Here is a 115,343-nt window from a genome sequence, read left to right on the forward strand (position 1 = left end):
TTTTTTTTCGCTCGACATCCGTGACGCCTTCTGAATCCGTGCGTGGTATACTTATATAAGAAAGGAGGGGTACAGATGAACCCTCACGAAGAACTCAACAGTTTATATCTCCGCTTAAAAGAGGCAGATCCGTCACTCGAACGTGGTGAATCACTTTGGACCATCTTTGAAGATACGACCGATGCGACACTCCGTCCCCTTGCCTTGTGGACATTTTCTCAAAACCAATTTGATTTGGGTCACTTCCGCTCTTTTTTAGTTTCCTTTTCCCTTTTGATGGATTGGGTCCGAAAAGATGAATTGACTTTAACGCCTAAACAGGAACTTGATCTGTACTGGAATTATAAATCCTATTTAATTTATGCAGCCGAACAGGAAGATATGCCCGTCGCCTTGTTAGAAGAAGATTTTGACCGGTTCGTTGATTTTTGTGACGCCCACGGTTTTGCCCGGACAAGGGACTACATCGGCTTTATGATTTACAGCAAACTCGGTGACGAAGAACAGGCTGATCACTATCTCTCGGAATGGGTCGACGCCCCGCCGGATGAATTAAGTGACTGCCCGTCTTGCGAAGGCTTCAGCCGGATGATTTATGCCATCGAACGCGGTTACGAAGACCGGGCCCTGTTGCTGTACGCCGCAATCCGCCATGAACGCGGTTGTTCGCGTATGCCCGATCAAGCCCACCCGTTCATCCTTCCGTTATTCATCAGCCGGAAAAAAGACCGGTTTGATTGGACGGAACAATTGATTCAAGAGGTTAAACGGGTCAAACCTCTCTTCACGGGCGGCGATGAACCATATCATCTGTATGCCGCGATGTATTACGACGACAAGTACGTCTGGTCGATGGAAGAGAAAAAACAGTTGATTCCGTTATTGACGGACCGTGGTTACCTGCAATTCTTACTGGCCCACTATGCAGCGTCTTACCGGGCTGCCCGTCATGCCGAAGTGGCCTATCTCGGAGTCCTGCGCTCAAACATTTACGAAGTCGCCCAAGAACTGGATCGACGGATTGACGGACACTTTTATTTGAATTTCGTCGAACGGGAACTCAAACGGGTGACGGAATTCATCGTTTAATTTTCTTGAGAGGACGTGTCAGAATGTTAGATCACGTACAGTTAGCTGCCCCAAGAAACTCCGAAGAACAAGCTCGGGCTTTTTATGCCGGGCTTTTACATATGAAGGAAGTGGAAAAACCGGCTGGTGTCAAAGCGAGTGGCGGTGTCTGGTTTGAATCGAATGCTGCCGCCCTCCACCTCGGTATCGAAGAGTCGTTTTACCCTGCAACAAAAGCGCATCCGGGTCTGACCTTTTCCCAACTGGACGACTTGGCGAACCGGTTACAAGATGCCGGATATCCCGTTCAGTTTGATGACCGGCTGGCACCACGACGACGCTTCTTCACAGCGGATCCTTTCGGCAATCGGATTGAATGTATTGAACAGCAAATACCTGTCATCGTCCCGAAACGTCTTGCGAACGGTTCGCACATTCGTTTGCTTGCACCGGCCTCGAGTCTTGCGACGGTTGATTCAAAAATCCTGGATCAGGCGATTACGGTTTTGGAATCGTTCGGCTTACGCGTCTCGATCAGTCAGCATGCCCGGGCAGTAAACCCGTTTGGTTCGAGCGATCCCGCATGCCGCCTGGACGATCTCCATACCGCTTTCGCAGATCCATCGATTGATGCGATTTTATGTGTCCGCGGTGGATTTAGTTCCAACGAGTTGCTTGACGGACTGGACTACGATTTAATCCGGAATAATCCAAAGATTCTTTGCGGTTTTTCTGACATCACGGCACTCAGTCAGGCACTCCTGACAAAAAGTGGGCTCGTCACCTATTCCGGACCGATGTTGCGCGCACTCGCCTCTCGTGATGCCTATACGTTACAGTCGTTCGAGAAGGTTTTATTCGAAAGCGGGACGACTCAGATTCTGCCGAGTGTCAATTGGCATGATCAGCATGAAGGAAAAGACGTGACGCTTCCAAATCCGGGACCCGTCATCCTGTCTTCCGGCGTTGCGACAGGACGCCTGCTCGGGGGAAATCTCTGTACGTTGAACCTTCTGCAGGGCACATCGTACTTTCCGGACTTACGTGACAGTGTCCTGTTTCTGGAAGATGATTACGAAGTCCATCCGGCGACATTCGCGCGTGACTTTGCCTCGTTAATGGCACAGCCTGGAGCGGAACAAATTCGCGGGATCGTCTTTGGTCGTTTTCAGCTCGCAACACAGATGACGGATGAACATCTTCGTTATCTGGTCGGCTTGTACCCTGCTCTTTCCTCGATTCCGGTCATCTCCGGAGTAGACTTCGGTCATACGATGCCGCTGTTCACCTTCCCGATTGGCGGGACGGTCTCGATTGAGGACGGCACGATTTCTATCGAACATTAAAAAGGGAGGAGTCGCGGCGATCCGCGTCTCCTCCTTCTTTAATAGTCGAGCAATCTCGAAGCATCAATTTGACGCTCCGACCCATCCGCAAACATCTCGAGTGTCGCAAGGATTTTGTGATCCGTCAAGTCGTATCGTAACAACGTAAAGTCCTCCAGCGTCGAAATCGTCTTAAACGTTTTTCCGACCGTGAACGCACGCTTCCGGCTCGTATGCTGAACAGGAATCGTCACAAATACGACAGTGATGTCCGTTCCGTTCGTATCGTAATAAAACTCGACGACACGACCGTCCGCCGTCTCCGGCAAGAGACCTTTTTGAGGTCGTCCGGACTCATCCAATTGTACATAAGGTTGTAACATCGTTCCGCCTCACTTTCTCCGTCATTTATCATAGCATGACAAAAAAAATTATGCTAATGTATAAGTGATGTTGAAAGGGGGATGAGTCACGGATGGCATGGTTCATGAATGGAATTTTGCTCTGGGGCTTTATCATGATCACATTGATGGCGATTGGCGGTTTCTTCATGTTCCGGAAGTTCCTAAAGAAACTTCCGAAAGAAGACGGCAAATCGATGATGGACTGGGAAGATGAATACATCGATCAGACCCGCCATTTATGGACGGATGAGACACTTGATTTATTAAATGCACTAGTTATGCCTGTTCCGGCTGCTTTTCGGGATGTGGCACGTCGGAAGATCGCGGGACGGATCGGACAGTTCGCACTGGAAGAACGGGCATCTGTGATGACGTCCGAGCTTGTCGTCAAAGGCTATATTTCCGCGACACCGAAACGGGATCATAAATTTTTGAAAAAAGCCTTACGTGAACACGCCATCGACTGGCGCGATTACGAACTTTATTTCCAAAACTAAAAGGAAGGACTCTCATATGAGAATCCTTCCTTTTAGTTTTGCGGTAAATGTTCGACCGGAACGATTCCCGACTTGACCTGCTTGTACTTCAGATACATCGCAATCCGCCAAGGCACAATCATTCCAAACGCCACGAGATAAAAAATCCCACCCGTCTCAAAGATATCGATTTGACCGCCAATGACAAACTTCGCGACTGTCCGGACAATCAGAATCCCGAACAGGACGATGAAAAAGGCTTTTGAACGTTGCAAATAAATTTGCCCTTCTGCCTCGTAAAAATTGGACGTCTTGATCAAAAAAATACTGAAGATTGCACCGACCAATAATGCTTCTGCCACTTCCGTCCATGTCAGACGGGATGCCGGATATAAAAACTGCAGCATCCCGGTCGACATGGCGAATGGCGGGATTAAGATTTTTTTAGCGTTCGTCGGTTTAGCCGAAGCTTTGACACGAATGAAGCTGATCAGCAACCCCATGACGAGCGCAACCCCTGTTGATACCCAAATCATCCCATCACTTCCTTGTTAAAATCCGGTGAATCCTACGATATCACTCATCCATGCAGCAAATGCACTGAGTCCGTCAAAATACAGAACGATTCCGAACAACATCATCAATGCTCCACCGAATTTCGTCATCTTTAAACTGTACTGAACGAATAATCTCGAACGACCGACGAAAAAGGCCATTAATAAAAACGGAATTGAGAACCCAAGCACATAAAACAGCATATACAACATACCTTGACTTGGATTCGTCGCTGCAAGTCCGATGACGCCTGCCAAAATCGGGCCCGTACAGGGTGTCCATCCGGCAGCAAAACCAATTCCGACAAGGATGGTACCGATGTACCCGCCCTTTCGTTCACCTAAATTGAGTTTTTTCTCACGCATCAAGAATGTCGGTTGCCATAATCCAAGCAACACTACACCAAATACGAAAATAACAAGCGCACCGACCATCCGTAATGTGTCACGGTAGGTAATGAAGACGTCTGCTAGTAAGGAAGTTGATAAGCCAAGAACAGCAAAAACCATCGCAAATCCAACTAAAAACGCTACTGTATGCAACAGCGACCGTTTTTCCCTGACCCCTTTTTCTTTCAAGTCCGTTACAGAAACACCGGTAATATAGGAGAGGAACACCGGATATAACGGAAGCGTACAAGGTGAGACAAAAGACAATAACCCTGCACCAAACGCTAACCAAAGCGAGAGCTCCATTTCAGCAGCTCCTTTCTAATAAGAAGAAGTTCCTTCTCTATTTTGCCAAACTAATTGATATTTAGCACCTATTATCTTCCGAAAAATTAAAAAGATTCGTGACAACTGAAATTACAAAAAAATTACATTTCCTCAAAACAGATGAAATGTCGTTGCGCTGGCAGAAACCACTTGCTAGAATATGGATATGACATCAATGTAAGGGAGGATTCTATGACAAGCCAACATCTATTGACTTTAGCGATCGAAGCAAAACGAAGTGAATTGTATCATCAGGCAGATCGGTCTAGTTTCACCTCCCCGCATGTTTTGAAGCTGAGTCATGAACTGGATTTATTACTCCTTGAATACACTCGCTTCGTCCAAAAATATACCTATCCGTCTTCAAATGAATCTGTTTTAGGATAATTGGATGAAATCGACAGACCATATATACGAATGAGAAAAAGCCGTCGACGGATCAATCCGTTGACGGCTTTTTCGTGTTTCTTCTATATAATGCGTTCAATTCATCTTTTTTAATCGAGCTTTACATTCGATTCATTGAAAAAATACTTTACTTCCGTCCAGTTACTCTCTTTTCAGTCTTTCTTTGAGCCTTAAGTTCGGGGAATAGTTAGAATATTTCTTCTATACCATGCCTAAAGTCCTACTTTTTCTTTATTTTACCAAGCATTATGACCTAGACGTGACAAAACATGCATTTTTGCAATCTGTTTGTCATACTAGCCCGCTTTGTAACTTGAATGACTCTGACCTGTAAACGCACAACCCTGAATTGCCGTGTAAAGTAGGAACAGTAAACACAGCATATGTCAGGAGGACATCAATAATGAAAAAAGCAGTTTTCGCTGCAGGTCTTGCAGCAACGGCTCTATCAGTAGGATTCGCCCAAGAGACAGAGGCTGCCTCAGAGACGGTAACAGTAAATACAGCGGTATTAAATGTACGCACAGCACCTACAACGGCATCAGCGGATGTGGGTAACGTATATAAAGGTCAAAAATTAAATGTCGAAGGACGTTCTGGTGCATGGATTCAAACAAACATCAATGGCCAAAAACGTTATGTACACGGTGCTTACACTTCAGCCGGTTCTTCGTTCGACTTTAAAAAAGCTACAGTCACTACGGCAGTATTAAACGTTCGTTCGCAACCTACTACAAACTCTAAAGACGTTGGCAACTTGTATAAAGGCCAGTCCGTTAACGTAGAAAGCAAAGTCGGTGCTTGGATCAAAACAACAATCGACGGAAAAACTCGTTACGTACACAGCGCTTATACAACTTTAGCAGGTTCAACAGCAAAAGCTCCAGCTGTTAAAGCTCCAGCAGCTCAACCAGCAGCACCTGTTGCTAAAGCAGCTCCAAAAGCAGCAGCTCAACCAGCTGCAGCAACAAAACAAACAACAGCAGCAAAATCAGGTACGAAAGTAACAATGAACGTTACAGCGTACACAACTGACCCATCAAACAATGGTAGCCGCCTTTACAACGGTCGTGCATTGACTGCCAGCGGTTATGATGTGACAAATACGATCACGTACAATGGTATGCGTATCGTTGCAGCATCAGCTCAATACCCAATTGGTACACGCATGCACATCTCAGGTATCGGTGAAGCCATCGTACTTGACCGTGGCGGCGCTATCCAAGGTAACAAGCTTGATCTTCTCGTTGGTTCACAACAAGAAGCACTCAACTGGGGACGTCAAAACGTCACTGTTACTGTCTACTAATTTCAAACACAAACAACCTGCCGGGCGAGATCGCCTGGCAGGCTTTTTTGTGTCTTACGAGACCGATGTAACGTGACCGGATTGCAGTTCATACATCTTTTTATACAATCCGTTCTTTTCAATCAATGTCTGATGATTCCCTTGTTCGACGACTTCCCCTTGATGGAGGACTAAAATCAAATCCGCATCCTGGATCGTCGACAACCGGTGGGCAATCGCAATCGTCGTTCGTCCCTGCCGCATCCGTTTTAAGGCGACCTGCACTTTTTCTTCCGTTTCCGTATCGATCGAACTTGTCGCTTCGTCAAGGATCAAGACTTTCGGATCCCGCGCCATTGTCCGGGCAAACGAGACCAACTGACGTTCTCCGGCAGAGAACGTCGCTCCCCGCTCAGCGACCGGACTGTCATATTGTTCATCCAACTGATTGATGAAAGCATCTGCTTGGACAAAACGGGCTGCTTCCTCGACTTTTTTGAATGGAATCGAGGGATCAAATAACCGGATGTTATCCGCGACACTGCCTGTAAACAGAAACGAATCCTGTAACACGAGACCGACATGACGCCGCAGTTCCTCTTCCGGCAATTGTTCGAGCGGTTGCCCGTCAATCAAGATCCGGCCCGATTGATACGAATAAAACCGCATCAAAATATTGATGATCGAACTCTTTCCGCTACCGGTCTGACCGACTAAGGCAACTGTCTGTCCTTTTTTCACTTCGAACGAAATCCCTTTTAAGATTTCCTTCTCACCGTCGTAACTGAACCGGACATTATCAAAGACGATGTGTCCTTCTGTAATATCAGCGTCACCCGCAATTGTCTTCGCAGGTTCCGGCTCATCCGTATCGAGTACTTTAAAGACGCGGTCTGCCGAGACGACGGCTTGTTGGAATTCAGATAAGCGTTGCATGATTTGCTGGACCGGTTGGAAAATCCGCTCCATATAACTGATAAAGGCATAGACAACCCCGACTTGCACCGTTTGCGAAAATGACAGGACACCAAAGTACGTGATCAAGGACGCAATCGTCAGCGCCAACATCAACTCGATGATTGGCCGAAGCAACCAGCTGTCGAGTTTCAGGTTCTTGTAACGACCGTTCTGATGGGCGATGTTTGTCTCTTCGAATTCCGCCATCAACCGTTTTTCCTGCCGAAACTGTTGAATGATCGCCATTCCATTGATCGATTCATTCAGCTGTCCGTTAATCTTCGACAACAAATCCCGAACTTCGGCATAATATTTCGTTGAATAACGGCGATAAATCCAGATGATGAAATAAAACAGCGGTAACAGGACTAACGCAATCGTCGCGAGGCGTGGTTCCAGCAAGTAAAGGAAAAGATACGTTCCAATCAGTTGCACCCCACTTTGGACGAACGTCGACAAGACACCGATGTATAGTTCTTTAATGGCTTCCGTATCGTTTGTGATCCGCGAAACAAGTACGCCAGCCGGTGTCCGGTCAAAGTAACCGAGCCGTAAGTGCATGACGTGACGAAATACATCGATGCGAAGCCGTTGAATGACTTTTAAGGCAATCTTTTGAAATTCAAACGCCTGTAGATAATCAACGACGATACCGGTCGTATGCAAAAGTAAGTACACACCGAACAATAACGCAACTTCCTGCGCCGGATAGTTGCCGACCGCGACATAATCATCGATAAAGATTTTGACGAGATAAGGACCTCCGAGCTTTGCTCCGGTCGTCACGAGCAGCAGTAAAAAGGCGACTAAAACTTGTTTTTTAAACGGTTTGACGAATCCAAGCAATCGTCGCAAGACCGCTTTTTCATTAATATCATGATTCAAGCATTCCACCTCCCTGTTCGACGAGTGATTCGAGTTGCTGACGGTCGTAGGTTTCTTTATACCAACCGTCACGCGCCAGTAATTCCTCGTGTGTTCCCCGTTCAATGATCCGTCCCGCATCGAGGACGATGATCTCATCGGTATGCGAAACCGCCGACAGACGGTGGGCGACAATAATTTGTGACTGTTCGTTATCCGCCGTCCGGAAGTGTTCGATGATCGCTTCCTCCGTCTTGGCGTCAACAGCCGACAAGGCATCATCAAGTACAAGAATCGGACAATCCGCGAGTAACGCCCGGGCAATCGAAATCCTTTGTTTCTGACCGCCGGATAACGTGACGCCCCGTTCCCCGACCATTGTTGCATAACCTTCTGTAAAACCGAGAATATCCTCATGAACTGCAGCGACCCGTGCGGCTTCCATGATTTCCTCCATCGACGCATCTGGTTTTGCAAATGCGATATTGTCGGCAATCGAAGCAGAGAACAGGAAGTGATCCTGTGGAACGATCGCGACTTGCTTCCGGACCGTTTCCCGTGTCAATTGTTTGACGTCTTGCCCACCAATCGCAATCGAGCCGTATTTGACATCGTATTCGCGTGATAACAGACGAACGAACGTCGATTTTCCGGAACCGGTCCGACCTACGATTCCAAGCGTCCGACCGGGTGTCAATGTTACGCGGATGTTCTCAAGCACTGGTTGTGTATCATATACAAACCGATCGACCGCGACTTGTAAATCCGAGGACGAAACCGTCGTCGCCGCTTCTTTCGCATCCTTGATTTCCGGTTCAATCGCAAGCATCCGTTCAATCCGGTCGTACGATGCCCGTCCCCGTTCGACGATATTAAACAACCAGCCGAACGCAAGCATCGGCCACGTCAATAATCCTAAATATGTAGTGAAGGATACGATATCCCCGATTCGAATTTCCCCTTGTTGTAATAAATATGCCCCATATCCGACCGCGATAATGTAAGACAAGCCGACCAAACCGAAAATCGTCGGATCAAATAAGGCATCGATTTTCGCAACGCGGCGGTTTTTTTGAACGACGTCGTCTGATAACGAAGTAAACGTTCCGACATCCGACTCGACTTCTCCTGTTGCTTTCAAGACACGAACTCCGCTGACGCTTTCGGCGACTTTGTCGTTCAAATCTGAAAAGGCTTCCTGTGCATCGTGGAATCTGGAGTGCAGCATCTTCCCATACCGTGACGTCAAATAAACCATCAGTGGCATCGGCAATAAGGAAACGAGCGTCAGTTTCCAACTGATGGTCGTAATCATCGTGATGATAACGAAACTGCCCATCGTCACGGAATCGACGAGTGTCAAAATACCGGCTCCTGCCGTCATCGAAACGGCTTGGACATCATTCGTCGCATGCGCCATCAAATCCCCGCTACGGTACTTCTTGTAAAAGGATTGATCCAAGTCTGAAAAATGACCATACAATTGACTTCGCAGCAACCGTCCGAGCCGGATCGACGCTCCAAAGATATAAAACCGCCAAAAATAACGAATCACATAGGTCGATACCCCAATCAAGACCAGTGTGCCGACCAATTTCCATAAATCATTTTTCGTCAAGCTGCCTTCGCTCAGTCCGTTGACCGTCGAACCGATTACTTTCGGCGGAATCAGTTCCAGTCCGGCAACAAAAATCAACGCTATGATCCCTAAACTGTACGCTTTCCATTCGAGTCGAAAAAACCAACTCAGTTTCCTGAAGACTCCCATACAAGTCCCCCCTTTTTAAATCGATTGAGTATTTCTAATAGTCTCACATTTTAGATTAGCCATCTTCCTAAAAAATAGCAAACAAAAGGAGACCAATCTGGTCTCCTTTTACAAGTCGTTATTTTTTCGGTGATTTCATTGAACCACTCATTGAACGCATCACTTGGTTGACTTTCTTTTGTGATGGCTTTTGACCCATTTGCATCATCAATGTCTTAATCATATCTTCGTTGATTGGCGGGTTTTGCTCCAAATAGTTCATCATGTATCGGCGAGCGATATAGAAACCAAGGGCGACACCAGCTACCAAGCAAAGAAGGGCAATTAAAATCCAAATCCATGTAGCCAAGTTGCTTCCTCCTCTAACTTCAAACGTCGCTTTTTACTATACTATAATTTAAAGCCTTTGCATAGATAATGCAAAAAAAAGGTGCGCGCGTTTGCGCACCTTTCTTCATTAACCGAGTTGCTTGACTGTGTTCAAGACATTTTCAACAGACATGCCGTACTCTTTTAAGAGAAGATCTCCCGGAGCAGAAGCACCGAAGCGATCGATTCCGATGACTTGACCTTCTGTTCCTACATATTTATACCAACCAAGTGAAGCACCGGCTTCAATCGCAAGACGCTTCGTGATGCGTTTTGGCAAGACTGATTCTTTGTATTCTGCTGATTGCGCTTCGAATAATTCCCATGACGGAAGTGAGACGACTGCTGCCGTTTCGCCAAGTTCTTTCTGTGCTTCGACGAGCAAGTGCACTTCAGAACCTGTTCCCATTAAAATAGTATCCGCTGTTTCGATGTTACCCGCGATGACGTATCCGCCTTTTTCAGCGCCTTCGACCGTCGTACCTTCGAGTTCAGGTAATCCTTGACGTGTCATGACGAGAAGTGTCGGTTTGTTTTTCGATTGAACCGCTGTTTTCCATGCGGCAATCGTTTCTTTTCCATCTGCCGGACGGTAAACTGTCAAGTTCGGCATCGCACGGAAACTCATCAAGTGTTCAACCGGCTCGTGCGTTGGACCATCTTCACCAACAGCAATCGAGTCATGTGTCAAGACGAAGATCGACTGGATCCCCATCAATGCTGCTAAACGAACCGCCGGACGGAGGTAATCCGAGAAGACGAAGAATGTCGCGCCGTAAGGAATGACACCACCGTGTAATGCCATACCGTTGACAGCAGCTGCCATCGCGAACTCACGAACACCAAACCAGATGTTACGGCCGCTTGGATCGATGTCGAAGTCAGCTTCGCCTTTGAGCATCGTGTTGTTTGATCCTGCTAAGTCAGCTGATCCACCGAAGATCGACGGGATGTTTTTCGCAAGAGCGTTTAAGACTTCACCACTTGTCTGACGTGTTGCTTTTTTCGATGTCAGATCGTAAGTCGGAAGGTCTGCTTCCCAGTTGCTTGGCAATTCGTTATTGATTGCTTGAACAAGTTCAGCATGCAATTCTGGATGTGCTGCTTTGTATTGTTCCATTTTCTCAGTCCATGCTGCTTCCGTGTCAGCGCCACGTTTTTCGATGCGCTCTTCGAACAAGTCTTTAACTTCTTCCGGCACATAGAATTCTTCATGATCCCAAACGTAGCTTGCTTTCGTCAACTTGATTTCCGCATCTCCGAGTGGTGCACCGTGTGAAGCCGATTTCCCTGATTTGTTTGGTGAACCAAATCCGATGACTGTTTTCACTTCAATCAATGTCGGTTTTGTCGTTTCAGCTTTTGCTGCTTCGATTGCTTTTGAAATCGAATCAAGATCCGTTCCGTCTTCGACACGGATAACTTGCCAGTTGTACGCTTCAAAACGCTGTTGAACGTTTTCCGAGAACGATTTATCGAGATCGCCATCAAGCGAGATGTCGTTTGAATCATACAGAACCACGAGTTTACCAAGACCTAAATGTCCTGCTAGTGAAGCCGCTTCTGCTGAAACACCTTCCATTAAGTCGCCGTCTCCGCAAATGCCGTATGTGAAGTGATCGACGACGTTTAAGTCGTCACGGTTGTATTTCGCTTCGAGGTGACGTTCTGCCATCGCCATCCCGACAGCCATCGCGATGCCTTGTCCGAGTGGACCAGTCGTCGCATCGACACCTGCTGTGTGACGGTATTCCGGGTGACCCGGTGTTTTTGAGTTCCATTGACGGAATGACTTCAAGTCATCCATCGCGAGATCATAACCTGATAAATGGAGGAGTGAGTAGAGAAGCATTGAACCGTGTCCTGCTGAAAGTACAAAACGGTCACGGTTGAACCATTCTGGATTTTTAGGGTTGTGGTTCATATGATCCGCCCATAATGTAAATGCCATCGGTGCTGCACCCATCGGCATTCCCGGGTGACCCGAGTTCGCTTTTTGTACTGCATCAATTGATAAGGTACGAATCGTATTTACTGCTAATAATTCTACTGTTGTCATGTTCGTCAAAACAATCATCCTCTCTCTTTTTCACAAATTCCTTCTCATTTTAGCATACCCAGAAATGTGATACAACTTTTCTAAATAGTATGTCACATTAAAATGAATGCGCTCTCTATTGCCGTTTTCTTGGCACTTTCGTGATACACATTACGAACTTTTTCTCAAAAAAAGCTACCCCACTCATCCCATTGAGTGACATAGCTTTTCCGATTATTGTTTGTTCCGTTCTTCTTCTTGTGCCTGCTTTAGTTTTTCAGGTGTTACGTCCGTTCCTTCTTCATCGACGATCTTGATACCCATCATCTGATTTTTGAATGAACCGCGGAATGCTTCGAGATAGGCCGTCCGTAATTCTTTTTGTTCCGTCGTTTCCGCATCGGTCAGCGGCTCGACTTTTGATTTATTGGCTAATTCATTAATCCGGTCTAATTGTTCTTGTGATAACATAGTATCCCTCTTTCTGTTGACTCAAAGTTGAGCATTCAATAGTAACCTTACTGTAAAAGACACCAAAAAAAAAAGCAAGTTTGATGCGCAGCTAAGGCATCAAACCTGCTTCCCTATTCGTACGTACTGACAACTTCTTTATATTCCAGATAACGCCGGTTGACGGTCGCTTTCGAAATGTCATGTCCCATCCCTCTTAATGTCACCGCAATGTCCGCAAATGTCAGTCCTAACTCACGTAACCGCACGATTTCTTCAATCGGGACTTCCTTCCGGCTCCGACCAGCATTTTCACCTTGGCGGTTCAGGTTTTGTTCGGGACGAAAACCATTTTCGACAGCCCGTCGCATACCGCGGGCAATCTTTGCATTATGCAGTTTCCGTTGATACTCTTCGACGAGCGATACGATTTCAAGCACCATCGCTTCGGCATCTGCCAATTTATACTCGCCATCCGATTCCATCGTCATCAGTTGAACCTGATGTTTTTGGAATGTATGTAAAATGGCGATTTTGGCATTCCCGCGCCCGATCCGTGTATCATCCGTCACAAGAACGGCGTCCACGGCTTGACGTGTGACGTAATCGAGAACGGACAACATCCCTTCCCGGTCAACGTCGTAACCACTTTCTTTTTCCGTGATGATCTCCACGACTTCAAATCCTTTTGTTGCAGCGAGTCCCGACAGTTCTGACCTTTGCCGCTCAAGCGAGCTGTCCTGTGCTTCTTTTTCCGTCGAGACGCGACAGTAGATTACTACTTTCATCGTACTTCACACCCCTGTTCGTTCATTGACAACTTTTACAGTTTGTCATTGTTGCGCGATTGGTACAACGATTTTGTTTTTCGAAATGACATGTGTCGTCTTTAATTCATTATTCTCAATCAACCATTCGACATATTCTTGGTCCGTCATTGAACCGTCGTTGTAGACTTCGGCGACTTGTTCGACTGTCGCATTTTGATCGACCGTAACAGAAGCCGTCAAGAGTTGATCGACCTTTTCGTCCGGTCGAGGCGTTAAGAGAAAAAGAATGAAAGCAAGGCTGAGCGTATAAAAAACAATGGAAAAGGCATGGGTACGAATCGTATGCATCATGATAAATCCCTCCAATTAAAAATGATTTAGAATAGATGTTCTCGGAACAATTGTTCGCATAACTCATCTTAAACCAAGAACCAGTGTTCGGTCAACACAAAATGTCGAACAATTGTTTGTACGCTCATTTGTTCTATGTTATAGTGATTTTAGAAACATGTATTCCTATAACCTTCAAAAACCAATCCGGAAAGAGGTGGCAATTCATATGCGGAAAATGTCGAAACGACAACAAGAAATCCTTGACTACATCGTTGCTCAAGTGAAACTGAAAGGGTATCCGCCTTCAGTTCGTGAAATCGGTGAAGCTGTTGGTCTTGCTTCAAGCTCAACGGTACACGGTCATTTGGATCGTCTAGAAAAACGCGGACTGATTCGCCGTGACCCAACTAAGCCACGTGCGATTGAGATATTGCTTGATAAACCTGATGAAGATCACGAAGCCATCGTGCATATTCCCGTCATCGGGAAAGTAACGGCTGGTCTTCCAATCACGGCCATCGAAAACATTGAGGAACACTTCCCACTTCCTGCACATTACGTCGGGAACGAAAATGTCTTCATGTTGACGATTGATGGTGAGTCCATGATCAACGCAGGTATTCTAGACGGTGACCGGGTCATCGTTCGTCAGCAAAACACAGCAGAGAATGGTGAAATCGTCGTTGCTATGACCGAAGATAGCGAAGCGACAGTCAAACGGTTCTTCTTAGAAGATCAACAAGTACGTCTCCAACCAGAAAATGACTCGATGGACCCGATGTATTTCGATAACGTCTCGATTCTTGGCAAGGTCATCGGCGTATATCGGACGATCCACTAAGCGAGGGACCAGCTCAGCTGGTCTTTTTTTATGCCTTCTGGAAATGTACATGATACAGTCAATACCGTTGCTTTAACCGGCTACGTTGCGTATTCGGTCGCAACGCAGCAGACGGATTGGCTTCCAACTGCTGTCGGCATCGCTGTCGGCACCCTTTGGCTTTCACCCGACCTCGATTTGAAGTCTGAACCTTACTATCGCCACGGACCGCTACGTGTCCTTTGGATGCCGTATGTCAAAATCATGCCCCACCGTTCCATCTGGTCGCATGGCTTGATCATCGGTGACCTCATTCGCCTGCTGTACAGCGCGGCTTTCGTGATTCCACTTTTATTTTTAGCGCTGTACCTGAAAATCATCGAGTCGAGTACGGTCGATTCCTGGTTTGCAGCCATGCCTGCTTTTATCACCGGCATCATGGTTGCCAGTACGATCCATATCGTTCTTGATCATTCCAGCAGTTTCTTTCGAACTAAAAAAAAGCGAAAAAAACGCCGCTGAAAACCCTTCGTTCATCACAAAAATGAACAAAGGGTTTTTGTTATCCATTTTTCATTTTTTTAAACATAAATTAAGGAAAATTTAATTTGAAGATTTGAATTATTTGTATTGAAAACGTTATCAATTAGATGTAGGTTTAAATGGAAAGGCCAATATTTGCTTTAATCCAAAGGGAGGGTTTTTGCATGAGTAACTTTATTAGTGAGCTGATTGGAACAATGATTCTGATTTTGCTCGGGGATGGGGTCGTTGCAGGGGTTGTCTTGAAAAAGACGAAATCTGAGAACAGCGGCTGGATCGTCATCACATTTGCTTGGGGTCTCGCCGTCATGACTGCAGTTTATATTGCAGCCGCCAGTGGTGCCCACCTTAATCCAGCGGTCACATTGTCGCTAGCGTTAAACTCTGATTTACCATGGGCAGATGTACCTGTCTACATCGCCGCTCAATTAATCGGAGCCTTTATCGGTGCGGTACTCGTTTGGCTTCATTACATGAAACATTTTGAAGCGACAGATGACCAAGCTGCAAAATTAGGTGTCTTTGCAACAGGACCAGCTATCCGCCATACCGGTTCAAACCTTGTTTCTGAAATCATCGGGACATTCGTCTTGGTCTTCGGAATCCTAGCATTTGGTGCCAACTCATTCGCTGACGGTCTAAACCCGTTAATCGTTGGTCTTCTTGTTGTCGTCATCGGTCTCTCGCTTGGTGGTACAACAGGGTATGCCATCAATCCGGCCCGTGACCTTGGACCGCGGATTGCCCATGCCATTTTACCAATCCCGGGAAAAGGTTCGTCAGATTGGGGTTATTCTTGGATCCCAGTCGTCGGTCCATTCATCGGTGGTGCGATTGCCGTTTTCCTTCATCAAATGCTGTTTTAATTGACGAAAAGACTTCAACTCACACTTCAAGGGGGACTTTACAATGGAAAACAAGTATATCTTAGCACTCGATCAAGGAACGACAAGTTCACGTGCCATTATCTTTGATCATGACGGTCAAATCGTGAACTCGGCACAACGGGAATTCAAACAATACTTCCCGCAACCAGGCTGGGTCGAGCATGATGCCAATGAAATTTGGGGATCGATCCTCGCTGTCATGGCAGATGCTCTCGGAACGGCTGATATCAAACCGAGCCAAATCGCAAGTATCGGAATTACGAACCAGCGTGAGACGACGGTCGTCTGGAACAAAGAAACAGGTAAACCGGTCTATCACGCGCTTGTCTGGCAATCGCGTCAAACATCTGGTATCTGTGATGAGCTGAATGCACAAGGTCTAAATCAAACATTCCGCGATAAAACAGGTCTCCTGATTGACGCCTACTTCTCAGGTACAAAAGTGAAGTGGATTTTAGATAACGTGGAAGGTGCACGTGAACAAGCCGAAAACGGTGAACTTCTCTTCGGAACCATCGACACATGGCTCGTCTGGAAGTTGTCTGGCGGCAAAACGCATATCACAGATTATACAAACGCTTCCCGGACATTGATGTACAACATTTACGAACAAAAATGGGATGATGAGTTGCTTGAAATCCTGACAGTTCCAAAATCCATGTTACCGGAAGTCCGTCAATCGAGTGAAGTCTATGACAACACTGTTCCGTATCACTTCTTCGGTTTTGAAGTTCCGATTGCCGGAATCGCCGGTGACCAGCAAGCAGCCCTCTTCGGTCAAACATGCTTCGAACCTGGTGAAGGAAAGAACACATACGGTACCGGTTGCTTCATGCTGATGAATACTGGTGAAAAAGCTGTTTCATCTAACCACGGTCTGTTGACGACAATCGCCTGGGGTGTCGACGGAAAAGTCGAATATGCGCTTGAAGGATCAATCTTTGTGGCCGGTTCTGCGATTCAGTGGTTACGCGACGGTTTACGGATGTTGAAAAATGCGAAAGACTCAGAAGGCTATGCCTTAAAAGTCGATTCGACAGAAGGCGTTTACGTCGTTCCTGCATTCGTCGGACTCGGTGCTCCTTACTGGGATAGCGACGTTCGTGGAGCCATCTTCGGTTTAACACGCGGAACGGACAAAGAACATTTCGTTCGCGCGACTCTCGAATCACTTGCTTATCAAACACGTGATGTCTTGACTGCAATGGAAAAAGATTCAGGAATCGAACTGAAAACGTTGCGCGTTGATGGTGGTGCGGTTTCAAACGATTTCTTGATGCAGTTCCAGTCAGACATCCTGGGCGTACCAGTCGATCGTCCAGAAATCAATGAAACAACTGCCCTCGGTGCTGCTTACCTTGCCGGTCTCGCAGTCGGTTACTGGAAAGATAAAGCAGAAATCAAAAAGCAATGGAAACTCAACCGTCAGTTCAAACCAGAGATGAAAGAAGACGATCGCGAACAGCGTTATGCTGGATGGCAAAAAGCGGTTGAAGCGACAATGGCATTTAAACCGAACAAAAAAGAAGTCAACGCCTGATTTCTTGACTGGTGTTCCCTCGCGGAATACCAGTTTTTTTGTTTTCACTAAAAAAACAGGCCCGCTTCCTGTACGGAAACGAACCTGTTAGTCAGACTATGTGCCTTAAGAAAATTCTGCCTTGACGCCGGATACAATATCATCCAGCGATTTTGATTGACCACTTAAGACTGCCGCTAAAAAAGCGCCCTCTACCAGTGGTGCTTCGACGAACTGAACATTCCGGTCCCCACTGTATAGTTCTAAGGCCAGTTCCGCATTCATCGTCGCCGATCCGATGTCGGTCAAAATCAAACCGTCATCCGTCAATTCATTCATCGTCTCTTCAATTCGAGATGCGTCGGTACCGATACTACCATCTGCAAGACCAGCTGCGAGTAACACCGGTGTATCTGGAGCCATCTCAGCCAATAGTTCTTTCAGTCCGGCTGCCAACTTCTCACTGTGGGATACTAAAATCAAATTAATCATGACATTTCCTCCGTAATGGCTCGAAGTAAAAGTGAACTCGATAAGGCACCTGGATCCTGAACATCTTTCGTCGCATCCCCGAAGTAAGAGGCCCGTCCTTTTGTCGCCACCCGTTCTTTTGTATCCGCCAATGCCTGATCCAGTGCTTGATTCAAATCACTCTCTTGTTCGAGCGCTTCGTAAAACGGTGTCCATACATCGACCATCGTTTTTTGTCCAAACTCTGACTTCCCGCGCATTTTGATGCCATCTGTCGCTTCTTTAAAAGCAGCTGCCAGTTCTGCACCCTCGACTTCTGTTTTTCCTTTAAACGCTCCGGCAAATTTAACGAACGCCGTACCGTAAAGCGGACCGGACGCCCCCCCAACGGTTTTAATCAACGTCATTCCGACTTGTTTTGATAAGACACCAAGATCTTCATATTCCTCTTGTGCTTCGAGTTCTTTTTGAACGGCTTGGAAGCCACGTGACATATTGATGCCGTGGTCCCCGTCACCAATTTCCCGGTCAAGATCTGTCAATTCATCTTTATGTTGTTCCAGCTCGGCAGCTGCTTTAAGCAATGCTTCACGGAATGCTGCAGTTGATAACTTCATCTGTGTGCACCTCTTTTAGTTAGAATCCGATCGCGTTCGTTTTTGCATCCAGGTAGCCGACCAGCTCATCGTCCACCGGAAGCAAGGTGATCGAGAAACCATGCATTTCAAGCGATGTCATATAATTGCCGACGAATGGTCGGACGATGTCATACCCTTTTGCCTGCAGTTGCTCCGCAACATACTTGTACGTGATGTACAATTCCGATTCAGGCGTTCCACCCATTCCGTTGACCATGACAGCTACTTTTTTATCAGTCACTTCCGCCGTCAGTCGATCGAGTAATTCCGTCACGATTGCTTCGACGGAGGCAATCGGTTTACGTTCCAGTCCTTTTTCACCATGAATCCCGATCCCGATTTCCATCTCATCCTCGTGGAGATCAAAGCCAGGTTTGCCGCTTTCCGGCATATAACATGGGGATAATGCCATTCCGATTGACCGGACACCAGCAATGACTTTTTCAGCGACTGCTTTGACTTCCGCTAATGATTTTCCTTCCGCTGCCGCAGCTCCGGCAATCTTGTGGACAAAAATCGTCCCGGCGACGCCTCGGCGGTCCTCTTCTTTTTTGATGGCAATATCATCCCGGACGATGACCGTCTCGACTTCAATGTCTTCCAGTTCCGCCAGTTCTTTCGCCATATCGAAGTTCATGACGTCACCGGAATAATTTTTGACGACGAGCAGAACTCCTTTCCCTCCGTCAGCTGCTTTGATTCCTTCAAGAACCATATCCGGTGTCGGTGAAGTGAAGACTTCGCCGCAAACGGCTGCTGCCAGCATCCCGTCCCCGATAAATCCGGCATGGGCCGGTTCGTGACCACTTCCGCCACCGGATACAAGTGCTACTTTTCCGTTAAGCGGTTCTTTTCGTTTGATGACATTGACTCCGTCGACTTTTGCATAAAGATCGGGATGTGCTAAAACGAGACCATCGACCATATCCGAGACAAACCGATTCGCATCTTGCATTAATTTATCCATCTTGAACGCTCCTTCGTCTAACGAATTTTTGCCGTACCACTTACTCTTTACCACCAATCGGGGCGACTTATGTCAAGGAAACATATGAAAATATTGACCACTTCGTTTCCAATCGGTTTTCGGAATGCTATGCTGATAACACACTAGATTGAGAGGAGTCCTGCCATATGACCAGCTCGTTTCAAGCAGGTGTCAAAGCCTGTCTTCCGACTGTCCTCGGTTATCTCGGTATCGGATTTTCCGCCGGTATCGTCGGACGCGCCGCCGGACTCAGTCCGCTTGAAATCGGATTGATGTCTATCCTGATTTATGCCGGAGCAGCCCAGTTCATCATTACCAGCCTCCTGCTGTTAAACAGTCCATTCTCTGCCATCATCATAACGACGTTCATCGTCAACTCCCGTCATTTATTGATGAGCATGACGCTCGCACCGCGTGTTACAAGCCGGCATCTCCTCGACCGGTTCGGGATCGGTGCTCTCTTGACGGATGAATCGTTTGCTGTCGCCATGAATACTTCCTTAAAACAACAGATCGATGCTAAATTCATGCACGGGTTGAATCTGACCGCCTACTTCAGTTGGATTGCTTCGACCGTCCTCGGTGCACTCGTCGGCAGTTGGTTTCCGGATCCGGAACGGTTCGGACTGGACTTTGCTTTGACGGCGATGTTTATCGGCTTGTTGTACTTGCAGCTTGAAAGTGAACGGTCACGTGTTGCCTTGAACGGAATTTTACTGGTACTCGTTTTCTTGTTGTTGTACATATCGATGCGCTACCTCTCACCGGAACTCGCTGTTTTGTTTGCGACGATGGTAGCCGCCAGCATAGGAGTAGTGATCTCACGATGGAAATCCGCTTAGAGCTTTTAATCCTGTTCGCCGCCTGTGGTCTTGTCACATTGATTCCACGGATTTTGCCGTTTTTGCTGATGCATGGATTGACGTTGCCCCGTCTGTTGACCGAGTGGTTGTCGTTCATCCCGATTTGCCTGCTCAGTGCTTTGTTTTTTCAGAACCTGCTGCTTGCTCAAAGCGATGATTATCCCACGCTGTCTTCTCTCCACCTCGCAGCATCGGTACCGACAGTCCTTGTCGCACTGATCAGCAAAAGTCTTTCCTTCACGGTCATCACCGGCGTCCTGTCGATGGCGCTGATCCGCTTTTTCCTGTAGGAGTAGACGCGAACGATACTTTTTAAACAAGACGAGGGCAGTGGATGAAACCCCACTGCCCTCATCTTTCTATAATTGAACATTCGTATCGATTTCCTTATTAAGCCGATACATCTGCATAATCTGGTGTCTGCTCAAACTCCTTTTTCGCAAATGGACAAAGCGGCAACAGCTTGATGTTTTCTTCACGTGCCCACTCGACAATCGCTTTGACCAGTTGTTCACCGATCTGTTGGTTCCGATGATTCGGATCGACATACGTATGATCAATGATCCACTTACCGCCTTTCGTATCACTGTACGTGATTTCCCCAACCACTTGATTGTCTTGATACGCTTCAATCTTTTGATCCGCTCGTTTAAATTCCATCAGGCTTCCCTCCGTTCATAAGATAAGGCACCGCTCGGACAACCATCGACGACCCGCATGACGTCTTCGACCGGCGCCCCGCCTGCTTCAATCCATGGACGTTTTTTGACATCAAAGACGGTCGGTAAACTCTTCACACAATGACCGGAATGCACGCAGACATCGGCATCAAAATAAACCGTGATGTCTTTTCCTTCATATGCCTTTTTCATTTGAAACGCCTCCTTACAAAGTAGATTAAGAGTGTCGTCTTGCTGTTTTATATCATATATACATACCCCTTTTTTAAGATGATTTGTACTTTCCTATACTTAAAATCTAAAGCTTTATTCAGTCATACGAGTTGCTCTTGTTTTAAAGAAGATAAATCAACTTCTAACCGCTGTTTGTAAATCCGCCCCTTAGGTAGTTGATCTTTTGGTGCATAAAATAATAAGCGAAATTCATTATTTAGAAACTGGACTATGAAGATATCATCAAATTGATCTAAAGTTCTTATATTCAATGAAATGAAACCAGATTTTTGAGCCGTTGTTTTTACACTAATCCTTCTTCCATTACTAATTACATCAAAACCGTGTTGGTTGGTCACATGAGCTAATTTCCCTTTCGTATGTATAGCACAAAAAAACTCTCCCAATCGACCTATTAAATGACGCAACTCTGTGGCTTTACAACCAAGAACGTTCATTTCAAATTTCAAAATATCCATATACTCTTCAAATAGTTGGGTTATGTAATTACCTTTAAGAAATTCCTGATTTTCTAATAATTCATTTATAGACAGTTGCTTTTTTCCGTCTGTCCATATCCCTACTACTTGATCATCGGGAGAATTTCGTGTTCGCGCATAAATTAATCCGTTATAATCAGCATTTTCGCCAATATATTTATACATTCCATAATTTAGATAAACAAATAAATGCTTATTAAAAGAAATTCCACGGTTTGAACGATTGTAACAATAGTCTGAAAGTATCACACTATCTTTATTTGTTCCATATTTGCGAAACAAGGCTTCTTTCATTTCACTCGGAGTTACAACTTCTTCTTTTTTATGTTTTAACATCTCTTTAAGCTGTTCATAAATAGAAATACGCTTAGTCATTGCAATCCCTCCCTAAAAAAATAAGGCTAAGAAAAGCAATACAAAAGCGTATTGACTATTCTTAGCCTGTTTTTCATTCATTTTTCATCATTTAGATTAGAACAAGACCATATACTGATCGCGTTCCCATTCCGTGACTTGCGTACGGAACATATCCCATTCGATTTCTTTCAACTCAACGAAGTGCTCTGCGATATGTTCGCCAAGTGCGTGCATGACGACATCATCCGCTTTTAAGACTTCGAGGGCATGGCTGAGTGTTGACGGAAGATCGTCAATGCCGTTTGCCACACGTTCCGGTTTGTCCATCACGTAGATGTTACGGTCGATTGGAGCCGGTGCTGTCAAGTTGTTCTTGATTCCGTCAAGACCTGAAGCGAGCAATGTCGCAAGTGCCAAGTACGGGTTGGCTGCCGGGTCGACTGAACGGACTTCAATCCGTGTCGAGAGACCACGTGCTGCCGGTACACGGACGAGTGGTGAACGGTTACGGGCTGACCATGCCACGTAGCAAGGTGCTTCATAACCTGGAACAAGTCGTTTGTACGAGTTGACTGTCGGGTTACAGACTGCTGTGAAGGCACGTGCGTGCTTCAAGATACCAGCCGTGAACGCACGAGCATCGTCAGACAGTTGCATGTTGCTGTTTCCTTCATCGAAGAAGACATTTTCGTTGCCTTTAAAGAGGGACATGTTGGCATGCATTCCTGAACCGTTAACACCGTAAAGTGGTTTTGGCATGAATGTCGCGTGTAAGTTATGTTTCGCTGCAATTGTCTTAACAACGAGTTTGAACGTCTGGATGTTATCCGCTGTCGTGATCGCATCCGCATATTTGAAGTCGATTTCGTGTTGTCCTGGTGCGACTTCATGGTGAGATGCTTCGATTTCAAAGCCCATGTTTTCAAGCTCGATGACGATTTCCTTACGGCAGTTTTCACCGAGATCGACTGGTGCTAAGTCGAAGTAACCACCTTGGTCATTGAGTTCAAGTGTCGGACGACCGTTTGCATCCTTCTTGAACAAGAAGAATTCAGGCTCAGGACCGACGTTGAATGAAGTGAACCCAAGCTCTTCCATTTCTTTAAGTACCCGTTTGAGTTGACCACGCGGATCTCCGGCAAACGGTGTGCCATCTGGATTGTAGATGTCACAGATGAGACGTGCGACTTTACCCGTTCCGTCTTCTGTCCATGGGAAGACCACCCATGTGTTGAGGTCTGGGAAGAGATACATATCTGATTCTTCAATTCGGACGAATCCTTCGATTGATGAACCATCGAACATCATTTTGTTATCAAGTGCTTTTTCCAATTGGCTGACTGGAATTTCAACGTTCTTGATTGTACCGAGGATATCTGTGAACTGTAAACGAATAAAACGTACATCCTCAGCTTTAGCGATTTTCATAATGTCTTCTCGTGTAATGTTGCGACGTGTCATGTGACAAATCCCCTCTCCGGCTCTTTTTTATATGGTAACAGGTGCTTACTTGAAAAATCGTCCGAGCTCACCTTGAATGAGTGACGTTTTTCCATGCCGCCCTGCTTCCTGCAATTCATTTTTCAGGAGTTTATACAATTCGCCATCAGATAATTCCGGACGGGTCGTAACGACCTTCTCCGCAACTCGTTCCCGTTTGACAAGATCATTGTCAAAAATCATTTTGATCCCTGCGATATTCAGTCCCTGGTCCAGATATTCCTTGATCGTCAACAAGCGATCGACATCGTTGAACGAATAGAGGCGACGTTTCGTCTCTGTCCGCTCCGGCTTGATCAATCCTTGTTCTTCGTAATATCGGATTTGTCGGGCAGATAACGCGGTCAACTCTTGAACGACTCCGATGGGGAATAGTGGCTTGGACTGTCGTGATAAGTCTGCCATTTCGTTCCTCCTTTTTCCTTACCTCATGAGAATAAACCTCTGTGAGGCAAGTTGTCAAGAGATGTAAGGAAAGTTAACACGACTTTCTTACAAGTCAGACGTCCTGCGTAACAGAGGTCTTTTCACATCAAGCTATTTTTTTAAACCTGTTGCGGCTGAATCAATTGTTGATCCATCAGTTGATTGACGGCCGAGACAATCGCAATTTTGACGTGACTGTAAGTTAGTCCGCCTTGGACATATGCCGTATATGGCGCCCGAATCGGACCATCTGCCGATAATTCGATCGATGACCCTTGAATAAACGTTCCGGCAGCCATGATGACATCGTCCGCATAACCCGGCATATAGTCCGGAATCGGCAATGCTTGCGCATTGACTGGAGACGCCGCTTGGATTGCCTGACAAAAGGCAATCATCGGTTCCGGGGCATGGAAAGACACCGACTGGATTAAATCCGTCCGTTCCGCTGCATAATGCGGTGCCGTATCGAATCCGAACTGTTCCATCATGCTCGATGTGAACATCGCCCCCATCAGCGCCTGGCTGACCGTATGCGGAGCCATGAAGAACCCTTGATACATGTCCTGCAGCGAATACAGTGACGGACCGGCCTCGGCCCCGATTCCCGGTGTCGTCATCCGGAACGACGCGCGTTCAATCAAATCACGGCGTCCGACGAGATAGCCGCCCGTCTTCGCGAGACCGCCACCCGGATTTTTGATCAGTGAACCCGCCATCAAATCGGCACCAACATGGGTCGGTTCGATCGGTTCGACAAATTCACCGTAACAGTTGTCGACGAAAACAATCACGTGCGGATATTGCGCTTTGATTGCTTCAATTGCTTGACCGATTTCCGCGACCGGTAAACTCCGGCGCGTCGCATACCCTTTGGAACGCTGAATCCCGATGACTTTCGTTTTGTCCGTGATCCGGTCGAGAACCGCCTCAAGATCAATCGTCTCTGCCTGTTTCATCTCGACGACGTCATACGTGACACCGAGTTCTTTTAACGAGCCGCGGCCGTCACCGCGGATGCCGACGATTTCTTCTAACGTATCGTACGGTTTACCGGTGATATACAGCAGTTCATCCCCCGGCAGCAACAAACCGAACAAGGCGATGCCGATTGCGTGAGTCCCGCTGATGATTTGTGCCCGGCACAGTCCGGCTTCCGCTCCGAATACCGATGCATAAATCCGTTCAAGGTTATCGCGTCCTTCGTCGTTGTAGCCGTAACCGGTCGACGGCATGAAGTGAAAATCACTCACTTTATGTTCCCGGAAGGCATTCAGGACACGGAACTGGTTCTGTTCCGCGACTTGTTGTGCCTTGCGAATGCCTGGTGCGATTTTTTCTTCCGCCCGCTCGACGAACGGACGAATTGTTTCATAATGCGTTAACTCTGTAAACATGCTTACACCTCGTATTGTTTCAATGTCGAGTACAGACGTGTATCTTTGCGCAAATAGCCTTTTAAGGTCACGGATCCGTCCTCTTCATATTGTTCTGTTAAATTCATCATGACTTCTTTTGCCGGATTGTAATGGGCAAACGCGTTGACCGGAATCCGGATTTCGAGATATTCGAGAATCTCACTGATCGCTTTTTCGATTTCAACGGTCAGGCGTTCGATATCCGCCGGATCGAGTGCCGAAATCAACAATTTCCCACCTGTGAACAAGTCCGTCAGTTGATCTTTTTTATTGAAGACTTCGAGTTGCGGGATATCCCCGGCTCCAAGTTCATCGAGTACATCATTTGTTGTCTGCATCTGATTGAGATAATGTTCGCTTGACGCATCGATGACATGAATGATCAAGTCCGCCTCAAGCACTTCTTCGAGTGTCGAGCGGAACGCGGCAATCAGTTTCGTCGGCAAATCCTGAATGAATCCGACGGTATCGGTCAAGAGAATCTGCCCGCCTTCCGGCAAGTCGAACTGACGTGTCAACGGATCGAGTGTCGCGAACAATTCATTTTTCTCGTATGTGTCGGCATTGGTCAACCGGTTGAAGATCGTTGACTTCCCGGCATTCGTATAACCGACGAGCGCGATTTGGAACGTCTGGTTTTCTTTCCGGCGTTCGCGGTAGCGGGCACGGTGGGCAACCGATGTTTCGAGCTGTTTCTTGATTTCGTCGACACGACGACGGATGTGCCGGCGGTCGGTCTCAAGTTTTGATTCTCCGGGACCACGTGTCCCGATTCCACCGCCGAGCCGAGACAACTGCGTCCCTTGTCCGCTCAAGCGCGGCAGCAGGTAACTCATCTGGGCGAGTTCGACTTGGAGCTTCCCTTCCCGCGACTGGGCACGGCCGGCGAAGATATCGAGAATCAACTGGGTCCGGTCAATCAATTTGATTGATTCCGGATCTTCGAGGGCAATCCGGATGTTTTTCATCTGTCCCGGTGTGACTTCGGCATTAAAAATAATCAAATCCGGTTCAAGTTCCTGTGCCAACGCAACAAGTTCCTCGACCTTCCCTTTTCCAATAAACGTGCGGCGGTCGATCGATTGACGCTTTTGATCGAGTCGTCCTACCACGACGGCGTGCGCAGTCGTAACGAGTGCTTCGAGCTCCGCGACCGATTCTTCATAAATATGATCCGGCACACCGGGGAGCTGACAACCGACGACGATGACGCGTTCTGACATATAATCATTCCTTTCAAAATAACAAACCTTCTGCGTTCCTAATCATACCACATGGACCTGTCGTCTGAACATTTTTGGACAGGAAACATCCGTTCGGTTTATGATAGAGAAAAGCATCTTATACAGGAGGTCTGTTATGGCACGCGAACGGCTTGACTATACCTTGCCGGAATTCATCGAACGGTATCTGTTTTTCCTCAGCGCGAGCGGCAGGCAGGACTCGACGATCCGGCGTTACCGCTATGATTTGATTGAAATCCACCGTTATATGACGGAAGTCGATCAGCCCCTCGAAACGATCGACGACTTCAAGGCGATTCCGCTCGAGACGTGGAAAACGTTCATCAATGACTATCTGATTGAAGAAAAGTTGTATCAACAGGCAACGGTCGCCAGGATTGTCACCGTCCTCAATCAGCTGAACTACCAGATTCGTCAGACAAAATCGAAGCTGATCGAATATGCCCAGCCAACACATGAGCTGACACCGCACCATGTCGCGTCACTAGCCGAATACGAGCAACTGATCCGGACGAACCGTTCCGACCGGGGCTTGACGGACCATCAACTCGTCGCACGGCCGTATTTGATTGACCGGAACGAACTGATTTTACGGCTCTTTTACCGTTACGGTCTTCGCGTCCATCACATCATCGGTCTGAAGATGCAGGACTTGAATTTTGCACAGCGGGAGATGACCGTTCATGACCGGCTTGGTAATGCCTACCTGTTGAATCTCGAACGTGACGATCAGGATTTAATGCTCACCTATTTAAAGACGATTCCGGAACCGGTCCGTCCCCGGTATCACTCAACCGATCCGTTTTTCGTCGCCTTTGACTTCTCGCGGATGACGTTCCGCTGGGTCTACAGTAAAAATGCCCCGAAACAATTGTCGATCGTCATGATTACGAAGATGATGCGCCAGTTAAACGAACGGTCCGATAACAAACGGATTATCACGCCGTCGATGTTGCGGAACAGTTTCATTCTCGGAACGTATCTCGAAGAGTTAACGAAAGAGGAACGGTTGACGAAGACTTGTCTCTATAAAGAAGTTTCGCTCCGGCGTTATGCGGAAGCGGTCGACGGGCTGAAGGATTTGTTGTAACAAAAAAAGGAACAACGCCGTAGCATTGTCCCATCGAGTAGGCGGCCCCCCGGCCGTCTTTTTTTAACGTGTGACTTCTTCCGTTTCCGCCTCTTGTTCATACAACGTCACATTCCGTGCCGGTGCGAATGTCGAGATGGCATGCTTGTAAATCAATTGTTGTTTGCCTTCTGATTCCAAAATGACGGTGAAATTATCAAACGACTTGATCAATCCCCGTAACTGATACCCGCTGATTAAAAATACTGTTGTCGGAACTGAATCTTTACGCAATTGATTTAAGAAATAGTCTTGAATGTTGTACGTTGCCTTCATAAGCCCCCGTGCCCCCTCTATTTTTATCTGTTTTTTTACGTCAGGCTACTCCGATTTAACCGCTTTCAGAAACCCTACTGTTCTATCATAGATAATTTTGAAGTTTTCTTCAAATGAAAGCCTTCCCATTTCAATCCAATTTCCGTCAAATTGATGGCGAAACCAGGTCAATTGCCGTTTTGCGAAGCGGCGGGTGTTGCGCTTTAACGCGTCGACAGCCGGCTCAATCGGCGCGCCATCCAACACCGGCATGATTTCCTTGTAGCCGATCGCCTGCATCGCTTTCGTTTCCTTATAACCGGCTGCGACCAGTTGCTCGACTTCCGTCAGCAGTCCTTGCTCGAGCATCAGGTCGACACGCTGGTCGATCCGGGCATACAATTGGTCCCGGTCCTCCATATGTAAGACGAACAACAGACTGTCGTACAAACTTGGTTCACTGCCCGAGACTTGCGTTTGTCCGCTCATCGCGACTTCAATCGCCCGGACGACCCGTTGGACATTGTTTGGATGAATCGCATCCGCCCGGGTTGCATCAAGCTGCCGCAAACGATCATGGAGGGCTTGTGCGCCCTCATCTTTGGCAAACTGTTCTAACTCCTGCCGTAATGCCTTATCTTCCGCCTGGACGGTAAATTGATAATCATACAAAATCGCCCGGATATAAAGCCCTGTCCCGCCGACGATAATCGGTAACTTACCTTTCGCCGCAATTTCATCGATTGCCGTACGGGCTAACGTCTGGAAACGGGCAACACTCATCTCGTCATCCGGATTAACCAGATCAAGCAGATGATGCGGAATCCCTTCCATTTCTTCATGCGTCACCTTCGCTGATCCGATGTCCATCTGTTTGTAGACTTGAACGGAGTCACCCGAAATGATTTCGCCGTTTAATTTTTTTGCTAATTCAATCCCTGTCTTCGTTTTTCCGACGGCGGTCGGCCCAACGATGACAATGACGGGCTGTTTACTCATGACATCACCATTCCTAGCTTATACGTGTTTGTAGTCAGTGTATCATATCTGCCTCCAGCTCAGACACGACAAAAAAACCGCCACCTTTATGAAAGGAGACGGTTCAATGAGTTCTGTTAGACACGGCGGATAAAGTCGTCATAGACCGCGCTAAATACACACCACCCACAAATGACTAAGCCTGTCAGCATAATTCCCCAATCAGCCATGTTTGGCACCTCCTCTGTCGTCTTTACATACCTTTTGACAAATCCAGGCGTTCGTAAACCCTTTCAAGCAGGTTTGACACCAATTACTGGAATCGCTATGATAAAAGTACGATTGTTGCGTAGCGCAGAAGCTGACCTGCATCGGCTTCTTTTAAGAGGGATTCCCCTCTTGATTCCACGCAGATGCCCGACATCTGCAAAAAGTCCCTTTTCCATTACGGAGAAGGGACTTTTTTTTCGTTTAGACTGAAATCAGTACATATCTTTTTGCGTGAAGTTCCAGAACGCCACAATCAATGCGCCAATTGTCCAACAGAGTAAGACAGCGAGCGAAAACGGTAACGTCATCCCTTCAATCGGCGGTGCTTGTCCATCCAGGTAGTTGATTAAGCCAAAGTTCACGTTGACGAGATATTTCGAACTCGTCCAACTTGAACCAAGTGTCGTCAACAATGTGCCGGAAATCAAGACGGCCATCATGATTCCGATACCGGTTGCCGTGTTTTTGACGAGCACGGATACCATCAAGGCAATCGTCGCGACGACCGCAGTGACGATCCAGGCGAGACCAATCGCCATCAACAGATATTCCCACATCGGAATCGTATGCACGAATTCGGTCGAGAACGTTCCGCTCGGTGAGGCTTGGAATCCGGTCAGTATCGGTGCGGTCCACCCGTCATATCCAAGGACGATTCCGGAAATCGCATAACAAACAGCGGCGGTCAGGGCCATCAGCATCGACGTATACAACAACGTTGTCAGCCATTTCGCCATCAAAATTTTCCAGCGGCGGACGGGACGGGACAGTAAGGTCTTGATCGTTCCGTCATTTTGTTCCCCGCTGACGATATCCGCCATGATGACGATGATGAAGAGCGGGAGAATCAGCGTCAATCCTTGAGAGAAGAATATCCGGATGAAGGTTGGTGCCCCCGGATAATTCGGATTGATGTCATTATCGAGATAGTATTGATTTTGTTTTAAGTCAAACTCTAGAAACTGACGAAACTCGTCTTGAATGCTGCTTGAGGCCAAACGGTTTTGCGTATCGACGATATCTTGTTGCAATTCGACACGCCAGTCGAGTGTACCTTGCTTCTTGATTTGCTCTTGAATGTCCCGATACTGGGCATACGTAAACATCGAGACGAGGACAACTAAGATGATGGCGACGACGGCAAACCGTTTTTTCGAGGCAATCTTCATGACTTCGTTTCGGATCAGTCCGAGCATGTTCGGATTACGCAATATGATCTCCTCCTGTCAATGTGATGAAGAGATCTTCGAGCGTCTGGACTTTCCGTTCGATCGTCCACACTTCGACGCCCGCTTCAAACAATTGTTTGTTGAGCGTTGGTGTCTTGCTGGCGTCCATTAACGTATGGACGGTATTCGCGTCGACGATTTCCGAGACTTGGACGTCAGGAGACGCCGACAGGATTTCGTTCGCCTTGAAGGCATCATCGACACGCCAGTCAACACCCGGTGCAAGTGACTCGACCAGTTCCTTGACCGTTCCGACCTGGACGATTTTCCCGTAACTCATGATGGCGACACGATCCGCCAGCATCTCGATTTCCGCCAGGATATGACTTGAGACAAGGACTGATAAGCCCGTTTCATCAACCAGCTTCCGGATGAATTGGCGTAAATCACGAATCCCCATTGGATCGAGTCCGTTCGTCGGTTCATCAAGAATCAAGACATCCGGACGGCCAAGCAAGGCTTGGGCAATCCCGAGACGCTGACGCATACCGAGCGAATACGTCCGGACTTGATCGTCGACCCGTGCTGTCAAATCGACCAAATCGATGACTTCCTGAATCCGGGCTTCATCGACGTTTGGTAACATCCGTGAAAAGACTTGCAGATTTTCGCGCCCCGTTAAATATTTATAGAGCTCCGGGTTTTCAACAATCGAACCGATTCGTTGCATCGCTTGCACAAATTGTTTGCGCACATCAAAGTCGCAGACGGTGATTTTACCGGATGTCGGTTTGATTAAACCAACAAGCATCCGGATCGTCGTCGTCTTTCCGGCACCGTTGGGTCCGAGGAATCCGAATACTTCACCGGGGAAGATTTCAAATGAAATATTATCGATGATTGTTTTCTTTCCAATGACTTTTGTGACTGATTCTAATTTTACAGTTGGTTTCACGTCTCTCACCTCTTACTATCCATTCTAGCGGAATAATGAATGATTTACCTTATTGGAACACTTCAAAACCGCACATTTCGAAAAGTTTTGCTACAATCATAGTAATAGCAAAAGGAGGAACGGTTCATGAAACGATATCTTTGGCCACTTTTTTTAATAGTTTCTCTTATTTTAACGGCAGTCTTCGGGTACGGTTTTGCCAGTGCCTATAGCGATGTCGTCAATCCCCCGAAACGGGCTGTCTTGACGCCGACAAAGGAAGACCCGGTTAAAAAGGGCGGTACCTATGTCGCACTTGGTGACTCCCTGACACGTGGTGTCGGTGCCTCAAACGGAAACAGTTATGCCGCCATCGTCGGTCGCGATCTTGTCAAAAATGACCGCGTCGAACGTTTCCAAAATCTTGCCGTCAGCGGTGCCCGGACGGAAGATCTCTTAAAACAATTGAAACAAAAAGAAGTCCGTCGTACGTTGTCCCAAGCAAAAGTCATCTCGGTGACGATTGGCGGTAACGATTTGTTTAATCGTGGTGAAGGGGTCGCAAACTTTGATGCCAAAAAGACAGGTGCTACAATTACAACGGCTCAAACCAACCTTGCCAAAACGTTCCGCATCTTGCGGGAAGAAAACCCGGATGCCGTCATCTTCTATGTCGGACTCTATAATCCGTTCCGCGCCAGTGAAAACGGCAAAGCGTTTGACGCAATCGTCCAGGACTGGAACGCTAAATCCCGGACACTTGGTCTGAAATACGATATCGAAATCATCGATACGTTCAACCTCGTCCGTGATGTCAAACGTGATCTTTCAAGCGATCAGTTCCACCCGAACGACTCGACATACGAAGATATTGCTAATGCAGCCATTCTCGCAGTCGAAAAACGTTTTTAATTGAATAACAAAAAGGGTTATCCGAAAGCAGTTGTTCCGCTTCCGGATAACCCTTTTATTCTGTCCGTGCTCCATCCCGTGCGTCTCTATTTCAAGCGTTTAGCAAAGGCAATCAAGACCCACTGTAACGGCAAACGACCCCATAATCCCCAAGCCGGTAATGTTTTCCCGTTAACCGGTTTCGGATTGACCGCCATGTTGATATTCGCCGGTAAGACGGCATATAAAAACGCCGGTAACGTCTTGCGAACACAATCAACGCCCCGTCCGGACAGCAACATCAAACCGTACAGGATTTCGATGACACCTGTCACTTGGACGAAAAAACGTTTGAACGGGATGAAAGCGGGCATAATCTTAACAAATCCCTTTTCATTCCGGAAATGACCGATTCCGGCAAACAATAAACCGGCACCGTACAGAACACGTAGTACATACTTCATCTGAATCTCTCCCTTTGTGACTAAGTCGGTTACTTAAGTACGAAACACATTCAGTGTACCGAACTGACCGGCTCTACTCAACTGTTTGAGATTGTTGTCGAATTATGGGGAATGATGAGGCATTTTGGAAAAACCACCGTAATTTCATTCCGTTCGATTAAATCTGATACATTAATATTAGAAAAAACACCACATGAAGGGATGGATTTCGATGGCAGGAAAAACAAGACAACTCTTACCGGGACTTACCGGAGGCATCATCGGTGCTGTACTTACCGCGACGGTCGCCTTTCCGATTTTGATGGATCAAGAACAGCAAGTCGCCGATACGCCACTCTCAAACGGTATGCCAAAACAAATTTCGACGACGACAAGCGATCCGGTGACGAATGCCGTCGCAACGGCACAAAAATCTGTCGTCACGGTCACGAACTATCAATCAGGTAATTCGATGAGTCAGGAAGAAGCAGCAGCGGGTTCCGGCTCAGGTGTCATCTATAAAAAAGCAGACGGCAAAGCCTACATCATCACGAATCACCACGTCGTCGACGGTGCCTCTAAACTCGAAGTCACGTTAAACAATGGAAAAACACTCAGTGCCAAATTATTAGGCAGTGACGAAACGTATGATTTAGCAGTGTTGGAAGTCAATGCCAGTGATGTCCCGTCCGTCATCACACTTGGAAAATCGGCTGATTTGAAAGCCGGTCAAACCGTCCTTGCGATCGGGAATCCGCTCGGTGAGTTCCAAAACTCCGTGACCCGCGGAATCGTCAGCTCAAACGACCGGACCGTTCCAGTCGATACGAACAAGGATGGACAGGATGACTTCAATACAACGGTCATCCAGACCGATGCCGCCATCAATCCGGGGAACTCCGGTGGTGCCTTGATTAATGAACAAGGACAACTGGTCGGAATCAACTCGATGAAGATTGCTGAGACCGGGGTCGAAGGGGTCGGCTTCAGCATCCCGATTGATGATGCCTTACCGATTTTAAAACAGCTCGAGACAAACGGTGAAGTGAAACACCCAACGCTTGGTGTCTCATTGCAGGATGTCTCAGCCTTCCCTGCCGGTTACCTGCTCGATCAAGTTAAACTGCCGGAATCACAAAAAACAGGTGTCGTCGTCATGTCCGTCGAGCCGAACAGCCCTGCTGCCTCCGCTAAATTAAAAACTGGTGATGTCATCACGAAAATCAACAATGAAGAAATCAAGAGTTTTGTCGATATCAAGACGGCGCTTATTAAATCCGATGGAAATGTCACTTTGACCATCATCCGTGACGGTAAAGAACTGAACGTCTCGACAAAAACAACGACAACGGACCAACTGTAAACAACTGACAAGATACGTTTCAACCCCCTCCCATATCGGGTATTGTTTTATAACAATATCGATTGGGAGGCTTTTTTTATGTATGATTTGATTGGCGTAGGTATCGGACCGATGAATCTAGGGTTAAGTGCTCTGGCTCATCCGACACCTTTACGAACATTATTTTTTGATGAAAGCGAACAATTTTCCTGGCACCCCGGGATGATGATTAAAGATTCGATGATGCAGACAAGCTTCATTTCCGATCTCGTCACATTGGCCGATCCGACCAGTCCTTTTACGTATCTGAACTATTTACGATCCATCAACCGTTTGCATACGTTTTATTTTTATGAAAAATTACTTATTTCTCGACAAGAATATAATTCCTACTTGAAATGGGTCTCGACTCAACTTGAAGATTTACATTTTTCTACCCGTGTCATCGATATTCAGGATACAGGTGACAGTTATGAAGTATTGGTCGAAGAAGTCGCGACCGGTAAACGGACGACTTACGAAACACGAAACGTCGTGCTTGGGACCGGTTCAAAACCTTCGATTCCGGCGAGCTTTGACAAAGGAGTCATCCACAACACCCAATACGTCATGGAAAAAGAAGCCATCCTGCAACAGGATAAAGTCAGTATCGTTGGTTCTGGTCAAAGTGCGGCCGAAATCTTCCTCGATCTGCTGACGAGTGACCGGAAAGAGACATTTGAACTCGAATGGATCTCCCGTTCGACGATTTTTGAAACACTTGAAACCGGCAAACTGGGCGAAGAAATCTTTTCTCCGAGTTACGTCCGTTATTTTAACAGTCTGCCGTTAGCCGTCAGACAAGAAGCAGTCACAAAATTCGCCCGGTCACAAAACGGGATTAGTCCGGAAACATTGCAAGCCATCTATGAACATTTATATGATTTATCCAACGAAGAACAACAGCGTGTAAAAATCCGTGCCAATCTGGAAGTCAATCAGATTTCATATGACTCGGACTTTACCATCACCATGCGGCATACCGAACTGAATGATCAGCGGACGTCAACAACCGGTGCTGTCGTCGCTGCGACCGGGTTCGTCCCGTCTCTTCCCCGCTTCATCAATCGACTTGAGATCGAGTTTGAAGGCGAACAGCAGGCATGGAAGGTCGATGCCAACTACCGGATTAGCCGAACTGTTTCAACAAATCATCATTTGTATGCGACAACGAACCTCGAACTGTCGCACGGTCCGGCAGCTGATAACCTTGGCATGTCTGTTTCGCGCAATCAACTCATCTTAAACGATGTCGCCGGCAAAGAATTGTATCCGGTGGAACAACATGCAACCTTCACGACGTTTGACTAATCATCAGACATATCAAAACAGATCCCCGGCGAATTCGCCGGGGATCTGTTTTGATTGTTTCTCACGGTTTTTTCGTCAGCTCGAGCGTCGCTAAAATAAGTAAGGCCGACTGCAGACGACTTTGACCGTTTTTCGCGAGCAAAAGATGAAACGCAATCAACCAATTAACCTCATCCGAAAAGCGGTTCCGGGACCGCTCCCGGTCGACGACTCGCGTCACATAAATCATATCGACCCGCTCGGTTGTCTCAAGTAATGCCAGTAATGGGAAGATCCGATCCCAAATTCGGAGCTCCCGTTCTTCCATCATTTCGCACCAGGATTGAATCCGCTTTTTTTGGCTGTCGATTTCGCCAGATGCGGCTAAAATTTGTGCCGTCATCAAACGTTCGCTTGAAGGTTTCATCCATCGTTCCAGCCATCGTTCGGCCTGTTCGACAGTTTCGACGAAAGCGTCAGGCAATTGGCTGGTCTCCATCAGCGTCGAGGTCACCACATACTGTTTAGCAAGATTGAGGACAGGACGTGTTTGTCGAAGTTGTTCCACGATCGGAAAGGCGTCGATTCCCAGTTCGCGATTCAAGACTTCACCGAGCGCAAAGAACGGACGGACTGCTTTTTCTTTAATGAAGCGTCGTTTGATATGACGTTCCGCTTCGATGACCCGTTCGAGCAATCGCTCCGGTTCGGTACTGTTTAACTGAATGTGGGAGATCAAAAGCGGCGTATACCGGCTGCGTAGGGCTGAAAAGCGGGTCGTCTTTTGTTTGACGATCTGCATCATCCGGTCATAAGCGAATTTGTCAAAGACCGTATCATGAATCGTATATGACAAGGCAAAAAAGCGGTGGAAATCATGTGAAGATTCCCCGTGTAACGTTGAATACGTCTCATCGTAGTTTTCACAAAACAAACCATACATCTTCCCGTCCTCCCTTCTCTTATATGTTCCCGGTTCCTGTAAAATCATTCCGCCTTTCTTCCACATGCTAAAGAAAACAACAAAACCGGAAGTCGCAATCATCCTGACGATGATGTGTCTTCCGGTTTTGTTCAGACGCGTTGCCGATCAAGGAGTCGTGAGAAATATCCTCCATTTTCGACCAACTCTTCGTGTGTCCCGTCTTCGACGATTCCATCTTTCGTAACGACCAGAATACGGTCTGCTTGACGAATCGTTGCCAGGCGGTGCGCGATGATCAGTGTCGTCCGATTTTTCGATAATTCAGCAAGCGATTCCTGAATGATGGCTTCCGTCTCGGTATCGAGGGCCGACGTTGCTTCATCAAGAATCAGAATCGGCGGATTTTTCAAGAACATCCGGGCGATGGCCAACCGTTGTTTTTGTCCACCGGACAGCTTTAATCCCCGCTCACCGATTTCGGTATCGTATCCGTCCGGTAAATCAGCAATCATCTGTCCAAGATGCGCCCGTTCTGCCGCCTCGACGATGTCAGTCCGACTTGCCGTCAAATTCCCGTAGGCGATATTATCAGCAATCGTACCAGAAAACAGGAAGACATCCTGTTGAACGATGCCGATCTGTTGCCGCAGCGACGACTTTGTCATCTGACGGATGTCGATGCCGTCAATCGTAATCGCACCGTCCGTGACATCATAAAACCTCGGAATCAATGAACAAATCGTCGTTTTCCCGGCACCCGATGTACCAACGAAAGCAATTGTCTGTCCTGGTTCGACCGACAGACTGATGTCTTTTAAGATCAAACGATCCGCTTCATAACCGAAGCTGACGTCATCAAACCGAATCGCGCCGCGTAACGTCGAGACGTGAATGGCGTCCGGAGCATCCTTCAGTTCTTCATCATGATCAATCATTTCTAGAAAACGTTTGAAGCCCGCCATTCCTTTCGGATACAGTTCCAAGAGTGCTGTAATCTTATCAATCGGTTTCAATAAGATGTTCATATAGAGAATAAAACCGACGAGTTCGCCATAACTGAGTTTTTTTGTATAGCTGAGATAAGCTCCGACGACGAGGACAGCGAGCGTCATCAGACGTGTCGTCAGATAAATCCCGGACAAACTCGTACTCATGACTTTGTAGGCATTGATCTTCGACTGCCGGAACGTCGCATTGTCTTTTTCGAACCGCGCCACCTCATGGGCTTCATTCGTAAAGGATTGGACGACACGGATTCCGGACACACTGTCCTCGACCCGGGAGTTGACTTCGGCAATGTTACCGTACATCCGGTCCCATGACCGGTTCATCCGGACATTGGCATAGCTGATCAACCAGATCAGGAAGGGAACGGCAATAATCGTAACCAGTGCAAGCGGCACATTGATCGTCATCATGATCGAGAAGGCACCGAGTAATGTCATGACGGCAATAAAGGCATCTTCCGGACCATGGTGAGCCAGTTCACCGATGTCAAACAAATCATTCGTGATCCGGCTCATGATATGTCCCGTTTTAGTGTTGTCAAAAAAACGGAATGATTGCTTTTGGACGTGACCAAACAATTGACGCCGCATATCCGTCTCGATGTTGATCCCGAGCTTATGCCCAAAGTAGTTGACGACGAACTGCATCAGCGTGCTGATGACATACAAGCCGAGTAATCCGACACTAACTAAAATAATCCAGTTCAACTCCCCTTCTGGTAGCAACGAATCGATGAACCATTTGACGGCAAGCGGAAAGGCCAGCTCAAGCAGTCCAACGAACAAGGCGGATGAAAAATCAAGCCAAAACAACCGTTTATGCGGTATGTAATAGTGATAAAACCGTTTTAACATGCGAGTCCTCCTCTCAAATTATCTTTAGTGTACAGGATTACTGAAAATAATTCTCGTTTACAAATCCTGCTTCTTTTTTTGAAAATAGTTCGAATTTCTTTCTCAAAAAATATATTTTAAAAACAGGTAAATCCCCGAACTCTTATGACAAAATGGTAACAACGATTCGATTCATGATCGAACTAGATTCATCATTCGGAAGGGAGCCACACTACGTGAAAAAGACTTTTCTCACTTTGACGACACTTGCGCTGATCAGCTCAGCTACCGGCGTCGAAGCCGCATCAACGACACTCATCTTGACAGACAACGTCAACATCCGGACTGCTGCCACTACTTCCGCTCCAGTCATTACCACCCTAAAAAAAGGAACAACCGTCACCGCAGTCAAGAAGACCGGATCCTGGTACGAGATTCGTCATCAATCCAAAAAAGCTTTCATCACTGCCGCTTACGTCAAGACCGTTCCAGTAAAAGCACCGACAACAACGACCTACATAACGAATACCTCGTCCGTCAATGTGCGTGAGAAAGCAACGACCACTTCGAAATCGCTTGGTAAACTGGCGAAAAACGTCAGTCTTTCCGTTAAAAAGAAAACCGATGAATGGTACGAAATCAATTATAAAAACAAATCCGCTTATGTCCATACGACGCTGGTCACCGCTAAAACATCGACGGTGACGACAGGATCAAAACCTCCGGTCACGACACCGGTGACACCACCTGTCTCCACTGCCGTCAAAGCTGTCGATTCGTCAAAACAATATGAAGTCAACGCAAAAGAAGGGTTGAATGCCCGTCTGTCGGCTTCAACGACAGGTAAGATTTACAAGACGTTACCGCATAAAACTGTCTTAAAAGTAACGGGATCGCTTGATAAATGGTATCAAATCCAGCTCGATGGAAAAGACCTCTATGTCGCTTCGAGTTATGTCTCAGCGACGGCTAAGGATACACCACCGCCGCCCCCTTCGACACCGGGTGTTTCGGTCACACCGGTCGACCAGTCGAAAACGTATAAAGTCGATGCGCCGACCGGCTTAAATGTCCGGACCGCTCCATCGACGGCATCGACCGTCTTTACACAACTCGCACACGGATCCACTGTTCAGGTTTCTGGTGAAACAACAGGAACGTCTGCTGGTTGGTACCAGATTAAAATCGGGACCGCTTATTACTACGTTGCGAAGAGCTACATTACGACCGGCTCCGTCACAGCTCCGGTAACACCACCGGTCACGCCGCCAACGACGACGATTCCGGCATCAGGTATCATGGAAAAAGCCATCGCCATCGGTCAACAATATCTCGGCACGCCGTACGTTTGGGGTTCAAGCAGCCCTGTCAACGGTGGATTCGATTGCTCCGGTTTCATCAACTATGCGCTGAATACGGCCGGCTACAAAGTGGGCCGGACGAATGTTAACGGCTATTGGAACAATGACGGCTACCTCGGTCAAAAGTTATCGAAATTACGTCAACCGGTCCGCGGCGACATTATTTTCTTCGAAAATACGTATGCAGCCGGTCCGACGCACATTGGCATCATGTTGAACAACGATCAGTTCATTCATGCCAACACACCGTCACTCGGGATCAGTCGCCTGTCTGAGCGTTACTGGACACAAAAATTACTTGGTTTTAAAGCACTTTAATCCAACAGGACCAACTGGGTGATATCCCGATTGGTCCTGTTTTTTTACGTTAATTCCGCTAAGGTATGCTCAATTTTTTGTTTGAAATGACCAGGTGATAATTGTTTTGTCAATTCTTCCACTTCTGCTTGACGGTCTAATCCAACTCCGGCCCGCATCGCAAACGCGAGCGCATATAACATCATCGCGTGATCATACTCACCACCGGCCCGCCATAAGTGCGCATTCCTCCAAATTTTCGAAACGGCGCTCTGCAGATCAAATGTGAGTGTCTCTTTTGAATCATTCCACAAACAAAGATAGACTTCGAAATATCCGATGTAATGAAGACAGGCTTCAATCTCGACTTCGATCAGCCGTTCACGTGCCTCACGAATTCCGACGTAATCCTCACGGTGGACGGCGATTGATCCTTTCGTCAAGTCGACAAGGATTTGATCAAGTGCCGTTGCTTCCGTGAACAAAAAGAAATGCCGTAATTTTTCGAGTTCAAATTCTGCTGCTTCATAGTCCTCTTCCAAACTTAAAAATAGGGCAAGCAGCCGGTGGTAGTTACTGACATCACTGTAGACACCCTTCTCCCGCATATAGCGGATCCCTTCCCGTAAGAAAACGATCGACTGACTCCAATTATCGTTAATCACACTGACACGAATCGCCTGTAACATTTGATAGTCAAGAAACGTTTCATGCGCAAGCGGGACATCTTGAAAAATCATCATCCCGTCAATCTTTCGGTACGCTTCTTCGTAGCGGCGTAGGAAAAATAAAAAATACACTTTTGAAATCTGTACTTTAATCTGTTCATCCCGCAATCCGAGCTGTTTAAATACGTCTTCTGCCAGATCGAAGTAATATAAGCCTTTTTCCGTATCGGAAAAACGTAATGCACTTCCGTACTCGTAATAAATTTGTCCTTGCCAGTAAGAATGGATGGCGGGTTCTAAATACGGCTCAAGCATCGTCACAATCTGTCCTTCCGCATAATAACCGCTTGCAGCCGAATTGATTTTTTCAATCATTTGCTTCATTTCGACGGCACGCGGATCAATCAATAACTCGTCGATGGAGACATTCAGACGTTTGGCAATCGATTGTAACGCCGGTAAGGACGGTGTCGCCTTTTCGTTCTCGATCATACTGAGCATCGACTTCGTCATGATGCCGTCTGCGACATCAGACTGCGTCATTTTTTTTGCTTTCCGTACACTTTTAATGCGTTGTCCAAGCATCGGTGGCACCTCACATATCAAATAAGTTCAATTAAATTTAACTTTCGTATTTACATTCATTCCCTGTTCCTCTAGTATAAAGGAAAGTTCAATTTAATTGAACAAAAAGGAGGAATTATGATGTCGAAAAATTTACAACGGTTGCTGTTCGGTAAGTTTTGTTCGTTATTTGCCGCCAGTCTGTTTACATTTATCGCCGGTCTGACCGTGTTACGGGAAACGTCGTCCGGGCTTCAGTTCGCACTTGTTTTACTCGCCGGGACACTGCCGCGGATTCTGTTATCCCCCGTTGCCGGTGTTCTGTCTGATCGCTGGAACCGGAAAAAAATCATCGTCACGACTGAGGCATCGAGTGCCTTCATACTCACCGTATTTGCAAGTTACGCGACCTTTTTTCCTGTCCATACGATTCATTACATGATTGTCAGCGCCCTTTTGACTGCTCTGTCGACATTTCTTTCCGTCACCTTGATGAGTTCATTGACGCGCCTGATCGATGATGCGGAATTACAGCGTGGTAATTCCCTCATTTCAAGTATCAGTTCCCTTTCCTCAATTGTTGCTCCGATGCTTGCCGGTTTCCTGTTGGCTTTTGCGCCAATCCATCTTTTTGCTCTCTTGCCACTCACGTTATTCGCCTTAGCCGCGATTTGGAACGCCAGCCTGACATTTCGAATCATCCCTTCTGCCCGTGAAGAAAGCTCACCTTCATTTTGGACAGACTTTCAGTCAGGCTACAGCTATTTATTCAAGCAACGTGTCCTGACGACACTCATCTTGATGGCACTTGTCTTGAATTTCTTTTTCATTGCCTTGGAAGTCATCTATCCGATTATCCTGCTCGACCGCCTTAGCTTCACCGCTTTCCAATTCGGAACGATTGAAGCGGCTTTAGGTGCCGGCCTGTTGCTCAGCTCCCTGATGCTTGCTCTTCCCAGCTTCACAATCAAGCGTCCGTTGATGACATTGTTTCAGTCAATTGCTTTAGTCGGCATGTTGTTTCTTTCACCTGTCTTACCGTTACTCGACGTCATCCCATCAAACTGGATATTCGGTTACTTTTTCGTTTTTTCTTTCATCGTCGGATTCATTCTCCTCCGGGCAAATATTCCAATTCAACTGCTCGTCCAACGTCAAACAGACCCTGCATACTTAGGGCGGGTCATCGGCGTCATGGAATCCCTTGCGATGGGCATCATTCCACTCGGTATGCTGTTATTCGGCTTCTTAAGTGATTACGTTTCACTCACTCTGATTCTCGCTATCAGTTCGTTTGGTTTACTCGTAACGGTTGGTGTCGGATTCTTCCACTTGCGCCACGACGTCCGGACGGAAGGCTTTACGAAGGCATCTCTTCCCGGGCATGAAAAAACGTCCACCCCAGCGAGCTGAGATGAACGTTCTTCATTCATTAAACCGTTGCTTTGACTGCGTCCATAATCAGACGGAGCGATTGTTGTTTCGCGTCCTTGTCGGCAATCATCGAAGCAATCATCACTTCATCCGTTCCGTAAGAGTCGGCGAGATTTTGTAGCTGACGCGCCACATCTTCCGGGTTTCCGACAATCATCCGTTTCCGGTTTTCGGCAATCCGGAACTGGTCCTGGAACGAGTACTGGTAAGCGGCTGCTTCCTCCGGAGTCGGTGTGCCTGTTGACGAGACACCTTTCTCAAGCAGGAGCAAAGACAAATCAAGACTTGAAGCCAATCTTTCCGCTTCTTCCGTCGTTTCGGCACACGTTACGAAAATTGAGACAAGTGTTTGCGGTGTCGCGTTGAACGACGTCGCCATGAAGTTATGACGGTAGTAATCCATCACTTCCTGCCCGCCTTGTCCGTTGATGAAGTGGGCAAAGGCGAATCCGAATCCGCGTTGCGCGGCATTCAAGGCACTGCCGCCGCTTGATCCGAGCAACCAGGCTTCTGGTGTCGTATCGACTTCCGGTGTTGCGACGAGTCCTGCAAACCGGTGATCAGCCGGTGCCCCGTCTTTTAAATAATCGACGAGATCATCGAGTTGTGCGCCGTAGTCGGCTCCACCGAACCGCGGTGACGACCCTTCCTGGAGTGCGCGGGTTGCGAGCGGCATGCCGCCCGGTGCCCGACCGAGTCCCAAATCAATCCGGTTCGGTGCAAGACCTTCGAGGACACGGAAGTTCTCGGCGACTTTATACGGGCTGTAATGCGGTAGCATGACGCCACCTGAACCGAGACGGATCTGTTTCGTAACGGCAGCCATGTAGGCGATCAGAACTTCCGGGCTTGATCCGGCAAGTGTTTTCGCAAAGTGATGTTCCGATACCCATAACCGCGTATAACCGAGTTCATCGGCAATCTTCGCAAGTTCAACCGTTTCATGTAAAGCTTCTGATGGCGTCTGTCCTTTTGAGACCGGCGACTGGTCTAAAATACTTAATTTCATCTATAATCTCTCCCTATGATGTTGACTTCATGCTTAAACTGTACGCCTGTCGGATAATCGAATGCAATAAAACTGCCTGTTTACCGGATGGCGACGTTTTCAATTTGAAATTCAGGGAACATTCTTAAAGTAGCCGCAACAAAAACTTAAAGGATGAGGTGTTTTTCATGTCAACGAATCATACATCAAACCAAGAAGCTGTCGAAACGGTCAAAAAATTAATCGATAAAATCGAAACGGCGATGCTGACGACCGTCTCTGATGAAGGTCTTGTCTCACGTCCAATGCAAACTCAGGATATCGAGTTCGATGGCGATCTCTGGTTCCTTACATCAAAAGAAACAGGCAAATATAACGAAATTCTTAAAAATCCGAACGTCAACGTCGCGTATGTCGACAAATCATATGTCTCGATTCGCGGGAAAGCGGAATTCGTCGAAGACGTGGCCCGTAAAAAAGAACTGTGGAGCCCACGTTATGAAGCGTACCTCGGTACGACATACGAAGATCCAAAAGTCGTCTTGATCAAGGTCAACACGGAAGGCGCTGAATATTGGGAAACTGGAAATACAACAAAATCCGTCAAACAACTGTTGAAAAAAGCAGTCGGCAACGATGACTCAAACGAAATCAACAAAAAAGTAGATTTAACGTAAGTCTCTTTTAGACCAAATCGTCTTTCGACGATTTGGTCTTTTTTTGTTCGAATTGGTTTTAACGGGACCATCTGGTGTAACATACTACTATTAGTAATCAAGTTTGTTAGCTAAAGGAGACGCATTATGGGAGAATTCATTACATTATTAAAACGCGGTAACCGTTCCGCCTTGACCGCTGGCATCGTTAACTCGATCATTGCCGTCATCAAAGCAGTTGCTTATGTCTTAACGGGAAACGTCGCGATGTTCGCCGAGATGATGCACACGTTCGGCGATGCCGCCAACCAATTTTTCGTCTTCATCGGATCCGCCCTCAGTAAAAAGGCACCAACAAAACGATTCCCGAACGGATTTGGTCGTCTTGTCAACCTCGTGTTGCTCGGTGCGATTTTATTCGTCGGCATCATGGCCTATGAAACGATTCATGAAGGGATTGCCCACATCATTCAACCAACCGAATCAACCGGTTTTTGGATTACTTTGTCCGTCTTATTGGTCGGTGTTGTCCTAGAAAGTGGTGTCTTTTATAAAGCGATGCAGGAAATCGCACATGATGCCCGCATCACGACAAAAGGTCCGAAACTGATTCTTGACAGCTTCCGTGCCTTAAAGCAGGCAAAACCGGCGACACGCCTTGTCTTCCTAGAGGACTTAGTCGCAACGGCCGGTGGTCTCGTCGCGATGATTGCCGTCATCATTTCGCACCTGACACCGTTCCATCAGGCGGAAGGGATTGCGTCGATTATCATCGGACTGATGATGTTTTATGTCGTCGGCAATGTCTTTTTACAAAATGCAGCCGGAGCCCTCGGTGAAGCCGATGAGACGATGGCAGCACGGCTCGGCGGTCTCATCATGAAAGATGCCGACGTTCGCGACATCAGCAAGCTCGAAGTCATCAAGGAAGGCGATCATTTCCATGTCGAAGTCGAGATTGAAGTCGATCCGGCGTTGACGATTGCGCAAGCGGATGACATTAAAGACCGCCTCGAACTGAAAATCCGTCTGCAACAAGGAATTATTGATGTCACGATTGGATTCGACGAAGACGACAACATCCAACAGTATGTCGTCTCGACCAACGAAACGCCTTGATTCCGTTCACACAAGAAGTCGTTGATGTCATTCGTTCGATTCCGGCAGGACGCGTCATGACGTACAGTCAAGTCGCACGGCTTGCCGGAAACCCGCGGGCCGCACGACAAGTGGCTCGGATTCTTCACAGCCTCAGCCGGACGGAACACTTACCGTGGCACCGCGTGTTAAATGCCAAAGGTGAGATTTCACTCGACGGTGACGAACAGCAATTGGCACTCGAGGCGGAAGGCGTCGTCTTTGAGCGTCCCGGGAAACTGTCGTTATCCCGTTATCAGGTCTAACAAAAAGGAAGTAAACCGCAGATGCGGCTTACTTCCTTTTTTTTTCAGGCTTTTTCTTTCATTTGACGCAGTACTTCCGCTTCTAATTGCGGTTCCGGCGGCAACCAGCCTTCCGGTTTCATGACCTTTTGATCCGATTCCCGGAAGATCGGTTGACCGTCCGGACCGAGTTTCGCCATGTTTGCCTGTTGGACGATTTCAAACAATGGACCGGGTTCAAGTCCCGCTTCAACGAAACTGCCCATGATGAAGTACAGAGCATCCGTTAAGGCATCGCCTTGACCAACCAACCGTTCAACTTCCGTCGTCGGATAGGTTTCTTTCAATGATTTTTGAACCGCCTGATCAAGTCCTGTCTTAAACGTCTCGATCGCTGCCAAAAACTCGGTTTCGTCCTGCGACGACTGATGCAGAAACTCAACGACTGCTTCTTCCGCTGTCCAGGTTGCCCGTTTGACACCACGCTCGAGTGGAATTGCTGTTGGTTGGTCCGCCCCCGGGTGACGGAACGTCTGATGGAATTGTTTGACGTCCTGATAATAGTCCGGTTGTTTCATATCGATCACTCCCCTGTTCCGTTTCACTTTCACACGGTTTCCATTTTAACAGGTTTCAGGAGATTTCTCGATGCTTGGCTTACCGCACATGGTCAAGCAGCCGCACGCCGCGACTGATCAACTCTTCCCGTTCGACCGACGTCTGCTTCAGACGGTCAAGATCGGCAATCAACCGAGGCTGATCGACTTCATCTGCCAATTCAAGTAATTCAAGACGCAACAACCAGGCATCCGGTAATTGAGTCAACGTCCGGTCAATCAGTTGTGGCAACAGTTGACGGTCGGCCCGTCCTTCACGCATTTCCCGAACCGCTTCAAAAATCGGATCAGCCGCTGTCAACGGACGTTCGATTCGTTCGAACTCAACCGTCTCCGGAATCGGTTTTAACGCTTCGACTTCTGTTCCCGGGAAGGCGGATGTGATGTCTCCGACTACCAGTTCCATCCGGTCCATTGCCGTCGTTTGACCGTCGTTCGTTAATTGAGCGTCTTCCAAGACGACGAGTGCCCGATGTCCGTTGACGTTTTGAATCGCTGAAATCTGTCCTGTGACGTGAACTGCACCTTCTGTCCAGTCCAGCTCTTCCCCGACTTTGACCTGGAGCAAGACTTCGTTCAACTCCGGTCCGTGAAGAAGTGTAAAGCCTTCCGGATGATCGGCCAGCCCTTGACCTGTCATGACTTCACCTTTCGCAGCAAGCGCCGTCGGACCGGTCAGCTTGACGAGGTGCAGAGATTCATGGATTTCCTGTGTTGCCGGTACACCGACGAGCGAGATGCCACTGTCAAAGACAAGCGTCGAAAGGTTGCCTGACTCGACGGCTTTCGTTAATCCGTGGATGCCGCCGCGGACGTATGACATCGTCTGCGCGAACTCTTCCAGGGCTTCCCGAAGCTGTTCGAATGATTCGCAGACAAACAGTTCTTTTTGCATGCTCGTGACGTCATGTTTCGTCGCCAGTGCTTTCGCAAGTGAAAACGGATGTTTTGTGACAGCGTCCGTCAAACAGTGCCGGCTTTCGCCGACCGATGACAGAAGACCGGCTCCGTAGATTTGTGGATTGTTGATATCGCCAATCAGACCAAACTCAACCGTCCACCAAAACAGACGTGAAATTTCATTTGCTTCGGAAATACCAGTCACATGGGTCCGGGTTTCAGCAAGTGCGACTTCCGCCTGCTCTATGTCTGCCGGTGTCGAGAACGGACTTTCTTTGACGATCGTTAGTTTCTTCAGTGCCTTGAAGACATCATGCTCGGCTTTATGGTTAAAGGCATGTGCCCCGATTTCACCAAACCGGCGAACGAATTCCGCGTACGTCGGATTCATCAAGATCGGCGCGTGACCTGCCGCCTCGTGCAAGATATCCGGTGCCGGTGTGTAGAGGATGTTATCGACTTTTCGGATATCGGTTGCGATCGGCAACAGACCGTGACCTTGGAAGTCAAAGAACGCAACGCCGGGAATCAAGCCGTCAACGGCAACCGTTCCCCATCCGCCGCGGCTTAAGTTCGCCGTCATATCGCGGACATCCGGAATCCGTTCCGGACTGATGCCGGATGCAGCCAACCCTTCAAGGTATGCCGGATGTGCCGTATCTTGTAAGGTATTTAAATTCAGTCGCATGACGTAACGCCAGACCGCATGATCCGTCGGCGTGTAATCGTCGTAGTGCTGCGGTGCGACGTGTGGTTGTAAGTGACTTGGAATGATTGGTGTAGACATATGAATTTCCCCCTTGAAAGTAGATGAACAACAAAAAGTCCCTGCCGAACAAAGATGTTCGACAGGGACGACAAAAGGCCGCGGTACCACCCTGATAATCTACGTAGACATAGATCGCTTCATTACGGGATAACGGTTTTCTCCGCTTGCATAGCAAGAGACTCGGAAACTGTAATTCGATTCAATCTGTGTACACGTTCGCAGCGCCACGTGCTCTCTGAAACAGGGAGATTGTTTCTACTTCGGTTTCGTCTTCGTCCAACTTCTTTTGTTCTGTTATGCTGTTATGCTTTTAGCAACTAAAGTGCTGTTAAGAAGGACTATACGCTTACTTCTGACTTTCGTCAATCGCTTTTTTTCGTTTAAAGCGATTAAATGTTTTATCACGGACTGATTTTTGTTCGATCGACAGCGACGTCACATGGCGGCGAAGCGCCCCGTTCAGCCGTTTTTCAAACAATTCCAGTTCCTGAATCCACTCGTTCATCGCGACGACGATCGGCAGGATTTCCATGATGATTTCTTCTTCCAGTTCATCCCGGTCAAGGAACGAGTGTTTGACGAAGGCAATGTTTTCTTTGACGAGATCTTCCATCGCGAGCGGTTCTTCCGTCAGTAACAGATCATACGTCAACAAGACCTTTTCCTGACGCTGGGCAATGTGCATCAGATGATAGAACAGCTCACTCCGCAAATCATCAGCAATCGAATTCAGTGCCTTTTCCCGCTCCCGGAAACGTTCTGCCGTCGCGACACCCCGTTCTAAACACGACTGCATATGTTGCAGAATAATCAGGTTACGCAGTAACGAGACATGCCGTTGCCGGGATCCGCGAATTTCTTCCCGGTGCAGATTAAACAACGTCTTCGTTTCGAGCATCGAACGGCTCATTTTGTCGATGGCTGACCGGTAAGGTGTGACTTTCCCTTCAAAGGCAATTGCCCGGGTCACGACGAGCAGCTTCTCGAACAGCTTCGATGCTTTCTGATAATAGACATTCCCGTAACGCGGTGGGAAAATCAGCGCATTGACACCGAGGGCACAACCGATCCCGAGCATGACGAGTAAATAACGGATCAGGACGATTTGCCACAATGGATCCGTCGCCCCTTCGACACTTTCCAGGATGACGATGATCATTAACACGACATGGGGAATCGTCCGGCCGAAACCAAATGCCAGCAAAATCGAGATGGCGGCCATGATGACGATTCCGATCGCCAGTGGATTAGCCGGGTTGTCACCTAGAATCCATAACGAGACAAGCGTCAGGAAGGCTCCGATCAGGTTGGCTTCTGCTTCCTCGAGGAATTGTTTCCATGTCTGATACACGGACGGTAATAACGTTGTAGCTGCTGAAATCGCAGGTAGGATTGGGCTTAGATTAAACAGGTTACTGATAATCAGCGCCAAAATGACCGCAAGTCCGGTCTTGATGGTACGTGGTCCGATTTGTAAAGACTGACCGCCCATATACAAACCTCCTTTTATAGTGGGGATACGCCCCCTATTCTTGCTCTAATACCCGAAAAACGCAATTAAAAAATCACTCCAAGACTTCTTGGAGTGATTTTATCGAATCTTTTATGCTTACGAAGCTTTTGTTCCTGTACCAGAAGTCATTTCTTTTTTCGCGACTTCTTGATCGACGAGCGGTTTTTTCAAGATCGAGAGGATCGCGGCTCCGACGAGTGATCCGATTAAGATCGCACCTGCGTAGCTGAGTACTGCCATTAATGTGCCTGATGGTCCGTCAAGTAATGGGAAGACGAACACACCGCCGTGTGGTGCCGGAAGCAACACACCGAAGACGATTGTCAACGCACCGGCGATTGCTGAACCGATGACGCTTGACGGGATGACACGAAGTGGATCTGCTGCTGCAAATGGAATCGCACCTTCTGTGACGAATGACGCGCCCATTGCGTAAGCGGCGATACCGGCTTCGCGTTCTTGTGGTGTAAATTTCTTATGTGCGAACAACGTAGACGAGAATGCTACGAGAAGCGGTGGAACCATACCACCAGCCATGACGGCTGCCATGACTTCCGTGTTTCCTGCTGTTAAAGCAGCTGTTCCGAAGACGTAAGCTGTTTTGTTGATTGGACCACCCATATCGATTGCCATCATCGCTGCGACGAGCATACCGAGCAGGATGGCGTTACCGCCACTGAGACCGTTAAGTGAATCTGTTAACCATGTCATGAAAGCAGCGATTGGTTCGTTGATGACAAGCAACATGATCATACCTGTGATGAATGAACCGAACAGCGGGTAAAGCAAGACCGGCTTGATACCTTCAAGAGCTTTCGGAAGACCTTGCAAGACTTTGACGAGTAAGAGAACAACGTAACCGGCAAGGAAACCGGCGATCAGTCCACCGAGGAATCCGGCATTTCCTTGACTTGCGAGGAATCCGGCAATCAAACCTGGTGCGAGACCTGGTTTATCGGCGATCGACATCGCGATGAATCCGGCAAGAATCGGAATCAAGAGACCAAAGGCTGCTTTACCAATCGACATCAATTGAGCGGCAAATTCGTTGTATGAAGGATCTTCAGGATTCGCTGAGTTAATGCCCCAGAAAAAGCTGATTGCGATTAAGAGTCCACCGGCAACGACGAGTGGTAACATCGCGGAAACCCCGCTCATCAAGTGTTTATAGAAACCACCACGTGCTGGTTTTGAGCTGTCGCTTGATCCACTACCTTTATAAACCGGTGCATCCTGTTTGACGGCACGGTCAATCAATTCTTTTGGTTTACGGATTCCTTGAGCGACCGGAACTTCAACAACGTGTTTCCCGTTGAAGCGGTCCATTTCGACAGCTTTATCCGCAGCGACGATGATCGCTGTCGCTTCTTGAATATCTTGACTTGTCAGACCGTTTTTGACGCCGGTCGAACCGTTTGTCTCAACTTTGATCCGTACACCCATTTCTTCCGCTTTTTGACGGAGCGCATCTGCCGCCATATACGTGTGGGCAATGCCGGTCGGACAAGCTGTGACAGCAAGAATGTATGGTGCGTCCTGTGCGACGTTTGAAGACGAGACATCGACTGGACCTTCTTCTTCCCGTTCTTTCGCTTCGATCGCAGCAATCACTTCATCTTCCGAACGAGCCGAGAGAATCGTATCGCGGAACTTCATGTCCATCAGATACACCGACAGTTTGGATAACGTTTCAAGGTGGGCGTTATCGGCATTTTCGCCGGCTGCAATCATGAAGAACAAACGGCTTGGTTGTCCGTCGAGTGCTTCGTAATCGATGCCTGTCGAACGTCCGAAGGCGATAGCCGGTGATTTGACGGCTGCCGTTTTCGCATGCGGAATCGCAATTCCTTCGCCGAGTCCAGTCGTACTTTGCGCTTCCCGCGCCAAGATGGCTTCGCGGTAAGCCGAGCGGTCATTTAATTTTCCGGCACGATCGAGTACATCCACCAATTCATCGATGACGGCTGCTTTGTTCGACGAACGTAAATCGAGTTGGATCGTATCACGTGTTAACAGGTCTGTAATTTTCATGAGTTTGTCACTCCTTTTAGGATTGAATGAGTTCAACGACTTGGACATCGGTCAATAAACGGTCAATATCTTCTTTTGTACATAAACCAAACGAGTAAGCGGAAGCACTGCCTGTCGTGACCGCGTAACGGAATGCTTCTTCCGGCGGTCGCCCGAGGGCGTAACTGGCGACGAATCCTGCGACAAGTGAATCTCCGGCACCGACTGAGTTGATCAGCTTACCGGCTGGTGTGTTCGCCGTGAAGGCACCCTGCTTATTGACGAGTAAGGCTCCGTCCCCTGCGAAGGAGATGATGACATTTTCCGCGCCGCGCTCAACGAGTTGTTGGGCGTACGGGACAGCTATTTCTTTTGACGTGATGTCGACATCAAAGATTTCGCCCAGTTCGTGGTGGTTCGGCTTAATCATGAACGGACCGAGCGGCAACACTTCAAGCATTGCTTCTTTCGTCGTATCGACGGCGAACTTAACGCCCCGTTCCGTCAGGACTTGCGCAATCTTCCGGTACAAATCTTGTGGCAGACTGCTTGGAATACTGCCGGCGAAGACGACGATGTCACCTGTCTGCATCGTTTCGAACGCTGCCAGTAGTGCCTGTAACTCTTCATCCTTGATTTTAGGGCCTGCTGCGTTGAGTTCTGATTCCTGATCGGCACGGATCTTAACGTTGATCCGCGTTTCGTCGGCAATCGGTGTGAAGGCTGTCAAGACGCCTTGCTTTTCCAGTTCGTCACGAATGAATTGCCCCGTACTGCCACCTAAAAATCCAAGAGCTTCCGTCTCGACGTCGTAATTTCTTAAGACTAACGAGACATTGATTCCTTTCCCGCCTGCTACTTTTTCCGCTTGTTCCACACGATTGACTTGTCCGGCCTCAAATACGGGCAACGTGACGTAATAGTCGATCGATGGGTTGAGTGTTAGTGTATAAATCATTTCGCGTTCACCACCTCTGTATATTGACTGTATTTCGCTTCTTGTTCGCTTGATGTCATCGTAATGATCGTTGCCGCGCGTAGTGACGCGACCCGGCTAAAACTGATTTCATCTAATTTCGTCTCATCAACTAACACATAAGACTTTTTCGCTAACTCAATCGCGGTCTTCTTAACGAGTGCCTCTTCCGGATCTGGTGTCGTAAAACCTTGATTCGGATGAACACCGTTCATCCCAAGGAAAGCGACATCAAAATGGTAAATCAACATTCCTTCACGTGCATTATACCCAACGAGTGCCTGGGTCGAATGCTTGAGTTGCCCTCCGACGACGAACGTCGGGATACGGTGATAGAGTAACGTATTCGCTAGAGGAAGACTGTTCGTCACGACTGTAATCGCCTTTTGTTCGAGGTAAGGAACGATGGCTAGTGTCGTCGTTCCTGCATCGAGATACACATACATCCCGTCTTCGATCAAATCGGCCGCAGCTTTCGCGATCCGGTCCTTCTCTTCGACGAAACGGTCACTTTTCTCGAAATAACTCGGTTCATCAATCTGCATATGGTTGGCTGTCGCCCCGCCGTGAACCCGCCGTAAATGACCGGCTGATTCGAGTTGTGATAAGTCCCGGCGAATCGTTGATTCACTGGCTCCCGTCTGATCCACAATGGTTTGCATTTTGACGACTTCTTCCCGAGCGAGCAGCTCGAGAATCAGTTGATGGCGTTTTTTCGTTAACATGAGTTTCCCTCCACATCCTTAATATAAAGCGTTTACATTAAAAAATCAATCAAAATCATTCATTTTTTTATGTTTTTCGTTAAAAAACCTTCAAAATACGACTTTATTCGACAATAACATCCTGTTATACATCTATTATACATCAAAATCAGTCATATCATGACCGTTTCCACAAAAAAACCGCTCATTCTCTGAGCGGTTTTAAACAATACGGTCATCTGATATTGAATTTTATGCTTTAACGTGATTTTGCAGATGGCCGATTCCTTCAATCGAAACATCCACGACATCTCCGTCCTGAAGATATGTCGGCGGTTTCATACCGTGCCCGACGCCGGCCGGTGTGCCTGTTGCGATGATATCCCCTGCTTCAAGTGTCATTCCGTGGGAGACTTCCGTTAAAATCGTCACGACATCCCGTAACATCAGCTTCGTCGAACCCGATTGCCGCAGTTGACCATTGACGCGGGTCTCAACCAGTACATCTGCCGGATCAAAGCTGTCTTCCGTTACGATGACTGGACCGAACGGACAAAAACCATCAAGTGATTTACCGCGGAAGAACTGGACATGCTCTTTTTGCAAGTCACGTGCCGTCACATCATTGACGATACTGTAACCGAAGACGTGATCCAGCGCATTTTCCGGCGTCAAGTCACGACCGGATGTCCCGATGATGATTGCAAGCTCGCCTTCATAATCAAGTTGCTCGGTTAAATCCGTATGCCGCTCGATTGCTTCAAACGGACCGACGATTGAACTCGGCGCTTTCGTGAACAAAACGAACTTTCCAGCCCCTGCCGTATCCATCTCCTTGATGTGATCGGCATAGTTCTTCCCGACACAGATCACATTACGCGGCGGTATGTAGGGTGCCAGTAACCGGATGCCGTCGTTCAGCCGTGGTGCGACATCCAAATCTAGATCCATCTCGAATCCCCGTGCGATGACTTCAAGCAACGAATCCGTATAAACCTGCGCCGTCACGTCATACCGGTAACCTGCTTCCTCAACCCCAATCCGTGACTCTCCTTCTTGCTCAAACCGAAACCATTTCATGACTATTCCCCCTTTTTTTCCAGTATACCGAAAAGTCTCTCCGGCCGTCTGCTTTCGCAAAAAAGAACCGTCCGAAATATATCTCGGACGGTTCTTCTTCAAGCGATGCGACGGGCTAACCGGTCGACAAGCGCCTGTGATTCTTCATTTAAGGCAACAAGATCGGCTTGCAGGCCTGCTGCCTGATATTTCAAGACGACGGTTTCAATCGCTTCCGTAGCCGAATCATCAAACAGATGCGCTTGTGTGAAATCAAGCGTAATCCGTTCGAAGTCGCTATCTGCCGGCAAATCGAATTGTTCGACGAACGCTGTCGTCGACGCAAAGAAGATCGGACCGTTGATCCAGTAGACGACGTTTGTCCCTTCGACCTGACGTTTGACAGCAATTCGCGAAATTTTCGACGCGAACAGAATCGCGGCGAGTAAAATCCCGACCAGTACGCCCATCGACAAATCATGCGTCAAGACCGTCACAAGAACCGTGGCCAACATGACAGCGGAATCACTTTTCGGAGAATCTTTCAGCATTTTGAATGATCCCCAGTCAAATGTCGCATACGAAACAAAGAACATGACACCGACGAGTGCCCCCATCGGAATCGTCATCAGTAAATCGTTCATCGTCACCATCAACAGCATCAGAAAAGCTCCTGCCGTAAATGTCGACAGTCGACCGCGTCCACCTGATGTAACATTGATGACCGATTGACCGATCATCGCACAGCCCGGCATTCCGCCAAAGAATCCAGCCACGATATTGGCGATTCCTTGTCCGCGGGATTCGGTTGCTTTATCCGACGTCGTACCGGTCATCTCATCGACAATCCGTGCCGTCAACAACGATTCAATCAATCCGACAAATGCGAGTGATAAAGCATACGGGAAAATGATTTGCAACGTCTCAAGCGAAAACGGAACGTTTGGCAAGAAGAAACTTGGAAGTGAAGCTGAAATTTGTCCCATGTCGCCGATGACCCGTGTATCCAGCGAAAAGGCAACCGTTAAGACCGTCATGATCGTAATCGCGACGAGTGGTGCCGGAATCACTTTCGTAAACCGCGGGAAAATCAGGATAATGGCAAGAGATGCCGCGACCATCGCATACATGATCCAGTTTTGCCCTTCAAACTGCGGCAATTGTGCCGAAAAAATCAAAATTGCCAAGGCATTGACGAATCCCACCATGACGGCTCGTGGAATAAAACGCAATAATTTTGCGACACCGGCGACGCCTAAAATAATCTGGAAAATCCCGGCGAGAATACCCGCTGCCAGTAAGTAATCCACACCATGATCTTTGACGAGCTGTACGACAACGAGCGCCATCGCCCCGGTTGCGGCTGAAATCATCCCCGGTCGGCCGCCAGCAATCGAGATGACGATGGCAATGATGACGGACGCATATAAGCCGACCATCGGGTTGACTCCGGCAATCAAGGAAAACGCGATTGCTTCCGGAACCAGTGCCAAGGCAACAACGATTCCGGATAACAGGTCCGCTTTCGGTTGCAGGACCCATTCTTTTCTCCATTGTGAAAACATCTAATTCCTCATTTCTTTATGTTCGAACATTTTTTTAAAATAGGACGTTTCACCTGAAACGACAAGCCTTTATTGTAACAGTGTCCGGATTCGGACGATTTCATCGACCATGTCCTGATAACGGACCATGATTTCCTGACCGGTGAAGATCGGATCCTCCTGCAACGTCTCGAGTGCCCGCTTCAGCAGATGGATTTTCGGTTTTTTCCGTTCCAGTAATTCTTCATAGATGAAATCGAGCACTTCATCGTGAGCTTCCTTTGATTCCTCCGAAATGGCGGACAGTGTGATCAGCCGTTTCATATGAGCATTCGTCTTCTCGAATAAATCTTTCCGGATGACGACCTCATCTTGCGGACGGTCGAGCCAGACCGACAAGAAGCGCGGCGGAATCAATTGTTCTTCCGTCCGGCTGACATCTTCGACGAGATGCGTCAACCGGTTGAAGACATAACGGACGACCCGCTCCGGTTGCGTGTTCCGTTCCGATTGCCGGAAGAAGTACATCGCATATTGCAACATTCCCGTATAAATGACGGCTAAATCGAGCAGATACGGTGTTTTCGCTTCTCCGAATAAATCGCGCAATCGATTATATGTCCATTCGATCTCGAGCAGCCGGTTATTTTCCATGAACGCTTTTAATTCTTTTTCATTAGAAGCAATCGCTTCTTCAAACAACGTATACAGTTTGTACTTCTGCATCAGTTCGAGGTAGCAGTTCCCCTGCTGAATGAATGTCTCGTAATCCGAGACGTCGCGTCCGACCAGGATTTCTTTTCGGGCGTTACGCATCTTTTCGAAGACCGTGTTAAACACATCAATGAACAGTTCGTTTTTCGACGAAAAATAATTATAGAACGTTCCTTTGGAGACGACACTTTGGTCTAAAATGTCCTGGATCGAGGTTGACTGATATCCTTTTTCAACGAATAGTTGGTAGGCAGCATCAAGGAGCTGTTTCTTTTTCGGGTTCATAACATTATCCTTTTCTTTAAATGATCTGTTTTTCAAAAACCACTCATTTACTTTAGTGTATAAAGCAAATAATTTGTAATGTTTTGCTTCAGACGGTAAGATAGCTAAGTCGTAGAATCAGTGTATAACAAAATAGACTTACTGTACAAAAGGAGCATAACGAAATGCAATCAACGAAGCAATCATCTCGTCTTTATTTAATCTTAGCGGTCTTGATGGCCGGCGCCTTCGTCGCCGTCCTGAACTCGACGCTGTTAAATATCGCTTTACCATCCATCATGAAATCATTCAACATTGAAGCCAGTACGGCGCAATGGCTGACAACCGGCTATATGCTGGTCAACGGAATCATGATTCCGACGTCGGCTTTTCTCGTTCAAAAATTTTCGACCCGCCAGTTGTTCTTGACGGCGATGGGCTTATTCTCAATCGGTACCATCGTCGCCGGTCAAGCCGATCTGTTTCCGGTCCTGCTCGGCTCGCGGATGTTACAGGCGTCCGGTTCTGCCATCATGATGCCGCTGTTAATGAACGTATTGTTAAACGGCTTCCCAATCGAAAAACGCGGACAAGCCATGGGGATTTTCGGTCTTGTCATCACGTTCGCACCCGCAATCGGTCCGACATTATCCGGTTGGGTGCTGGAACATTACGAATGGCGGATGCTGTTCCATATCGTCACACCGATTTCCCTGCTTGTCCTCGTCATCGGATTCTTCTTATTAAAGAAAGAAGTCGTCACGAGTACACTGCGTCTCGAAAAACTTTCACTTGTCTTATCGAGCTTTGGGTTCGGTGGATTACTGTACGGTTTCAGTTCAGCCGGTTCGGCCGGTTGGGGGTCGTGGACAGTGATCGGCGCCCTTGCCATCGGTGTCATCAGTCTCGCCTCGTTCATTATACGCCAATTCCGGCTCGATGAACCGATGCTTGAGTTCCGAATCTTTAAATATCCGATGTTCGCTTTATCGCAAGCCATTTCAATGGTTTTAAACATGTCGATGTTCTCGGCGATGATCCTGATGCCGATTTACGTCCAAACGATTCGCGGTATCTCACCGTTCCACTCCGGACTGTTGATGTTGCCGGGTGCACTCGTCATGGCCTTCATGTCACCAATCACCGGTCGTCTGTTTGACCGGTTCGGAGCCCGGGTTCTTGCGATAATTGGTCTGTCCTTGACGGTTCTGACGACCTTCTTCTTCAGCCGTCTGACAGCGGATACGGCGTATTCGTTCCTCGTCATCATGTACACGTTACGATTCCTCGGGATCTCAATGGTCATGATGCCGGTCATGACAAACGGGTTGAACCATATCCCGCAACACTTGACACCGCACGGGACAGCGCTCAATAACACGTTGTCGCAAGTCTCCGGTGCAATTGGTTCAGGACTGCTCGTCACCGTCATGACAACACGGACCGCCGGGTATGCAAAAGAATTGGCTGCAAGTGCTACGCCAACGACCAATCCGCAAACGATCATCACGCAATCGATGGTCGAAGGCATCAACGATACGTTCTTCATCGCTACTTTGCTCGCATTACTCGCTCTAGGTTTATCCTTTTTCATTAAAAAACGGAAAGTCGATCAAGACGTCGTTCACATCGAAGAAGCACGTGAAAAAAAATACGCATAATCCTCAAACAGGTCGTTTCCTCTCTCATTGTCATGAGAAGAAACGACCTGTTTTTTCATCCGAAAAAGCTTTGAAGCTGTTTCTTATTTAAGATCCGTTGATTGGTACTGCCACGAATCGATAAGGAGTAATCGTGAAGTGTCTTGATATACCGTCCGTCGATCAAACCATCAACCCTCGAGAGAATCCGTCGGGCCAAAGCGTCATCAAGCAACTGTTCGAGCCGGTAACCGGTAAACAGATAGATATCATACACGGTCAATGCGTTGACCAGCTCGTATAACGCCTCTTGTTGCAAAAACGGTTCTCCGCCGGAAATCGTCACCCGGTGCGAACCAATCTGTCGAATCTGTTCAACGACTTGCTGCACGCTGTAGTCCTCTCCGCCTTCAACCGCCCAGGAATCCGGATTATGACATCCGGCACATTGGTGAGGACAACCGGCAAAAAAAATGACCGTTCGCAGACCCGGACCGTCGACGACGGAATCAGCGAGAATGTGAAGTAGTCGCATGCTGCACCCGATCCCGTTCTTCTGCCCGCTTCGCAGGATTCCACCGGTCCATCGTTCCGACCAGGTATCCGGTAATCCGGCGAATCCGCTCGATCTCTTCTCCGCCACACACCGGACAGGAGTATTCAATCGTCTGTTCCGTCCGGCACGTCAGACACCGGTCAATCGGATGATTGATTGAACCGTACCCGATACCGGCTTCCGCCATCAAGCGGACGATATCTTCGATCGCTTCCGGGTTTTCCGCGAGTGCTCCGTCCGTCTCGACATAGGTGATGTGTCCGCCGTTGCATAACGCATGAAACGGTGCTTCCAAACGGATTTTTTCGCGGATGGTCACACTCGTATCGACCGGCAGATGAAACGAGTTCGTATAATACGATTTATCGGTCACACATTCGATTACACCGAATTGCTCTACATCCGCGGCCGTGAATTTTCCGGATAATCCTTCTGCCGGTGTCGCGAGCAAAGAAAAATTCAACCCGGTTTTTTCCCCGTACTGATCGACGACCGTCCGCATCAATCGAATCAAGGCTTGTCCAATCCGGTGGGCGAGTTCCGATTCCCCGTGATGTTGTCCCGTCAGGATGATCAACGCTTCCGCCAAACCAATGAACCCGACGGATAACGTTCCTTGCCGCAAGACGGGTTCGACCCGGTCTGATCCAGACAGCGTATGTCCGTCCCGCCAAATATGCCGATATAAAAAGGTAAACTCGTCCGCTGTCCGATTCGCCTGGTAATGGTACCGTTCAAGCAATTGTTCGCAAATCACTGCCGTATAGGTGGAGACGGCTTCAAACATCCGGTCCAGACTCTGTGTCATCATGGCCAGGCGAACGAGATTCAGACTCGTAAACGACAGATTCCCCCGCCCGACGACGGACGCTCGACCTTTCCGGTTCTCAAGGACACGTGTCCGGCAGCCCATGTACGCCACTTCTTCGTCCGGTTCACCATCCGGTGATTGGTTGAACGGGGCATCGAGAAAGGCAAAGTTCGGAAACAGACGTTTCCCGGTCACTTCGGTCGCCAGTTGAAACAAATCATAGTTCGGATCCTCCGAATGAAAATTGACCCCTGTCTTAACCTTAAAAATCTGGATCGGAAAAATCGGTGTCTCCCCTTTTCCGAGTCCTGCCCGTGTTGCTTCGAGAAGTGCGCGAATCAACAATCTGCCGAACGTTGAGGTATCCGTCCCGTAATTGATGGAGATGAACGGGACTTGTCCGCCACCCCGTGAATGCATCGAATTCGTGTTATGAATAAACGCTTCACAGGCTTGATAGGTCATTTCATACGTTTCTGACATCGCATAGGCCCGCTTGCGTCGGTTGGACCATTTCGGGACCAATTCCCGGATTTTCTTCAGTTGCCGCTGAAAGGTTTTTTCGACAAACGGAGCGAGATCGTAATCAAACATCGGATAGGACTGCCCGCCGTGCTGCATGTTTTGATTCGCCTGCATGATGATGGCAGCAAGTGCCAACGCCGAGCGGATATCCTGTGCCGGACGAATCGATCCGTGAGTCATCGTAAATCCTTCCGTTAACAGCCGGCTGAGCGGCAGTTGGACACAGGTCGTCGTTCCGGTCACATAATAGTCGGCATCGTGGATATAGATGATATTTTCAGCAAGCGCCTGTTTCGCTTCGGTCGACAACAACATGTCCTGCATCATCTGTTTTGCTGCGGCACCCGCAAGACGGTTTAGCTTCCCGAGTGGCGATTTCCCATCGACATTGGCATTTTCCTGCATCTCATCCGTTGACGGATGTTGAACGATTTGTTCGTATAACGTCTGTACGTCCATCTTCATCTCTCCCTAAAGTCGTGTGGTTTCTATCTGTATCCCCACTATAGCGAGAGCTTTCCGAGACCGGCAATCCCTGCATATCTGAAACGATTTGCAAGCAAAACCGTCACTTCGTCACGAAATGTTTTCAGAAAATCGGACGAAATTCGGTCTATCCACCGTTTCCTCTCTCCTCTCTCGATATGAGAAACCTCACTTCCAACGAAAAAAGACAGGGCAGGAAAAGCGGATGATTCTTTCCGCACTCCCTGTCCTGTCCGATTTGAATTAATCCATTTCAATCAATGTATCGGAGACACTTGGTAACAATACCTTAAATACGGTGCCTTCTCCTAAAATTGATTCAACATCAATATTTCCATCATGTGCCCGAACGATTTCTTTACAAATTGAGAGGCCTAAACCCGTTCCACCGATTTTCCGGCTGTCGGAATTATCGACCCGGTAAAATTTACTGAACAGGTGTGGCATCGCACTGCTTGGAATGCCCAAGCCGAAATCCCGGACACTCAATTCAATCTGATTGTGGTGATGGGTCAAGGAAATGACGACGTCGCCACCATCCGGTGAATATTTGATCGCATTGTTCAGTAAGTTTCCAATCAACTGTTTCATGCTGTTTTTATCCGCATTAATCAAGAATTCATGTTGCTCATCCACATCGAGTTGCAAGCGATGTTGTTCCGTAGCCGCCTGATAAAAACGTGTCTGTTCCCTCAAAACATCAATCAGATCAAACACTTCTTTATCATACGACTGTTTGCCGGACTCCATTCGTTGAACGTTCAAGAAATCGCTGACCAAATCCGTCAGCCGTTTTGATTCATCATGAATTGTCTGCAGATAGCGTTTATTCCGTTCGGGATCAAGCTTTCGTTTAAGCATCAGTTCGGTAAACCCATAAATCGACGAGAGCGGTGTCCGCAGTTCATGTGAGACGGTGGAAACGAGCTCCGACTTCATCCGGTCGATTTCGGTCTCCGCCGTGACATCGCGGAAAACGAGAATCGTTCCTTTCGCCTGTTCGCCCTGGGTGATCTCTTCCGCATAAACCTGAATGAAATATTCTCCTTGATCAATCGATAACGAGAACATCCCTTCCGGAATATGACCGGACAAGACTTCTTCAAAATACGCTTCGAACGCCTCTTTTTGGTCAATCTGTTCAAACATCGTCTCAGGCCGTACTTCGAGGAAGGTCATCGAATCATTGTCTTCTTCAATCTGCAAAGATTCGAAGATATCAAACAAGGCTTGGTTTCCGAGAATTGCTTTTTCATCATGTTTGATATATAAAATCGCTTCCCGGACTGAATTGAGGAGTTGGGCGGTTTCCTTTCGTTCATATTCCATCTGCTCATATAGCGACATCCGCATCAGGGAAATCGCAATCTGTTTCGAGAACGATTCCAGTTCATTTAATTCCTTTTTATTAAACGCTTGATCGAATCGTGCCAAGTAGAGACATGCAATCAACTCTTCTTTTGCCGGATCCATGATGGGAATGACCCCTTCATAAATGTAGTATGGAAAACCGATCAACGTATCGTTGGCCACTTTTTTCGATGAGTTCGCCATCTCTTTTGAAATCATCACCCGTTTGAGTAACAAGGATTCTGTTTTCAGGCTTTCCTGTTGTTCTTCCGTCATCTCTTTTGGGACAACGGAAGAAATTTCATTATTTTTAATAAGCAACAAAGCACCAAACTCTGTTTTCGTCAAACGCACGATTGTACTGATGACTGAGGAATAGTCAAACAAGCTTTCCTTTGAGGCCAGTGTCTCAATCAATTCGTTTCGGTCTTGCAAGTGCAGTTCGTTCGAACGTGTCACTTCCAGTGCCCGTTCAAGCTCATTTTGTTTTTCTTTCAGCGTTTCCTGATTTTGTTCCATCAGTTGATTTTTACGGGATAATTCCGTATGTTGTGAAGAAATTGAACGCGCCATTTGATAGAAGGATCGTGTTAACTGACCCACTTCGTTTTCAATCGGAATGTCGTGTTCGAGCGAAATCGATTTTCCTTCCGCCAAACGCTGACTTTTGATGTTCAATTCGTGTAACTGCATTGTCGACCGATGAACAAGCGGCCGGACAATGAACAATAAACATAAAAGAAAAATCAATAAGTTCAAAAACCAAAACCATTGTGTTTGCTGAAGCTGATCGAGAACCTGTTCTTTTGTCTGACCTGCTGCACTGTCGACATACAGATAACTGACAACAGACGTCACCACACCCAGTGCGAAGACACTGTAAAAAATCGCCATCAACTGTCTCCCTAATTTTTCGGTCATCCATTGTTTCATATTCATAAAAGCCTCCTACTAAAACTAAAAAAAATAAAGATCTGATGCGAGACTTGCATGCCGCATCACACCTTTATTTCCCTCAATCGTTTGGTTTCAATCCTTCTATTCCCAGCACTTAACCAGGCGGCATCAGCTGAATGTCACACAATAGACCAATCACATCAACGATTTGCTGTTTTGACAAATCATCCGTATCGACATGGTTGGAGAAAACAGGATGTGCCAAGGCACGTAAACGTTCATCCGCCTGTCGTCCTCCCCATGATTGTGCGCGTTCGAAACGGCTTCTCAGACGACGCCGGATGGTTGCTGGACTTGCCATCAGCGCCACGTGTTGCACCTGATGCCCATTGCTTCTTAAGGCGCCGATGATTTCGTCAAAATAATCCGGATTTGTCAGCGTCATTGGTACGATGATGACCGCAGACCGCTGGTCCAATTGTTCGAGTAATAACAGATTCAGCTGACGCCACAGCGGCTCATCTTGAAAATCATCTGCCAGCGTCTCGCGTGGAAGTTGCTGACGTAACAGCTGACCGGTCAATTCAGGATCAAACAGATGTGATCCCCTGATTCGTTGCTGTAATCCTTGGGCAGCCGTCGTTTTACCGACACCAAATGTCCCATTAATCCAAATAATCATTGTCCGGATGTACCACCTTTATTTTCCCTTGGAAGTATTTTCCTTCAATATACCATTTGAATAATCCACGGTGCAAGGACACTGGCCAGGACAGCCGTCAACACCATCGTCAGCAGACCAACTGCCCCTTCACGCTGATCGAGACTCATCGATTTCGTCGCCCCCATGACATGGGCGATCGAGGCCAAACCGACGCCGCGACTGACGAAATGCCGAATCTTCAGACCGGTCATCAGTCGTGGACCGACTATTGAACCAACAAGCCCTGTCACAAGAACAAATGTCGCCGTCAAGGCGAGTGTTCCGCCGGACCGTTCCGAAATCGCCAAGGCGACAGGTAGCGTGACCGACTTTGGCAACAAGGCCAGATTCGTCGTCCGTTCAAGATGTAAGAGCAGTCCGAGCATTAAATCCGATGTTAATGCAATCAGCGTTCCGATACCGACACCAAGCAAAATCTCCGGAATAAAACGACGGACGTGATGACGGACATGGTAAAGCGGAATCGCGAATGCCGTAATCGCCGGTCCCAACATCTTCGACAAATACTGTCCGCCTGACATGTAAACAGCGTGTGATGTCCCGCTCAGCGCTAAGATGACAATGACGGCAGCCGTCACTGTCAGAATCGGCAACATCCAGATAAACGGATATTTCTGATACAACCAGAAGGCTCCGGCAAACAGCAGAATCGTCAGCATGAACCAAAGCAGTGCTTCACTCATGAACGGTCCCCTCCTCTTTCCGGCGTGCCAGACGATCGACGATGTACGCCGATCCGGTCAAGGTCAGCAAACTGCTGATGACAAGAATCACAAGCACCTGCAGACCCGATTGACGCATAAAGTCCGTGTAATCCATGATGCCGGATAACGCCGGGACAAAAAACAGCGGCATGACCAGCAATAGGAGCTTCCCCCCACGCTCCACATGGTCGATTTGAAGCAGACGGCTTTTTAATGCCAGATACAATAAAATCAATCCAATGATGTTTCCCGGTAACGGCAAATGCAAAGTCAGACTGATCCAGTCGCCAATCATGGCAAAACAAGAGATTAGAACGATTTGCAGGATAACGGTCACACCCAGTAAAGTTTTTGAACGCATAATGATTTCCCCTTATTTAACGTATTCGGGATTCATTATCCGCCTCACTTTGTGAACAATCAATGAAATGAGCTAGATTTGTCGAAGTAACCGTTCTCACAGGCCGAGAACCATTTTTCTGTCACAATACAGACTGAAAACAGACCAATCTGTGTGAAAACAGATTGGTCCTTCTTTACATGACGCGCTTAAAGAGTTTTTCCAGCTCATAGGTCGTCCATTCGATGATGACCGGTCGACCGTGTGGGCATGTGAACGGCATGTCGGTTTTCGCAAGATCGGCAATCAATTGACGCATCATCTCGTGATTAAGAGGATGATTCGCTTTAATCGATTTTTTACATGCCATCATGATGGCGGCGTCCTCGCGGTAACTTTCGAGATCCACCTTCCGTTTCATCAAGGCTTCATCCATCAATTCCTGAATCGTCTCCTCTTGGCGATGGGACGGGAACCACGTCGGAACTTCACGGACGATGAAACTTTGTGGACCAAACGATTCCAATTCGATCCCGACATCACGCAATAACGGCAGGACTTCATCCATCCGTCGCATATCATCGCTTGCGATCTCAAACGTGTACGGCAACAACAGCTGCTGCCGTTGTTCGAGCGGGCGGCCGAACATGACTTTATACGTTTCATATTTAATCCGTTCCTGGGCGGCGTGTTGATCAATCAGATACATGCCGTCCGCTCCGGCACAAACGATATACGAAGAATGAAGCTGTCCGATGACATCGAGATGTGGAAACTTCGGACCGGTTGCGACCGGCTCGTCTACTTGTTCCGGTTGCAGCTGTGCTTGCGGCTCAATTGATGGCTCCAACGCCTCAAACCGGTTTGGTGTCACGGTCCGGTCATCACCCGTCTCCGTTCGTTTCGGAATCGGGTAGTTCCAGACCGACCGTGATGACAACTCTTCAACCGGTTCCGCCACGTAAGAAAACTCTAACTTCTCCTGTGCACTCGGATCTCTTTTTGGTTTCGGCGGGGTGACTTTCGGGATCAACGTCTGGCGGCTGAGCGTCAACCGGATCGTTTCTTGAATCAGTTGACCCAGTTCTGCTTCTTTTGACAGGCGGACTTCCCGTTTCGCCGGATGGACGTTGACATCTATCAACAAGGGATCCATCGTCACTTCAATCACAGCAATCGGAAAACGACCAATCGGCAACAGTGTATGGTATCCATTTAAAACCGCTTGCGTCAGCGCGAAGTTTTTGACCGAACGTCCGTTTAGAATCAGCGTGATGTAATTTTTCGAAGCGCGTGTCACTTCCGGTTTGACGAGATGACATGTCAGCTGATAATCGGCCGTCGCTCCGGTCGCGACGAGTGTTCCTTGAATCGTCTGATGTCCGTAAACGCTGGCCAGTGCCTGCCGGACGTCTCCGGATCCGTTCGTCTGAATCAAAACTTTTCCTTCATGGACAGCGTACAGTTTGACGTCCGGATGGGCAAAAGCGACCCGGTTCAGGATATCCGTGATGGCTGCCAGTTCCGTATGCGTCGTCTTGAGGTACTTCAGTCGAGCCGGTGTATTAAAGAATAATTGCTCGACCGTCAGTTCCGTTCCGCGGTTCATCGCAATCGCCGAACGCTCCGTCAATGTCCCGTAATCAAGTGTCAGCTGAACCCCTTCCTGGTCTTCCCGCTTCGTCTTCAGCGTCACTTTACTGACGGACGCAATCGAGGCCAATGCCTCTCCCCGGAAACCAAGTGTCTTGATCCGGAACAAATCGTGTTCATCCTTGATTTTGCTTGTCGCATGGCGGACGAAGGCAAGTTCTGCATCTTCCGGATAAAAACCGTGACCGTTGTCACGGATCGTCATTCGTTTCATGCCGGCTTCTTCCAGTTCAACATCGATTTGCGTCGCACCCGCATCGAGTGCATTTTCGACCAGTTCTTTAACGACAGAGGCGGGGCGTTCAACGACCTCACCTGCCGCAATCCGGTTCGCTAATGAATCCGATAGTTCCCGAATGATTCCCATGTGTTACGCCTCCTTACTTTCTTGCTTCTGCCTGCAGACGGTACAACGTGTTTAATGCTTCAAGCGGTGTCATGTTAATCAGATCAAGCGTCTGAATCGTTTCCCGCACCGGATCTGGCTCGGCAAAGAGACTCAGCTGATCGACGGGTTCCGCCTGAACGACTGCAGGCGACGGAGACACAATCGCCCGCTCCTCAGTTTGTTCGAACTCCGATAACAAGACTTCCGCCCGGTCAATCAAGGAATCCGGCAGATCCGCTAACCGTGCTACATGAATCCCGTAAGATTGATCGGCTTTTCCGTCACGGACTTCATGCAGGAAGACGACTCGTCCATCCTGCTCGACCGCCCGGACATGGACGTTCGCGAGCCGCGGCATCGATTCATCAAGAATGGTCAGTTCATGATAGTGCGTCGAGAACAATGTTTTGGCTCCGACATGCTCGGCGATGTGTTCGACGATAGCTTGCGCGAGGGCCATTCCGTCGTATGTCGATGTCCCGCGACCGATTTCATCGAGGAGAATCAACGATTGGTCCGTTGCCCGGGTCAAGGCTTCTTGTGTCTCGACCATCTCGACCATGAAGGTGGATTGTCCGCTGACCAAGTCGTCGGCGGCTCCGATCCGCGTAAAGATTTGATCAAAGACCGGTAACTCAGCCCGGCTTGCCGGGACAAACGATCCAATCTGATGCAGCAAGGCAATCAAGGCAAATTGACGCATGTACGTCGATTTACCGGACATGTTCGGTCCCGTGATCAACAGCATTTCCCGCTCCTCATGTAAGGCGATGCCGTTCGCGACATATTCTCCGCGCGGCAGGACCGTCTCGATGACCGGGTGACGTCCGTTCTCGATGGTCACGTTCCGTCCTGTAATCGTTAACGGTCGGACATAGTCATGACGTTCTGCGATTTCCGCCAAGGCGACGAGGACATCGAGTTCGGCAATCCGGCGACTGACCCGTTGCAGGCTTTCAATCTGTGTTTTGACTTGATCCCGGACTTGGCAGAATAGTTCGTATTCGAGGGTAATGCTTTTTTCCTCCGCCCCGAGAATCAACGCTTCCTTCTCTTTCAGTTCCGGCGTGACATACCGCTCGGCGTTCGCAAGCGTCTGTTTGCGTTCATATCGTCCTTCCGGCAACAGTTTGGCGTTGGCCCGCGAGACTTCGATATAGTACCCGAATACCCGGTTATAACCAATCTTCAGCGTCTTGATACCGGTCGCCTGACGTTCACTCGCTTCAAGTGTTGCCAGCCATGTCTTTCCGTCTTTTGATGCCATTAGTAGTTCATCCAGTGCCGGGTCGAAGCCCGGTTGGATCATCCCACCTTCTTTCGTCGAGATTGGCGGGGCCTCGACAAACGCACGGTCCAGCAAGTCGGTCAGTTCCTCATGGGGATCCAGTCCGAGTGCCAGTTGTCCCAAGCGGTCGCTCAACAGTTCCTCAAGCGCGGCTTGAATACGCGGAATCAAGCGGAGCGTCGATTTCAATTGGACGAGATCACGGGCAGAAGCCGTACCGTATCCGACTTTCGCGACCAATCGTTCCAAATCGTATACTTCCCGCAGCGTATCTTTCAACTGTTGCCGCTCAAAATAATGCGCCAACAATTCTTCGACGGCGTCGAGCCGTTCTGTAATCGTCCGTTCCGACAGCAATGGTTTTTCGAGCCAGCGTTTCAGCATCCGTCCGCCCATCGCTGTTCCGGTCACATCTAACAGACCGAGCAATGACCCTTTTTTATCGCCGGTCCGAGCAGAACGGACCAGTTCCAGATTCTTGACGGTATTCGGCTCCAGTTGCATGAAATCAGCCGCTTCATAGACCAGCGCCGGTTGTAAATGCGCAAGCGACCGTTTTTGCGTATCGTGCATATACGCGTACAAGACAGCAAAGGCATCTGCTTGTGCCGTATCAATCGCCCGGTCACCGTGCGGATGACTTTCCCGGCGTGTACTTTCCGTCATCGGAATCTGCAGATGGCTGAGTGCCGCTTCGTGTTCACGCGTCGTGATGATGATTTCGCGCGGTAAGATAATACTCAATTCCTTGGCGACGGCATCGATTGTCGCAACACTCGTCAAGGCACTTTCTCCGGTCGAGACATCGCCGCGGGCGATACCGAATCGTCCATCCTGTTCGACGACTGCAACGAGATACCGGTTTTCTTTTTCCGTCAACGACGACATCAAGGTCCCCGGCGTGATGACTTGGACGACTTCACGTTTGACGAGTCCTTTCGTCAACTTCGGATCTTCGACCTGATCGCACAAAGCGACTTTATAACCCCGTTCGATCAATTGTTCGATGTAGCCGTTTGCCGCATGGTGCGGCACACCGCACATCGGAATCGGGTGTTCGGCATTCTTGCCGTTTTTGGCCGTCAATGTCAATTCCAGTTCATGTGCCACTTGTTTGGCATCCTCAAAAAATAACTCATAAAAATCACCGAGACGATAAAATAAAAAGGCATCGGGATAATCCGCCTTAATGGAAAAATATTGTTTCATCATCGGCGTATTGTGGACTGCTTCCATGATTTTCACCTCATTCGCGTAAAAAGCCGACGGGAATCCGTCGGCTTTTCCAATTCAGTTCATTGATTAATAGCCGCAACCGCCGCTTTTATTTTCTGCTTCCATACCGCTGCCTGTTTTCCCCGCCAAGACATCGCCATCTGTCGCTTCGATGATTTGATCCGTGATTCCGTTTGAGATCGTCACCGTCACATATTGAAGAAGTCCGTTTACTTCTTCCTGGGATTCTTGGAATTGTTGCACGACCGGCATCTCGTCGAGTTCTGCGAATAATTTATCCAGTTTTGCTTCGACACGTGCCAATGCTTCCGTTTTACCGTAATGCTGGCAGTTGACTGCTTCTTTTTGCAGGAACTTGATTTGTTTCATCATCTTTTGAACTTTTTCGTTCCCGTTGATGTTCGCTTCAGCAGCTTTGAATCGTTCTACTTCTGATGTCTCAGAAATCATTTTCGCGATTTCATTGGCCTTTTCGATGATTTGTTCATCTGTGTACATAAACATTCGTCCCCTCTATCGGAAGCGGTGATCCCGCTACGCTTATCGTATCTACGAACGATGACTCGTTCTTAACGCATTCATTATACCGTTCTCTTCAAGGGGTGACAAGAATAGTTCCTTATTCAATCGATCGCCACAACAAATAGGCGGCATGACTTCGGTACGGCGCAAATTCTTCCGCTAACAGGACTGCTTCTTCGACACTTGGACGACTGCCATGCAACCGTTCGAACGCCCGTAAAATGCCAATGTCGGATGCTGGAAACAAATCTTCCCGTCCATAGCCAAACATCAAAACGTTTTGCACTGTCCAGGGACCGACCCCTTTTAGGGCAATCAATGTCTCGGCGATCGTTGCGTCAGACGCTTCCGTCAACTCGTCAAAATCAATCTCGGTCCGCGCTGCACCAAGGAGATACTCGACTTTTCGTCCGGATAGTTGAAGTGCCCGAAGCTGATCCGGTTCGATTTTCCGTAACTGGTCTGCCGTCGGCGGAAAAATCACCCCGTCCTGTTCCGTTCCGAACGTCCGGCAGAACCGTTCCATCAGGACTTGCGCAAATGCCAGATTAATTTGTTGATGAATGATTGACCGGATCAGTGCAGTAAACGGACTGATATCGAGCACAAGCCGCTCCGCTCCGAACGTCGCCACGACTTCCGAAAGCGACGTCTTTGATAGGTGCTGACTTGGATTCATCGTATCCAGACGAAACCGACGGCACAATTGCTGCACCATCGGTTCCTGTGGACCTTTCCCGGACAAAAGAAGTGTCCGAGGCCCGGATGCTTCAATCTGACCGACGAACTTTCCTTCCGGCAACAAGAGCGGGACAAACAATCGACCGTCCTGTTCGACTTGTAAACGGTCACCGCGAAGTCGCTTCCGGATACCGGCAAAGTCATACTCCTCTTCTAAAATCACTTGTTCCTGCCACATACCATCGCTCCCTCAGCCAATGAATAGTTTGATTCCACCCAAAATCAGACCAATGAAAAAACCGCAAATCGCGCCGTTGACGCGAATCCATTGCAAATCATTCCCGACCTTGTCCTCAATCATATGAATCAACGTTTCCGTATCAAAACGATTTAAGTTTTCCCGGACCAAGCCACCGATTTTTTGATGGTTTTGATCAACGAACCGAACAAGCTGGTCTTTCATCCAACGGTCACTTTCTTCTTTGAACGTCGGATGTTGATCCCACTCGTTCAGCGCTTGGTTCATCAATGGTAAAGCGCGGATTTCCCAGAAGGAGTCGGATCCTAAATACGTTTTCAGCTCCTCGATTCCTGCCGTGTAGGCCCGGTTCAAGACCGGTTGCAGATCAAAGCGATCCACTTCCGCTGCTTTCCATTGGTCAATTTTGGCAAGCCGCTCTTCATCTTGAATCAATTGCGCTAAATTTCGGCGGACGTGATCGAGAATCGCCAGACGGTTCGGATGATGCACTTGTTTCATATCTTCAATCACACTCAGCAGAACCGATTGAATGACAAGACTCAACCGTTCTTCCGAATAAACCTTTTGTACCGTTTTTGCCGTAACGCGTAAAAAGGTATTTTTTTCTTGATCAATCATCGCGTGATACGCCAGGCGTCCAATCTGATCACGGATCACGGGGTCTTCGAGCAACCGTTGCCCGTAACCGAGTAATTGATCGATTGCGAGTTCATCAAGGCGCCGTTCCTCGTTTAATCCCATCAATCGTTCTGCCAATCTTTTTGATGGATAAGCTTTGACCGTATCGGAAATCCGCTCATCGACGACTTTCAGAATCGCCTCTTTCGGCAGTTTGTGCAAAATACCGGTCAACAGTTCCGTAACCGTCGAACGAAACGCTGGTAACAGGACAATCGAACGTAATAATTTGATGAAACGGTCGGCTAGCGTCATATGCCGCAACTTTTCGACGATACTCTCTTTATTGAGCAAATCTTTTTCGAGCATCTGGACGATCGACTCGATGACCCGCTCCCGGTTTTTCGGCAACAGGTTTGTATGGGGAATTTTCAGTCCGAGCGGATGGCGGAATAACGCTGTGATGGCAAACCAGTCCGCAATCCCGCCGACAAGGCCTGCTTCAAAACCGCTTTGCAGCCAAAACACCCAATCGTTTTCTTTAAACGGCAACGAGGCAATAAAGCCGACTGCCATAAAAATCAGGGACACGGTCGCGAGACGACGGGTCGATGATTTTGGTTTTATTTGTTGTTGCAAGATGGTTCCTCCTTCTCGCTGCATTTTTTGTCATACTTCGTATACGTTATGAAACGCATCCAAGTTTCGACATGAAAGAGTCCCAGCCTCATCCGGACTGGGACTCATTATGTAGTTAAAACGTAAATTCACCGAAATTTTCGCCGTCCCATGTTGCTGTGGCCGTCGATACAAAATAGACGAGTCCGTTTCCAAATGTATTTTCCATCACTGAAACAATTTGATGGCCGGCTGTCTGTTCGACGAACGCCAAGCGGACTTCCTCTTTGCCTTGATAAATCCGTTCATATACGCTTAATCCCCGGGCATTGATGAAGGTACGGGCGTTTGTAAAAATCAACGGACCGACTTCCGGACGACGTTCTTGAATGAAATGTTGACACTTGTCCTCAAACTGATTCAATCTCGTTCACTCCTTCTCTCTCTTTTTCGCTCATGATTAACTACTTCCCGTCTCGCCTCAATCATAATCCTGTTCTCCAAAAAAAGCGACCATCCGGCCGCTTCTTTCATGATTTACCAAATTCTTTTCTAAATCTTCACACCAAATTCCCGGGCCACATGAATAGCGGAAGTCGTCGCCCCAATCGTTCCGGCACCCGGAAACACAGTATCCCCGATGATATAGAGTCCCGGGACACCCGTCCGAAACGAGGCAGCGCGAAACAGACTGGTTGACGGCAATTGCGGATATCCACCGACACCGCCATCCGGACGTGATGTATAGCGGACCCAGGCACCCGGTCCACCGGGATGGCGCTCGATGACTTGATTTCTAAAACCGGGAAATTCACACTCTAAAATCGTTTCGAATTTTTCCTGCATGGTTTCGACTTGCCGGTCATAACGCTCCCGGTCGTCACGTGCGAACTGACCAATCGGAATATGACAGGACATCGTCAACGTCCGACACCCGGCCGGTGCCCGCTCGATGTCTCCTGTCCGAGATAAAGAGATGAACGCATGACCCGACGGTAAAATCGGATTGTGAATTTGCCGAAATGCGTGGTCATCTTGAATGATTGTCTCAGGGATCGCCGCATAATACGTAAACGTCGCCCACTGCGTTAAGTCAGCTTGCCGCTTATACGTCCGGCGTAATACCGGCTGCAAGGATGGTCCGACCAGTTGTTGCATCGCTTCAATCGGCACGGCACCGATGACGGCATCTGCAAGTAAGAGTCGTCCCCGCCGGTCTTCCAGTAAAAAACCATCCGCCGTTTGACGCACAGAGGTGATTTTACGACCGAGCAACACCGTCGCGCCGTCCGTTTCAGCAGCAGCCTTTAAACGTTCTGCGATCCGATAGAGTCCACCCGGAACATAATACGCCCCGTCATGATAAATCGATAACGCAACAGCTCCAAGCAACGCCGAAGCTTCTTTTCCCGTCTGCATACTGTCGAGTAAAATCCCGTCGATCAGTTGTGCAAAAATTGTCCCGTCCAACTGATGTTTCCGGAGAATGTCACCAATCGTCCGCGTCAGATAAGGTAGTAATGGCAAACTTGCTTTTGTTTCTTGGACGATCATCCGCGCATCGTGCAACGTCTTAAGCGGTAATGCCGGTAATGCCTGCATCAACGGTCGGACGTGCCGCTGAATTCGATCCAGTTCATCAAAAAAGTGTTGAATCGAGTCTGCCTGATCGCGGAACTGATTCTTCAGATGTGCGATGAAACGGTCACGGTCACGATAATAGAGGATGTCATGCCCTGCCAGCTTGATTGCCATGACGGTTTCGAGCAACTCGACAGGCTGGTCGATTTGCAGATGCTGCAACACCCGGTCATGAATACCGCCGGACTCAAAACCCATTCCGAGTGTCGCTCCGACCGGATAGGTGAAGTCTTTTCGGGTAAACTTACCCGCTGACCCGCCCCATTCACGGCTTCCTTCGCACAAAGTCACGTCATGCCCGTTTCGAGCGAGTAACGCCGCAGCGGTGACTCCCGCTATTCCGCCTCCGATGATGACAATCCGTTTCATGACGGTTCCTCCTCTGTTTCTGTGACTAGATTTTCTTTAAACAAAAAATTGCGGACTTCTTTGAAAACCGGTTCCCGGCGATGGATCGTAAAATGATCATATTTATAAGATTTCGTTTTGATGTTTTCCGTATACGCATCAAGCGCAAACGAGCTTTTGAGCGGAATCAAATTGAAGTCTCCGCCTTTCGCCCCAAAAGAATAGACCAGCACATCCCGTGGCCATGTGTCCAAGCGATCCTTCAGATTTTTCATCGCCGCTGAATTTTCAGCCAAATCCTGAATCGCCGGACTGTTTGTATTCGTCCCGAACGGAGCAAGTGTCAATCCAAGCGTCGCATAATCCGAACCGCTGATTGGTGCATCGAGCGTCACCACTTTCCGGACATGATACGGAATATCTTCTTTCAGCGTATAGGCGACGACATCGACCCCGCCCATACTGTGGCCGACCAGTTGGATGTCCGTAAAAGTCGCCTGTTGCTTTTGGTCATACTGCTCAATTGCTGCACTGAGCCATTTTTGTTGATTAGCAAGACTGGCTTCATCGTCTTCAAAGACGATTCGGACAAGCGGATACCCGGTAGTAGATGGTTTGACGTCACACGCCACTTTCCCGTTACGCGAGACATCACACCGTCCGCCGTCATCTGCCAGCTTCTTTTTCGTGAAATTATCAATCATCGGCAGGAATGTCCGCTCTGTCCCGAACAATCCATGGACCATGAACGTCGGTGTGATTTCCCCGACCTGTTGCGTGACAATCTGCTTTGTCGGCGGCGGGGCACTCGACGTCTCATCAGCAAAGAACCACCAGGCACTGCCGCCGACTAGCAGACAGACGAGTACTGAGATGCCAATTGTCTGAAGTTGTCGGCGCCGTAATTTCCGGACATGATGGACAATCCAGAATACGAGCAGACAAACACCAATCAACAGGACGATCCCGGTTACGATCCAGCCGGTCGGATTCGGAACATAGGCAATCAGCTGTAACTGGTTGTCCTTTGTGCCGTACAGTTTCCATGAAACATTGTTATGGTTCGCCCAGTCGATTTTTTCCCCGTTCTGCAGACCAATCACTTTCGGTCCATGAAGATTGATTTCGATATCCGCCTGCCGAAGATAACGATCAGCTAATTTTTTAACTTGTCCAGTCGGCTGATAGCCTTTGATGTTCAACCGGTCAATACTCAAATCAATGTTCGTATCCAATCGATACGTATTAAACCAAAATCCTTTTTCCTGTTTGACTTCATACGTCGTATCCGGTGGGATGAGAATACCGCCGATTCCTGTTTTCCATTCATCTTTAATCGTTGCCAAGTCTTCAAATTCGGCAAATTTCTTTTTCATCCGGATACCTTCATAATCATCCTGCGTCCTGAACGTCTCTGCCGCATACCCGTTCTTCTCAGCCTGTTTGACATACGTATTCCAGTCCGGATTCAAATTAAGTAGTCGCGCTACAGGATGCTCTTTTGCAGCATATGTCGTTTTTAAGGTGACACTTTTATCGGTATGGACCGTCGCATCATATTGAATACGGATACATCCCCCAAGTACCATTGCCATCAAGGCGAACGACAGGACAATAAGTTTTTTTCGTTTGCTGATCAAATCGTCACACGCCCTTTCTCTCTCCTATCGTCTCATTTTCTTTTCCCTAAGTCGGAAGTCCTCATGCTTCAAAATAAGAATGTCCAAAAAAATGTAACAGACTTTAACCTGTCACACTCTATTTATTTAGACACTTGGAAACCATTCCAATCTCTTTTCGCTACTTTTTCAGAAGAATAGTAGCTGATTCCATTTTTAATCTTTTAAAATCCATTATTTTCGCCATTATAACAATTCTTATAGCGGTTATCAGCAATTGAGTACCTGTCCTTCAGCATATGATTTTTGAAAAATGTGTAATGATTTTTATTTCCGTATAGTTTATAGAAATAAAAAATCGGAAAGTCCGGCATACCAAATTTGTCATTGCATCTCCATTTTTTGTTTGTTATCATTCAACTTGAAGATGACAATGATAATCATTATCAGTTAATTCGTGAGAGATACAAACACCTACATATTCACGAACAGATTGAGTTGATGCATTGTCCACATCAAAAGGAGATGAATCAAAATGGGGACACTCAAAACATCGATGGTGATCAGCTCTCTCGCCGTCCTACTCGCCGCGTGCGGTACTGCAAACGAAACGACTACGACGGACAGCAAGAAATCTGCCGCTGAAACGGTCGAAATCACTGATGCACACGGTACAGTCAAGGTACCTGTAAAACCGAAGAAAGTCGTGGCACTCGATAACCGGACATTCGAGACACTCGCTGCCTGGGACGTTGAACTCGTTGCTGCTCCGGTCGGACTGTTACCGGCGGAATCACCTTACGCCAAGGACAAGGACATCGTCGACGTCGGGATGCACTTCGAGCCGAACCTCGAAGCGATTGCCGGGGTTGATCCGGATGTCGTCATCGTTGGTCAACGCTTTGCAGACTATTACGATGACATTAAAAAGTTGGTCCCGGAAGCAGCTGTCATCGATCTCGACATCGCGTTACCTGAAGATTCCGGAACGCCGGGTGAACTGTTAATTAAAGGTCTCGAAGATACGACACAGACACTGGGTCAAATTTTTGCCAAGGAACAAGAAGCCGACCGACTCGTCACAACCTTCGAACAATCGATTCAGGACGTGAAAAAATCCTATAACGGAAAAGACAGCGTCATGTCGGTCATCGTTTCAGGTGGAGACATCGGTTTCTCTGCTCCGATGAGCGGTCGTGTGTTTGGACCGATGTATGACATCTTCGGCTGGAAACCCGCACTTGAAGTCAAGCAAAAATCAGGCAACGATCAAGGAGACGAGGTTTCGGTCGAAGCGATCGCACAAAGCAATCCGGACCGTTTGCTTGTCTTAGATCGTGACGCCCCGCTCGGAAACGCAAAAGATGCTGTTCCCGCAGAAGACGTCATCGATCGTGCACCGGCGCTCCAAAAGACGACAGCCGTCAAAGAAGACCGGATTGTGTATACACCAAAGGATATGTACTTGAACGAATCGATTCAGACCTATTCGGAATTTTTCCAAAGCGTGTCGAAAGCGTTCGTGAAGTAAATGGAACAGACTAAACCGCAACAAGTGAATGGAAGTGTTGAGCCGAATGCTCGACCTTCCTTTTCTGTCGTTTGGACGCCGCCGTTCATCATCGCTCTCCTGATCATCGGTCTGCTTGCCGTTACTTCCCTGTTGACCGGAGTCTATGAACTCAGCAACACGGCGAATGACTTTTCTATGTTTTGGATTACACGTGTTCCGCGAACAATCGCCCTGATGCTGACAGGTGCAGCGATGGCGATGGCGGGACTCGTCATGCAGCTGATTACACAGAACCGGCTCGTCGAACCGACGACGACCGGTACGATTGAATGGGCGGGACTTGGACTATTGACCGTTTATCTGCTTATCCCGGCACCGACACTGATGATGCGGATGACCGGTGCGATCGTATTCGCTTTTATCGGCACGATGGTGTTCTTTTGGTTCCTGCGTTCGGTCCAGCTCCGTTCTTCGCTGATCGTACCGATCATTGGACTGATGCTCGGCGCTGTCATCTCGGCCATTTCCACCTTCTTAGGTTTATACTTCCGAGCGAGTCAGGCACTAGAAGGATGGTTCGTCGGATCGTTTTCATCCGTCCAGATCGGTCGCTATGAATACTTATGGATTATTGTCGGGGTCACGTTTTGTATCTTTTTTCTCGCCAATCGCTTAACGTTGGTCGGTCTCGGTGAAGATATCGCGACCAGTCTCGGTATTCATTACAACCGTCTCATGATGCTTGCGACAGGCCTGATCGCTCTATCCGTCGGAATCGTCGCGACGGTCATCGGAAATTTACCGTTTCTCGGTCTGATCGTGCCGAACCTTGTCTCGATGATGCGCGGTGATGACTTGCGCAGTAACTTGCCATGGGTCTGCGTCATCGGGATGGGGACGGTTCTCATCAGTGATTTGGTTTCGCGGACGTTGATCCGCCCCTTTGAACTGCCGGTCTCACTGATCCTTGGAACAGTCGGTTCAGCAGTCTTCATTCTCATCCTATTGCGGCAACGAAAAAGAGGAGGTATCCGATGAGTACAGTCATGCACCGAAAACCAAAACCCTACCGAAGTGAACGAACAACCGCTCATACAAGTGACCGGAAGGCTTCTGCCTTCCCGTCCAAACGACATGCACGCCGCTACTGGATCTTGTTGTCCCTGTTTCTGTTCGGTGGACTGCTCTGTTCCCTTGGCCTCCTGCTCTACAACAATCCGGTACCCGTTCAGTCACCGTCCTTTTGGCCGGTCGTCGAACGCCGGATCACAGCCGTCGCGACGATGGCGATTGCCGCACTCTGCCAAAGTCTCGCCACCGTCGCCTTTCATTCGGTCACGAATAACCGGATCATCACGCCGTCCCTGCTTGGATTCGATGCGCTGTACTCAACGATTCAAACGTCGATGATCTTTTTCTTTGGTGCAGGGGCTCTGATCGGTTTTTCCGGAACGGGAGCCTTTTTGACACAAGTCGGTCTCATGCTCGTGATGAGTCTGTTGCTCTACGGATGGCTGTTATCCGGAAAATATGCCGATTTACAACTCCTGTTGCTCGTCGGGATCATCCTTGGCACCGGACTGAATTCTCTTGCAAGCTTCATGAGACGGATGCTTGACCCGTCTGAATTCGATATTCTGCAGGCCCGATTGTTCGGTTCAGTCACGAATGCCGATTCTGCCTATTTTCCAATCGTGATTCCGGTCGTCCTGATCGTCAGTGTCTTGTTGTTCCTGTCGGCGAACCGTCTGAATGTCATCGCCCTCGGAAAGGACGTCGCGACCTCGTTCGGCGTCAATCACCGCCGAAGCGTCATTTATATCCTCATCCTTATTTCCCTGCTCATGTCGATGTCGACGGCACTGATCGGACCACTGACGTTTTTCGGTTTTCTCGTTGCCACACTCAGTTATCAGGTCGCTTCCACGTATGACCATAAATACGTCTTGCCGATGGCCTTTTCGATTGGTTTTCTCGTTCTGACGAGTGCTTATTTCTTTATGTATCATATTTTCAATGCACCGAGCGTCGTCTCCGTCATCATCGAACTGTTTGGCGGTTTGATTTTCTTAACGGTGTTATTACGAAAGAGGTCCTTATGATTAAATTAACGCAAGTCAAAAAAACGTATACGGATCATGTCCAGATCGGTCCGCTTGAGTTAGAGATTCCGAAAGCGGGTCTGACCGCACTGATCGGACCGAACGGCGCCGGTAAATCGACGACACTGATGATGATCGGTCGTCTGTTGCAACTTGATGAAGGACAGATTCAAGTCGCAGGACTCGATGTCTCAAGCACGAAGTCAAAGGATTTAGCAAAAATCATGACGATTCTTCGTCAGGAAAATCATTTCGTGACCCGGCTGACGGTTCGCCAACTGGTCGGATTTGGCCGGTTCCCCTACTCGCAAGGGCGCATGACACTGGAAGATGAGAACATCACGTCAAAATACATCGACTTTCTTGACCTGACATCACTTGAGAACCGTTACCTCGATGAACTGTCAGGCGGACAACGTCAACGGGCTTATGTCGCGATGGTCTTGTGTCAGGAGACGGACTACGTGTTGCTTGATGAACCGCTCAACAATCTCGATATCGCCCGGTCCGTCCAGATGATGGGATATCTGCGTCATGTCGCGGATGAGCTTGGAAGAACGATCATCACCGTCTTACACGACATCAATTTTGCAGCGAAATATGCCGACCATATTTGTGCGATGAAACATGGACAGATTGCTGCATTTGGTACGGTACAGGAAATCATGGTCGCAAACACGCTCTCCGATATTTTTGAGACCGATCTCGAGATTATTGACGGACCATACGGACCGATTGCCGTTTATTGAAACCAAGCATGAGGAACACCAAAAAGGGACGGCGCATCGGAGTGATGGGCCGTCCCTGCTATGTTTTCGTACCTTTTAAATCAATTCCAGCTCTTGACCGACTTGTTTAAACGCTTCGAGCGCTTGCTCCAAGTCTTCCCGTGTATGTTCGGCTGTGACGATTGTCCGGACACGTGCTTTACCTTTTGCGACCGTCGGGAAGGCAATCCCTTGTGCAAAGACACCGTGTTGACGCAGGCGGTCTGACAGCTGATGGCATAATGCTTCGTCGCCGACGATGACCGGTGTGATCGGCGTCGTCGACGTGCCGATATTAAAGCCGAGTTCCCGTAATCCGTGTTTGAAAAACTCCGTGTTTTCCCAGAGACGGTCAAACAGTTCTGTTTCTTCTTCCATGACACGAAGCGCTTCCCGGTTCGCTTCGACGACTGCCGGTGGATGCGACGTCGAGAACAAGAACGGACGGCCTTTATGAATCAAATAATCTTTGACGTGTTGTTCACACGCGACGTACCCGCCGAGAACACCGATTGCTTTTGAGAGTGTCCCGACTTGCAACGCGACCCGTCCGTCGAGACCGAAGTGATTAACGGTTCCGCGGCCACTTTTTCCGAGAACACCGGATGCATGGGCATCATCGACCATGACGAGGGCATCATATTTTTCAGCCAGTTCAACGATTTCTGGGAGTGGCGCGATATTACCGTCCATCGAGAAGACACCATCCGTAACGACGAGACGTGTCCGCGCGTCTTGTGTTTCCTGCAGAGCCGCTTCCAAGTCCGCAAGATCGACGTGGTTATAAATGCGGCGTTTCGCTTTTGTCAGACGAATCCCGTCGATGATTGATGCATGGTTCAAGGCGTCAGAAATGACGACGTCTTCCGGTCCAAGCAAGGCTGACAACACACCGAGGTTTGTCGCGAATCCTGATTGGAAGACAAGTGCCGCTTCCGTATGCTTAAAGGTCGCCAGTTCCCGTTCGAATGCTTGGTGCATTTCGAGTGTTCCGGCAATCGTCCGGACCGATCCTGTTCCGGCACCGAATTCAAGAGCAGCGTCCGCTGCCCGCTTCGCGAGACGCGGGTGCGCCGCGAGTCCGAGATAGTTGTTCGACGACAGTTGAATCAATTCTTTCCCGTCGACCGTCACCCGGTTGTGCTGGGCACTTTCGAGTGCGACGAGTTCGCGGAACGTCCCCGCTTGTTTCATCTCTTCTAATTCTGTCCGTAAATGTTCAAAACCCATTAATTCGTCCCCCTTGGTTGTAGTACGACCTTTCCACATTTCCCTTGTCGCATCAATTCGAATCCTTCTTCAAACCGTTCGAGTGGTAATGTATGCGTGATCAACGGTTTAACATCGACTTTTCCGCTCGATAGGAAGGCCGATACCTGACTCCATGTCTCATACATTTTCCGGCCTGTGATCCCTTGCACGCGGACACCTTTAAAGACGACATGATTCGTCAAGTCGATTTCGACCGGTTTGACCGGCAGACTCAAGATGTTAACGTCTCCTCCTGCTGTCACCATCTCGAATGCTTGACCAATTGCGACCGGATGACCGCTCATTTCGCAGACGACATCAATGCCGTCCCCGTCCGTCATCATCCGGACCCGCTCGAGGACATCTTCATGACGCGAATCGATGACGACATCCGCGCCCATCGTCTTCGCAAGCTCTAAACGGTACGGATTGACATCAATTGCGATGACTTCCGCAGCTCCTGCCGCTTTCGCGACGGATACGGCCATCAGACCGATCGGACCACAGCCGACGACTGCCACCGTTTTCGCACTGACATCACTGGCAAGGACCGTATGGACGGCATTACCCATCGGCTCTTGAATCGATGCGATAGCAGCCGGCATGTCCTCCGGATTGACCCAGAGATTTTCTTCCGGCATGACGACGTACTCGGCAAAACAGCCTTGTGTGTCGACACCGATGATTTTTGTGTTTTTACAAATGTGATACTGCCCCCGCAGACACTGTTTGCATTGATGACAGACGATATGTGTTTCCGCTGAGACACGGTCGCCGAGTTTCAGACGTTTCGTCCCTTCGCCCAGTTCCACGACTTCACCGGAAAACTCATGTCCGAAGACATACGGCGGATTCACGCGTGATGCTGCCCATGCGTCCCATTCGTAAATGTGGACATCCGTCCCGCAGATGGAAGTCGCTTCGACACGGATCAAGACTTCCCCGCGTTTTGGTGACGGAACTGCGACTTCTTTCAAGACAGCGCCAAATCCCCGTTCTTCCTTGACGAGTGCGCGCATCGTTTTTACTTTTGTCGTATCTTCTACAGCTGTCACTAGTTTTGTCATCATTCCCCGACTCCTTCGTGGTCTTTGCCTCTTTCTCTAATCGGTCCTGACCAAGTATTGAGCATCCCCAAATAACCAAACAATCTTTCACTTCTAGTTTACATGAATTCAGCCGCAAGTTTACCAAATGTTTCTTCATTCATCTCAAGATCGGCAAAAGTTAGTCCATTCTCCGAATATCCGTCGATTTGTGACTGGTAATCCGGACGTGAATCTTCCTGATAAATCAGACCCATGACGAGACCGTTGTGTTCATGGACGACGCGTTTCGCCACATCGAGATCCGTCGCGTCATAGTCTTCAAGATCATCGAGTTTCGTCAGATTCTGTTTAAACCAGTCGTACGTGTTGACTTTATTGAACGTCACACACGGACTGAAGACGTTGATGAAGGCAAATCCTTTATGTTGCGTCGCCTGTTCAATCAGACTCGTCAAGCCTTTTAAATCGTTCGAAAAACTTTGGGCGACGAATGTCGCGCCTGCCGTCAAAGCGAGTTCGACTGGTGAGACACTCTTTTCGATCGATCCTTTGGGCGTCGACTTCGTCTTAAAGCCGAGCGCCGACGTCGGTGACGTCTGTCCCTTTGTCAAACCATAGATTTGATTGTCCATGACGATGTACGTCATATCGACATTTCGTTTGAAGGCATGAATCGTATGTCCCATCCCGATGGCGAATCCGTCTCCGTCACCACCTGACGCGATGACCGTCAATTCACGGTTCGCCATCTTGACGCCTTGGGCAATCGGTAACGACCGGCCGTGAACGCCGTGGAACCCGTACGTATTGATATAACCGGAAATCCTTCCCGAACAGCCGATGCCGGAAATCAAAGCCAGCTCCTCCGGCTCCAGTCCGACATTTGCGACAGCCCGTTGGATGGCTGCTTGAATCGAAAAGTCGCCGCAGCCGGGACACCAGTTCGGTTTGACATCGTTTCTGAAATCTTTAAAGGTTGCCATGGAAAACCCCTCCTGCAACGACTTGTTCCACCACTTCCGCCGGATAGAACGGATCGCCGTTGAATTTTAAAATATGTTCAATTTTTTCTGCAAAACCGCAATTCATCTGAATCAGTTTCGCGAGTTGTCCCGTCGCATTGTACTCCACGACGACGACCTGTTTTGCCCGTTCGAGATGCGGACGGACGAGTTCACTCGGAAACGGATGCATCTGCCGGATATGGAGATGGTCGACGTGAATGCCTTGTTCTTCAAGACGCGGCATTACTTCTTCAATCGTTCCGCGCGTCGAGTTAAAACCGACAAACAGAATATCTGGTGCTGCATGCTGTTCTGTGACAAGGACCGCATCCTTCATCCGGAACTGACTTAACTTCCGGAGGCGTTTCGTCATTTGATCGACCCGGTTCTTCGTCGCTTCCGACGGACGGCCTTCTTCGTTATGTTCGACTCCCGTCACGTGATGGATGCCATGTTTTGTGCCTGGGACGACACGCGGACTGATCCCGTCTTCCGTCACTTCATACCGTTTGAAGTACGCTTTCCCTTCAAGTTCCGGCAGTTCATCCAGCATCAATTTCCCGCGACGGATTTCAACCCGATTGACATCGAGCGGTTCGACAGACTGTTTCCCGAGCGATAACATCAAATCCGTCAAAAGAATGACCGGACATTGGTATTCTTCCGCGATGTTAAACGCTTCGGCTGCATCGTAAAACGCTTCCTCGACCGTCGACGGCGCGAGGACGACTTTCGGAATTTCACCGTGTGTGCTGTAAATCATCGCCATCAAGTCGGACTGTTCCTGTTTCGTTGGCAGTCCGGTCGAAGGCCCCCCCCGCTGTGTATCAATGATGACAAGCGGCGTTTCCGTCATTCCGGACAAACCGATCGCTTCTGCCATCAGCGACAGACCGGGTCCGGCTGATGCCGTCAAAGCACGCACGCCGGCGTAGTTGGCACCGATTGCCATCGTGACTGCGGCCAGCTCATCTTCCGTCTGAACGACGGTTCCACCGAACTGCGGTAATTTTTTAATTAAGTACTCCATGATTTCCGACGATGGCGTGATTGGGTAGGCAGCCATCAGACGGGCCCCCCCGGCAACCGCACCAAGCGCAATCGCATCGTTGCCGATCATGAACATCCGTTGCTGTCCGTCTGCCGGATCGAGGACGAAACGTTCCGCTGTTCCAGCCATCGCTTCGAATGCCGCTGCCCCTTCGCGAATCGCCGATAAGTTTTTCTCGACCATTTCCGGTCCTTTGCGGCCAAAAATCTGTTCCACGACCGCCTGGAAACGTTCCGGTGCAATCCCGAGAATCGCACTCGATGCCCCGATTGCAACCATATTCTTCATCAACGACGTTCCGAGTCCTGAGGCAATTTCCGTAAAAGGAATCGGATACAGGACAGCACGTGTCTGGTCCGGGTTGGTCGGATTGAACTTCGCGTCGGCGATGATGATCGCGCCTTGACGCAACTCATGGAAATTGACGTCGATTGTCTCCTGGTCAAAGGCGACCAGAATATCGAGATCGTCGGCAACGGTCCGGACTTCGTGTGTCGCGACCCGGATTTTGTTGTTCGTATGTCCACCTTTGATGCGTGAAGAAAAATGACGGTATCCATATAAGTAATAACCAAGGCGGTTCAAGGCAATGGCAAAGATCTCACCCGTCGACTCGATCCCTTCCCCCTGCTGACCGCCTACTTTCCATGACAATTGATTGTACATCGACGTTCGCTCCTTTTATCCCCTGAAATGATTGAAGCTGTCTGCTTCACTATCCTCCCCCATGATACCGATTTCCCGATACTTGTACAATGCTCCTCTGGCGAATCAGTTGATTTTTTCCGGCTGTCCGCCATAAAAAAAGACCATCTACTCCAACGAGTAAATGGTCTAGTTTAACGTAGGACCTATGTCCAATGATGCATCATCGTGGTTCAATGATTAGTTTGATTGCCGTCCGTTCCTCGCCATCAATCATGATGTCGGTAAATGCCGGAATACAGATCAAATCCATGCCTGCCGGTGCAACAAATCCTCTTGCGATTGCCACCGCTTTGACGGATTGATTGAGTGCACCTGCTCCGATTGCCTGAATTTCGACAGAACCTTTCTCTCGAAGTACACCTGCGAGCGCTCCGGCGACCGCATTCGGATTCGATTTAGCTGATACTTTCAGGACGTCCATGCATGTACCTCCCAATCAAAAATCAAAGCTCAATCAAAGAAAATCGATTGATCCGTCAAATGGATGCGTTCAATCTTCGTTGCTTTTTTTGATACATCATCAATATGAATCAAGACTCCATTTAATTGTTCCCGTCCTTCTGCAACTTCAAACCGGGTTGGGAGCTGTGTTTTAAATTTTCGTAAGACATCTTCTTTTCGCATCCCGAGGACACCATCGAGCGGTCCTGTCATGCCGACATCCGTGATGTAAGCCGTTCCGCCTTCAAGAATCCGTTCGTCAGCTGTCTGGACGTGAGTATGTGTCCCGACAACCGCTTGGACACGACCCGCCAAGTGATAGCCCATCGCGATTTTTTCACTTGTTGCTTCCGCGTGGACATCAACGAAAATCGCATCGACCTCGCCTTCGACTTCAGCAATCAGCTCATCCACAGTCCGGAAAGGATCGCCGAGCGGTGGCAAGAAAACGGTTCCCTGGACGTTGATGACCGCGATTTTCTTATTGCCGACTTTTAAGACCATCATCCCGCGGCCGGGTGTCCCTTCCGGATAATTCGCCGGACGGACAATCCGGTCCGCGTCATCAATCCAGTCAAAGATATCGCGATTGTCAAACGTATGGTTGCCCATCGTGACACCGTGGAACCCAAGTTCAAGTAACTGATGATAAATCGATTTCGTGATTCCACGGCCATGCGCTGCATTTTCTCCATTGACGAGCATGACCGTCGGATTGTATTTGGATTTAATACGTGCCGTGAACTGCTGTAAGATATGACGGCCGGGTGCCCCGACGACATCTCCGATAAATAAGATTTTCATGAAACATACCTCCAAGTAATTAAAAAAGTGGCGGTCGCCCGCCACTTTGCTTATTTTGCGTATTCGACCGCTCGTGTTTCCCGAATGACCGTGACTTTGATATGACCCGGATAATCGAGTTCTTCTTCGATTTTTTTCCGGATATCACTTGCCATCTTATGGGCAAGGACATCGTCGACGACATCAGGACGAACGATGATCCGTACTTCACGACCAGCTTGAATCGCAAAGGACTTCTCTACCCCGTCAAACGATTCTGAGATTTCTTCCAGACGTTCAAGACGTCGGATGTAACTCTCGAGTGTTTCTTGACGTGCACCTGGACGGGCGGCAGATAAGGCATCTGCGGCTGCGACCAGAACGGAAATGACAGATGTCGCTTCCGTATCCCCGTGGTGGGAAGCAATCGCATTGATGACGGTTGGATGTTCTTTGTACTTCGTACCAAGTTCCACACCGATTTCAACGTGACTTCCTTCCACTTCGTGGTCAATCGCTTTCCCGATATCGTGCAGGAGACCGGCCCGTTTCGCAAGTGTTACATCTTCTCCGAGCTCAGCTGCCATCATACCGGCAAGATGCGCGACTTCGAGTGAATGGAACAATACGTTTTGACCGTAACTAGTCCGATACTTCAAGCGACCGAGAATTTTGACGAGATCTGGATGAATCCCGTGAATGCCGACATCATATGTCGCTTCTTCACCGATTTCACGAATCCGTTCATCGACTTCCCGACGTGACTTGTCGACCATCTCTTCAATCCGTGCCGGGTGAATCCGACCGTCTTGAACGAGTTTTTCAAGTGCCATTTTTGCCACTTCCCGGCGAATCGGATCAAACCCGGATAAGATAACCGCTTCTGGTGTGTCATCGATGATTAAATCGATACCTGTCAACGTTTCAAGCGTCCGAATGTTTCGACCTTCACGACCGATGATACGACCTTTCATTTCGTCATTCGGCAAGTTGACGACAGAAACCGTCGTCTCTGCGATATGTTCCGCGGCGAACCGTTGAATCGCAAGTGAAAGAATGTTGCGTGCTTTTTTGTCTGCTTCTTCTTTTGCTTTTTGTTCGATTTCTTTTTGAAGAATCGCTGCGTCATGCATAGCAGCTTGTTTCGTCTCATCCATGATGATAGCTCTAGCCTCGTCTTGCGAAAGATTCGCAACACGGACGAGCTCTTGGCGTCCCTGTTCATACAGGTCCTCTACTTTGCGTTCTAACTCTTCAGCTTGATGCTTCCGTTTCGCGATCTCTGCATCCCGCGTATTGATTTGTTCTTCCTTACGGTCGATGGAATCAACACGGCGATCGAGTGTCTCTTCTTTTTGGAGCAATCGTCCTTCTTGTTTCGTTAACTCTTGACGACGTTCACGAAGCTCTTTTTCGACTTCTGTCCGAAGTTTAAAAGCTTCATCTTTCGCTTCGAGCAATGCTTCTTTTTTCGTTGCTTCCGCTGATACTTGTGCACGTTCCACGATTTTCGTCGCTTCTGTTTCCGCGCCTTGAATCTTCGCTTCTGCAATCGATTTCCGCAAGAAGTAGCCTACGATGAATGCGATCAGTATTGCGAGGAGAAGTATGACAATCCAAGTTGTTGTACCCATGGGTTCACCTCCCCTTTACAAGGTGTTTCTTAGTTCATTTCGGTTATTCATCGAAGCTGTCTAAAAAACGTACATCTATATTGTAAGGATAGCACTCGTTCATTGTCAACGAACGGGCGGGAAAGAATTCCTATGTTTTCCTCTTTTCAACAAAAAAAGAGCAGAATCTGAATCGATTCCACTCTTTCTCGACTTATTCTGCAAACAAATCTTCGTCTTGACCTTCTTCAAAATCAACTGGATCTTTGCGGTCAACGAGACCGTGATGCTCACGAATCAACCGTTCGACCTCATCCGCAACATCTGGATGTTCAATCATGTATTGTTTCGCATTTTCACGTCCTTGACCAAGACGCTCGGAATTGTATGAATACCAAGCTCCACTTTTTTGGACGATATCGAGATCTGTTCCAAGATCAATCAATTCACCAAATTTCGAGATTCCTTGTCCATACATGATATCGACTTCCGCTTGTTTGAACGGCGGAGCGATTTTATTTTTAACGACTTTCAGTTTCGTCCGGTTTCCGACGATATCTGTACCGTTTTTCAATGCTTCTGCACGACGGACTTCAAGACGGACTGATGAATAGAATTTCAAGGCACGTCCACCTGGAGTTGTTTCCGGGTTACCGAACATGACACCAATTTTTTCACGAATCTGGTTGATGAAGATGACGATTGTTTTTGATTTGTTTGTTGCACCAGACAATTTACGTAACGCCTGACTCATCAAACGGGCTTGCAGACCCATATGCGAGTCACCCATTTCGCCTTCAATCTCGGCTTTCGGGACAAGTGCCGCTACTGAGTCGACAACGAGGATATCGACAGCTCCTGAACGGACTAAAGCTTCCGCGATTTCAAGTGCCTGTTCTCCTGTATCCGGTTGTGATAACAGTAACTCATCGATGTTGACACCCAGTTTGCTAGCATAAGCCGGATCAAGTGCGTGCTCAGCATCAATGAATGCCGCCTGTCCGCCTTGTTTTTGAACTTCAGCAATCGCATGAAGCGAAACTGTCGTTTTACCAGAAGATTCCGGACCATAGACTTCGATTACCCGTCCACGTGGATATCCACCTGCACCGAGCGCTATATCTAATGTGATTGATCCAGAAGAGATTACGGATACTCTCTGATCTGGGCTTTCACCTAGTTTCATGATTGAACCTTTACCAAATTGTTTCTCAATCTGGCGTAATGCCATCTCAAGTGCTGCTTTACGATCACTCACGTAGCAGGCCTCCTTTTATTTATCTTACTGAGATTATTGTACTTCTTTTGAGACCGAATAACAAGCATTTTACGAACATTTATTCGTATAGTTGAAAGAAATCATCTTTTGCCCATTTCGTCTGTCGGGCTGATATTTTGGAGGAGCATGAAGTAAGCATCCTTGACGGAACGTAATCTAATCATACCACGGTCGAAGGCCGGATACGTCAATTCAAGCACTTGTGTACCGCTTGTTTGTGCCAGCGCACAATAGACTGTTCCGACGGTTCGTCCACTGTTACTTGTCGGTCCGGCTTCACCGGTCAGGGCGATGGCAAGATCCGTCTGATAGAGTTTGCGTGCCCCTTCCGCCATCGCAACGGCAACGTCCCGGCTGACTGCCGTCTGTTCATCAAGCAATGTCTGCGGCACCCCGAGGACGTTCACTTTCGCGTTATCCGCATACACGACGGCGCTGCCCCGGAAGACGTCACTTGCTCCTTGAATGTCGGTCAAGCCGCTCGCAAAAGCACCACCAGTTAACGACTCCGCTGCTGACAAGGTCAAGCCGGCTTCCCGGCACCGATTCAGAACGACTTCAGGTAAACTCGTTTCTCCGTAGCCGTAAAAATGGCTTCCGACTTCGGCAAGCACTTGCTGCTCAAGCGCATCGAGCATGTCGAGGGCGACTTGTTCATCAAGCGCCTTCGCAGTCAGACGGAGGCGGACTTCCGCCAATTCGGCGTACGGGGCGACGGAAGGATTGCGGGCTGTCCGGATGAGCTCTGCCAATCGGTCGTTTAATGCCGACTCTCCGATGCCGAAGAAACGTAATGTTCTGGATTTAATCGTTTCCTTGCCTAACAAGTGGTCGAAATGGTCTGCAATGATCCGCTTCATTTCCCGTGGAACACCCGGCAACAGAATATATTGATGATCCGCTGTATGAACGGACATCCCCGGTGCAAGCCCCGCTTGATTCGTTAGCACATCGGCTTGATCGATGACAAGGGCCTGTTTTTTTTCGTTCTCCGTCATCGTGCGTCCCCGCGTTTTTAAAAATGCCTCAATCCGGTCATAGGCCGGTTGATCCACATGAAGCGTCCGTCCGAGCAGTTCCGCCACGACCTCTTTCGTCAAGTCATCTTCCGTCGGTCCAAGCCCCCCGGTAATGACAATCAATTCCGCCCGTTCCTGGGCCTGTGTGACGACTTCGACCATCCGGTCCCGGTTATCTCCGACGACCGTATGGTAATACACGTCAATGCCGCATGTCGCAAGCCACTCCGATAAATACTGGGCATTCGTATTCGCAATTTCCCCTAACAACAATTCACTTCCGACAGCAATGATTTCTGCTTTCATTTTACATCCCCGCTTTCTTGACTATACGAAAAGACTGTTCGGGTTGACGAACAGTCTTGTTTGATCCAACTTACATGGATTTCGTAATTAATTTGATATTTTTCGAGAAATACTCGACTCCTGAATAAATTGTTAAAATCAACGCCAACCACATCGTGATTTCCGCAAAAGGAATGTTGAGTAAGGCAAATCCGATATCATGCAGTAAAAAGGCAATGATTGATGTCAACTGGACCCAGGTCTTCGCTTTTCCGGAATTTCCGGCTGCCAGGACGATTCCTTCATCTGAAGCGACGAGACGGAGTCCTGTTACAGCGAATTCACGGCATAAGATGATGACGACGACCCAAGCGGCGACGAATTCAAGTTCGACTAAATAGACGAGTGCCGCAGCGACAAGCATCTTGTCGGCAAGTGGATCCATGAATTTACCGAAGTTCGTGACCAATTTATTTTTCCGGGCAATATACCCGTCGAGCCAATCGGTGATGGCGGCGACGGAAAAGATCATCGCGGCGACGAAGTGGGAAACCGGTAGTTCCGCTCCTAAGACATCCCACTGTCCCCAGTCTGGATTGATGGCTAAGACGGCAACGAACACGGGAATTAGTAACACGCGTAAGACCGTTAATTGATTGGGCAAGTTCATTCTCGTATCCCTCCTTTTCGGGTTATGTATGCCAGCAAAACGGCTGACATGAAGAAGACACGCCTTATGGCGTGGCTACTTTCTTCAAGTAAATATTTTGAACGAGGAGGGAGCGGTTAAGCTTAAGCTCCTGATTATTGACGAGAATCCGGTCGATTCCTTTGATGGAACCGATTCGAATCCGAATCACGTCCGTTTTGGCATTTTTGACGACGATTGGATTTGGATCTGACGCATTGATATGGTCAGGCGCGAGTGCTTGTCCTTCTAAAGAAGTATCCCGTACACCAACAAATGGTGACGGTGACGCATCTTTTTTAATCTGAATGGATACACTCATTGTACCATCTGCCGGTACTTCATAGGTGATGTCTTGACCGGCTGTCGTTTTGACTGCCAACGGTTTCTTCGTTTCTTTTTTAACAGGTTCTTCTTTTTTCGCCGGTTCTTCTTTCGGCTTTTCCGCTACCGGTGCATCGGCTTCCTCACTTGGTGCGTCACCTTCGTCAATCGTGACCTCACTTTGTTTCGGCGTCGCCGTTTTCGTTCCGTCACCGTCCTGGAACGCCTGGAATCCGTAATACAAGGCAACACCGATTGCAAAAATCAAAGCAATGATGATGATATTCGGAATCCAACGTTTGGCGACACTTTTCTTCGGTGCCGTTGACTTGGAATAAGTGGCCCGGCGAGACAGCTCAACGACAGGTTGTGCTTCCGGTTCCGGCAGGTCACGTTTGTAGGTTGCAAACACTTCGTCGACATCAAGACCAAGTGCTTCTGCATACGTCTTGATAAAGGCACGTGCATAAAAGGCACCCGGCAATTGTTTATAGTCGCCTTCTTCAATCGCAACAATGTAACGTTTTTGAATTTTTGTCGTACTTTGAATTTGTTCAAGAGAGATTCCTAACGTCTCCCGTTGTTCCTTTAAGTAGGTTCCGAGCTCAGTCATCGGTAACACACCTTCCATTTTCAATACTTATTCGAAATTGAACCAATCGTTCCCGCCATGGGCACGAGGTGGTTCGGTGACAATGATTTCTTCTGTCGAGTTGCGTAATTCAATGATGTAATCAAAATCATCCCACGTGTATTCGCTCGATTTAACAAAAGCATCTGGGTGTTCGACGATTTTTGTAGCCGGTAGCCGCATGACTTCACGTAAAATCTGCCAATGCCGCTCGTCGAAATGACGCTGTGAGACAAGCGCATCGATGATATAAACATAGTCGCCTGTCCGTTCATCGTCGAACAATGAAGTCCGGACGGTCTGTTTGATTAACGTCGATGAAAGAAATAACCATTTTTTATTGGCACTGACACTCGCCGCCACGATTGATTCGGTTTTCCCGACACGCGGCATACCACGAACACCAATCAACAGGTGTCCGTCCTGTTTGCAGAGTTCCGCCATGAAATCGACGAGAATCCCCAAATCTTCCCGGACAAAACGGAACGTCTTGATTTCGCCGCTACTGTGGTCGATGTAACGACCATGGCGAATCGCAATCCGGTCCCGGAGTTTCGGTTTACGAAGCTTAATCACATCGATGGTCGTCATCGTCTTTAAGATGGCTGCAAGTCGCGGGATTTGATCCGGTTGCTTGGTTTGAAGCAACATGCCCCGACGCTGGTGATCGACACCGTTAATCGTGACAATCGAAATATGTAGCATCCCCATGAGTGACGCGATGTCCCCTAATATCCCAGGACGATTGACGTTCAGTTCGTACTCCAGATACCACTGTTCGAATTCACTCACGCGCCCAGCCTCCTCTTCAAATCGATTATCCATCCCTCATGTTAAATGATTTTTTGAAAAATGAAAAGCATTCCCCTAAGCAAATTTCACCGGACTACATCCATCCGCCGTCAATTTTAAGAACGGCACCGTTCATGTAAGCCGAATCTTCTCCCATTAAATACGTTATGGCGGATGCGACTTCCTCGACCCGTCCAAAACGACCGGCCGGAATTTCGGCAAGTGCCAGGTCCCGGTCTTCTGCTGAAAAGACGGCATTCATCGGGGTTTCGATCCAGCCCGGTGTAACGGCATTCACCCGTCCGTTCATCGCACCAAGCTCTTTACTGTACGACTTGACGAACCCAAGTTGTGCCGCCTTGCAGGTCGAATAGACGACTTCACCGGCCGCACCAAATTCGCCTAATACACTGCTGACGACAACAATCGAAAGCGATGTTGAAAAAGCTTTTTGACTGGTCAAGGTCTGGGCAATCCGGATCAAGGATTCGACATGCAACGTCATCATCGACTCGATCGAGGAACGGGACTGATCGACGAGCAGACCACTGAAACTCGTCCCGGCAATGTGAACGAATCCTTCGACAGACGGTAACCCGTCACAAAATGTCATCAAGTTCTCCCGGTCAGACAGATCGCCTGTGACGATTTCCGTCGTCACAGGCAACTGTTGGACCATCTGTTCGAGCTCATGTTGTTTTTGGTGGGTGTGGAGGACCAATTCATGCCCTTCCGCTGCCAATCGTACGACTGTTGCCCGCCCAATCGCTCCGCTTGCTCCCGTAATTAAAATCCGCATCGGTCAAGCGTACGGTTTAACGATTGAAATCGCACGATTTTCAAGCGCGAACAATTCATCGAACCGGGCTTCGATTTCTTCTTTGGTAATCGATGCAATCAAGGTCGGTAACGTGAATAGATTCGTTCCGGCAAGTGCATGACGTGAGAATTGATTAGCAATGAATTCGGGTGAGTTCAACGACCGTAAGAACTTTCCTTGCATCATATTACGTTTCCGGACGACTTCCGTCTCTTCGAACTCGGGACGAACAGATAATAATTTTTCATATGCTGTGATGAAGCGGTCCGGATCTTCCGTCTCCATCCCGAATGTCGCAAATGCAAATTCTTCTTCACTCGAATAATCAAAGCTGAACGTATCATCGATCAGGCCGTCTTCATACAGCTCGAGATACGTCGAAGACGTTTGGTCAAATAACAGGTGTAACAACAGTTCGCTTGTCAGTTCCCGACGCAATTGTTCCTGTCCACCGAGTGAATTGTCTTTATAACCGATCAAGACTTTTGGTGACTTGACGTCCAGTTCCAGTTCAAATCGTTTACGGAAGACATTTTTCGGCTCGACGCCGTAATCACGTTCGATTGCCGGACGATCCGTGTAATCTTTTTTCGCCTGATTCGCTTTGATCAAGGCAAGTGTCTCGGCGGGATCAATATTACCGACGACGAACAGGACCATATTGGACGGATGATAGAACGTCCGGTAACACGTATAGAGATCGTCCGCTGTAATTTGATCAATTGATTCCGGCGTACCGGCGATGTCGATCCGGACCGGATGTTTCGCATACATCGATTCGATCAGACCAAAAAATAAACGCCATCCCGGATTATCTTGATACATCTGGATTTCCTGTGTGATGATGCCTTTTTCTTTTTCGACACTCTCTTCCGTGAAGTACGGATCCTGGACGAAATCAATCAGCGTTTCAAGATTTTGTTCAATCAACGATGTCGCAGAGAACAGATACGCGGTACGCGAGAACGATGTGAAGGCATTCGCCGATGCACCGAGTCGCCCGAACTCTTGGAAGACATCCCCTTGTTCCGACTCAAACATCTTGTGCTCAAGAAAATGCGCGATGCCATCCGGGACATTGACCCACTGTCCATCTTTTTTAAAGCGGTTATCAATCGATCCGTAACGCGTCGTAAACGTCGCATACGTCTTTTCGTAACCTTTTTTCTGAAGTAAATACACAGCAAGTCCGTTATCGAGCTGCTCAAAAAATACTGTTTCGTCTGTATCGTGATACGTCAACTGTTCCATTATTCTTCACCTCGCAATAGATAAACTGCCTCAAGCTCGATCGTTGCTGCTAAACGGACGACATCCTCACGTGTTGCCGTCTCGATGAGATGAATCTCATCTTCAAGCGTCAGTCCCCGCATCTTCGATCCATTCAACCAGCCGATCAATTGTCCCGGCTGATCCAGAATTTGCCGACGGGCATTGATTAACATCGCCTTCGTCTGCGTCAGTTCCTCATCTGTGAACTGCCCCGCTTTGAGATCCTTCAGTTGTTCGCCGATAATCGTCTCGGCTCGCTCCGCCTGTTTTGTCTCGACACCGGCATAGACGTAAAGTGCACTGTTCAAAGCTGCATAACGGGATGCTGCGTAATACGCGAGACTTTCTTTTTCACGGACATTCATGAACAGCTTCGAATGCGGGAATCCGCCGAATAGCCCGTTAACAATTTGCATCCGAATTGAATCAACGGACGTCGGATCGACACTGACACGATATCCCAAATGCAATTTACCTTGTTTGATTGGTTGCGTCTCTGATGAACGTTTGACACCCATCACTTGTTTTTGAGCCGGAATATAATGACTTGCCTTTTCCTCGTGGGAAGGTAAGAACGATAACGCATCTTCCATCTCATCTTGCGTGACATGACCGACGACAAATACATCAATCCGGTCCTGTTCGACCATCGAACGATATGTATCGCGTAAGGAAGCCGGTGTGATTTGTTCCAGTGCCTCAAGTGTACCGAGTGAAGATAACGAAACCGCTTCTCCCGGTGCCATCAGCTCGAGCAAACGCTGTTGGGCAAAACGCATCTTATCATCGTATAACGAGCTGATCCGGAGAGCATGCAAGCGTTTTTCTTGTTTGACGAACTGTTCCCGGAATCCACCCTCTGTCAGGTCAGGGTAAAAAATCATCTGTTCTAGTAAATCTAAAGCTTCCTCAAGCAACGTCTCATGACGTACAAGGTCACCGCGGACGACATCGAGCTGGAACGAGATGACGTGTTCTTCCCCGAATTTCGATGCATCGGCATACAGTCCCGCATCATACAATGTTTCGAGCGGTTCGCGTAAAGCTTTCATCGACGGATAGGCGGCTGTCGACTTCTCCATGATATATGGTAACAAGGCACGGCTCGTCAGCGTCTTCTCTTCGAGTGGTGCTGAAAACGTCACGAGGACCGTCGTCGTCTTGAATTTATCGGTCGGAACGAGATGAAATGTCGTTCCTTTTTTGTTCCACGTTTGAAATGACTGACTCATGCTTCTCCATCCTTTCGTTTAAACACATGGGCACTGCGTAAATATTCGATGTCCGCTTTTTCATTGACCGCGTTTTCGTAACGGGCCGCTGTAAAGAAGAAATCGCTTAGACGGTTGATGAACGGTAATAAATGGTGGGCCTGTTCGACATCCACCATCGCCCGTTCGACACGCCGGCAGACAGTCCGTGCAACATGCAGGCAAGCTGCTGCTTCCGTGCCTCCAGGTAAGATGAACTTATCGAGCGGCGGCGACAGTTCCGTTAGACTGTCAATCCAACTTTCGAGATCTTCTGTCGCAGTCGTGCTCAGACGGGATGCTTTCGGTTCGACATACATTAAGTCACTCCCGCAATCGAACAAGACGTGCTGGATAACTGTCAATTGTTCCTTGACTTCGATTGATGTCGCTTTTGTCCGGGCCAGTCCGACAAAACTGTTCAGTTCGTCCAGTTCGCCCATTAGCGTAATCCGGACATCATTTTTTTTGACACGTCCACCTACGAGTGATGTATCTCCCTCATCACCTGATTTAGTATAGATTTTCAAACGACTCACTCCTATAGCGAAAGGAAGCGAATCATAAAGTTCGCTTCCTTTGTTTTTTTGGTAATTGAATTCGGAAAATGGATCCTTTCCCCAGCTCACTTTCGACCTGGACTTCCCCATCGTGCGACCGGACGACGTTTGCGACAATCGCAAGACCGATTCCAGTTCCTGTCTTGCCACGTGTCCGGGCTTTGTCCGCCTTATAAAAACGGTCAAAGACGAACGGAACATCTTCTTCCGGAATACCGTCCCCTGAATCAATTACAGATAAAGATATAGTTTCCCTATCTTCCGTGATTTCAATCTTAATTTGGCCATCTTCCGTATACCGCAACGCATTTCCAAGCAGATTCGTCATCACTTGATCCATTTGATCCGGATCGGCTTCAAACTGAGCGTCAGGACCGGTCACTTCAAATGAGACCCGCTTTTCAAGCCCCATCTGTTTGAACTTCTTGATCATCCGGTTGGCGAACGGAACCGCATCGATCGATTCAATCCGTTTTTCCTGATACCCGGCTTCCATCCGTGCCAAATCAAGCAAATCATTGACGAGGCGGGACAACCGTTGTGACTCATCGTAAATGATGGACGCAAACTCTTTTGTCGCCTCATCACTTTCCGTCATACCGTCGACAATCGCTTCTGAATAACCTTGCAGCATGACGAGCGGCGTCCGCAGTTCATGACTGACGTTTGCGACGAAGTCGGCACGCATTTTTTCGAGTTGCTGGGCTTCCGTCATATCGCGCAGGACGGCAACTGCTCCGATTTGCTCTTCCTGCTCAAGCAACGGGCTGACGATGATGATATAAAAGCGGCCATCCCGTTCAAAGGACACCGTCATTTCTTTTTCTTTGCGCATAACCGTCTGGAACAATTCGATCAACTCATCCGGAACCGGTCCACCCGCCAAAAATGCCTCGGCCGGCGGATTAGTTGCCAGTAACTCACCTGATTCCGAGAAGGTCAAGACACCGTCCGCCATACACCTTAGGATGGACGATAACAAATGACGTTCCTTATCAAGATCCGTGACATACTGATTGAGTTGACTGCTCATTTCATTAAACGCAAGCGCCAAATCACCAATTTCGTCACGCGAACGCTGGGTCAGACTCTGATCAAACTTTCCTTCACCGGCCTCGACGACTGCTTGACGAATCGTGCGGAGCGGTGCCGTAATCCGGGTCGACAGGAAGAAGGCAAAGACGGTCGTTCCGATGATTGCCAGCAACACACAGAGCTGAATGATTTGTCGTGCCCCTTCATTCGCCTGTTCGATGTTCGTCAACTGTTCGATCAGATACATCGTCCCGCTGCCGCTTTCCGTGATGAACGGAGCACGGTAAGCAAGTGCCGCTTTTCCATTAAACGTCTCATAGTTCCCGATGGCCGTCTCCCCTTCTTCACCGTCAACGGCTTTCCAGTTCTGACGTTCGAGTTCTTTGATGATCCGCTTTGCTTTTGTTTCCGAGATATTCGTTTCGACCGTATTGTCCTTCGTCGTCGCAATCAAGGTCGCCCCGTAAATATCGGTAATCTCGATAGCGGTCGCCGATCCTTCTTCCAGTCCGCTGTGGGCCTGAAAGACCGTTTCGACCTGCTGCCCGAGTTTTGCCAGATGGCCCCGCTCCTGTTCGATATGGAATGAATTAAAAAATTCGAGTAATAAAATCGTCAAGGCAATCAAGACGACGGAAACGAGTAATAAAATCGTCCCCCACAATTTAATGACGACGCTCTGTAACCATTTCATCGTCAGGCGGGATTATTCTCGAACTTGTACCCGACACCCCAAACCGTCGTGATCATTTGGGCTGCACTTGGTGACAGACGGTTCAGTTTTTCACGCAGTCGTTTGACATGTGTATCGACGGTCCGTAAGTCTCCGAAAAACTCATAGTTCCAGACTTCTTTCAGTAATTGTTCCCGCGAAAAGACTTTATCCGTCTGTTTCGCCAGGAAATACAGCAATTCATATTCTTTTGGTGTCAAGTTGACTTCCTGCGATTCGACTGTCACCCGGTGGGCATCATTATCAATCGTCAAATGCGGGAAGACGATGACGTCTTTTGTTTTCGCATCCGTATGCAGGAATTTTGTTGCACTGGCCCGGCGTAAAATCGCTTTGACGCGGAGTACGACTTCACGGGGACTGAACGGTTTGACGATATAATCATCCGCGCCCATCTCAAAACCGTGAACCCGGTTCGTCTCTTCGCCTTTTGCCGTCAGCATGACGATCGGTGTTGCTTTCGTTTTACGCAGTTCTTCACAGACCTGCATGCCATCAAGCTTCGGCATCATCAAATCAAGTAGAATCACATCATATTCCGTTTCAAGTGCCATCTCGAGAGCCGTTTCTCCATTGTCGGCTTCTTCAATCGTAAAGTTCTCACGTTCGAGATACATTTTTAATAAACGTCGAATCCGTTCCTCGTCATCAACGACTAAAATACGCGCTTCTTCTGACATCAGTTGATTCCTCCCATGAACTAATCTGTCTCACTCTATCCTACTACTCTCCTAGTATACTATGAAACAAAAGAAATAGCGTCTCTGACCGCGGAAATCAATCGTCTCGCCCAAAAAAGGATGGACGACGGAAGTTCTCTTCCGTCGTCCATCCTTGAATGATGATTCTACTAGTTGATTTCGTTACTTATGCGTATGAGTGAAGACCGGCAACGACCAAGTTGACGAAGACGAGGTTGAACATGATGACGGCGAATCCGCCGACACATAACCACGCTGATTTTTTACCGATCCAGCCGCGCTGAATCCGCATGTGCAGGTAGAAGACATAGAACAGCATGGTAATCAAGGCCCATACTTCTTTCGGGTCCCAACCCCAATAACGGCTCCAAGCCATCTGTGCCCAAATCATTGCAAAAATCAATCCACCGAGAATGAAGACCGGCAAACCGATTGCGATCGCACGGTAGCTGATTTCATCTGCTGTCTCAAGATCAATCTTACGGGCGATTGGTTTGAGGCTCTCTGCCAAACGTTTCCGTAAAATGACGAAACGAAGCAGGATGTATAAGACGAAACCGCCAATCAGTGACCACAAGACTGTATTGACTTTATTGGCATTGAGGAAATTCGGCAATTCGATGACAGCGCCAGAACCGGAAATGATTTTTCCGTTTTCAGGACCTGTTAAGACCGGCATCGTATAGTCATGTTGCATCGTCGCACCGTTTTTCGCGACATATTCGATCGTCGAGTTCGTTCCGAGTGCGTTAAACAATAATCCGACAATGATATAACCGACGACACACACGAGTGAGAACATGACGACTTCAAGCCATGTCCGTGTTTTCGATTCTTTGTTGAAATCTGTCGCATGGATCAAGTACAGCAATCCGGTCGCGAAGCTGACCGCAAGAATTCCTTCTCCGAGTGCTGCCGTCGTGACGTGAATTTTCAACCAGACACTTTGAAGTGCCGGAATCAACGGTTGAACTTCATCTGGGAACATCGACGCGTAAGCGATGACAAGCAACGCGACCGGCATCGCAATTAATCCCAGGACGTTATTACGGTAAATACCATAGACGATCAGGAAGCCAAGCACCATCATCATCCCGAAGAATGTCGTGTACTCATATAAGTTCGAGACCGGTACGTGTCCGGCTCCTGCCCAACGTGTAAAGAAGTAACCAAGCTGCGTTGCAAATCCAAGGATTGCGAGTGAGAAAGCAATCTTACCGGAACGGGTCGGTCCCTTTTTCCCACTGGTCGCAACTGCAAAGAATCCGGTACTGATCAGATATAAGATAAAAGACGTAAGCAGTAAATTACCGCTTAAACTAAGCAGATTCATTTCGATTCCCCCTCTTCCCGCAACTTCTGCCGGTCTTCCAGTTGCGGAAGTCCCACTTCAGTCAAGGCGAGATTGACTTCTTTTTGAAGTCCAAGTGCGTTTTTATTCGTAAATCCGGCAATGTTAATCTGCCCGTTTGTTTCTTTTAACCAGAGTCTGCGGTGTGGCCAGTACATGCCAAGTAACAGCCCGACCATGAAAATCATACCGCCTGCAAACAGGAACGGAAGCGTCAAATCTTTTTTAATCCGGACACCAGAGATGTTCGACAGTTCCGTACCGGCGAAGCCCATCTTATATTGGTTTTCATCGCCGCCGACATTGAGCTTAATCCCGATCAGACTCCGTTCACCTTTTGGATGTTCCGGTGATTTGATTGTAAAGACAAACGCCGGATTAACCGGCCGCGACGAGTTCGTCGTTGGTTTTCCGTCTTTGACGACGAAGTCCGGCAAGAAATCTTTCAGTTCAACATCATAACCGTTCTTTAATTTGTAGGTTTCTTGCGGATTGCGCAAGTCGACTTTAATCGTATCGATGACTTTACCCGTCTTCTGATTCTCGATGTTGAATGACATCGTCTTGAATTCCGGATCCGCTGCATATTGTTCCTGGAAGACTTGATAATTTCCGAATTCAAACGGTTGGTTGACGGCGGTTTCACCGGTTTTAACTTTTTCAAGTTTCGGTTTGAAATCATCCATCATTCCGGTTTTTTTATACAACGTCATCTGCGTATCATAGTTTTTCGGAACACTTCCGCCGGCCCGTTTCAAAGCTTCTCTGAATTTCTCAGGCTCTTTTGCCGGGTCATAAAACTCGATGTTAAACGAGTTGTTCTCGAGATAATACTGATTATCCGTCGCTTCGACCGGCAACGTTTCGCCTTCACGAATCCAAAGCAACTCGTCTTCGTGCATGCCGGGAACGATTCGCAACATCGCTCCACCAAAGAACAGGACAAGCCCGATATGGTTGATATACGGACCCCAGCGGCCAAAACGTTGTTTCTCAGCGAGCAAGGAACCGTCTTGTCGGCGGACCTTGTAGCCTTTTTTCTTCAGCAACGGTTCGATGGCATCAATCTGTTTAACCGTCCCAGCCGCTTCAGCGCCAAATCGCTGACCGCCCATAAAACGGTCGGACTGGATGACCGGTTGTTTCTTCAACGCACGATACAGCGGGAAGAAACGGTCGATCGATACGATAATGATCGATAACAGTAGTAACGTAATCAGTCCAATGTACCACCAGGATTCAAACAAGTTATGGAAGCCGAGGGCATAATAGATTTCACCGGCCGTGCCATATTCTTTACCGTAAAATTCTTCCGGCGGAACCGCTTGCGGAATGTACATTTCCTGCGGGAAGATGGTTCCGACTCCGCTCGCGATGATGATTAACCCGATCAACCATAAGCCGACTTTAACGGATGAAAAGAACGTCCAGGTCCGGTCGATCCACGATTGATTTTTTCGTTTTGAACGAAGCTCGGCTTCCTCATAACGCATATCCAGTTGCTTATATTCCTGCTGCATCATAAATTCCCCCTCGATGCGTTACTCGTTTGCTTTTTTGATCATTTCTTCTAACTTCGCTTGGTCAATTTCACCTTCATACTTTTCAACAACCTTACCTTCTTTGTTGATGATGAAGGTCACCGGCAGGTTATAGATGCCGTATGCTTTCTCGACGGCACTGTTCGTATCCATCAAGACCGGATAGTCGGTTCCTCCGATTTCCTTGATGAAGCTTGATACTCGGACCGGTGTCTCACCGACGTTGACTGCTGCAAAATTAACACCTTCTTTTTGCATCATGTCGTAATTATCGTTGATCAACGGCATTTCTTTTTTACATGGCTCACAGAATGTACCCCAAAAATTGAGTAAGAGTCCTTTGCCTTTGTACTCGTCCATCGTATGTTGTTTTTCTCCATACAAATCGACAAGTGCAAATCCTGGCGCGTCATCTCCGGCAAGGACACGACCGTCCTTATCACGTGTAGCCTGATCAACAAACTGCATGATAACGACCGCACCGGCGAATAATACCATCGTCATGATCATTAACCGCCAAAATGAACGTTTTTTCTTCTTTTGCTTCGCGGCTGCTAGCCGCTCATCCGGGTTCTGATTCGTTTTTTTCATGTTGCACCGCCTCCACCCATATTGTACTTGAAATCGCTTAATTGTTGACAGAATGTGAAATACGTTAATCGTTTTGTCACAAACAAAGAAAACTCAACCCGCAGGCTGAGCTTCTCGCTTTACAAATTAACGTTTTTTTGTGTTCTTACGTCTTTTCGTAGGGGGAGCAACCGGATCCGCCAGCTCACGCAATTGATTGACTTCTTTTTTCGAAAGTTCACGCCAGTCGCCTGATGTTAATCCAGCAAGCGTCAGGAAACCAAACTGTTCCCGTTTCAACTTGATGACTTCTGCGCCGAGTGTTTCGACCATTTGACGGACTTGACGGTTATGGCCTTCATAGATGACCATTTCTAAAATCGCGGTATTCTTTTTCTTATCGACATCGCGCATCTCGACACGTGCTTTACCAGTCTTGAATCCGTCCGGCAAGACGACACCTTTTTCGAGACCTTTGACATGATAGTAGTCCGGCACGCCTTTGATTTTGACGATGTAACGTTTCGGTACTTTGTATTTCGGATGGAGCAAGAGATTCGAAAACTCGCCGTCGTTCGTCAACAGCAATAATCCGCTTGTGTTGTAGTCGAGACGACCAACCGGGAACACGCGGTGACCCGGAGGAACAAGATCGACGACCGTTTTACGGCCTTTATCATCTTCTACCGTCGAGACGACACCTGTTGGTTTATAAAGCATGTAGTAGACGTGTTCTTCACGTTCCAGTTTGACACCGTCGACTTCGACTTCCGCACGTCCGCCGACTTTCGTCCCGAGTTCCGTGATGACTTTCCCGTTGACTTTGACGCGACCTTCTGTGATTAATTCTTCTGCCTTGCGTCGTGATGCGACACCGGCTTGGGCAATAATTTTTTGTAGACGTTCCATTAATTTATTCTCTCCTCTAGTGACGGTTCATTCCGGAAAAACAAATCCCCGTCCGCTTCAAGTGTTTCTTCAAACTCAAGCGGCGGCAATTCTTCGATACTGTTCAGTCCGAAGTGATCCAAAAAATGATCCGTCGTTTTATACAATTTGGCACGCCCGACGCCTTTGGCGCGTCCGGCTTCATCAATCAATCCTTTTGCACTTAACGTGTGGATGACACGTTCCGTCTTTACACCACGGATGACTTCAATGTCCGCGCGGGTAACCGGCTGTTTGTAGGCGATGATGACGAGTGTCTCCATCGCAGCGCGTGACAGGCTGTCCTCTGCAAGAGACCCGGCATACGCCTGCACATACGGTGACATTTCTTTACGGGTGACCATCTTGAAGACACCGCCGGATTCGACGATTTGCAACACCCGTTCGTCCGCTTCAAATATTGTCTGAAGGGCATGTAACTGTTCCCGAGCCGCTGCCTCACTGATTTCAAGGACTTGACTCAGACCACGCGGATCGATTCCATCGTCTCCGACGACGAATAACAAACTTTCAATGATTCGCTCATACGCCAATCTGATTCTCCTCCTTCACTAAGGCACGCAACAAGATGTCGTCGTTCATTTGCTCACAGGCGACGACCCGTTGTTTGACCAGTTCGAGTACGGCCAAAAAGCTGACGACCAATTCTTCAACGGTCGGTTGTTCCGTAAAGAAACCAAAAAATGTCGTTCCTTCATTGGCAAAAACATATTCCGAAACATGAACCATCTGCTGTTCAAGTGTCCGTTCTTCCCGTTTGACGGTTTTCGAACGACGTACTTTCCAGGCGACGCGTTGACGCATTTTTTCATAAGCACGCAACAAATCACTAAAAGACAGGTTTCCACTGTAATCTTGATTGTCCGCATCCAGATACGTCATCAAGTCTTCCGGCTGTTTTGAAAACAGTTCGAGCCGCGCTTCTTCCTTTTCCTTTAAGACAAGTGCAGCTTCTTTGTATGCTTTATATTCAATCAGTTGCTGAATCAACCCTTCACGTGTCGGATCCTCTTCAAAATCCGGAACTTCTTCGAAATCCGTCTGTTCGACAGGTAACAGTTGTTTACTTTTTAATTGCAGGAGCGTCGCTGCCATGACAAGGTATTCACTCGCAACATCCAGTTCGAGATGTTGCATGGCCCGAATATAGGACACATACTGATCCGTGACGATCGATACGGAAATGTCATACAGGTCAATCTCTAGTTTACCAATCAAATGCAACAACAAATCCAACGGGCCTTCAAACGCATCCATCTTTACACTGTATGATTCCATGATTCTCCCTGCCCATCAACGTTTTTTGCGCCTTAGTATACCACACATCACCTGATTTCGACTATGCTATATTAAAAGGAAAGGAGATCAATCCATGCATCCAATCGAACAATTTGCCTTTGAATTCAATGTCCAACACGACTATTTTGAATGCCACGAAGTGCTCGAAGAACTGTGGCAGGCCGGGCAACGACAAGATGAATCCCTCGTCGCCTTGATTCAGCTTGCCGTCGCCCGCTATCATCACCGCCGCGGCAATGTACCCGGGGCGATGCGGACCTACCCGAAAGCGTTCCAAAAACTTGAACGCCATGCCGGGTCACTTTCCAGTCAAGGAATTGACGTCTCCCGACTGCTTGCCTTACAACCATTGTTCATGCAGCCCGACTACCAGCATATTCCGTTGCCACTCGCTGACGATTTGGAACAACGGATCAGCAGTCTGCCAATCGAACAGTTGCAGGACCTATCGTTCTTGCGGCATAAACATGTCCTCCGGGATCGACAGGACGTCATCACGGCACGACAGATGGCACTTGCAGCACGTCAAAAAAAATGAAAAACCGGTCCGTAGCTACATGGACCGGTTTTTATTGATTTTTCCATTTCTCAACAAGTCGACTCGTTTCGTCCGTTGCACCCGTGATTTCTGTCCGCAACATCTTTTCTGCTGCATCGAGTAACATATACGACATCCGTTCCCCGCGGAACGATGGCGACAAGGCGATATGTTTCAATTCAGCGTGGCCATCCACTAATTGAAATCCGATGATGCCGATAAAATCTTCATCCTGTTTATAGAGATACAACTGCTGATTCTCATCTTGTTCATAGGTTTGAACCGTTTCAAGCAAATACTTCGGATCCTTCACTTCGCACGAAAAAGCGATTAACCCCATCGCGGTCCGTTCATTCAACTTTTTATATTTTACTAGCATCTGATTCTACACCTTCCTAGTTTCAACAACTCTCAGGAACATGATCAACTGAGACTTGTTTATTCTACACCTTCTCGACCTGAAATGCTTCACTTTTCGTCAAATCGACTAAAAAGATGGGCGGGTCGTCTTATTTAAAACGAGGCCTCCCTGTCCGTTGACAGAGAGGCGAACTCGTACAATAAGATGAGGAGGATTAGTTTGCTCCTTCAAGGACCTTGATGAATTCGCGCATATAATCCGGCAAATCGGGCGGGCGACGGCTCGAGATGATGTGTCCGTCGACTACAACCGCTTCATCGTGCCAAATTGCTCCGGCGTTCGTCATGTCATCCTTGATTCCAGGTGTACTCGTGACGTTGATTCCTTTTAACACACCGGCTGAAATCAGGACCCATCCGGCGTGACAAATCTGACCGATCGGTTGTTTCACCTGATCAAAGTGACGGACCATCGCGAGGACGGAATCGAATCGCCGTAATAAATCCGGTGACCAGCCGCCCGGTACTAAAATCGCATCATAATCTGCCGGATTAATCTCGTCAAACGTTTTGTCTGACACAATCGGAACACCGTATTTTCCGATATATTTTTCATCAGCCTTTTCACCGACGATGTCAACAGTCGCTCCTTCTTCGCGTAACCGGTGAACCGGGTACCACAGCTCTAAATCCTCAAAGTCGTTACTGACAAGTTGAATAATCTTTTTTCCTGCTAACCGCATCATAAATCGCTCCTTCATTTTTCAGTTCTTGTTGTCACTTCCCGTATTGAGCGAAAAAAAAACTTCCCTTCTTTGATCAAAGAAGGGAAGAAATCACTTACGCTTCGACGCGAATTTCTTTAATGCCAGCGCCTTGTTTCATTTTTGTCGCATGTTCAAGACCTGATGTCACTTGTCCGAAGACTGTGTGAACGCCGTCGAGGTGTGGTTGCGGCTCGTGAACGACGAAGAATTGACTCGATCCCGTGTTGCGGCCAGCATGTGCCATTGAAAGTGAACCGGCTTTATGTTTGTGCGGGTATGATGTTGACGTTTCGCACGGAATCGTCTTACCTGATCCGCCTGTACCGTTTCCGATCGGGCAACCGCCTTGTGAAACGAAACCAGGGATGACACGGTGGAAGTTCAATCCATCGTAGAAGTTCGAGTTCGCAAGGTTCTCGAAGTTTTCTGTTGTGATCGGTGCATCGTCGTTAAACAATTCAAACTCAATTTTATTTCCGTCTTCTAATAAGATATATCCAGTTTTTTGCATCGTATACCAACCTTTCGCGCTTTTCAGCTGTGGTGTTCGCCACGGCATTCGTGGCTCCGTTACCTAGTGTATCAAATCTTCACAAAAAACGCAGGTTTTTTACTCATTCCACTGCCGATTCGAGAATTTCGAGCTGAACGGTTTCACCGGCAATGACCGATATCCGAATGCCGTTTGGTAACGGGAAGACCGGGTCGGTATGTCCGAAGTCTGCTCCGAGCACAATCGGGAAGTCATAACCGCGGGTCGCCCGCAACAGAATGTCCTTCAGCGGGAAGTCCGGATCAAACTCGACTTTACTGTGAAAACGTCCGACGACGATCCCGGAAATCTTATCATACGCTCCGAGATGACGGAGTTGCGTAAAGTACCGGTCAATCGTCTCCGGCGTTTCACTTTCGTCGTCTTCAAGCATCAGGACCGCACCGTCAAGCGACGGCATGTATGGTGTCCCGGCAAGCAACAGCAATGTCCCGAGGTTACCGGCAACGATTGGTCCCGTCCCCTCGCCTGTACGGGCGACGACGTATCCCTCATTGACGACGTGCGTCCGTCTCCGGTCATCATTGATGTCCCAGCGCAGGCCTTCATCCGTCCATTCATCCGATGCTTCGATTTGACCGATCGGTTCCGTCTGCATCAACATTTTTTCAAACCATTTTTTTGTATAGTCATCGAGACCATGCAGTTGACCAAATTGCGGTAAAATAGCAGGCCCGACGAATGTCGTTAATCCGGTCTTCGTCTGGATGCCGGACAGCAGTGCCGTAATGTCGCTGTATCCCATGAAGATTTTCGGATTATTCCGGATCAAGTCGTAATCGAGTTCATCGAGTAACTGATGCGAGTTAAAGCCGCCGATCGTCGCAATGATCGCTTTGACATCCGGGTTTTGAAACGCCATATGTAAATCTTGAAGCCGTTCCCCGATTGTTCCTGCCGTATGACTGTGAACCGCTGTCGCATTCGGCATGACGAGGACCTTAAAACCCATCCGTTCCAGTGTTTCAATCCCCCGTTGCAGACGACGCGGTACATAAGCTGCGACCGCAGAAGCCGGCGAAAGAATCGCAATCGTATCGCCGACGTTTAATTGAGCTGGTTTCATTTGTGTTCCCCCCTCACGTTCTTCATTTCACTATAACAAAAAACAACCGACTGGGAAAGAAACCCAGACGGTTGTAAGAAAAAACCTTATTGAATGACCGCGTGAACGAGCGGACGTGCTTCCGGCTTCGTGTCACTGATGTGATACGCGTGATCCATTTTTTCGATGGCTTGATCAAGCGTTTCTTTGTTCGAACGGAGTGTCGCGATGACATCACCGACTTCGACTTTGTCGCCGACTTTTTTGAACAATGTGACGCTTGCTGCATGATCGATGACATCCGTTTTCGTTGCACGGCCTGCTCCGAGAATCATCGCTGCAACACCAACTTCATCGGCGATGATTTCTGAGACGTATCCTGCTTTCGACGCGACGAAATCTTTTTCGAATTTCGTTTCGAGTGCTTTTGACATATCGTCGACGAGTGACGCATCGCCGCCTTGTGCTGCGATGAATTTCTTGAAGACGTCAAGTGCTGCTCCGTTTGCGAGACGTGTTTCGAGATCCGCATACGCTTCGTCGAACGTCGGATAGAACTCACCGAGGACTGCCATGTGTGATGCAATCGTCAAGGCGATGACTTTCAAATCGCGTACATCTTTCCCTTGCAGGACTTCAATTGCTTCTTTGACTTCATTCGCATTTCCGATTTCGTTTCCGAGCGGCTGATCCATGTCCGTGATGACGGCAATCGTCTTCCGGTTAACACTTTTACCGATTGATACCATTTCTGTCGCAAGTGCTTTCGCGTCTTCAAATGATTTCATGAACGCGCCTGAACCTGTTTTAACGTCGAGGACGATACTGTCAGCACCGGCTGCGATTTTTTTCGACATGATCGAGCTTGCGATCAACGGAATCGAGTTGACCGTCGCTGTCACATCACGTAATGCGTAGAGCTTTTTGTCAGCAGGTGTCAGGTTCCCTGTTTGACCGATGATCGCCATCTTGATGTCGTTGACTTGTGTCACGAACGCTTCTTCCGATAACTCCACATCAAATCCTGGGAAAGCTTCGAGTTTGTCGATTGTTCCGCCTGTATGGCCAAGACCACGTCCGCTCATCTTCGCGACAGGAATCCCGATTGATGCGACGAGTGGTGCTACGATCAGACTGATTTTATCACCGACACCGCCTGTTGAGTGTTTGTCGACCTTTTTACCGTGGATACGTGACAAGTCGATGACATCACCAGACTCGACCATCGCCATCGTCAAATCCGCGATTTCGCGATCTGACATACCTTGATAGAAAATTGCCATCGACATCGCTGACATCTGATAATCCGGAATGTCACCGTTCGTGAAGCCTTCTACCATCGCTTTAATATCAGCAGTTTGTAATTCGCCGCCGTCTCGTTTTGTTGCAATCAAATCTACCATACGCATAATAAGTTCCTCCTCAAGGGGTCGTTCGTATTTTTATCGAGCTTAGATTCTTACATTTTTTTGATTGAACCGCGGACAAGTGACAAGAAGTGGGCACGGACACGTTCTGTCGTCTCCATGACTTCTTCGTGATGAAGCGGTTGATCGAGAATTCCGGCTGCCATGTTCGAAACACACGAAATTCCAAGTACGCGCATATTCGAGTGGCGGGCCACGATGACTTCCGGCACCGTCGACATTCCGACGACATCTCCGCCGAGCAACCGGGCGAGTTTCACTTCTGCCGGTGTTTCGTATGTTGGACCCGTGTTCCCGAAGTAGACACCTTGACGGACTGTAATACCGAGCTCATCGGCTGTCTCTTGCGCAAGACGCAACAATTCCGCATCATACGGTTTTGACATGTCCGGGAAACGTGGTCCCATCTCATCAACGTTTTTACCAATCAACGGGTTTGTTCCGAAGAAGTTGATGTGATCCGTGATCAACATCAAGTCACCCGGTTCAAATGCTTCGTTACAAGCGCCGGCTGCATTCGTGACGATCAGTGTTTCGACACCGATTGCTTTCATGACACGGACCGGGAATGTAACCATTTCCATCGAGTAGCCTTCATAAAAGTGGAAACGTCCTTGCATCGCAACGACTTGTTTGCCTTCAAGGGTACCGAAGACGAGTTGTCCGGCATGACCTTCTACTGTCGAGACCGGGAAGTTCGGAATATCACTGTATGGAATCGCAATCGGATTTTCGATGTCGTCTGCGAGGACACCAAGTCCTGAACCAAGAATCAAACCGATTTCTGGTTTTGCCTGCATTTTACTCTCTAAATACGCACGTGTTTCATTCCAATTGACTGTCATCTGAATCGCTCCCTTAAAATTAAAGTTCTGACAAGAAACTCTTACCGTGTGCCGGTAGCTTCACATTGAAGTTTTCCGCAACCGTTGCTCCAAGGTCGGCAAACGTCGAACGGATACCTAGATCTTTGGCAACACCGTTTTTCGAATAGACCAACAGCGGAACGTACTCACGGGTATGATCTGTTCCCGGATGGACCGGATCATTGCCATGGTCTGCCGTAATGATCAACAAATCATCTTCTTGCAGACGGTCAAAGACTTCCGGCAGACGGGCATCAAATTCTTCTAATGCCTGACCGTATCCTTGTGGGTCGCGACGATGACCGAACAATGCATCAAAATCGACGAGGTTCAAGAAGCAAAGTCCCGTAAAGTCACGGTCGAGTTGTTTGACGAGTTGATCCATGCCGTCCATGTTTGATTTTGTCCGAATGGCGTCCGTGACTCCCTCACCATCGAAGATATCAGCAATTTTACCGAGCGAGATGACATCGAGACCCGCTGTTTCGAGTTCGTTCATGACAGTCCGGTCAAACGGTTTCAGCGCATAGTCGTGGCGATTTGAAGTCCGGACCCATGCTCCTTGCTCACCGAGGAACGGACGGGCGATGATCCGGCCGAGCATGTATGGATCGTCGCGCGTGATATCACGGGCATACTCGCAGATACGATAGAGTTCTTCAAGCGGAACGACTTCTTCGTGTGCTGCGATTTGAAGCACGGAGTCTGCTGATGTATAGACAATCAAAGCACCTGTCTCGACATGTTCCTGTCCGAGTTCATCGAGAATTTCTGTCCCTGATGCCGGTTTGTTCCCGATGATTTTCCGTCCAGAAAATGTTTCCAGGCGACCGATTAAATCTTCCGGGAATTTCTCAAAGACGCGGAACGGCGTGTCAATCCGCAGGCCCATGATTTCCCAGTGACCGGTCATCGTATCTTTACCGGCTGAGACTTCTTCCATTTTTCCGAAAGAAGCAATAGGCGCAGCATCCGCTGACACACCTTGAACCGGTTCGATATGCGACAGACCGAGCTGAGCAAGATGCGGCATATTCAGACCATCACGTTGTTCTGCGATATGTCCCAGCGTATGCGCACCAAGATCACCGAATTGTTCTGCATCCGGCGCTTCTCCGATTCCTACAGAATCCATGACCACTAAAAATACACGTTTGAATGGTTGAGCCATATTAAAATTCCTCCTATATACTTATTGCTTATTACTAAAGATAAATCCCGTTTGAACTTTCCCGTAAATAGACTAGACAAAACACTCTATTTGTCTGAAGTCAGACCTTTTGATGGTAAAACCATCACGCGCGTGGATGATGGTTCTTATAGACATCATGCAGTCTGGCTTTGTTGACATGTGTGTACATTTGCGTCGTCGATAAATCGGCATGCCCTAACATTTCCTGAACGACACGTAAGTCTGCTCCGTTCTCGAGAAGATGGGTCGCAAACGAATGACGCAAGACGTGGGGAGTGATGTCTTTTTCAATTCCCGCTTCTTTCGCCCGGCGCTTGATCATCTTCCAAAAACCCTGCCGCGATAAACGATCGCCGCGGCTGTTGAGGAACACATAGTCCGTTTGTCGTCCACCGAGACTGTTACGGGCCAGTTCAAGATAAATCGAGACGCTGTCAATCGCCGTCTGACTGATCGGGATGATGCGGGTTTTGTTGCCTTTTCCAAGACAGGACAAGTAACCAAGTTCGAGTTGTAAATCGCCCAGTGTCAGTTGTAACAGTTCGCTGACACGCATACCGGTTCCGTAGAGCAATTCAAGCATTGCTGCATCCCGCCGTACGAGTGGATCATTTCCGACGACCGAGTCAAGCAAACGGACGATATCGGTTTGACTCCAAACAACCGGCAGTTTTTTATCCGGCTTCGGCAAGTCAAGATGACGTGACGGATCATGACGGACGATTTGACGTTCTACTAAAAACTGATGGAACGATCGAATCGAGCTCGTCGACCGCCGAACCGTCGCTCGTGATTTTTGTGCCTGTAACAAGGATTCAATATGAAGGACGATATGGTGGCGTGTGACTTCTTCCGCGGACGAAATCCCTCGCTGTTCAAGCGTCGTCAAATACTGGTTTAAATCATTTCGATAAGCAGCTGCCGTGTTAACTGACATCTGCCGCTCAATCACTAAATAGTCGATAAATGTCTCCAGTTGTTGCCTCACTGAACTCATCCTCTGTCATTAAGAAATCGCTTACTTTCCCATCATATCAAAGGTGTAAACCGTTGTGAAGAGGTCTGACCTATATTTTTCAAAAAGAAAAACCGTCCTCTTTTTGATGAGGACAGTCAGACGGTTTGTGTTTGCGATTGTTCCAGTGCTTCACGTGCATGCCGCTCTTGGCACACCCGGCACACACCATGAAACGTCAAACGGTGGTCTTTGATCTTAAATTGGAAACGCGTGACGATTTCTTTTTCGACTTCTTCTAACATATCATCTAGGATTTCCTCGACGGATCCGCATTCGATACAGACGAGATGATGATGCGAGTGACTCGCACCTTCTTGCCGTAAATCAAACCGGGATACGCCGTCTCCGAAATTGACTTTATCAACGACTTCAAGTTCCGTTAATAATTCAAGCGTCCGGTAGACCGTCGCAAGTCCAATGTCTGAGTTTTTTTCTTTGACCAATAAAAAGACATTTTCCGCACTTAAGTGGTCCGACTCATGCTCCAGTAAGATCCGTACGGTCGCTTCACGTTGGGGAGTCAGCTTATATCCTTTACCGCTCAGCTGTTTTTTAATGCGTTCAACACGACTTTCCATCATAGCGCCCCCTTTGGTCGAAACTGATGGTTTTATCATAGCCGATAATCCGTCCTTTTTCAAATTAAAATGATTATCAACTGAAAATCATTCGCTTTAGAATGATTTTAATGTACGAATGTGCCAATGCTGAATCGCCATGATCGTTTTTGCATCGACAATTGTCCCGTTCGCAATAAGTTCCAGTGCCCGTTCAAGCGTCAACGTCTGGTTCTCCAAGAACTCATCCGCATCCAGCTGGCGTTGTCCTGCAGTCAATCCCGTTGCTTCATAAATATGTACACGTTCACTGCAAAAACCGGGTGCGCCATAAAAATCAAACACATGTGTCAGCTTATCTGCTGCGTATCCGGTCTCTTCTTTTAGTTCACGTCCTGCGCATTCTTCCGGATTTTCCCCTTTTTCCAACTTGCCTGCTGGGATTTCAATCGATAATTGTTCAAACGCTTTTCGGTATTGCTCGACGACTAACAAATCTCCTTTTTCATCAAACGCAATGATGGCGACTGCACCGTTATGATAAACCAATTCACGGACAGAGGTATTACCGTTCGGAAGACTGACGACATGTTTCTCGACGTTAAAGACTTTTCCTTCATAAATAACTTCCCGTTCTAACGTTTTTTCTTCCATCATAGACACCTCTTCTAATCGAATTTCTTCTCTTTCATAGTATGCCTGTTTTTTGATTCTTGATGCAAGCCTGTTTCCTTTTCCGCCGGAATGCCCATTCCGTACAAATCCACTCAGGAACATCCTCGATCAAATATGGTAAACTCATACACAGTAGCACTAGTCGAAAGAAATGAGGGATTGAATATGACACTAGGTTTAGGTACGATGACGATTTTAAAACGGGGGCAAGAGGAAGCAACCGAGATTCTTCGGACAGCGCTCGACGAAGGCATCATCCACTTCGATACGGCGGATGTTTACGCGAACGGTGCAGTCGAATCATTGATCGGACAGACTTTTTCACCGGAGGATCGTAGCCGGCTGTTTCTGGCATCAAAAGGCGGTAACCGGATGAATGATACCGGAACCGGTTGGACGTGGGACCCGAGTTACGACTATCTGAAAAAAGCGTGTGTCGAGAGTCTGAACCGTCTCGAAACACCCTATCTCGACCTCTATTATGTCCATGGCGGAACGATGGATGATGATCTTGATGCCTCGATTCGTGCCATGAAAGACTTGCAGGAAGAAGGACGGATCAAAGAATACGGACTCTCGTCACTCCGTCCGAACGTCATTGACTACTGGCTCGAGAACAGTGATTTCTCATACTTGATGACTCCATATTCTTTACTCGACCGTCGGATCGAAGAGTTATTACCGCGACTGCAAGAGCGCAACATTAAACTCGTTGCCCGCGGACCGCTCGCAAAAGGTCTCCTGACGACGGAAAGCATGTCTCGTCTTCAGTCGGTCGACCGGTTCGAACAGTACGATAAGGAACAACTGGAACACCTTTTATCAATGTTACAAGACTACCCGCTCCCGGCTATGGCACTTCAAGCCATTGACCAACAAGCTGATATCGTTCTGCCGGGCGCGTCAAGCGTGTCGCAACTGCAATCGAATCTGCAAGCGATGCAGGAACCGTTGACTGCTGAACAGATTGCGCATGTCTTGTCACTTCTTCCCGTCCACACGTATACAGAACATCGGTGAGGTTTGAATTTTTCACCAGCAGGGAAACTTCTTCTTTGTAACGTTATTACAGAGGAGGAGTTTTTATCATGTCAAAAATTTTAATCGTATCTACAAGTGCTGACGAAATGAACGGTCATAAAACGGGTTTATGGTTCGAGGAGTTTGCTGCTCCATTCAACCTGTTCAAAGAAGCCGGTCATGATGTCACAGTCGTTTCAGTTAAAGGCGGCGACGTACCGATTGATAAAGCGTCAATGGTGAAAGAAATCCTGCC

General features: G+C 48.2%; 114 protein-coding genes and 1 other annotated feature (1 of these 115 cut by a window edge). Of the genes, 28 read left to right on the top strand and 86 right to left on the bottom strand.

Features of this window, described 5'->3' with window-relative positions:
• The first annotated feature begins 75 nt into the window (after window positions 1-75).
• Both MUN34_RS08685 and MUN34_RS08690 read left to right on the top strand, forming a co-directional pair.
• The gene (locus tag MUN34_RS08685; RefSeq protein ID WP_247857562.1) at window positions 76-1,089 is read left to right on the top strand and encodes a hypothetical protein; all 1,014 of its coding nucleotides are present in this window, start codon (window positions 76-78) and stop codon (window positions 1,087-1,089) included.
• Between the two features lie 23 nt (window positions 1,090-1,112).
• The gene (locus MUN34_RS08690) at window positions 1,113-2,414 is read left to right on the top strand and encodes a VOC family protein (RefSeq protein ID WP_247857563.1); all 1,302 of its coding nucleotides are present in this window, start codon (window positions 1,113-1,115) and stop codon (window positions 2,412-2,414) included.
• Window positions 2,415-2,452: 38 nt separating this feature from the next.
• Here the strand turns inward: MUN34_RS08690 and MUN34_RS08695 are convergent, their stop codons facing one another.
• Window positions 2,453-2,776: a hypothetical protein gene (locus tag MUN34_RS08695; RefSeq protein WP_026828724.1), complete on the bottom strand. Its 324-nt coding sequence runs from the start codon at window positions 2,774-2,776 to the stop codon at window positions 2,453-2,455.
• A gap of 92 nt (window positions 2,777-2,868) precedes the next feature.
• Here MUN34_RS08695 and MUN34_RS08700 point away from each other — a divergent pair, with 92 nt between their 5' ends.
• Window positions 2,869-3,294 carry a DUF2621 family protein gene (locus MUN34_RS08700; RefSeq protein ID WP_026828725.1) on the top strand — a complete coding sequence of 142 codons (426 nt, stop codon included), beginning with the start codon at window positions 2,869-2,871 and terminating at the stop codon, window positions 3,292-3,294.
• Window positions 3,295-3,326: 32 nt separating this feature from the next.
• Here MUN34_RS08700 and MUN34_RS08705 read toward each other — a convergent pair whose 3' ends face one another.
• Window positions 3,327-3,809, bottom strand: a complete 483-nt coding sequence (locus MUN34_RS08705; protein ID WP_026828726.1) for a CcdC family protein — start codon at window positions 3,807-3,809, stop codon at window positions 3,327-3,329.
• 15 nt (window positions 3,810-3,824) lie between these two features.
• Window positions 3,825-4,523 (bottom strand): cytochrome c biogenesis CcdA family protein, encoded by a 699-nt coding sequence (locus MUN34_RS08710; protein ID WP_026828727.1) that lies wholly within the window; start codon window positions 4,521-4,523, stop codon window positions 3,825-3,827.
• Window positions 4,524-4,736: 213 nt separating this feature from the next.
• Here MUN34_RS08710 and MUN34_RS08715 point away from each other — a divergent pair, with 213 nt between their 5' ends.
• Together MUN34_RS08715 and MUN34_RS08720 are read left to right on the top strand one after the other, a co-directional pair.
• Window positions 4,737-4,931, top strand: coding sequence for an aspartyl-phosphate phosphatase Spo0E family protein (locus MUN34_RS08715; RefSeq protein ID WP_026828728.1), 195 nt, complete (start codon window positions 4,737-4,739; stop codon window positions 4,929-4,931).
• 424 nt (window positions 4,932-5,355) lie between these two features.
• A complete protein-coding gene (locus MUN34_RS08720) occupies window positions 5,356-6,261 on the top strand; it encodes an SH3 domain-containing protein (RefSeq protein ID WP_247857564.1) in 906 nt (301 codons plus the stop codon).
• A gap of 54 nt (window positions 6,262-6,315) precedes the next feature.
• Here the strand turns inward: MUN34_RS08720 and MUN34_RS08725 are convergent, their stop codons facing one another.
• The 7 genes from MUN34_RS08725 to yneA all read right to left on the bottom strand — a co-directional run bounded on the left by MUN34_RS08725 (window position 6,316) and on the right by yneA (window position 13,807).
• Window positions 6,316-8,082: an ABC transporter ATP-binding protein gene (locus tag MUN34_RS08725; RefSeq protein ID WP_247857565.1), complete on the bottom strand. Its 1,767-nt coding sequence runs from the start codon at window positions 8,080-8,082 to the stop codon at window positions 6,316-6,318.
• The gene (locus tag MUN34_RS08730) at window positions 8,072-9,829 is read right to left on the bottom strand and encodes an ABC transporter transmembrane domain-containing protein (protein WP_247857566.1); all 1,758 of its coding nucleotides are present in this window, start codon (window positions 9,827-9,829) and stop codon (window positions 8,072-8,074) included. The genes MUN34_RS08725 and MUN34_RS08730 overlap by 11 nt, the downstream gene beginning before the upstream one ends.
• Before the next feature lie 118 nt (window positions 9,830-9,947).
• Window positions 9,948-10,178: a YneF family protein gene (locus tag MUN34_RS08735; protein ID WP_012370001.1), complete on the bottom strand. Its 231-nt coding sequence runs from the start codon at window positions 10,176-10,178 to the stop codon at window positions 9,948-9,950.
• A 108-nt stretch (window positions 10,179-10,286) separates the two neighbouring features.
• On the bottom strand, window positions 10,287-12,275 hold the full coding sequence (gene tkt, locus MUN34_RS08740) for a transketolase (protein WP_247857567.1): 1,989 nt from the start codon (window positions 12,273-12,275) through the stop codon (window positions 10,287-10,289).
• 195 nt (window positions 12,276-12,470) lie between these two features.
• Window positions 12,471-12,707 carry a DUF896 domain-containing protein gene (locus tag MUN34_RS08745; RefSeq protein WP_247857568.1) on the bottom strand — a complete coding sequence of 79 codons (237 nt, stop codon included), beginning with the start codon at window positions 12,705-12,707 and terminating at the stop codon, window positions 12,471-12,473.
• Between the two features lie 113 nt (window positions 12,708-12,820).
• Window positions 12,821-13,474, bottom strand: a complete 654-nt coding sequence (locus tag MUN34_RS08750) for a YneB family resolvase-like protein (RefSeq protein ID WP_026828734.1) — start codon at window positions 13,472-13,474, stop codon at window positions 12,821-12,823.
• Window positions 13,475-13,519: 45 nt separating this feature from the next.
• The gene (gene yneA / locus MUN34_RS08755) at window positions 13,520-13,807 is read right to left on the bottom strand and encodes a cell division suppressor protein YneA (RefSeq protein WP_014970072.1); all 288 of its coding nucleotides are present in this window, start codon (window positions 13,805-13,807) and stop codon (window positions 13,520-13,522) included.
• Window positions 13,808-14,015: 208 nt separating this feature from the next.
• Here yneA and lexA point away from each other — a divergent pair, with 208 nt between their 5' ends.
• From lexA to glpK, 4 genes are all read left to right on the top strand, one after another.
• A complete protein-coding gene (gene lexA / locus MUN34_RS08760) occupies window positions 14,016-14,630 on the top strand; it encodes a transcriptional repressor LexA (RefSeq protein WP_026828735.1) in 615 nt (204 codons plus the stop codon).
• Window positions 14,631-14,660: 30 nt separating this feature from the next.
• The gene (locus MUN34_RS08765) at window positions 14,661-15,131 is read left to right on the top strand and encodes a metal-binding protein (protein ID WP_026828736.1); all 471 of its coding nucleotides are present in this window, start codon (window positions 14,661-14,663) and stop codon (window positions 15,129-15,131) included.
• 185 nt (window positions 15,132-15,316) lie between these two features.
• Window positions 15,317-16,018 carry an MIP/aquaporin family protein gene (locus tag MUN34_RS08770; RefSeq protein WP_026828737.1) on the top strand — a complete coding sequence of 234 codons (702 nt, stop codon included), beginning with the start codon at window positions 15,317-15,319 and terminating at the stop codon, window positions 16,016-16,018.
• A gap of 43 nt (window positions 16,019-16,061) precedes the next feature.
• Window positions 16,062-17,579: a glycerol kinase GlpK gene (gene glpK / locus MUN34_RS08775; RefSeq protein WP_026828738.1), complete on the top strand. Its 1,518-nt coding sequence runs from the start codon at window positions 16,062-16,064 to the stop codon at window positions 17,577-17,579.
• Between the two features lie 105 nt (window positions 17,580-17,684).
• Here glpK and dhaM read toward each other — a convergent pair whose 3' ends face one another.
• From dhaM to dhaK, 3 genes are read right to left on the bottom strand one after another with little or no spacing between them, the layout of a single operon-like run.
• Entirely contained in the window at window positions 17,685-18,050 is a 366-nt protein-coding gene (gene dhaM / locus MUN34_RS08780; protein WP_026828739.1) for a dihydroxyacetone kinase phosphoryl donor subunit DhaM, read from the bottom strand.
• The gene (dhaL, locus tag MUN34_RS08785; RefSeq protein WP_247857569.1) at window positions 18,047-18,646 is read right to left on the bottom strand and encodes a dihydroxyacetone kinase subunit DhaL; all 600 of its coding nucleotides are present in this window, start codon (window positions 18,644-18,646) and stop codon (window positions 18,047-18,049) included. Before dhaL ends, dhaM begins: the two co-directional genes overlap by 4 nt.
• A 19-nt stretch (window positions 18,647-18,665) precedes the next feature.
• The gene (gene dhaK, locus MUN34_RS08790; protein WP_026828741.1) at window positions 18,666-19,634 is read right to left on the bottom strand and encodes a dihydroxyacetone kinase subunit DhaK; all 969 of its coding nucleotides are present in this window, start codon (window positions 19,632-19,634) and stop codon (window positions 18,666-18,668) included.
• Window positions 19,635-19,801: 167 nt separating this feature from the next.
• Here dhaK and MUN34_RS08795 point away from each other — a divergent pair, with 167 nt between their 5' ends.
• Both MUN34_RS08795 and MUN34_RS08800 read left to right on the top strand, forming a co-directional pair.
• A complete protein-coding gene (locus MUN34_RS08795) occupies window positions 19,802-20,497 on the top strand; it encodes an AzlC family ABC transporter permease (RefSeq protein WP_247857570.1) in 696 nt (231 codons plus the stop codon).
• Complete coding sequence (locus tag MUN34_RS08800; protein WP_247857571.1) at window positions 20,482-20,808, top strand: AzlD domain-containing protein; 327 nt, start codon at window positions 20,482-20,484, stop codon at window positions 20,806-20,808. The genes MUN34_RS08795 and MUN34_RS08800 overlap by 16 nt, the downstream gene beginning before the upstream one ends.
• A gap of 100 nt (window positions 20,809-20,908) precedes the next feature.
• Here the strand turns inward: MUN34_RS08800 and MUN34_RS08805 are convergent, their stop codons facing one another.
• From MUN34_RS08805 to hflX, 7 genes are all read right to left on the bottom strand, one after another.
• Window positions 20,909-21,178, bottom strand: a complete 270-nt coding sequence (locus MUN34_RS08805) for a GNAT family N-acetyltransferase (protein WP_247857572.1) — start codon at window positions 21,176-21,178, stop codon at window positions 20,909-20,911.
• Window positions 21,178-21,390, bottom strand: coding sequence for a (4Fe-4S)-binding protein (locus tag MUN34_RS08810; RefSeq protein WP_247857573.1), 213 nt, complete (start codon window positions 21,388-21,390; stop codon window positions 21,178-21,180). Before MUN34_RS08810 ends, MUN34_RS08805 begins: the two co-directional genes overlap by 1 nt.
• A 122-nt stretch (window positions 21,391-21,512) precedes the next feature.
• Window positions 21,513-22,274: a DUF7225 domain-containing protein gene (locus MUN34_RS08815; protein WP_026828746.1), complete on the bottom strand. Its 762-nt coding sequence runs from the start codon at window positions 22,272-22,274 to the stop codon at window positions 21,513-21,515.
• A gap of 108 nt (window positions 22,275-22,382) precedes the next feature.
• Window positions 22,383-23,729, bottom strand: a complete 1,347-nt coding sequence (gene glnA / locus MUN34_RS08820) for a type I glutamate--ammonia ligase (protein ID WP_026828747.1) — start codon at window positions 23,727-23,729, stop codon at window positions 22,383-22,385.
• A gap of 45 nt (window positions 23,730-23,774) precedes the next feature.
• Entirely contained in the window at window positions 23,775-24,173 is a 399-nt protein-coding gene (locus MUN34_RS08825; protein ID WP_026828748.1) for a MerR family transcriptional regulator, read from the bottom strand.
• Window positions 24,174-24,313: 140 nt separating this feature from the next.
• Complete coding sequence (locus MUN34_RS08830; protein WP_247857574.1) at window positions 24,314-25,591, bottom strand: methionine gamma-lyase family protein; 1,278 nt, start codon at window positions 25,589-25,591, stop codon at window positions 24,314-24,316.
• 2 nt (window positions 25,592-25,593) lie between these two features.
• Window positions 25,594-26,835: a GTPase HflX gene (gene hflX, locus MUN34_RS08835; protein ID WP_026828750.1), complete on the bottom strand. Its 1,242-nt coding sequence runs from the start codon at window positions 26,833-26,835 to the stop codon at window positions 25,594-25,596.
• A gap of 136 nt (window positions 26,836-26,971) precedes the next feature.
• Between hflX and MUN34_RS08840 the strand changes: the two genes are divergently transcribed.
• Entirely contained in the window at window positions 26,972-27,946 is a 975-nt protein-coding gene (locus MUN34_RS08840) for a site-specific recombinase (protein ID WP_247857575.1), read from the top strand.
• A 63-nt stretch (window positions 27,947-28,009) separates the two neighbouring features.
• Here the strand turns inward: MUN34_RS08840 and hfq are convergent, their stop codons facing one another.
• From hfq to MUN34_RS08860, 4 genes are all read right to left on the bottom strand, one after another.
• Window positions 28,010-28,261: an RNA chaperone Hfq gene (gene hfq, locus MUN34_RS08845; protein WP_114596193.1), complete on the bottom strand. Its 252-nt coding sequence runs from the start codon at window positions 28,259-28,261 to the stop codon at window positions 28,010-28,012.
• Between the two features lie 45 nt (window positions 28,262-28,306).
• A complete protein-coding gene (gene miaA / locus MUN34_RS08850; RefSeq protein WP_247857576.1) occupies window positions 28,307-29,239 on the bottom strand; it encodes a tRNA (adenosine(37)-N6)-dimethylallyltransferase MiaA in 933 nt (310 codons plus the stop codon).
• A 461-nt stretch (window positions 29,240-29,700) separates the two neighbouring features.
• Entirely contained in the window at window positions 29,701-30,699 is a 999-nt protein-coding gene (locus tag MUN34_RS08855) for an ABC transporter permease (RefSeq protein ID WP_147512469.1), read from the bottom strand.
• Window positions 30,692-31,612: an ABC transporter ATP-binding protein gene (locus MUN34_RS08860; protein ID WP_026828755.1), complete on the bottom strand. Its 921-nt coding sequence runs from the start codon at window positions 31,610-31,612 to the stop codon at window positions 30,692-30,694. Before MUN34_RS08860 ends, MUN34_RS08855 begins: the two co-directional genes overlap by 8 nt.
• Before the next feature lie 126 nt (window positions 31,613-31,738).
• Here MUN34_RS08860 and MUN34_RS08865 point away from each other — a divergent pair, with 126 nt between their 5' ends.
• Window positions 31,739-32,503, top strand: coding sequence for an SGNH/GDSL hydrolase family protein (locus MUN34_RS08865; RefSeq protein ID WP_247857577.1), 765 nt, complete (start codon window positions 31,739-31,741; stop codon window positions 32,501-32,503).
• A gap of 86 nt (window positions 32,504-32,589) precedes the next feature.
• Here MUN34_RS08865 and MUN34_RS08870 read toward each other — a convergent pair whose 3' ends face one another.
• Complete coding sequence (locus MUN34_RS08870) at window positions 32,590-32,946, bottom strand: DoxX family protein (protein WP_026828757.1); 357 nt, start codon at window positions 32,944-32,946, stop codon at window positions 32,590-32,592.
• A 211-nt stretch (window positions 32,947-33,157) separates the two neighbouring features.
• On the opposite strand from MUN34_RS08870, the gene MUN34_RS08875 reads away from it, so the two are divergent.
• Complete coding sequence (locus tag MUN34_RS08875) at window positions 33,158-34,288, top strand: S1C family serine protease (RefSeq protein WP_247857578.1); 1,131 nt, start codon at window positions 33,158-33,160, stop codon at window positions 34,286-34,288.
• Window positions 34,289-34,366: 78 nt separating this feature from the next.
• Window positions 34,367-35,617: a lysine N(6)-hydroxylase/L-ornithine N(5)-oxygenase family protein gene (locus MUN34_RS08880; protein WP_247857579.1), complete on the top strand. Its 1,251-nt coding sequence runs from the start codon at window positions 34,367-34,369 to the stop codon at window positions 35,615-35,617.
• 61 nt (window positions 35,618-35,678) lie between these two features.
• Here MUN34_RS08880 and MUN34_RS08885 read toward each other — a convergent pair whose 3' ends face one another.
• Both MUN34_RS08885 and MUN34_RS08890 read right to left on the bottom strand, forming a co-directional pair.
• On the bottom strand, window positions 35,679-36,539 hold the full coding sequence (locus MUN34_RS08885; RefSeq protein WP_247857580.1) for a DUF4003 family protein: 861 nt from the start codon (window positions 36,537-36,539) through the stop codon (window positions 35,679-35,681).
• Window positions 36,540-36,670: 131 nt separating this feature from the next.
• Window positions 36,671-38,383 (bottom strand): ABC transporter ATP-binding protein, encoded by a 1,713-nt coding sequence (locus MUN34_RS08890; protein ID WP_247857581.1) that lies wholly within the window; start codon window positions 38,381-38,383, stop codon window positions 36,671-36,673.
• A 215-nt stretch (window positions 38,384-38,598) separates the two neighbouring features.
• Between MUN34_RS08890 and MUN34_RS08895 the strand changes: the two genes are divergently transcribed.
• Window positions 38,599-40,041, top strand: a complete 1,443-nt coding sequence (locus MUN34_RS08895; RefSeq protein WP_247857582.1) for a C40 family peptidase — start codon at window positions 38,599-38,601, stop codon at window positions 40,039-40,041.
• Window positions 40,042-40,085: 44 nt separating this feature from the next.
• Here MUN34_RS08895 and MUN34_RS08900 read toward each other — a convergent pair whose 3' ends face one another.
• Window positions 40,086-41,273, bottom strand: coding sequence for a helix-turn-helix domain-containing protein (locus MUN34_RS08900; RefSeq protein WP_247857583.1), 1,188 nt, complete (start codon window positions 41,271-41,273; stop codon window positions 40,086-40,088).
• 120 nt (window positions 41,274-41,393) lie between these two features.
• Between MUN34_RS08900 and MUN34_RS08905 the strand changes: the two genes are divergently transcribed.
• Window positions 41,394-42,665, top strand: coding sequence for an MFS transporter (locus tag MUN34_RS08905; protein ID WP_247857584.1), 1,272 nt, complete (start codon window positions 41,394-41,396; stop codon window positions 42,663-42,665).
• A gap of 19 nt (window positions 42,666-42,684) precedes the next feature.
• Here the strand turns inward: MUN34_RS08905 and MUN34_RS08910 are convergent, their stop codons facing one another.
• Entirely contained in the window at window positions 42,685-43,695 is a 1,011-nt protein-coding gene (locus MUN34_RS08910; RefSeq protein WP_026828765.1) for an LLM class flavin-dependent oxidoreductase, read from the bottom strand.
• A 167-nt stretch (window positions 43,696-43,862) separates the two neighbouring features.
• On the opposite strand from MUN34_RS08910, the gene MUN34_RS08915 reads away from it, so the two are divergent.
• The 3 genes from MUN34_RS08915 (at window position 43,863) to MUN34_RS08925 (ending at window position 45,733) form a co-directional block, all read left to right on the top strand.
• On the top strand, window positions 43,863-44,351 hold the full coding sequence (locus MUN34_RS08915; protein ID WP_026828766.1) for a pyridoxamine 5'-phosphate oxidase family protein: 489 nt from the start codon (window positions 43,863-43,865) through the stop codon (window positions 44,349-44,351).
• A gap of 126 nt (window positions 44,352-44,477) precedes the next feature.
• Window positions 44,478-45,449, top strand: a complete 972-nt coding sequence (locus tag MUN34_RS08920) for a cation diffusion facilitator family transporter (protein ID WP_247857585.1) — start codon at window positions 44,478-44,480, stop codon at window positions 45,447-45,449.
• On the top strand, window positions 45,446-45,733 hold the full coding sequence (locus MUN34_RS08925; protein ID WP_247857586.1) for an MGMT family protein: 288 nt from the start codon (window positions 45,446-45,448) through the stop codon (window positions 45,731-45,733). Before MUN34_RS08920 ends, MUN34_RS08925 begins: the two co-directional genes overlap by 4 nt.
• A gap of 44 nt (window positions 45,734-45,777) precedes the next feature.
• Here the strand turns inward: MUN34_RS08925 and MUN34_RS08930 are convergent, their stop codons facing one another.
• The 9 genes from MUN34_RS08930 to MUN34_RS08970 all read right to left on the bottom strand — a co-directional run bounded on the left by MUN34_RS08930 (window position 45,778) and on the right by MUN34_RS08970 (window position 56,803).
• Complete coding sequence (locus MUN34_RS08930; protein WP_247857587.1) at window positions 45,778-46,290, bottom strand: pyrophosphohydrolase domain-containing protein; 513 nt, start codon at window positions 46,288-46,290, stop codon at window positions 45,778-45,780.
• Between the two features lie 79 nt (window positions 46,291-46,369).
• The gene (locus MUN34_RS08935) at window positions 46,370-48,016 is read right to left on the bottom strand and encodes an aromatic amino acid hydroxylase (protein ID WP_026828770.1); all 1,647 of its coding nucleotides are present in this window, start codon (window positions 48,014-48,016) and stop codon (window positions 46,370-46,372) included.
• A gap of 60 nt (window positions 48,017-48,076) precedes the next feature.
• Window positions 48,077-48,280: a binding site (T-box leader), on the bottom strand.
• Window positions 48,281-48,344: 64 nt separating this feature from the next.
• Entirely contained in the window at window positions 48,345-49,490 is a 1,146-nt protein-coding gene (locus tag MUN34_RS08940; protein WP_026828771.1) for an FUSC family protein, read from the bottom strand.
• A 117-nt stretch (window positions 49,491-49,607) separates the two neighbouring features.
• Window positions 49,608-51,542, bottom strand: a complete 1,935-nt coding sequence (locus MUN34_RS08945; protein WP_247857588.1) for a PTS fructose transporter subunit IIABC — start codon at window positions 51,540-51,542, stop codon at window positions 49,608-49,610.
• Window positions 51,543-51,558: 16 nt separating this feature from the next.
• Entirely contained in the window at window positions 51,559-52,479 is a 921-nt protein-coding gene (gene pfkB, locus MUN34_RS08950; RefSeq protein WP_247857589.1) for a 1-phosphofructokinase, read from the bottom strand.
• Window positions 52,476-53,222, bottom strand: coding sequence for a DeoR/GlpR family DNA-binding transcription regulator (locus MUN34_RS08955; protein WP_026828774.1), 747 nt, complete (start codon window positions 53,220-53,222; stop codon window positions 52,476-52,478). Before MUN34_RS08955 ends, pfkB begins: the two co-directional genes overlap by 4 nt.
• A 231-nt stretch (window positions 53,223-53,453) precedes the next feature.
• Complete coding sequence (locus tag MUN34_RS08960; RefSeq protein ID WP_247857590.1) at window positions 53,454-54,281, bottom strand: fumarylacetoacetate hydrolase family protein; 828 nt, start codon at window positions 54,279-54,281, stop codon at window positions 53,454-53,456.
• Window positions 54,282-54,379: 98 nt separating this feature from the next.
• Window positions 54,380-55,825 (bottom strand): SulP family inorganic anion transporter, encoded by a 1,446-nt coding sequence (locus tag MUN34_RS08965; RefSeq protein WP_247857591.1) that lies wholly within the window; start codon window positions 55,823-55,825, stop codon window positions 54,380-54,382.
• A 69-nt stretch (window positions 55,826-55,894) separates the two neighbouring features.
• On the bottom strand, window positions 55,895-56,803 hold the full coding sequence (locus MUN34_RS08970) for a TetR/AcrR family transcriptional regulator (RefSeq protein WP_026828777.1): 909 nt from the start codon (window positions 56,801-56,803) through the stop codon (window positions 55,895-55,897).
• A gap of 164 nt (window positions 56,804-56,967) precedes the next feature.
• On the opposite strand from MUN34_RS08970, the gene MUN34_RS08975 reads away from it, so the two are divergent.
• Complete coding sequence (locus MUN34_RS08975) at window positions 56,968-58,443, top strand: DHA2 family efflux MFS transporter permease subunit (RefSeq protein WP_026828778.1); 1,476 nt, start codon at window positions 56,968-56,970, stop codon at window positions 58,441-58,443.
• 55 nt (window positions 58,444-58,498) lie between these two features.
• Here MUN34_RS08975 and nrdG read toward each other — a convergent pair whose 3' ends face one another.
• From nrdG to MUN34_RS09045, 14 genes are all read right to left on the bottom strand, one after another.
• Window positions 58,499-58,957 carry an anaerobic ribonucleoside-triphosphate reductase activating protein gene (gene nrdG, locus MUN34_RS08980; protein ID WP_247857592.1) on the bottom strand — a complete coding sequence of 153 codons (459 nt, stop codon included), beginning with the start codon at window positions 58,955-58,957 and terminating at the stop codon, window positions 58,499-58,501.
• Window positions 58,932-60,773, bottom strand: a complete 1,842-nt coding sequence (locus MUN34_RS08985) for an anaerobic ribonucleoside triphosphate reductase (protein WP_247857593.1) — start codon at window positions 60,771-60,773, stop codon at window positions 58,932-58,934. The genes nrdG and MUN34_RS08985 overlap by 26 nt, the downstream gene beginning before the upstream one ends.
• Window positions 60,774-61,043: 270 nt before the next feature.
• Entirely contained in the window at window positions 61,044-63,083 is a 2,040-nt protein-coding gene (locus MUN34_RS08990) for an ATP-binding protein (RefSeq protein WP_247857594.1), read from the bottom strand.
• A gap of 118 nt (window positions 63,084-63,201) precedes the next feature.
• Window positions 63,202-63,729: an AAA family ATPase gene (locus tag MUN34_RS08995; protein ID WP_247857595.1), complete on the bottom strand. Its 528-nt coding sequence runs from the start codon at window positions 63,727-63,729 to the stop codon at window positions 63,202-63,204.
• A 44-nt stretch (window positions 63,730-63,773) separates the two neighbouring features.
• A complete protein-coding gene (locus MUN34_RS09000) occupies window positions 63,774-64,454 on the bottom strand; it encodes an LrgB family protein (protein ID WP_247857596.1) in 681 nt (226 codons plus the stop codon).
• Window positions 64,447-64,836, bottom strand: coding sequence for a CidA/LrgA family protein (locus tag MUN34_RS09005; RefSeq protein ID WP_247857597.1), 390 nt, complete (start codon window positions 64,834-64,836; stop codon window positions 64,447-64,449). The genes MUN34_RS09000 and MUN34_RS09005 overlap by 8 nt, the downstream gene beginning before the upstream one ends.
• 175 nt (window positions 64,837-65,011) lie before the next feature.
• Window positions 65,012-66,835, bottom strand: a complete 1,824-nt coding sequence (mutL, locus tag MUN34_RS09010) for a DNA mismatch repair endonuclease MutL (RefSeq protein ID WP_247857598.1) — start codon at window positions 66,833-66,835, stop codon at window positions 65,012-65,014.
• 13 nt (window positions 66,836-66,848) lie between these two features.
• The gene (mutS, locus tag MUN34_RS09015) at window positions 66,849-69,380 is read right to left on the bottom strand and encodes a DNA mismatch repair protein MutS (protein WP_247857599.1); all 2,532 of its coding nucleotides are present in this window, start codon (window positions 69,378-69,380) and stop codon (window positions 66,849-66,851) included.
• 66 nt (window positions 69,381-69,446) lie between these two features.
• Complete coding sequence (locus MUN34_RS09020; protein WP_026828786.1) at window positions 69,447-69,884, bottom strand: YlbF/YmcA family competence regulator; 438 nt, start codon at window positions 69,882-69,884, stop codon at window positions 69,447-69,449.
• Between the two features lie 115 nt (window positions 69,885-69,999).
• Complete coding sequence (locus MUN34_RS09025; protein ID WP_247857600.1) at window positions 70,000-70,821, bottom strand: DNA-3-methyladenine glycosylase family protein; 822 nt, start codon at window positions 70,819-70,821, stop codon at window positions 70,000-70,002.
• Window positions 70,822-70,833: 12 nt separating this feature from the next.
• Window positions 70,834-72,102, bottom strand: coding sequence for a DUF445 domain-containing protein (locus tag MUN34_RS09030; RefSeq protein ID WP_247857601.1), 1,269 nt, complete (start codon window positions 72,100-72,102; stop codon window positions 70,834-70,836).
• A gap of 115 nt (window positions 72,103-72,217) precedes the next feature.
• Complete coding sequence (locus MUN34_RS09035; protein ID WP_247857602.1) at window positions 72,218-72,505, bottom strand: hypothetical protein; 288 nt, start codon at window positions 72,503-72,505, stop codon at window positions 72,218-72,220.
• A 128-nt stretch (window positions 72,506-72,633) separates the two neighbouring features.
• Window positions 72,634-74,091, bottom strand: a complete 1,458-nt coding sequence (locus tag MUN34_RS09040) for a phytoene desaturase family protein (protein WP_247857603.1) — start codon at window positions 74,089-74,091, stop codon at window positions 72,634-72,636.
• Window positions 74,088-75,710: a DUF3153 domain-containing protein gene (locus tag MUN34_RS09045; protein WP_247857604.1), complete on the bottom strand. Its 1,623-nt coding sequence runs from the start codon at window positions 75,708-75,710 to the stop codon at window positions 74,088-74,090. The genes MUN34_RS09040 and MUN34_RS09045 overlap by 4 nt, the downstream gene beginning before the upstream one ends.
• Before the next feature lie 514 nt (window positions 75,711-76,224).
• Between MUN34_RS09045 and MUN34_RS09050 the strand changes: the two genes are divergently transcribed.
• Genes MUN34_RS09050 through MUN34_RS09065 form a run of 4 tightly spaced genes read left to right on the top strand, consistent with a single transcriptional unit; the run spans window position 76,225 to window position 80,053 of the window.
• Window positions 76,225-77,220: a siderophore ABC transporter substrate-binding protein gene (locus tag MUN34_RS09050; protein ID WP_247857605.1), complete on the top strand. Its 996-nt coding sequence runs from the start codon at window positions 76,225-76,227 to the stop codon at window positions 77,218-77,220.
• The gene (locus MUN34_RS09055) at window positions 77,221-78,240 is read left to right on the top strand and encodes an ABC transporter permease (protein ID WP_247857606.1); all 1,020 of its coding nucleotides are present in this window, start codon (window positions 77,221-77,223) and stop codon (window positions 78,238-78,240) included. It begins immediately after the preceding gene.
• 8 nt (window positions 78,241-78,248) lie between these two features.
• Window positions 78,249-79,304, top strand: a complete 1,056-nt coding sequence (locus MUN34_RS09060; RefSeq protein ID WP_481804378.1) for an iron chelate uptake ABC transporter family permease subunit — start codon at window positions 78,249-78,251, stop codon at window positions 79,302-79,304.
• Window positions 79,301-80,053 (top strand): iron ABC transporter ATP-binding protein, encoded by a 753-nt coding sequence (locus MUN34_RS09065; protein ID WP_247857608.1) that lies wholly within the window; start codon window positions 79,301-79,303, stop codon window positions 80,051-80,053. Before MUN34_RS09060 ends, MUN34_RS09065 begins: the two co-directional genes overlap by 4 nt.
• Before the next feature lie 75 nt (window positions 80,054-80,128).
• On the opposite strand, the gene MUN34_RS09070 is transcribed toward MUN34_RS09065, so the two are convergent.
• From MUN34_RS09070 to MUN34_RS09185, 24 genes are all read right to left on the bottom strand, one after another.
• Entirely contained in the window at window positions 80,129-81,301 is a 1,173-nt protein-coding gene (locus MUN34_RS09070; RefSeq protein ID WP_012369936.1) for a glycine C-acetyltransferase, read from the bottom strand.
• On the bottom strand, window positions 81,301-82,392 hold the full coding sequence (tdh, locus tag MUN34_RS09075; protein ID WP_026828794.1) for an L-threonine 3-dehydrogenase: 1,092 nt from the start codon (window positions 82,390-82,392) through the stop codon (window positions 81,301-81,303). The genes MUN34_RS09070 and tdh overlap by 1 nt, the downstream gene beginning before the upstream one ends.
• A 95-nt stretch (window positions 82,393-82,487) precedes the next feature.
• Complete coding sequence (locus tag MUN34_RS09080) at window positions 82,488-83,354, bottom strand: 2-oxoacid:ferredoxin oxidoreductase subunit beta (RefSeq protein ID WP_247857609.1); 867 nt, start codon at window positions 83,352-83,354, stop codon at window positions 82,488-82,490.
• On the bottom strand, window positions 83,341-85,092 hold the full coding sequence (locus MUN34_RS09085) for a 2-oxoacid:acceptor oxidoreductase subunit alpha (protein WP_026828796.1): 1,752 nt from the start codon (window positions 85,090-85,092) through the stop codon (window positions 83,341-83,343). Before MUN34_RS09085 ends, MUN34_RS09080 begins: the two co-directional genes overlap by 14 nt.
• Before the next feature lie 202 nt (window positions 85,093-85,294).
• A complete protein-coding gene (locus MUN34_RS09090; RefSeq protein ID WP_012369932.1) occupies window positions 85,295-85,555 on the bottom strand; it encodes a stage V sporulation protein S in 261 nt (86 codons plus the stop codon).
• A gap of 29 nt (window positions 85,556-85,584) precedes the next feature.
• Window positions 85,585-86,379, bottom strand: coding sequence for a TIGR00282 family metallophosphoesterase (locus MUN34_RS09095; RefSeq protein ID WP_012369931.1), 795 nt, complete (start codon window positions 86,377-86,379; stop codon window positions 85,585-85,587).
• 50 nt (window positions 86,380-86,429) lie between these two features.
• Window positions 86,430-87,992 (bottom strand): ribonuclease Y, encoded by a 1,563-nt coding sequence (gene rny, locus MUN34_RS09100; protein ID WP_026828797.1) that lies wholly within the window; start codon window positions 87,990-87,992, stop codon window positions 86,430-86,432.
• 193 nt (window positions 87,993-88,185) lie between these two features.
• Entirely contained in the window at window positions 88,186-89,229 is a 1,044-nt protein-coding gene (gene recA / locus MUN34_RS09105) for a recombinase RecA (protein WP_026828798.1), read from the bottom strand.
• A 101-nt stretch (window positions 89,230-89,330) separates the two neighbouring features.
• A complete protein-coding gene (locus MUN34_RS09110; RefSeq protein ID WP_247857610.1) occupies window positions 89,331-90,575 on the bottom strand; it encodes a competence/damage-inducible protein A in 1,245 nt (414 codons plus the stop codon).
• Window positions 90,576-90,645: 70 nt separating this feature from the next.
• Window positions 90,646-91,224, bottom strand: a complete 579-nt coding sequence (gene pgsA / locus MUN34_RS09115; RefSeq protein WP_026828800.1) for a CDP-diacylglycerol--glycerol-3-phosphate 3-phosphatidyltransferase — start codon at window positions 91,222-91,224, stop codon at window positions 90,646-90,648.
• 64 nt (window positions 91,225-91,288) lie between these two features.
• A complete protein-coding gene (locus MUN34_RS09120; protein WP_026828801.1) occupies window positions 91,289-92,179 on the bottom strand; it encodes a helix-turn-helix domain-containing protein in 891 nt (296 codons plus the stop codon).
• 27 nt (window positions 92,180-92,206) lie between these two features.
• Window positions 92,207-92,989 carry a DUF3388 domain-containing protein gene (locus tag MUN34_RS09125; protein WP_012369925.1) on the bottom strand — a complete coding sequence of 261 codons (783 nt, stop codon included), beginning with the start codon at window positions 92,987-92,989 and terminating at the stop codon, window positions 92,207-92,209.
• 94 nt (window positions 92,990-93,083) lie between these two features.
• Window positions 93,084-93,788, bottom strand: coding sequence for an elongation factor P 5-aminopentanone reductase (gene ymfI / locus MUN34_RS09130; RefSeq protein WP_247857611.1), 705 nt, complete (start codon window positions 93,786-93,788; stop codon window positions 93,084-93,086).
• A gap of 3 nt (window positions 93,789-93,791) precedes the next feature.
• Window positions 93,792-95,063 (bottom strand): EF-P 5-aminopentanol modification-associated protein YfmH, encoded by a 1,272-nt coding sequence (yfmH, locus tag MUN34_RS09135; protein ID WP_481804379.1) that lies wholly within the window; start codon window positions 95,061-95,063, stop codon window positions 93,792-93,794.
• On the bottom strand, window positions 95,060-96,313 hold the full coding sequence (gene yfmF, locus MUN34_RS09140) for an EF-P 5-aminopentanol modification-associated protein YfmF (RefSeq protein ID WP_247857613.1): 1,254 nt from the start codon (window positions 96,311-96,313) through the stop codon (window positions 95,060-95,062). The genes yfmH and yfmF overlap by 4 nt, the downstream gene beginning before the upstream one ends.
• The gene (locus MUN34_RS09145; protein ID WP_026828805.1) at window positions 96,310-96,861 is read right to left on the bottom strand and encodes a cob(I)yrinic acid a,c-diamide adenosyltransferase; all 552 of its coding nucleotides are present in this window, start codon (window positions 96,859-96,861) and stop codon (window positions 96,310-96,312) included. The genes yfmF and MUN34_RS09145 overlap by 4 nt, the downstream gene beginning before the upstream one ends.
• 31 nt (window positions 96,862-96,892) lie before the next feature.
• Window positions 96,893-98,620: an ATP-binding protein gene (locus MUN34_RS09150; RefSeq protein ID WP_026828806.1), complete on the bottom strand. Its 1,728-nt coding sequence runs from the start codon at window positions 98,618-98,620 to the stop codon at window positions 96,893-96,895.
• Window positions 98,621-98,622: 2 nt separating this feature from the next.
• On the bottom strand, window positions 98,623-99,339 hold the full coding sequence (locus MUN34_RS09155; RefSeq protein WP_026828807.1) for a response regulator transcription factor: 717 nt from the start codon (window positions 99,337-99,339) through the stop codon (window positions 98,623-98,625).
• 187 nt (window positions 99,340-99,526) lie between these two features.
• Window positions 99,527-100,693, bottom strand: coding sequence for a c-type cytochrome biogenesis protein CcsB (ccsB, locus tag MUN34_RS09160; protein ID WP_026828808.1), 1,167 nt, complete (start codon window positions 100,691-100,693; stop codon window positions 99,527-99,529).
• Entirely contained in the window at window positions 100,690-102,231 is a 1,542-nt protein-coding gene (gene resB / locus MUN34_RS09165) for a cytochrome c biogenesis protein ResB (protein ID WP_235188872.1), read from the bottom strand. The genes ccsB and resB overlap by 4 nt, the downstream gene beginning before the upstream one ends.
• 21 nt (window positions 102,232-102,252) lie before the next feature.
• On the bottom strand, window positions 102,253-102,843 hold the full coding sequence (locus MUN34_RS09170) for a redoxin domain-containing protein (RefSeq protein WP_026828810.1): 591 nt from the start codon (window positions 102,841-102,843) through the stop codon (window positions 102,253-102,255).
• A 126-nt stretch (window positions 102,844-102,969) separates the two neighbouring features.
• Window positions 102,970-103,731 (bottom strand): pseudouridine synthase, encoded by a 762-nt coding sequence (locus MUN34_RS09175; protein ID WP_014969990.1) that lies wholly within the window; start codon window positions 103,729-103,731, stop codon window positions 102,970-102,972.
• A complete protein-coding gene (gene scpB, locus MUN34_RS09180) occupies window positions 103,731-104,303 on the bottom strand; it encodes an SMC-Scp complex subunit ScpB (protein WP_026828811.1) in 573 nt (190 codons plus the stop codon). The genes MUN34_RS09175 and scpB overlap by 1 nt, the downstream gene beginning before the upstream one ends.
• Entirely contained in the window at window positions 104,293-105,048 is a 756-nt protein-coding gene (locus MUN34_RS09185) for a segregation/condensation protein A (RefSeq protein WP_026828812.1), read from the bottom strand. The genes scpB and MUN34_RS09185 overlap by 11 nt, the downstream gene beginning before the upstream one ends.
• Before the next feature lie 94 nt (window positions 105,049-105,142).
• Here MUN34_RS09185 and MUN34_RS09190 point away from each other — a divergent pair, with 94 nt between their 5' ends.
• Window positions 105,143-105,607 carry a DUF309 domain-containing protein gene (locus tag MUN34_RS09190; protein ID WP_247857614.1) on the top strand — a complete coding sequence of 155 codons (465 nt, stop codon included), beginning with the start codon at window positions 105,143-105,145 and terminating at the stop codon, window positions 105,605-105,607.
• Between the two features lie 31 nt (window positions 105,608-105,638).
• Here MUN34_RS09190 and MUN34_RS09195 read toward each other — a convergent pair whose 3' ends face one another.
• The 10 genes from MUN34_RS09195 to MUN34_RS09240 form a co-directional block, all read right to left on the bottom strand.
• Complete coding sequence (locus MUN34_RS09195; RefSeq protein WP_026828814.1) at window positions 105,639-105,986, bottom strand: GNAT family N-acetyltransferase; 348 nt, start codon at window positions 105,984-105,986, stop codon at window positions 105,639-105,641.
• Window positions 105,987-106,182: 196 nt separating this feature from the next.
• Entirely contained in the window at window positions 106,183-106,710 is a 528-nt protein-coding gene (locus MUN34_RS09200; protein ID WP_026828815.1) for a type 1 glutamine amidotransferase domain-containing protein, read from the bottom strand.
• Window positions 106,711-106,807: 97 nt separating this feature from the next.
• The gene (locus MUN34_RS09205) at window positions 106,808-107,245 is read right to left on the bottom strand and encodes a peptidylprolyl isomerase (protein WP_012369909.1); all 438 of its coding nucleotides are present in this window, start codon (window positions 107,243-107,245) and stop codon (window positions 106,808-106,810) included.
• Between the two features lie 103 nt (window positions 107,246-107,348).
• Window positions 107,349-108,353, bottom strand: coding sequence for a S66 family peptidase (locus tag MUN34_RS09210; RefSeq protein WP_026828816.1), 1,005 nt, complete (start codon window positions 108,351-108,353; stop codon window positions 107,349-107,351).
• Between the two features lie 86 nt (window positions 108,354-108,439).
• Window positions 108,440-109,741, bottom strand: coding sequence for a pyrimidine-nucleoside phosphorylase (locus tag MUN34_RS09215; RefSeq protein WP_247857615.1), 1,302 nt, complete (start codon window positions 109,739-109,741; stop codon window positions 108,440-108,442).
• 50 nt (window positions 109,742-109,791) lie between these two features.
• Window positions 109,792-110,604, bottom strand: a complete 813-nt coding sequence (locus MUN34_RS09220; protein WP_247857616.1) for a purine-nucleoside phosphorylase — start codon at window positions 110,602-110,604, stop codon at window positions 109,792-109,794.
• Window positions 110,605-110,623: 19 nt separating this feature from the next.
• Window positions 110,624-111,796 carry a phosphopentomutase gene (deoB, locus tag MUN34_RS09225; protein ID WP_247857617.1) on the bottom strand — a complete coding sequence of 391 codons (1,173 nt, stop codon included), beginning with the start codon at window positions 111,794-111,796 and terminating at the stop codon, window positions 110,624-110,626.
• Between the two features lie 124 nt (window positions 111,797-111,920).
• Window positions 111,921-112,805 carry a site-specific tyrosine recombinase XerD gene (xerD, locus tag MUN34_RS09230; RefSeq protein WP_247857618.1) on the bottom strand — a complete coding sequence of 295 codons (885 nt, stop codon included), beginning with the start codon at window positions 112,803-112,805 and terminating at the stop codon, window positions 111,921-111,923.
• A 125-nt stretch (window positions 112,806-112,930) separates the two neighbouring features.
• Window positions 112,931-113,413, bottom strand: coding sequence for a ferric iron uptake transcriptional regulator (gene fur / locus MUN34_RS09235; RefSeq protein ID WP_026828821.1), 483 nt, complete (start codon window positions 113,411-113,413; stop codon window positions 112,931-112,933).
• 96 nt (window positions 113,414-113,509) lie between these two features.
• The gene (locus MUN34_RS09240; protein ID WP_026828822.1) at window positions 113,510-114,046 is read right to left on the bottom strand and encodes an NUDIX hydrolase; all 537 of its coding nucleotides are present in this window, start codon (window positions 114,044-114,046) and stop codon (window positions 113,510-113,512) included.
• A 186-nt stretch (window positions 114,047-114,232) separates the two neighbouring features.
• Here MUN34_RS09240 and MUN34_RS09245 point away from each other — a divergent pair, with 186 nt between their 5' ends.
• A complete protein-coding gene (locus MUN34_RS09245; protein ID WP_247857619.1) occupies window positions 114,233-115,087 on the top strand; it encodes an aldo/keto reductase in 855 nt (284 codons plus the stop codon).
• A 68-nt stretch (window positions 115,088-115,155) separates the two neighbouring features.
• Window positions 115,156-115,343 carry the start of a type 1 glutamine amidotransferase domain-containing protein gene (locus tag MUN34_RS09250; protein WP_034769938.1) on the top strand. Its footprint extends 469 nt past the window's final position, so only the first 188 of its 657 coding nucleotides appear in the window; it begins with the start codon at window positions 115,156-115,158; its stop codon lies beyond the right edge, outside the window.

Origin of the sequence: Exiguobacterium sp. 17-1 (assembly GCF_023096305.1) — a bacterium.
Lineage (GTDB): Bacteria > Bacillota > Bacilli > Exiguobacteriales > Exiguobacteriaceae > Exiguobacterium_A > Exiguobacterium_A sibiricum_A.

Coding starts and splice junctions, on each gene's coding strand:
- MUN34_RS09210 (WP_026828816.1), bottom strand. CDS start 108,353: ATGAAACCAGCTCAATTAAACGTCGGCGATACGATTGCGATTCTTTCG.
- MUN34_RS08970 (WP_026828777.1), bottom strand. CDS start 56,803: ATGAACCCGAAAAAGAAACAGCTCCTTGATGCTGCCTACCAACTATTC.
- dhaK (WP_026828741.1), bottom strand. CDS start 19,634: ATGGATAAATTAATGCAAGATGCGAATCGGTTTGTCTCGGATATGGTC.
- MUN34_RS08990 (WP_247857594.1), bottom strand. CDS start 63,083: ATGAAACAATGGATGACCGAAAAATTAGGGAGACAGTTGATGGCGATT.
- MUN34_RS09065 (WP_247857608.1), top strand. CDS start 79,301: ATGATTAAATTAACGCAAGTCAAAAAAACGTATACGGATCATGTCCAG.
- MUN34_RS08765 (WP_026828736.1), top strand. CDS start 14,661: ATGCCTTCTGGAAATGTACATGATACAGTCAATACCGTTGCTTTAACC.
- MUN34_RS08885 (WP_247857580.1), bottom strand. CDS start 36,539: ATGTATGGTTTGTTTTGTGAAAACTACGATGAGACGTATTCAACGTTA.
- MUN34_RS08915 (WP_026828766.1), top strand. CDS start 43,863: ATGTCAACGAATCATACATCAAACCAAGAAGCTGTCGAAACGGTCAAA.
- MUN34_RS09170 (WP_026828810.1), bottom strand. CDS start 102,843: ATGAAAAAAACGAATCAGAACCCGGATGAGCGGCTAGCAGCCGCGAAG.
- MUN34_RS08920 (WP_247857585.1), top strand. CDS start 44,478: ATGGGAGAATTCATTACATTATTAAAACGCGGTAACCGTTCCGCCTTG.
- MUN34_RS08730 (WP_247857566.1), bottom strand. CDS start 9,829: ATGGGAGTCTTCAGGAAACTGAGTTGGTTTTTTCGACTCGAATGGAAA.
- MUN34_RS08965 (WP_247857591.1), bottom strand. CDS start 55,825: ATGTTTTCACAATGGAGAAAAGAATGGGTCCTGCAACCGAAAGCGGAC.
- MUN34_RS08940 (WP_026828771.1), bottom strand. CDS start 49,490: ATGGGCGGTCAGTCTTTACAAATCGGACCACGTACCATCAAGACCGGA.
- MUN34_RS08770 (WP_026828737.1), top strand. CDS start 15,317: ATGAGTAACTTTATTAGTGAGCTGATTGGAACAATGATTCTGATTTTG.
- MUN34_RS08710 (WP_026828727.1), bottom strand. CDS start 4,523: ATGGAGCTCTCGCTTTGGTTAGCGTTTGGTGCAGGGTTATTGTCTTTT.
- MUN34_RS09150 (WP_026828806.1), bottom strand. CDS start 98,620: ATGAAATGGTTACAGAGCGTCGTCATTAAATTGTGGGGGACGATTTTA.
- yneA (WP_014970072.1), bottom strand. CDS start 13,807: ATGATGCATACGATTCGTACCCATGCCTTTTCCATTGTTTTTTATACG.
- MUN34_RS09220 (WP_247857616.1), bottom strand. CDS start 110,604: ATGACAGTCAATTGGAATGAAACACGTGCGTATTTAGAGAGTAAAATG.
- MUN34_RS09025 (WP_247857600.1), bottom strand. CDS start 70,821: ATGTGGCAGGAACAAGTGATTTTAGAAGAGGAGTATGACTTTGCCGGT.
- deoB (WP_247857617.1), bottom strand. CDS start 111,796: ATGGCTCAACCATTCAAACGTGTATTTTTAGTGGTCATGGATTCTGTA.
- glpK (WP_026828738.1), top strand. CDS start 16,062: ATGGAAAACAAGTATATCTTAGCACTCGATCAAGGAACGACAAGTTCA.
- yfmF (WP_247857613.1), bottom strand. CDS start 96,313: ATGAGTCAGTCATTTCAAACGTGGAACAAAAAAGGAACGACATTTCAT.
- MUN34_RS09245 (WP_247857619.1), top strand. CDS start 114,233: ATGACACTAGGTTTAGGTACGATGACGATTTTAAAACGGGGGCAAGAG.
- MUN34_RS08715 (WP_026828728.1), top strand. CDS start 4,737: ATGACAAGCCAACATCTATTGACTTTAGCGATCGAAGCAAAACGAAGT.
- mutS (WP_247857599.1), bottom strand. CDS start 69,380: ATGGAAGCAGTCCACAATACGCCGATGATGAAACAATATTTTTCCATT.
- MUN34_RS08945 (WP_247857588.1), bottom strand. CDS start 51,542: ATGAAAATTACAGACCTGTTAACACGTGATACGATCCAACTCGATTTA.
- MUN34_RS08960 (WP_247857590.1), bottom strand. CDS start 54,281: ATGAAATGGTTTCGGTTTGAGCAAGAAGGAGAGTCACGGATTGGGGTT.
- MUN34_RS08840 (WP_247857575.1), top strand. CDS start 26,972: ATGGCACGCGAACGGCTTGACTATACCTTGCCGGAATTCATCGAACGG.
- MUN34_RS09175 (WP_014969990.1), bottom strand. CDS start 103,731: ATGGAACGTCTACAAAAAATTATTGCCCAAGCCGGTGTCGCATCACGA.
- MUN34_RS09040 (WP_247857603.1), bottom strand. CDS start 74,091: ATGAAACGGATTGTCATCATCGGAGGCGGAATAGCGGGAGTCACCGCT.
- MUN34_RS08690 (WP_247857563.1), top strand. CDS start 1,113: ATGTTAGATCACGTACAGTTAGCTGCCCCAAGAAACTCCGAAGAACAA.
- MUN34_RS09090 (WP_012369932.1), bottom strand. CDS start 85,555: ATGGACGTCCTGAAAGTATCAGCTAAATCGAATCCGAATGCGGTCGCC.
- miaA (WP_247857576.1), bottom strand. CDS start 29,239: ATGAGTAAACAGCCCGTCATTGTCATCGTTGGGCCGACCGCCGTCGGA.
- MUN34_RS08810 (WP_247857573.1), bottom strand. CDS start 21,390: ATGAAAAAGGCATATGAAGGAAAAGACATCACGGTTTATTTTGATGCC.
- ccsB (WP_026828808.1), bottom strand. CDS start 100,693: ATGAATCTGCTTAGTTTAAGCGGTAATTTACTGCTTACGTCTTTTATC.
- MUN34_RS09000 (WP_247857596.1), bottom strand. CDS start 64,454: ATGAGTGAAGCACTGCTTTGGTTCATGCTGACGATTCTGCTGTTTGCC.
- dhaM (WP_026828739.1), bottom strand. CDS start 18,050: ATGATTAATTTGATTTTAGTATCCCACAGTGAGAAGTTGGCAGCCGGA.
- MUN34_RS08795 (WP_247857570.1), top strand. CDS start 19,802: ATGACCAGCTCGTTTCAAGCAGGTGTCAAAGCCTGTCTTCCGACTGTC.
- tdh (WP_026828794.1), bottom strand. CDS start 82,392: ATGATGACAAAACTAGTGACAGCTGTAGAAGATACGACAAAAGTAAAA.
- MUN34_RS08695 (WP_026828724.1), bottom strand. CDS start 2,776: ATGTTACAACCTTATGTACAATTGGATGAGTCCGGACGACCTCAAAAA.
- MUN34_RS09200 (WP_026828815.1), bottom strand. CDS start 106,710: ATGCGGTTAGCAGGAAAAAAGATTATTCAACTTGTCAGTAACGACTTT.
- MUN34_RS09120 (WP_026828801.1), bottom strand. CDS start 92,179: ATGACTGAGCTCGGAACCTACTTAAAGGAACAACGGGAGACGTTAGGA.
- pgsA (WP_026828800.1), bottom strand. CDS start 91,224: ATGAACTTGCCCAATCAATTAACGGTCTTACGCGTGTTACTAATTCCC.
- resB (WP_235188872.1), bottom strand. CDS start 102,231: ATGCAGCAGGAATATAAGCAACTGGATATGCGTTATGAGGAAGCCGAG.
- MUN34_RS08870 (WP_026828757.1), bottom strand. CDS start 32,946: ATGAAGTATGTACTACGTGTTCTGTACGGTGCCGGTTTATTGTTTGCC.
- MUN34_RS09110 (WP_247857610.1), bottom strand. CDS start 90,575: ATGAAAGCAGAAATCATTGCTGTCGGAAGTGAATTGTTGTTAGGGGAA.
- MUN34_RS08900 (WP_247857583.1), bottom strand. CDS start 41,273: ATGCTTGGACAACGCATTAAAAGTGTACGGAAAGCAAAAAAAATGACG.
- MUN34_RS08750 (WP_026828734.1), bottom strand. CDS start 13,474: ATGAAAGTAGTAATCTACTGTCGCGTCTCGACGGAAAAAGAAGCACAG.
- MUN34_RS08805 (WP_247857572.1), bottom strand. CDS start 21,178: ATGGAATTTAAACGAGCGGATCAAAAGATTGAAGCGTATCAAGACAAT.
- MUN34_RS08910 (WP_026828765.1), bottom strand. CDS start 43,695: ATGAAATTAAGTATTTTAGACCAGTCGCCGGTCTCAAAAGGACAGACG.
- MUN34_RS09240 (WP_026828822.1), bottom strand. CDS start 114,046: ATGGAAGAAAAAACGTTAGAACGGGAAGTTATTTATGAAGGAAAAGTC.
- MUN34_RS09095 (WP_012369931.1), bottom strand. CDS start 86,379: ATGAAAATCTTATTTATCGGAGATGTCGTCGGGGCACCCGGCCGTCAT.
- MUN34_RS09205 (WP_012369909.1), bottom strand. CDS start 107,245: ATGCAAAAAACTGGATATATCTTATTAGAAGACGGAAATAAAATTGAG.
- MUN34_RS08935 (WP_026828770.1), bottom strand. CDS start 48,016: ATGTCTACACCAATCATTCCAAGTCACTTACAACCACACGTCGCACCG.
- MUN34_RS08975 (WP_026828778.1), top strand. CDS start 56,968: ATGCAATCAACGAAGCAATCATCTCGTCTTTATTTAATCTTAGCGGTC.
- lexA (WP_026828735.1), top strand. CDS start 14,016: ATGCGGAAAATGTCGAAACGACAACAAGAAATCCTTGACTACATCGTT.
- MUN34_RS08865 (WP_247857577.1), top strand. CDS start 31,739: ATGAAACGATATCTTTGGCCACTTTTTTTAATAGTTTCTCTTATTTTA.
- fur (WP_026828821.1), bottom strand. CDS start 113,413: ATGGAAAGTCGTGTTGAACGCATTAAAAAACAGCTGAGCGGTAAAGGA.
- MUN34_RS08880 (WP_247857579.1), top strand. CDS start 34,367: ATGTATGATTTGATTGGCGTAGGTATCGGACCGATGAATCTAGGGTTA.
- MUN34_RS08720 (WP_247857564.1), top strand. CDS start 5,356: ATGAAAAAAGCAGTTTTCGCTGCAGGTCTTGCAGCAACGGCTCTATCA.
- MUN34_RS09215 (WP_247857615.1), bottom strand. CDS start 109,741: ATGCGTATGGTAGATTTGATTGCAACAAAACGAGACGGCGGCGAATTA.
- MUN34_RS08905 (WP_247857584.1), top strand. CDS start 41,394: ATGTCGAAAAATTTACAACGGTTGCTGTTCGGTAAGTTTTGTTCGTTA.
- MUN34_RS09020 (WP_026828786.1), bottom strand. CDS start 69,884: ATGTTTATGTACACAGATGAACAAATCATCGAAAAGGCCAATGAAATC.
- MUN34_RS09190 (WP_247857614.1), top strand. CDS start 105,143: ATGCATCCAATCGAACAATTTGCCTTTGAATTCAATGTCCAACACGAC.
- ymfI (WP_247857611.1), bottom strand. CDS start 93,788: ATGCGGATTTTAATTACGGGAGCAAGCGGAGCGATTGGGCGGGCAACA.
- MUN34_RS08825 (WP_026828748.1), bottom strand. CDS start 24,173: ATGGCAGACTTATCACGACAGTCCAAGCCACTATTCCCCATCGGAGTC.
- MUN34_RS09085 (WP_026828796.1), bottom strand. CDS start 85,092: ATGTACAATCAATTGTCATGGAAAGTAGGCGGTCAGCAGGGGGAAGGG.
- MUN34_RS09055 (WP_247857606.1), top strand. CDS start 77,221: ATGGAACAGACTAAACCGCAACAAGTGAATGGAAGTGTTGAGCCGAAT.
- MUN34_RS09080 (WP_247857609.1), bottom strand. CDS start 83,354: ATGGCAACCTTTAAAGATTTCAGAAACGATGTCAAACCGAACTGGTGT.
- pfkB (WP_247857589.1), bottom strand. CDS start 52,479: ATGATTTATACACTAACACTCAACCCATCGATCGACTATTACGTCACG.
- MUN34_RS08830 (WP_247857574.1), bottom strand. CDS start 25,591: ATGTTTACAGAGTTAACGCATTATGAAACAATTCGTCCGTTCGTCGAG.
- rny (WP_026828797.1), bottom strand. CDS start 87,992: ATGGGTACAACAACTTGGATTGTCATACTTCTCCTCGCAATACTGATC.
- MUN34_RS08875 (WP_247857578.1), top strand. CDS start 33,158: ATGGCAGGAAAAACAAGACAACTCTTACCGGGACTTACCGGAGGCATC.
- MUN34_RS09155 (WP_026828807.1), bottom strand. CDS start 99,339: ATGTCAGAAGAAGCGCGTATTTTAGTCGTTGATGACGAGGAACGGATT.
- MUN34_RS08700 (WP_026828725.1), top strand. CDS start 2,869: ATGGCATGGTTCATGAATGGAATTTTGCTCTGGGGCTTTATCATGATC.
- MUN34_RS09005 (WP_247857597.1), bottom strand. CDS start 64,836: ATGCGTTCAAAAACTTTACTGGGTGTGACCGTTATCCTGCAAATCGTT.
- MUN34_RS09195 (WP_026828814.1), bottom strand. CDS start 105,986: ATGCTAGTAAAATATAAAAAGTTGAATGAACGGACCGCGATGGGGTTA.
- nrdG (WP_247857592.1), bottom strand. CDS start 58,957: ATGCGACTACTTCACATTCTCGCTGATTCCGTCGTCGACGGTCCGGGT.
- hfq (WP_114596193.1), bottom strand. CDS start 28,261: ATGAAGGCAACGTACAACATTCAAGACTATTTCTTAAATCAATTGCGT.
- MUN34_RS08890 (WP_247857581.1), bottom strand. CDS start 38,383: ATGTTAAAACGGTTTTATCACTATTACATACCGCATAAACGGTTGTTT.
- MUN34_RS09185 (WP_026828812.1), bottom strand. CDS start 105,048: ATGGAATCATACAGTGTAAAGATGGATGCGTTTGAAGGCCCGTTGGAT.
- hflX (WP_026828750.1), bottom strand. CDS start 26,835: ATGTCAGAACGCGTCATCGTCGTCGGTTGTCAGCTCCCCGGTGTGCCG.
- glnA (WP_026828747.1), bottom strand. CDS start 23,729: ATGACACGTCGCAACATTACACGAGAAGACATTATGAAAATCGCTAAA.
- MUN34_RS08985 (WP_247857593.1), bottom strand. CDS start 60,773: ATGGACGTACAGACGTTATACGAACAAATCGTTCAACATCCGTCAACG.
- MUN34_RS08995 (WP_247857595.1), bottom strand. CDS start 63,729: ATGATTATTTGGATTAATGGGACATTTGGTGTCGGTAAAACGACGGCT.
- tkt (WP_247857567.1), bottom strand. CDS start 12,275: ATGATTGTTTTGACGAACATGACAACAGTAGAATTATTAGCAGTAAAT.
- MUN34_RS08705 (WP_026828726.1), bottom strand. CDS start 3,809: ATGATTTGGGTATCAACAGGGGTTGCGCTCGTCATGGGGTTGCTGATC.
- MUN34_RS08930 (WP_247857587.1), bottom strand. CDS start 46,290: ATGAAACAACCGGACTATTATCAGGACGTCAAACAATTCCATCAGACG.
- MUN34_RS08745 (WP_247857568.1), bottom strand. CDS start 12,707: ATGTTATCACAAGAACAATTAGACCGGATTAATGAATTAGCCAATAAA.
- MUN34_RS09060 (WP_481804378.1), top strand. CDS start 78,249: ATGCACCGAAAACCAAAACCCTACCGAAGTGAACGAACAACCGCTCAT.
- MUN34_RS09050 (WP_247857605.1), top strand. CDS start 76,225: ATGGGGACACTCAAAACATCGATGGTGATCAGCTCTCTCGCCGTCCTA.
- dhaL (WP_247857569.1), bottom strand. CDS start 18,646: ATGAAGTTATCAACTGCAGCATTCCGTGAAGCATTGCTTAAAGCAGCT.
- MUN34_RS08800 (WP_247857571.1), top strand. CDS start 20,482: ATGGAAATCCGCTTAGAGCTTTTAATCCTGTTCGCCGCCTGTGGTCTT.
- MUN34_RS08955 (WP_026828774.1), bottom strand. CDS start 53,222: ATGTTAACGAAAAAACGCCATCAACTGATTCTCGAGCTGCTCGCTCGG.
- mutL (WP_247857598.1), bottom strand. CDS start 66,835: ATGGGAATCATTCGGGAACTATCGGATTCATTAGCGAACCGGATTGCG.
- MUN34_RS08685 (WP_247857562.1), top strand. CDS start 76: ATGAACCCTCACGAAGAACTCAACAGTTTATATCTCCGCTTAAAAGAG.
- MUN34_RS09070 (WP_012369936.1), bottom strand. CDS start 81,301: ATGGGTTTTGAACATTTACGGACAGAATTAGAAGAGATGAAACAAGCG.